Origin of the sequence: Klebsiella sp. KTE92, from assembly GCF_000398905.1 — a bacterium.
Classification (GTDB): domain Bacteria; phylum Pseudomonadota; class Gammaproteobacteria; order Enterobacterales; family Enterobacteriaceae; genus Klebsiella; species Klebsiella variicola.
On the sequence record NZ_KB976100.1, the window covers coordinates 4866325 to 4981227 of the forward strand.

At 58.5% G+C, this 114903-nt stretch carries 103 protein-coding genes and 1 pseudogene (2 of these 104 cut by a window edge); 38 read left to right on the top strand and 66 right to left on the bottom strand.

Features of this window, described 5'->3' with window-relative positions:
* A protein-coding gene (tsgA, locus tag A1WC_RS02675) for an MFS transporter TsgA (RefSeq protein ID WP_016161896.1) crosses the window boundary here: on the top strand, positions 1–253 show its 3' end. The gene continues 935 nt to the left of window position 1, outside the view; 253 of the gene's 1188 nt are visible here — the last part of the coding sequence; its start codon lies off the left edge, out of view; its stop codon occupies positions 251–253.
* On the opposite strand, the gene A1WC_RS02670 is transcribed toward tsgA, so the two are convergent.
* A complete protein-coding gene (locus tag A1WC_RS02670; RefSeq protein ID WP_012540421.1) occupies positions 250–1572 on the bottom strand; it encodes a cytosine deaminase in 1323 nt (440 codons plus the stop codon). The genes tsgA and A1WC_RS02670 overlap by 4 nt on opposite strands.
* A 238-nt stretch (positions 1573–1810) precedes the next feature.
* Here A1WC_RS02670 and nirB point away from each other — a divergent pair, with 238 nt between their 5' ends.
* The 3 genes from nirB (at position 1811) to cysG (ending at position 6203) form a co-directional block, all read left to right on the top strand.
* Positions 1811–4354: a nitrite reductase large subunit NirB gene (nirB, locus tag A1WC_RS02665; protein WP_008807025.1), complete on the top strand. Its 2544-nt coding sequence runs from the start codon at positions 1811–1813 to the stop codon at positions 4352–4354.
* Positions 4351–4677, top strand: a complete 327-nt coding sequence (nirD, locus tag A1WC_RS02660) for a nitrite reductase small subunit NirD (RefSeq protein ID WP_016161897.1) — start codon at positions 4351–4353, stop codon at positions 4675–4677. The genes nirB and nirD overlap by 4 nt, the downstream gene beginning before the upstream one ends.
* A gap of 152 nt (positions 4678–4829) precedes the next feature.
* On the top strand, positions 4830–6203 hold the full coding sequence (gene cysG / locus A1WC_RS02655) for a siroheme synthase CysG (protein WP_012967144.1): 1374 nt from the start codon (positions 4830–4832) through the stop codon (positions 6201–6203).
* Between the two features lie 75 nt (positions 6204–6278).
* On the opposite strand, the gene trpS is transcribed toward cysG, so the two are convergent.
* The 12 genes from trpS to A1WC_RS02595 form a co-directional block, all read right to left on the bottom strand.
* Positions 6279–7283, bottom strand: a complete 1005-nt coding sequence (gene trpS / locus A1WC_RS02650) for a tryptophan--tRNA ligase (RefSeq protein WP_008807022.1) — start codon at positions 7281–7283, stop codon at positions 6279–6281.
* Complete coding sequence (gph, locus tag A1WC_RS02645) at positions 7276–8037, bottom strand: phosphoglycolate phosphatase (RefSeq protein ID WP_008807021.1); 762 nt, start codon at positions 8035–8037, stop codon at positions 7276–7278. Before gph ends, trpS begins: the two co-directional genes overlap by 8 nt.
* On the bottom strand, positions 8030–8707 hold the full coding sequence (gene rpe, locus A1WC_RS02640) for a ribulose-phosphate 3-epimerase (RefSeq protein WP_004202179.1): 678 nt from the start codon (positions 8705–8707) through the stop codon (positions 8030–8032). Before rpe ends, gph begins: the two co-directional genes overlap by 8 nt.
* Positions 8708–8724: 17 nt before the next feature.
* Positions 8725–9552, bottom strand: coding sequence for an adenine-specific DNA-methyltransferase (gene dam / locus A1WC_RS02635; RefSeq protein WP_008807019.1), 828 nt, complete (start codon positions 9550–9552; stop codon positions 8725–8727).
* 78 nt (positions 9553–9630) lie between these two features.
* Positions 9631–10920: a cell division protein DamX gene (gene damX / locus A1WC_RS02630; protein WP_032691264.1), complete on the bottom strand. Its 1290-nt coding sequence runs from the start codon at positions 10918–10920 to the stop codon at positions 9631–9633.
* An 84-nt stretch (positions 10921–11004) separates the two neighbouring features.
* On the bottom strand, positions 11005–12099 hold the full coding sequence (aroB, locus tag A1WC_RS02625) for a 3-dehydroquinate synthase (protein ID WP_016161899.1): 1095 nt from the start codon (positions 12097–12099) through the stop codon (positions 11005–11007).
* 55 nt (positions 12100–12154) lie between these two features.
* Entirely contained in the window at positions 12155–12676 is a 522-nt protein-coding gene (gene aroK, locus A1WC_RS02620; RefSeq protein WP_002920267.1) for a shikimate kinase AroK, read from the bottom strand.
* 270 nt (positions 12677–12946) lie between these two features.
* The gene (hofQ, locus tag A1WC_RS02615; RefSeq protein WP_032691266.1) at positions 12947–14188 is read right to left on the bottom strand and encodes a DNA uptake porin HofQ; all 1242 of its coding nucleotides are present in this window, start codon (positions 14186–14188) and stop codon (positions 12947–12949) included.
* Entirely contained in the window at positions 14124–14504 is a 381-nt protein-coding gene (locus tag A1WC_RS02610; protein WP_016161900.1) for a HofP DNA utilization family protein, read from the bottom strand. Before A1WC_RS02610 ends, hofQ begins: the two co-directional genes overlap by 65 nt.
* Positions 14494–14922 (bottom strand): hypothetical protein, encoded by a 429-nt coding sequence (locus A1WC_RS02605; protein ID WP_016161901.1) that lies wholly within the window; start codon positions 14920–14922, stop codon positions 14494–14496. The genes A1WC_RS02610 and A1WC_RS02605 overlap by 11 nt, the downstream gene beginning before the upstream one ends.
* Positions 14912–15445, bottom strand: a complete 534-nt coding sequence (locus A1WC_RS02600) for a PilN domain-containing protein (RefSeq protein ID WP_012540413.1) — start codon at positions 15443–15445, stop codon at positions 14912–14914. Before A1WC_RS02600 ends, A1WC_RS02605 begins: the two co-directional genes overlap by 11 nt.
* On the bottom strand, positions 15429–16229 hold the full coding sequence (locus A1WC_RS02595) for a hypothetical protein (RefSeq protein ID WP_012967139.1): 801 nt from the start codon (positions 16227–16229) through the stop codon (positions 15429–15431). The genes A1WC_RS02600 and A1WC_RS02595 overlap by 17 nt, the downstream gene beginning before the upstream one ends.
* Positions 16230–16347: 118 nt before the next feature.
* Here A1WC_RS02595 and mrcA point away from each other — a divergent pair, with 118 nt between their 5' ends.
* Positions 16348–18906, top strand: coding sequence for a peptidoglycan glycosyltransferase/peptidoglycan DD-transpeptidase MrcA (mrcA, locus tag A1WC_RS02590; RefSeq protein ID WP_008807011.1), 2559 nt, complete (start codon positions 16348–16350; stop codon positions 18904–18906).
* 53 nt (positions 18907–18959) lie between these two features.
* On the opposite strand, the gene nudE is transcribed toward mrcA, so the two are convergent.
* Entirely contained in the window at positions 18960–19520 is a 561-nt protein-coding gene (gene nudE / locus A1WC_RS02585) for an ADP compounds hydrolase NudE (protein ID WP_012967138.1), read from the bottom strand.
* A 319-nt stretch (positions 19521–19839) separates the two neighbouring features.
* Between nudE and A1WC_RS02580 the strand changes: the two genes are divergently transcribed.
* The 5 genes from A1WC_RS02580 (at position 19840) to pckA (ending at position 25996) form a co-directional block, all read left to right on the top strand.
* Complete coding sequence (locus A1WC_RS02580) at positions 19840–21969, top strand: intracellular growth attenuator family protein (protein ID WP_016161902.1); 2130 nt, start codon at positions 19840–19842, stop codon at positions 21967–21969.
* 60 nt (positions 21970–22029) lie between these two features.
* Positions 22030–22713: a GMP/IMP nucleotidase gene (gene yrfG, locus A1WC_RS02575; protein ID WP_004181456.1), complete on the top strand. Its 684-nt coding sequence runs from the start codon at positions 22030–22032 to the stop codon at positions 22711–22713.
* On the top strand, positions 22710–23111 hold the full coding sequence (hslR, locus tag A1WC_RS02570) for a ribosome-associated heat shock protein Hsp15 (protein WP_008807008.1): 402 nt from the start codon (positions 22710–22712) through the stop codon (positions 23109–23111). The genes yrfG and hslR overlap by 4 nt, the downstream gene beginning before the upstream one ends.
* 18 nt (positions 23112–23129) lie before the next feature.
* Entirely contained in the window at positions 23130–24014 is an 885-nt protein-coding gene (hslO, locus tag A1WC_RS02565) for an Hsp33 family molecular chaperone HslO (RefSeq protein WP_008807007.1), read from the top strand.
* A gap of 359 nt (positions 24015–24373) precedes the next feature.
* Positions 24374–25996, top strand: coding sequence for a phosphoenolpyruvate carboxykinase (ATP) (pckA, locus tag A1WC_RS02560; RefSeq protein WP_016161903.1), 1623 nt, complete (start codon positions 24374–24376; stop codon positions 25994–25996).
* 77 nt (positions 25997–26073) lie between these two features.
* Here pckA and envZ read toward each other — a convergent pair whose 3' ends face one another.
* The gene (gene envZ, locus A1WC_RS02555) at positions 26074–27429 is read right to left on the bottom strand and encodes a two-component system sensor histidine kinase EnvZ (RefSeq protein WP_008807005.1); all 1356 of its coding nucleotides are present in this window, start codon (positions 27427–27429) and stop codon (positions 26074–26076) included.
* Positions 27426–28145, bottom strand: coding sequence for a two-component system response regulator OmpR (gene ompR / locus A1WC_RS02550; RefSeq protein WP_001157751.1), 720 nt, complete (start codon positions 28143–28145; stop codon positions 27426–27428). Before ompR ends, envZ begins: the two co-directional genes overlap by 4 nt.
* Before the next feature lie 227 nt (positions 28146–28372).
* Between ompR and greB the strand changes: the two genes are divergently transcribed.
* The 5 genes from greB (at position 28373) to feoC (ending at position 34521) form a co-directional block, all read left to right on the top strand.
* Entirely contained in the window at positions 28373–28846 is a 474-nt protein-coding gene (gene greB, locus A1WC_RS02545) for a transcription elongation factor GreB (RefSeq protein ID WP_008807004.1), read from the top strand.
* A gap of 100 nt (positions 28847–28946) precedes the next feature.
* Positions 28947–31277: a Tex family protein gene (locus A1WC_RS02540; protein ID WP_012967135.1), complete on the top strand. Its 2331-nt coding sequence runs from the start codon at positions 28947–28949 to the stop codon at positions 31275–31277.
* A 420-nt stretch (positions 31278–31697) separates the two neighbouring features.
* Positions 31698–31925, top strand: a complete 228-nt coding sequence (gene feoA / locus A1WC_RS26795; protein WP_016161904.1) for a ferrous iron transporter A — start codon at positions 31698–31700, stop codon at positions 31923–31925.
* Between the two features lie 28 nt (positions 31926–31953).
* Positions 31954–34272, top strand: a complete 2319-nt coding sequence (gene feoB / locus A1WC_RS02535) for a Fe(2+) transporter permease subunit FeoB (protein WP_008807002.1) — start codon at positions 31954–31956, stop codon at positions 34270–34272.
* A 9-nt stretch (positions 34273–34281) separates the two neighbouring features.
* Positions 34282–34521: a [Fe-S]-dependent transcriptional repressor FeoC gene (gene feoC / locus A1WC_RS02530; protein WP_004202151.1), complete on the top strand. Its 240-nt coding sequence runs from the start codon at positions 34282–34284 to the stop codon at positions 34519–34521.
* 86 nt (positions 34522–34607) lie between these two features.
* Here the strand turns inward: feoC and A1WC_RS02525 are convergent, their stop codons facing one another.
* Both A1WC_RS02525 and bioH read right to left on the bottom strand, forming a co-directional pair.
* Entirely contained in the window at positions 34608–34877 is a 270-nt protein-coding gene (locus A1WC_RS02525; RefSeq protein WP_002920510.1) for a YdgH/BhsA/McbA-like domain containing protein, read from the bottom strand.
* A gap of 120 nt (positions 34878–34997) precedes the next feature.
* On the bottom strand, positions 34998–35771 hold the full coding sequence (bioH, locus tag A1WC_RS02520; protein WP_016161905.1) for a pimeloyl-ACP methyl ester esterase BioH: 774 nt from the start codon (positions 35769–35771) through the stop codon (positions 34998–35000).
* Between the two features lie 39 nt (positions 35772–35810).
* Here bioH and gntX point away from each other — a divergent pair, with 39 nt between their 5' ends.
* From gntX to gntT, 3 genes are all read left to right on the top strand, one after another.
* Positions 35811–36485 (top strand): DNA utilization protein GntX, encoded by a 675-nt coding sequence (gene gntX, locus A1WC_RS02515; RefSeq protein WP_016161906.1) that lies wholly within the window; start codon positions 35811–35813, stop codon positions 36483–36485.
* 58 nt (positions 36486–36543) lie between these two features.
* Entirely contained in the window at positions 36544–37119 is a 576-nt protein-coding gene (nfuA, locus tag A1WC_RS02510; RefSeq protein WP_002920540.1) for a Fe-S biogenesis protein NfuA, read from the top strand.
* A gap of 336 nt (positions 37120–37455) precedes the next feature.
* Positions 37456–38772 (top strand): gluconate transporter, encoded by a 1317-nt coding sequence (gntT, locus tag A1WC_RS02505; protein WP_008806999.1) that lies wholly within the window; start codon positions 37456–37458, stop codon positions 38770–38772.
* A 98-nt stretch (positions 38773–38870) separates the two neighbouring features.
* On the opposite strand, the gene malQ is transcribed toward gntT, so the two are convergent.
* From malQ to A1WC_RS28110, 3 genes are all read right to left on the bottom strand, one after another.
* On the bottom strand, positions 38871–40967 hold the full coding sequence (gene malQ, locus A1WC_RS02500) for a 4-alpha-glucanotransferase (RefSeq protein WP_016161907.1): 2097 nt from the start codon (positions 40965–40967) through the stop codon (positions 38871–38873).
* A 10-nt stretch (positions 40968–40977) separates the two neighbouring features.
* Entirely contained in the window at positions 40978–43368 is a 2391-nt protein-coding gene (gene malP / locus A1WC_RS02495; protein WP_016161908.1) for a maltodextrin phosphorylase, read from the bottom strand.
* A gap of 343 nt (positions 43369–43711) precedes the next feature.
* Entirely contained in the window at positions 43712–43861 is a 150-nt protein-coding gene (locus A1WC_RS28110; RefSeq protein WP_012540400.1) for a hypothetical protein, read from the bottom strand.
* A gap of 131 nt (positions 43862–43992) precedes the next feature.
* Between A1WC_RS28110 and malT the strand changes: the two genes are divergently transcribed.
* Entirely contained in the window at positions 43993–46698 is a 2706-nt protein-coding gene (gene malT, locus A1WC_RS02490; RefSeq protein ID WP_008806996.1) for an HTH-type transcriptional regulator MalT, read from the top strand.
* 15 nt (positions 46699–46713) lie between these two features.
* On the opposite strand, the gene A1WC_RS02485 is transcribed toward malT, so the two are convergent.
* The 3 genes from A1WC_RS02485 to glpE are packed head-to-tail and all read right to left on the bottom strand — an operon-like array spanning position 46714 to position 48732.
* On the bottom strand, positions 46714–47472 hold the full coding sequence (locus A1WC_RS02485; protein ID WP_008806995.1) for a DeoR/GlpR family transcriptional regulator: 759 nt from the start codon (positions 47470–47472) through the stop codon (positions 46714–46716).
* 49 nt (positions 47473–47521) lie between these two features.
* The gene (glpG, locus tag A1WC_RS02480; protein WP_008806994.1) at positions 47522–48352 is read right to left on the bottom strand and encodes a rhomboid family intramembrane serine protease GlpG; all 831 of its coding nucleotides are present in this window, start codon (positions 48350–48352) and stop codon (positions 47522–47524) included.
* A gap of 50 nt (positions 48353–48402) precedes the next feature.
* Positions 48403–48732, bottom strand: a complete 330-nt coding sequence (gene glpE / locus A1WC_RS02475) for a thiosulfate sulfurtransferase GlpE (RefSeq protein WP_004202138.1) — start codon at positions 48730–48732, stop codon at positions 48403–48405.
* 204 nt (positions 48733–48936) lie between these two features.
* Here glpE and glpD point away from each other — a divergent pair, with 204 nt between their 5' ends.
* Complete coding sequence (gene glpD / locus A1WC_RS02470; protein WP_004202136.1) at positions 48937–50445, top strand: glycerol-3-phosphate dehydrogenase; 1509 nt, start codon at positions 48937–48939, stop codon at positions 50443–50445.
* A 62-nt stretch (positions 50446–50507) separates the two neighbouring features.
* Here the strand turns inward: glpD and A1WC_RS02465 are convergent, their stop codons facing one another.
* The 8 genes from A1WC_RS02465 to asd all read right to left on the bottom strand — a co-directional run bounded on the left by A1WC_RS02465 (position 50508) and on the right by asd (position 62147).
* On the bottom strand, positions 50508–50807 hold the full coding sequence (locus tag A1WC_RS02465; protein ID WP_008806992.1) for a helix-turn-helix domain-containing protein: 300 nt from the start codon (positions 50805–50807) through the stop codon (positions 50508–50510).
* Entirely contained in the window at positions 50807–51154 is a 348-nt protein-coding gene (locus A1WC_RS02460; RefSeq protein ID WP_016161909.1) for a type II toxin-antitoxin system RelE/ParE family toxin, read from the bottom strand. Before A1WC_RS02460 ends, A1WC_RS02465 begins: the two co-directional genes overlap by 1 nt.
* Positions 51155–51368: 214 nt before the next feature.
* A complete protein-coding gene (gene glgP / locus A1WC_RS02455; protein WP_008806990.1) occupies positions 51369–53816 on the bottom strand; it encodes a glycogen phosphorylase in 2448 nt (815 codons plus the stop codon).
* 17 nt (positions 53817–53833) lie between these two features.
* Positions 53834–55267 (bottom strand): glycogen synthase GlgA, encoded by a 1434-nt coding sequence (gene glgA / locus A1WC_RS02450; protein ID WP_004202133.1) that lies wholly within the window; start codon positions 55265–55267, stop codon positions 53834–53836.
* A complete protein-coding gene (glgC, locus tag A1WC_RS02445) occupies positions 55267–56562 on the bottom strand; it encodes a glucose-1-phosphate adenylyltransferase (RefSeq protein ID WP_008806989.1) in 1296 nt (431 codons plus the stop codon). Before glgC ends, glgA begins: the two co-directional genes overlap by 1 nt.
* An 80-nt stretch (positions 56563–56642) precedes the next feature.
* Entirely contained in the window at positions 56643–58619 is a 1977-nt protein-coding gene (gene glgX, locus A1WC_RS02440; RefSeq protein WP_016161910.1) for a glycogen debranching protein GlgX, read from the bottom strand.
* Positions 58616–60802: a 1,4-alpha-glucan branching enzyme gene (gene glgB / locus A1WC_RS02435; RefSeq protein ID WP_008806987.1), complete on the bottom strand. Its 2187-nt coding sequence runs from the start codon at positions 60800–60802 to the stop codon at positions 58616–58618. Before glgB ends, glgX begins: the two co-directional genes overlap by 4 nt.
* 238 nt (positions 60803–61040) lie before the next feature.
* A complete protein-coding gene (asd, locus tag A1WC_RS02430) occupies positions 61041–62147 on the bottom strand; it encodes an aspartate-semialdehyde dehydrogenase (RefSeq protein ID WP_012540397.1) in 1107 nt (368 codons plus the stop codon).
* 103 nt (positions 62148–62250) lie between these two features.
* On the opposite strand from asd, the pseudogene A1WC_RS28350 reads away from it, so the two are divergent.
* Positions 62251–62613: pseudogene (locus tag A1WC_RS28350) on the top strand (hypothetical protein).
* Here A1WC_RS28350 and gntU read toward each other — a convergent pair.
* From gntU to A1WC_RS02405, 5 genes are all read right to left on the bottom strand, one after another.
* Entirely contained in the window at positions 62610–63950 is a 1341-nt protein-coding gene (gene gntU / locus A1WC_RS02425; protein WP_008806984.1) for a gluconate transporter, read from the bottom strand. The pseudogene A1WC_RS28350 and the gene gntU sit on opposite strands and share 4 nt — an antisense overlap.
* Positions 63950–64480 carry a gluconokinase gene (gene gntK, locus A1WC_RS02420; protein ID WP_012540395.1) on the bottom strand — a complete coding sequence of 177 codons (531 nt, stop codon included), beginning with the start codon at positions 64478–64480 and terminating at the stop codon, positions 63950–63952. The genes gntU and gntK overlap by 1 nt, the downstream gene beginning before the upstream one ends.
* Before the next feature lie 180 nt (positions 64481–64660).
* Complete coding sequence (gene gntR, locus A1WC_RS02415; RefSeq protein WP_002920777.1) at positions 64661–65656, bottom strand: gluconate operon transcriptional repressor GntR; 996 nt, start codon at positions 65654–65656, stop codon at positions 64661–64663.
* Between the two features lie 114 nt (positions 65657–65770).
* On the bottom strand, positions 65771–66466 hold the full coding sequence (locus A1WC_RS02410) for a pirin family protein (RefSeq protein WP_002920779.1): 696 nt from the start codon (positions 66464–66466) through the stop codon (positions 65771–65773).
* A gap of 121 nt (positions 66467–66587) precedes the next feature.
* The gene (locus A1WC_RS02405) at positions 66588–67625 is read right to left on the bottom strand and encodes an oxidoreductase (RefSeq protein WP_012540394.1); all 1038 of its coding nucleotides are present in this window, start codon (positions 67623–67625) and stop codon (positions 66588–66590) included.
* A gap of 264 nt (positions 67626–67889) precedes the next feature.
* On the opposite strand from A1WC_RS02405, the gene A1WC_RS02400 reads away from it, so the two are divergent.
* Both A1WC_RS02400 and yhhY read left to right on the top strand, forming a co-directional pair.
* On the top strand, positions 67890–68543 hold the full coding sequence (locus A1WC_RS02400) for a bactofilin family protein (protein WP_008806981.1): 654 nt from the start codon (positions 67890–67892) through the stop codon (positions 68541–68543).
* A gap of 226 nt (positions 68544–68769) precedes the next feature.
* Positions 68770–69258 carry an N-acetyltransferase gene (gene yhhY, locus A1WC_RS02395; protein ID WP_004181470.1) on the top strand — a complete coding sequence of 163 codons (489 nt, stop codon included), beginning with the start codon at positions 68770–68772 and terminating at the stop codon, positions 69256–69258.
* 207 nt (positions 69259–69465) lie between these two features.
* Here yhhY and ggt read toward each other — a convergent pair whose 3' ends face one another.
* Positions 69466–71211, bottom strand: a complete 1746-nt coding sequence (ggt, locus tag A1WC_RS02390) for a gamma-glutamyltransferase (RefSeq protein ID WP_016161911.1) — start codon at positions 71209–71211, stop codon at positions 69466–69468.
* Between the two features lie 123 nt (positions 71212–71334).
* On the opposite strand from ggt, the gene A1WC_RS02385 reads away from it, so the two are divergent.
* Complete coding sequence (locus A1WC_RS02385) at positions 71335–71655, top strand: DUF2756 family protein (protein ID WP_008806979.1); 321 nt, start codon at positions 71335–71337, stop codon at positions 71653–71655.
* Between the two features lie 23 nt (positions 71656–71678).
* On the opposite strand, the gene ugpQ is transcribed toward A1WC_RS02385, so the two are convergent.
* The 10 genes from ugpQ to livK all read right to left on the bottom strand — a co-directional run bounded on the left by ugpQ (position 71679) and on the right by livK (position 81762).
* The gene (gene ugpQ / locus A1WC_RS02380; protein WP_016161912.1) at positions 71679–72419 is read right to left on the bottom strand and encodes a glycerophosphodiester phosphodiesterase; all 741 of its coding nucleotides are present in this window, start codon (positions 72417–72419) and stop codon (positions 71679–71681) included.
* Entirely contained in the window at positions 72416–73486 is a 1071-nt protein-coding gene (locus tag A1WC_RS02375; RefSeq protein ID WP_016161913.1) for a sn-glycerol-3-phosphate import ATP-binding protein UgpC, read from the bottom strand. Before A1WC_RS02375 ends, ugpQ begins: the two co-directional genes overlap by 4 nt.
* Before the next feature lies 1 nt (position 73487).
* Positions 73488–74333, bottom strand: coding sequence for a sn-glycerol-3-phosphate ABC transporter permease UgpE (gene ugpE, locus A1WC_RS02370; RefSeq protein ID WP_008806976.1), 846 nt, complete (start codon positions 74331–74333; stop codon positions 73488–73490).
* Positions 74330–75217 (bottom strand): sn-glycerol-3-phosphate ABC transporter permease UgpA, encoded by an 888-nt coding sequence (gene ugpA, locus A1WC_RS02365; RefSeq protein ID WP_012967120.1) that lies wholly within the window; start codon positions 75215–75217, stop codon positions 74330–74332. The genes ugpE and ugpA overlap by 4 nt, the downstream gene beginning before the upstream one ends.
* A gap of 106 nt (positions 75218–75323) precedes the next feature.
* On the bottom strand, positions 75324–76640 hold the full coding sequence (gene ugpB / locus A1WC_RS02360; RefSeq protein WP_008806974.1) for a sn-glycerol-3-phosphate ABC transporter substrate-binding protein UgpB: 1317 nt from the start codon (positions 76638–76640) through the stop codon (positions 75324–75326).
* Positions 76641–76911: 271 nt separating this feature from the next.
* Complete coding sequence (livF, locus tag A1WC_RS02355) at positions 76912–77625, bottom strand: high-affinity branched-chain amino acid ABC transporter ATP-binding protein LivF (RefSeq protein ID WP_004145133.1); 714 nt, start codon at positions 77623–77625, stop codon at positions 76912–76914.
* Position 77626: 1 nt separating this feature from the next.
* A complete protein-coding gene (gene livG, locus A1WC_RS02350; protein WP_008806972.1) occupies positions 77627–78394 on the bottom strand; it encodes a high-affinity branched-chain amino acid ABC transporter ATP-binding protein LivG in 768 nt (255 codons plus the stop codon).
* Positions 78391–79668: a branched chain amino acid ABC transporter permease LivM gene (gene livM / locus A1WC_RS02345; RefSeq protein ID WP_008806971.1), complete on the bottom strand. Its 1278-nt coding sequence runs from the start codon at positions 79666–79668 to the stop codon at positions 78391–78393. Before livM ends, livG begins: the two co-directional genes overlap by 4 nt.
* Positions 79665–80591: a high-affinity branched-chain amino acid ABC transporter permease LivH gene (gene livH, locus A1WC_RS02340; RefSeq protein WP_012540389.1), complete on the bottom strand. Its 927-nt coding sequence runs from the start codon at positions 80589–80591 to the stop codon at positions 79665–79667. The genes livM and livH overlap by 4 nt, the downstream gene beginning before the upstream one ends.
* Before the next feature lie 61 nt (positions 80592–80652).
* A complete protein-coding gene (gene livK, locus A1WC_RS02335; RefSeq protein WP_002920808.1) occupies positions 80653–81762 on the bottom strand; it encodes a high-affinity branched-chain amino acid ABC transporter substrate-binding protein LivK in 1110 nt (369 codons plus the stop codon).
* 423 nt (positions 81763–82185) lie between these two features.
* Between livK and panM the strand changes: the two genes are divergently transcribed.
* A complete protein-coding gene (gene panM, locus A1WC_RS02330; protein ID WP_016161914.1) occupies positions 82186–82569 on the top strand; it encodes an aspartate 1-decarboxylase autocleavage activator PanM in 384 nt (127 codons plus the stop codon).
* A 392-nt stretch (positions 82570–82961) separates the two neighbouring features.
* On the opposite strand, the gene livJ is transcribed toward panM, so the two are convergent.
* The 3 genes from livJ to A1WC_RS02315 form a co-directional block, all read right to left on the bottom strand.
* Positions 82962–84065, bottom strand: coding sequence for a branched chain amino acid ABC transporter substrate-binding protein LivJ (livJ, locus tag A1WC_RS02325; RefSeq protein ID WP_002920812.1), 1104 nt, complete (start codon positions 84063–84065; stop codon positions 82962–82964).
* A gap of 257 nt (positions 84066–84322) precedes the next feature.
* Positions 84323–85567: an aromatic amino acid transport family protein gene (locus A1WC_RS02320; RefSeq protein WP_008806968.1), complete on the bottom strand. Its 1245-nt coding sequence runs from the start codon at positions 85565–85567 to the stop codon at positions 84323–84325.
* 147 nt (positions 85568–85714) lie between these two features.
* A complete protein-coding gene (locus A1WC_RS02315; protein ID WP_016161915.1) occupies positions 85715–86980 on the bottom strand; it encodes a 4-aminobutyrate--2-oxoglutarate transaminase in 1266 nt (421 codons plus the stop codon).
* Positions 86981–87098: 118 nt separating this feature from the next.
* On the opposite strand from A1WC_RS02315, the gene A1WC_RS02310 reads away from it, so the two are divergent.
* Entirely contained in the window at positions 87099–88622 is a 1524-nt protein-coding gene (locus A1WC_RS02310; RefSeq protein ID WP_016161916.1) for a PLP-dependent aminotransferase family protein, read from the top strand.
* 52 nt (positions 88623–88674) lie between these two features.
* Here A1WC_RS02310 and rpoH read toward each other — a convergent pair whose 3' ends face one another.
* The 4 genes from rpoH to ftsY form a co-directional block, all read right to left on the bottom strand.
* Entirely contained in the window at positions 88675–89529 is an 855-nt protein-coding gene (gene rpoH / locus A1WC_RS02305; protein ID WP_002920815.1) for an RNA polymerase sigma factor RpoH, read from the bottom strand.
* A 269-nt stretch (positions 89530–89798) separates the two neighbouring features.
* Positions 89799–90854: a permease-like cell division protein FtsX gene (gene ftsX / locus A1WC_RS02300; protein WP_008806965.1), complete on the bottom strand. Its 1056-nt coding sequence runs from the start codon at positions 90852–90854 to the stop codon at positions 89799–89801.
* The gene (gene ftsE / locus A1WC_RS02295; protein ID WP_008806964.1) at positions 90847–91515 is read right to left on the bottom strand and encodes a cell division ATP-binding protein FtsE; all 669 of its coding nucleotides are present in this window, start codon (positions 91513–91515) and stop codon (positions 90847–90849) included. The genes ftsX and ftsE overlap by 8 nt, the downstream gene beginning before the upstream one ends.
* A 2-nt stretch (positions 91516–91517) precedes the next feature.
* Complete coding sequence (gene ftsY / locus A1WC_RS02290; protein ID WP_016161917.1) at positions 91518–93041, bottom strand: signal recognition particle-docking protein FtsY; 1524 nt, start codon at positions 93039–93041, stop codon at positions 91518–91520.
* Positions 93042–93224: 183 nt separating this feature from the next.
* On the opposite strand from ftsY, the gene rsmD reads away from it, so the two are divergent.
* Both rsmD and A1WC_RS02280 read left to right on the top strand, forming a co-directional pair.
* Positions 93225–93821 carry a 16S rRNA (guanine(966)-N(2))-methyltransferase gene (gene rsmD / locus A1WC_RS02285; RefSeq protein WP_002920820.1) on the top strand — a complete coding sequence of 199 codons (597 nt, stop codon included), beginning with the start codon at positions 93225–93227 and terminating at the stop codon, positions 93819–93821.
* Positions 93811–94086: a DUF1145 family protein gene (locus A1WC_RS02280; RefSeq protein ID WP_002920822.1), complete on the top strand. Its 276-nt coding sequence runs from the start codon at positions 93811–93813 to the stop codon at positions 94084–94086. Before rsmD ends, A1WC_RS02280 begins: the two co-directional genes overlap by 11 nt.
* Before the next feature lie 13 nt (positions 94087–94099).
* Here A1WC_RS02280 and A1WC_RS02275 read toward each other — a convergent pair whose 3' ends face one another.
* A complete protein-coding gene (locus A1WC_RS02275) occupies positions 94100–94450 on the bottom strand; it encodes a DUF2500 domain-containing protein (protein ID WP_004173989.1) in 351 nt (116 codons plus the stop codon).
* Between the two features lie 150 nt (positions 94451–94600).
* Here A1WC_RS02275 and A1WC_RS02270 point away from each other — a divergent pair, with 150 nt between their 5' ends.
* On the top strand, positions 94601–95227 hold the full coding sequence (locus tag A1WC_RS02270; protein ID WP_004173987.1) for a lysoplasmalogenase: 627 nt from the start codon (positions 94601–94603) through the stop codon (positions 95225–95227).
* Positions 95228–95305: 78 nt separating this feature from the next.
* The gene (gene zntA, locus A1WC_RS02265) at positions 95306–97522 is read left to right on the top strand and encodes a Zn(II)/Cd(II)/Pb(II) translocating P-type ATPase ZntA (protein WP_016161918.1); all 2217 of its coding nucleotides are present in this window, start codon (positions 95306–95308) and stop codon (positions 97520–97522) included.
* A gap of 103 nt (positions 97523–97625) precedes the next feature.
* Here the strand turns inward: zntA and tusA are convergent, their stop codons facing one another.
* Positions 97626–97871: a sulfurtransferase TusA gene (gene tusA / locus A1WC_RS02260; protein WP_002920858.1), complete on the bottom strand. Its 246-nt coding sequence runs from the start codon at positions 97869–97871 to the stop codon at positions 97626–97628.
* A 206-nt stretch (positions 97872–98077) separates the two neighbouring features.
* Here tusA and A1WC_RS02255 point away from each other — a divergent pair, with 206 nt between their 5' ends.
* Both A1WC_RS02255 and A1WC_RS02250 read left to right on the top strand, forming a co-directional pair.
* Positions 98078–98743: a 7-cyano-7-deazaguanine/7-aminomethyl-7-deazaguanine transporter gene (locus A1WC_RS02255; RefSeq protein WP_008806961.1), complete on the top strand. Its 666-nt coding sequence runs from the start codon at positions 98078–98080 to the stop codon at positions 98741–98743.
* A gap of 73 nt (positions 98744–98816) precedes the next feature.
* On the top strand, positions 98817–99374 hold the full coding sequence (locus A1WC_RS02250) for a DcrB family lipoprotein (RefSeq protein ID WP_012540380.1): 558 nt from the start codon (positions 98817–98819) through the stop codon (positions 99372–99374).
* On the opposite strand, the gene A1WC_RS02245 is transcribed toward A1WC_RS02250, so the two are convergent.
* The gene (locus A1WC_RS02245) at positions 99375–100595 is read right to left on the bottom strand and encodes an MFS transporter (protein WP_016161919.1); all 1221 of its coding nucleotides are present in this window, start codon (positions 100593–100595) and stop codon (positions 99375–99377) included.
* Between the two features lie 133 nt (positions 100596–100728).
* Here A1WC_RS02245 and A1WC_RS02240 point away from each other — a divergent pair, with 133 nt between their 5' ends.
* Entirely contained in the window at positions 100729–101778 is a 1050-nt protein-coding gene (locus tag A1WC_RS02240) for an AI-2E family transporter (protein WP_008806958.1), read from the top strand.
* Here the strand turns inward: A1WC_RS02240 and arnF are convergent.
* The 8 genes from arnF to A1WC_RS02200 form a co-directional block, all read right to left on the bottom strand.
* Positions 101775–102155 (bottom strand): 4-amino-4-deoxy-L-arabinose-phosphoundecaprenol flippase subunit ArnF, encoded by a 381-nt coding sequence (arnF, locus tag A1WC_RS02235; RefSeq protein WP_008806957.1) that lies wholly within the window; start codon positions 102153–102155, stop codon positions 101775–101777. The two genes, A1WC_RS02240 and arnF, sit on opposite strands and share 4 nt — an antisense overlap.
* Complete coding sequence (gene arnE, locus A1WC_RS02230; RefSeq protein ID WP_008806956.1) at positions 102155–102493, bottom strand: 4-amino-4-deoxy-L-arabinose-phosphoundecaprenol flippase subunit ArnE; 339 nt, start codon at positions 102491–102493, stop codon at positions 102155–102157. Before arnE ends, arnF begins: the two co-directional genes overlap by 1 nt.
* A complete protein-coding gene (gene arnT / locus A1WC_RS02225; RefSeq protein WP_016161920.1) occupies positions 102490–104145 on the bottom strand; it encodes a lipid IV(A) 4-amino-4-deoxy-L-arabinosyltransferase in 1656 nt (551 codons plus the stop codon). The genes arnE and arnT overlap by 4 nt, the downstream gene beginning before the upstream one ends.
* Positions 104145–105047 carry a 4-deoxy-4-formamido-L-arabinose-phosphoundecaprenol deformylase gene (gene arnD, locus A1WC_RS02220; RefSeq protein WP_008806954.1) on the bottom strand — a complete coding sequence of 301 codons (903 nt, stop codon included), beginning with the start codon at positions 105045–105047 and terminating at the stop codon, positions 104145–104147. Before arnD ends, arnT begins: the two co-directional genes overlap by 1 nt.
* Positions 105044–107029 (bottom strand): bifunctional UDP-4-amino-4-deoxy-L-arabinose formyltransferase/UDP-glucuronic acid oxidase ArnA, encoded by a 1986-nt coding sequence (gene arnA / locus A1WC_RS02215; RefSeq protein ID WP_008806953.1) that lies wholly within the window; start codon positions 107027–107029, stop codon positions 105044–105046. The genes arnD and arnA overlap by 4 nt, the downstream gene beginning before the upstream one ends.
* A complete protein-coding gene (arnC, locus tag A1WC_RS02210) occupies positions 107026–108009 on the bottom strand; it encodes an undecaprenyl-phosphate 4-deoxy-4-formamido-L-arabinose transferase (protein ID WP_008806952.1) in 984 nt (327 codons plus the stop codon). The genes arnA and arnC overlap by 4 nt, the downstream gene beginning before the upstream one ends.
* A gap of 1 nt (position 108010) precedes the next feature.
* Entirely contained in the window at positions 108011–109150 is a 1140-nt protein-coding gene (arnB, locus tag A1WC_RS02205; protein WP_016161921.1) for a UDP-4-amino-4-deoxy-L-arabinose aminotransferase, read from the bottom strand.
* Between the two features lie 396 nt (positions 109151–109546).
* Positions 109547–110053 (bottom strand): phenolic acid decarboxylase, encoded by a 507-nt coding sequence (locus A1WC_RS02200; protein ID WP_012540376.1) that lies wholly within the window; start codon positions 110051–110053, stop codon positions 109547–109549.
* A 97-nt stretch (positions 110054–110150) separates the two neighbouring features.
* On the opposite strand from A1WC_RS02200, the gene A1WC_RS02195 reads away from it, so the two are divergent.
* The 5 genes from A1WC_RS02195 to A1WC_RS02175 form a co-directional block, all read left to right on the top strand.
* Positions 110151–111011 (top strand): LysR family transcriptional regulator, encoded by an 861-nt coding sequence (locus A1WC_RS02195; protein WP_016161922.1) that lies wholly within the window; start codon positions 110151–110153, stop codon positions 111009–111011.
* Positions 111012–111150: 139 nt separating this feature from the next.
* The gene (nikA, locus tag A1WC_RS02190) at positions 111151–112719 is read left to right on the top strand and encodes a nickel ABC transporter substrate-binding protein (RefSeq protein WP_016161923.1); all 1569 of its coding nucleotides are present in this window, start codon (positions 111151–111153) and stop codon (positions 112717–112719) included.
* Complete coding sequence (nikB, locus tag A1WC_RS02185; protein WP_016161924.1) at positions 112719–113663, top strand: nickel ABC transporter permease subunit NikB; 945 nt, start codon at positions 112719–112721, stop codon at positions 113661–113663. The genes nikA and nikB overlap by 1 nt, the downstream gene beginning before the upstream one ends.
* Positions 113660–114493 carry a nickel ABC transporter permease subunit NikC gene (gene nikC / locus A1WC_RS02180; protein ID WP_016161925.1) on the top strand — a complete coding sequence of 278 codons (834 nt, stop codon included), beginning with the start codon at positions 113660–113662 and terminating at the stop codon, positions 114491–114493. Before nikB ends, nikC begins: the two co-directional genes overlap by 4 nt.
* Positions 114493–114903, top strand: partial view of a nickel import ATP-binding protein NikD gene (locus tag A1WC_RS02175; protein ID WP_008806946.1) — the 5' portion only. 354 nt of this gene lie beyond the right edge of the window; the window shows 411 of its 765 coding nt (coding positions 1–411); it begins with the start codon at positions 114493–114495; its stop codon lies off the right edge, out of view. The genes nikC and A1WC_RS02175 overlap by 1 nt, the downstream gene beginning before the upstream one ends.

Below are 114903 nucleotides of genomic sequence, written 5' to 3' on the forward strand. Positions count from 1 at the left end.
CACCTCGATCATTACGCTCGGCTCGCAGCAGACGCGGGTCGCTTCGCCGAAGCTGGTGAACTTTATCCTCACCTGCGGCACCATCGGCACCATGCTCACTTTCGTGGTCACCGGCCCGATTGTGGCTGCCAGCGGTCCACTGGCAGCGCTGCACACCGCTAACGGCCTCTATGCCGTGGTATTCGTGATGTGCTTTATCCTCGGCTTCGTCTCCCGTCACCGCCAGAACAACGCTCAGGCGGCGTCTCACTAAGCCTTCGGCCCCTTTGCGTCCGCAAGGGGGCTGTTCCTCATAAAAGAGAGCTCCTCGCCACCGCGGTCGGTCTGGATCCAGGTTTGCGCCAGCTGGGTGGTCGCGATCACCCTTCCCTGGCGAATTGACCAGCGCACAGGCACCTGGCAGCGGACGGCCTCAAAGCCATTCTCCGCCGGGAGAATGATCAGGTTAGCCGGGTTGCCGCTGACTATGCCGTAATCCTCCAGGCCAAACGTGCGGGCGCTGTTGGCGGTGATAAGCTTCAGACCGTCGTTGATCTGCTGGTAGCCCATCAGCTGGCAGACGTGCAGGCCCATATGCAGGACCTGCAGCATATTGCCGGTCCCCAGCGGGTACCACGGGTCAAAGACGTCATCATGACCAAAGCACACGTTGATCCCCGCCGCCATCAGCTCCTTCACCCGGGTAATCCCCCGTCGCTTAGGGTAGTCATCAAACCGGCCCTGCAGATGAATATTCACCAGCGGATTGGCGACAAAGTTGATACCGGAGAGCTTAAGCAGGCGGAACAGGCGCGAGGTATAAGCGCCATTATAGGAGTGCATGGCGGTGGTATGGCTGGCCGTCACCCGCGCCCCTATCCCCGCCTTTAACGCCAGCGCGGCAACGGTTTCAACAAAGCGCGACTGTTCATCGTCAATTTCATCGCAGTGAATATCCAGCGGGCGATCATATTTTTGCGCCAGCCGGAAGGCGATATGCAGCGACTCCACCCCATATTCACGGGTGAACTCAAAATGCGGGATGGCCCCAACAACATCCGCCCCCAGCTTGAGGGCCTCCTCCAGCAGCGCTTCGCCGTTGGGGTAAGAGAGGATCCCCTCCTGTGGAAAAGCAACTATCTGCAACTCGACCCATGGCGCGACCTCCCGTTTGACCTCCAGCATCGCCTTCAGCGCCGTTAATGTGGGATCGGAGACGTCGACATGAGTGCGGACAAACTGCACGCCATTGGCGATCTGCCACTTCAGGGTTTTCCACGCCCGGGCTTTGACGTCCTCATGGCTGAGCAGCGCTTTTCGCTCCGCCCAGCGCTCAATCCCCTCGAACAGGGTGCCGGACTGGTTCCAGTGCGGCTCGCCGGCCGTCTGGGTGGTATCCAGGTGGATATGCGGCTCAATAAAAGGCGGGATCGCCAGCCCGCCGCGAGCGTTCAACACCTCGTAGCTTTCGTCGCGCGCCTCGCCCATCGGCGTGATCTCGCCAAAGCGGCCCTTATCAATCGCTATTTGCCACAGGCCGTCGCGGTCTGCCAGGCGTACGTTCTGAATTAACCAAAGCGGCGCTGCTGTCATATCACCTTCTCCATTCAATATGGCTAGTTTTCTGCCCAACCCCAATCGCGGCCCATCCAATTCTTGTACACAAAATCAGCAAAAAGGAAAAGCCAGCGTTTTCCATAACTTAGAAAAATACAGACAAATCAATTATATACCCATTAAGTGGTAGGTGAAGTTGTCATTGATTTGCATCAATAAGCCTGATGGCTGAATCGTTAAGGTAGGCGGTAATAGAAAAGAAATCGAGGCAAAAATGAGCAAAGTCAGAATCGCTATCATCGGTAACGGCATGGTTGGCCATCGCTTTATCGAAGAGCTTCTCGATAAGGCGCCTGCCGGACAGTTCGACATTACCGTGTTCTGTGAAGAACCGCGTATCGCCTACGACCGTGTCCACCTGTCGTCTTATTTCTCCCACCATACCGCAGAAGAGCTGTCGCTGGTGCGCGAAGGTTTCTATGAGAAACACGGCGTCAAGGTGCTGGTCGGCGAACGGGCGATCACTATTAACCGCCAGGAGAAGGTGATCCACTCCAGCGCCGGGCGCACCGTGTTCTACGACAAGCTGATTATGGCGACCGGCTCATACCCCTGGATCCCGCCGATTAAAGGCGCGGAAACTCAGGATTGCTTCGTTTATCGCACCATTGAAGATCTTAACGCGATTGAATCCTGCGCCCGTCGCAGCAAACGCGGCGCGGTGGTCGGCGGCGGCCTCCTTGGCCTGGAAGCCGCAGGCGCCCTGAAAAACCTCGGCGTGGAAACCCACGTGATCGAGTTCGCGCCGATGCTGATGGCCGAGCAGCTCGACCAGATGGGCGGCGAGCAGCTGCGGCGCAAAATTGAAAGCATGGGCGTGAAAGTTCACACCAGTAAAAATACCAAAGAGATCGTCCAGCAGGGCACCGAGGCGCGTAAAACCATGCACTTCGCCGACGGTAGCGAGCTGCAGGTCGATTTCATCGTCTTCTCAACCGGGATCCGCCCGCGCGATAAGCTGGCCACCCAGTGCGGGCTGGCGGTCGCCCAGCGCGGCGGCATCATGGTCAACGATAGTTGCCAGACTTCCGACCCGGACATCTACGCGATCGGCGAATGCGCCAGCTGGAACAACCGCGTGTATGGCCTCGTCGCCCCGGGTTATAAAATGGCCCAGGTGGCCGTCGACCATCTCCTCGGCAGTGAAAACAGCTTCACCGGCGCCGACCTCAGCGCCAAGCTGAAGCTGCTGGGTGTGGACGTGGGCGGGATCGGCGATGCCCACGGCCGTACGCCGGGCGCCCGCAGCTACGTCTATCTCGACGAAAGCAAAGAAGTTTATAAGCGCCTGATCGTCAGCGCCGACAATAAAACGCTGCTCGGCGCGGTGCTGGTCGGCGACACCAGCGACTATGGCAATCTGCTGCAACTGGTGCTCAACGCTATCGAGCTGCCGGAAAATCCGGATTCGCTGATCCTTCCGGCCCACGCCGGCAGCGGCAAGCCGTCGATCGGCGTCGATAAACTGCCGGACAGCGCGCAGATCTGCTCCTGCTTTGACGTCAGTAAAGGCGACCTGATCGCCGCCATCAACAAAGGCTGCCACACCGTCGCGGCGCTGAAAGCGGAAACCAAAGCCGGAACCGGCTGCGGGGGTTGTATCCCTCTGGTGACGCAGGTGCTCAATGCCGAACTGGCGAAACAGGGCATCGAGGTCAACAACAACCTGTGCGAACACTTCGCTTACTCCCGCCAGGAGCTGTTCCACCTGATCCGCGTGGAAGGCATTAAAACCTTCGACGAACTGCTGGAAAAACACGGTCAGGGTTATGGCTGCGAGATCTGTAAGCCGACCGTCGGCTCTCTGCTGGCCTCCTGCTGGAATGAGTACATCCTCAAACCGCAGCACACGCCGCTGCAGGACACCAACGACAACTTCCTTGCCAACATTCAGAAAGATGGCACCTACTCGGTGATCCCGCGCTCCGCTGGCGGCGAAATCACGCCGGAAGGGCTGGTCGCCGTGGGCCGTATCGCGCGTGAATTCAATCTGTACACCAAAATCACCGGCTCCCAGCGCATCGGCCTGTTTGGCGCGCAGAAAGACGACCTGCCGGAGATCTGGCGTCAGCTGATTGAAGCGGGCTTCGAAACCGGCCACGCCTACGCCAAAGCGCTGCGGATGGCGAAAACCTGCGTCGGTAGCACCTGGTGCCGCTACGGGGTCGGCGACAGCGTCGGCTTCGGCGTGGAACTGGAAAACCGCTACAAAGGCATCCGCACCCCGCACAAAATGAAGTTCGGCGTCTCCGGCTGCACCCGCGAATGTGCGGAGGCCCAGGGCAAAGACGTGGGGATCATCGCCACCGAGAAAGGCTGGAACCTGTACGTGTGCGGTAATGGCGGGATGAAGCCGCGCCACGCCGATCTGCTGGCCGCGGACCTTGATCGCGAGACGCTGATTAAGTATCTCGACCGCTTTATGATGTTCTACATCCGCACCGCCGATAAGCTGACCCGCACCGCGCCGTGGCTGGACAACATGGAAGGCGGCATCGACTATCTGCGCAGCGTCATCATCGATGACAAGCTGGGCCTGAACGACCATCTGGAAGAGGAGCTGGCTCGCCTGCGCGCCGCCTTCGCCTGCGAGTGGACCGAAACCGTCAACAACCCGGCGGCGCAGACCCGCTTCAAACACTTTATCAACAGCGACCAGCGCGACCCGAACGTTCAGGTGGTGCCGGAACGTGACCAGCACCGCCCGGCCACGCCCTATGAGCGCATCCCGGTCACGCTGGTGGAGGAAAACGTATGAGCCAGTGGATAAACATCTGCAAAATTGACGACATCCTGCCGGCCACCGGCGTCTGCGCGCTGCTCGGCCAGCAGCAGGTGGCAGTCTTCCGTCCCTACCAGGACGACAGGGTATTCGCCATCAGCAACATTGACCCGTTCTTCAACGCCAGCGTGCTGTCTCGCGGGATTATCGCCGAACATGACGGCGCGCTATGGGTTGCCAGCCCGCTGAAAAAGCAGCGCTTCCGCCTGAGCGACGGCCTGTGCATGGAAGATGCCAGCCACTCCATCGCCCGCTTCGACGCCCGGGTGAAAGACGGCCAGGTGCAGCTTAAAGCGTAAGTCCTCTTCCTCCCCCCGGCTACGGGGGGAGACATAAGCAACACTTCTGACCGACAACGCATGAGTGCGGGATAAGTCGCATGTTTTGTATTACCTTTGCTGCTATTCTACGACCACGCATTTTCTACCCCTTATTTTCATGAGGTTATTCTGTGGATCACTTACCCATATTCTGCCAGTTGCGCCAGCGGGATTGTTTACTGGTTGGCGGCGGGGATGTCGCCGAACGCAAGGCCCGTCTGCTACTGGATGCTGGCGCAAACGTCACGGTCAATGCGCTCGACTTCACCCCGCAGTTTCAGGTGTGGGCCGATTCACAGATGCTAACCCTGGTGCAGGGGGAGTTTATCCCCTCGCTGCTGGACACCTGCTGGCTGGCCATTGCCGCTACCGATAATGAGACGGTGAACCAGCAGGTCAGCGATGCAGCCGAAGCGCGGCGTATCTTCTGTAACGTGGTGGATGCCCCGCGTCAGGCCAGCTTTATTATGCCATCCATCATCGACCGCTCGCCGCTGATGGTCGCCGTCTCTTCGGGCGGGACATCGCCGGTACTGGCGCGCCTGCTGCGCGAGAAGCTGGAGTCAGTCTTACCCCTGCATCTCGGCCAGCTGGCCCGCTATGCCGGCCATCTGCGCGCGCGCGTTAAGCAGCAGTTTGCCAGCGTGGGCGAACGCCGCCGCTTTTGGGAGAAGCTGTTTGTGAACGACCGGCTGGCGCAGTCGCTGGCCAATGACGATCGGCAGGCGGTGGCGGATACCACCGAGCAGCTGCTGACGGAGCCGTTGGAGCATCGCGGCGAGGTGGTGCTGGTTGGCGCCGGCCCCGGCGACGCCGGGCTGCTCACGCTCAAAGGCCTGCAGCAGATCCAGCAGGCCGACGTGGTGGTTTATGACCGGCTGGTTTCCGACGACATCATGAATCTGGTGCGTCGCGATGCCGACCGGGTGTTCGTCGGCAAACGTTCTGGCTACCACTGCGTCCCGCAGGAGGAGATCAACCAGATCCTGCTGCGTGAAGCGCAAAAAGGAAAACGCGTGGTCCGGCTGAAAGGCGGCGATCCCTTTATCTTTGGCCGCGGAGGGGAAGAGCTGGAAACCCTCTGTGAGGCGGGCATCCCCTTCTCCGTTGTTCCAGGCATCACCGCCGCCTCCGGCTGCTCCGCCTACTCGGGGATCCCGTTAACACACCGCGATTTCGCCCAGGGCGTCCGCCTGGTCACCGGCCATCTGAAAACCGGCGGCGAGCTGGACTGGGCAAACCTGGCAGTGGAGAAGCAAACCCTGGTGTTCTACATGGGCCTGAACCAGGCGCCGGCGATCCGCGAGAAGCTCATTGCTCACGGCATGGCGGAAGATATGCCCGCCGCCATCGTCGAGAACGGCACCGCCGTGTCGCAAAAAGTGGTCAGCGGCACCTTAGGGCAACTGGATATCCTGGCGCAGCAGATGGCTAGTCCGGCGCTGATCATCGTCGGCCGCGTGGTCGGCCTGCGGGATAAACTGAACTGGTTCTCGAACCACTAATCTTCGCCTCCCCCGCGTGGACGACAGACATAAAAAAGGCGGGATAATATCCCGCCTTTTTAGCTGTTGCGTCGCTTACGGCCTGGCGACAAAACCAATCGCTTCGTATACCGCTTTCAGGGTCTGAGAAGCGCGCGCGCTGGCTTTCTCTGCGCCGTCTTTCATTACCTGGTTGAGAAACGCTTCGTCGTTACGGAAACGGTGATAGCGCTCCTGCAGCTCAGTCAGCATGCCCGACACCGCTTCAGCGACTTCGCCTTTCAGGTGGCCATACATTTTGCCTTCAAAATGCTGCTCCAGCTCAGGAATGGTTTTCCCGGTGACCGCGGAGAGGATATCCAGCAGGTTGGAGACACCCGCTTTTTCTTTCAGGTCGTAGCGTACCACCGGCGGCTCGTCGGAGTCGGTCACCGCGCGTTTGATCTTCTTGACCACCGATTTCGGATCTTCCAGCAGGCCGATGACGTTGTTGCGGTTGTCGTCGGACTTGGACATCTTCCTGGTCGGCTCCAGCAGCGACATCACGCGTGCGCCGGACTTCGGAATAAACGGCTCAGGCACTTTAAAGACATCGCCATAGATGGCGTTAAAACGCTGGGCGATATCGCGGCTCAGTTCCAGGTGCTGTTTCTGATCTTCCCCTACCGGAACCTGGTTGGTCTGATACAGCAGAATGTCAGCGGCCATCAGTACCGGGTAATCAAACAGACCGGCGTTGATGTTTTCCGCGTAGCGTGCGGACTTGTCTTTAAACTGGGTCATGCGGCTCAGTTCGCCGAAATAGGTGTAGCAGTTCAGCGCCCAGCCTAACTGGGCGTGTTCCGGCACGTGCGACTGAACGAAGATGGTGCTTTTTTGCGGATCGATGCCGCAGGCCAGATACAGCGCCAGGGTATCCAGGGTCGCCTTGCGCAGCTGCTGCGGATCCTGGCGCACGGTAATGGCGTGTTGGTCCACGATGCAATAGATGCAGTGGTAATCGTCCTGCATGTTTACCCACTGACGCAGCGCACCCATGTAGTTGCCAATGGTCAGTTCACCTGAGGGCTGTGCGCCACTAAAAACGATGGGCTTAGTCATGTTTCAATTCCTGAGTTTCACTGTGCGGTAACCCGAGAGCGGGTAAGAGTTCATTAAACTGGTCGAAGAGATAGTCCGGCTCGCTCAGCGCAAGCGGTTCGCCATAGTTATAACCGTAGGTCAGGCCGACAGAGCAGCAGCCTGCCGCTTTGGCCGCCTGAATATCATTGCGCGAATCGCCGACGAACAGCAGCTCGGCAGGAGTCAGAGAGAGCTTTTCCGCCACCAGCAGCAGCGGTTCCGGATGCGGCTTTTTATTCTGCACGTCATCGCCGCCAATCACCACGGTAAAATATTTCGCGATATCGAGCGCGTCCAGCAGCGGGGCGACAAACGGCGTCGGCTTATTGGTGACCAGCGCCAGCGGCAGGCCTTTGGCATGCAGCGCGCCGAGCGTATCGGCCACCGCCGGGAACAGGAAGCTACCCTCTTCCGCCGTTTCGGCGTAATAGCGGTCAAACAGTTTACGCAAAATGCGCAGCTGTTCGTCTTGCGGAATATCATGATCGTCGACGGAAGGCTTACCCATCGCCGCCCGTAACGTCGCACGCTCCTGACGAGCCCAGGTCAGCGCCCGCTCCATCAGGACATCGGCGCCGTTGCCGATCCAGGTGACAACGCGTTCTTCTCCCGCCACCGGCAACTCCAGGGCGTAGAGGGCGTTATCAACCGCCGAGGTTAGACCCGGCGCACTGTCCACCAGCGTGCCGTCGAGATCAAACGCGATGCCGCGGATCGCCTGTAATTTATCCATGACTTACCTTCGCTAATTCACTACGCATTTGATCAATCACTTTCTTGTAGTCCGGCTGACCGAAGATCGCCGAACCGGCAACAAACATATCCGCACCCGCCGCGGCGATTTCGCCAATATTGCTGGCTTTCACGCCGCCATCCACTTCCAGGCGAATATCGTAGCCAGAAGCATCGATGCGCTGGCGTACTTCACGCAGTTTATCCAGCGTCTGGGGAATAAAGGACTGGCCGCCAAAGCCCGGGTTAACCGACATCAGCAGGATCACGTCCAGCTTATCCATCACGTAATCGAGGTAGCTCAGGGGCGTCGCCGGGTTAAACACCAGGCCCGCTTTACAGCCGTGCTCTTTAATCAGCTGCAGGCTGCGATCGACGTGTTCGGAGGCTTCAGGATGGAAGGTGATGATGCTGGCGCCGGCTTCGGCAAAATCAGGAATGATGCGGTCGACCGGCTTCACCATCAGGTGGACGTCGATTGGCGCGGTAATACCGTAATTGCGCAGCGACTTCAGCACCATCGGGCCAATCGTCAGATTCGGCACGTAGTGGTTGTCCATGACGTCGAAGTGCACGACATCCGCACCCGCCGCCAGCGCCTTCGCGGTATCCTCACCCAGACGGGCAAAATCAGCTGACAGAATCGAAGGGGCAATCAAATACTGCTTCATCCGCATCTCCTTGAAATTTATTTGGTCTTAGGCGGACGGTAGAGCGCTAACAGCTCATCCACCTTTTTACGCGTACCACCGTTGCTGCTGATGCTGCGCCGAACCTTCACAATATGTGTTTCTGCCGCGTTTTTATACCATTCCTGCGTCAACGGTGTGCGGTGGTTGGAAATCAGCACCGGGATCCGCTTTTTCATCAGCGATTCCGCCTTTTGCGCCAGCAGTACCTGTTGTTCCAGATTGAAGCTGTTGGTGTGGTAGGCGGTAAAGTTCGCCGTCGCCGTCAGCGGCGCATAGGGTGGATCGCAATATACCACCGCGCGGCTATCTGCACGTTGCATGCACTCTTCATACGATTCGCAGTAAAACTCGGCGTTTTGCGCTTTCTCGGCGAAATGATAGAGCTCTGCCTCGGGGAAATAGGGCTTTTTATAGCGGCCAAACGGCACATTAAACTCGCCGCGCAGATTGTAGCGACACAGGCCGTTGTAGCCGTGGCGATTCAGATACAGGAACAGCACCGCGCGACGCAGCGGATCCTGGCTTTGGTTGAATTCATCACGATACTGGTAGTAGCGCTCAGCGACGTTATTTTCCGGGACAAACATCTCACGCGCAGCGGCGACGTATTCGTCGGTACGCAATTTAACGATGTTGTACAGGCCAATTAAGTCACTGTTGATATCCGCGAGGATATAACGAGAAAAGTCGGTATTGAGAAATACCGACCCGGCGCCCACAAAGGGCTCGATTAAGCACTCGCCTTCCGGCAAATGCTTTTTAATATCGTCAAGCAGGGGGTACTTCCCCCCTGCCCACTTCAGAAAAGCGCGATTCTTTTTCATGCTGCCTAACTAATTACACGTTCTCCGGCTGTGGAGAAAGCTCCGACAGCATCCTGCGCTTAAGACTACCCCACGGCATTATTTCAGGTCAGCCTGTACCTGATGCAGTGGTTTTGCCCATGGATTTTTCGCCTGCACGTCCGCCGGCAGCGAGGTGACAGCGCGTTTCGCTTCTTCTTTCGAAGCATAGATACCGCTCACCAGCACGTACCACGGTTGGCCGTTACGCGACGTTTCATAGACAACATATCTATCCAGCTTCTCTTTCTTCGCCCAGTTGTTCAGGTTGTCGTAGTTAGAGGAGCTGCTGAGCTGCAGGGTATAGTTACCCGACGGCGCAGATTTCATTGAGCTCACGTCACCTGCCGTTTTACCGCTCTTCGCGGCTGGCGCTGCCGTTGCGGCTGGCGCGGCAGTGGTGGTGGACGCTGTTGCTACCGGTTTGCTCTGCGCTGTTGCCACCGGTTTGCTTTCGGTTACGGTGGTTTTCGCCGGGACGGTAGTCGCCGCGCTTTCAACATGCTTCGGCTGAACCGGCTTCGTTTCTACCGGCGCTTTTGCCACGGCCTGAGGCTTCGTCTGCGGCTTCGCTTCGATAACGGTGTGCTTACGCTCTGCCGGACGCGGCGTTGCAGCCGTCTGACGCTCGGTCGCCTGGCGCGGCGCCGCAGTGCTATTGGCGCCATTACGGATCGGCGCGACGGTTGCCGGTTCAGTTGGCAGCGTCGAGTTAGCCACGGCGCCGTCCAGCTGGCCCTGCTGCTGGGTCAGCGCATTGTTCAGATCGCCCTGAACTTCAATACGCTGCTGGCCCTGCGGCTCTGATACTGCCTGGCCCTGCGTCGGGTTCGCGGCAATAGGCGGAACCGTTACGTCCTGCTGTGGGGTGGTGTTGGCCGCAGCAGTCTGATCCTGACCGGCAGCAGGCGTGCTGGTGGACTGATCGTCAGACAAATTAATGCTCTTCTCGCCGGAAGCGGTCTGCTGGCTGGACGAGGATGGCGATTTCAGCGCAGAACCAATACCCACGATTAACAGCAGCAGCACCAGAATCCCCACGCCCATCATGATGTACTGACGGGAGGCAGGTTTGGCCGGCGCTTTTTTACGCTTGCGCGGACGACGCTCTACAGGCTGCTCTTCGAGCAGTTCCTCGTCTTCCGCATCCAGTTCTTCTTCGAGCTCTTCCTCTTCACGCTCGCGACGGGCCTTACCGGCGCGCGTCGGACGGCCTTCATCGGCATCAAGATCGACGTCGTCAAAATTGATCTGCGGATCGGCATCACGCTCGGAAGACTGACGGGAACGACCAGCACGACGATCGTTGCGATCGGCTTTCATATCGTCTTCTGGTTTGAAATCATCCATTTAACACCCCACTAAAAGGCTTATGCTCACGATTATTGCACATCACCCGAAATGATAACGCCGCGCGAACGCGGCCAGACCTTCTTATTGTTGCGCCTGCTGAGTATCAGCAATCGCGCCAAGAACCACATCATGCGGCACTCCGCCGCGCAGCTCGCTGCTTCCTATTGCGAGCGGGAGCACCAGCCGCATGTCGCCCGCCAGTACTTTTTTATCGCGCATCATATGGGGCAAATACGCCTGCGCACCCATCTCCTGCGGGCCGCGTACCGGTAAGCCTGCACGCTTGAGCAGATCGATAATGCGCTGTGTATCCTGCGCGCGGAACTGCCCCAGCCGTTCGGACGTATGCGCCGCCATCACCATACCTGCCGCCACCGCTTCGCCGTGCAGCCAGTTACCGTAGCCCATTTCCGCCTCGATAGCATGGCCGAAGGTATGTCCAAGATTGAGTAAAGCACGTAACCCGGTTTCACGCTCGTCAGCAGCCACAACTTCCGCTTTCAGCTCACAGCAACGGCGAATACAGTACGCCATCGCTTTTTCATCCAGCGCCAGCAGCGCATCAATGTTGTTTTCCAGCCAGCTGAAGAATTCGCCGTCGAGGATCACACCGTACTTGATGACCTCAGCCAGTCCGGAAGCGAGTTCACGCGCCGGGAGGGTCTTCAGACAGTTAAGATCAACCACCACCGAAACCGGCTGCCAGAAGGCGCCAATCATATTTTTGCCGAGAGGATGGTTCACTGCGGTTTTGCCGCCGACCGACGAATCGACCTGTGACAGCAGGGTGGTAGGGACCTGGATAAAACGCACCCCGCGCTGATAGCTTGCCGCGGCGAAACCGGTTAAATCACCGATTACGCCACCGCCAAGCGCCACCAGCGTGGTGTCGCGGCCATGCGGTTTTTGCAACAGCGCGGTAAAAACAGTATCCATCACCGCCAGGCTTTTATACTGCTCGCCATCGGGCAGGATCACGCTGTCAACGTTGACCCCTGCCTGCTCCAGCACAGAGCGGACGGTATCCAGATAAAGCGGCGCCAGCGTTTCGTTGGTGACCAGCATAGCCTGGTCGCCCGACTTGAGTGGCAGGAAGGAAGCTGGATCGTTAAACAAACCAGCCGCGATGGTAATCGGGTAACTACGTTCCCCGAGGGTAACAGTAAGCCTCTCCATAACGCGACGTCCACCTCAGTGACTTTTACTCTGACGCACTTTTATTAAGCCAGAATCAATTGCTTTCCAGCATATGAATAATCTGGTTCGCGACGACTTTCGCACTCTGATCGTCTGTGCGGATAGTCACATCGGCGATCTCTTCATACAGCGGGTTACGCTCGTCAGCCAGCGCTTCCAGCACTTCACGAGGCGGCGCATCGACTTGTAGCAAAGGACGCTTTTTATCGCGCTGCGTACGGGCCAACTGCTTCTCGATTGTCGTTTCCAGGTAGACCACCACGCCGCGGGCGGAGAGACGGTTACGCGTTTCACGGGATTTTACAGAGCCGCCGCCAGTCGCCAGCACAATCCCCTGTTTTTCCGTCAACTCATTGATAATTTTTTCTTCACGGTCGCGGAAGCCCTCTTCGCCTTCAACATCGAAGACCCAGCCCACATCAGCGCCAGTGCGTTTCTCAATTTCTTGATCGGAATCGTAAAATTCCATGTTGAGCTGTTGGGCTAACTGACGCCCAATAGTGCTTTTGCCGGCACCCATAGGCCCAACCAGAAAGATATTGCGTTTCTCTGCCATTTTTTCGGTACTACTAAGACTATTCGTTAATGATAAACCCGCTTCGCAGACACCCAGCGCCGCAGGGCATGAACTGAAACCTCATATGCAATAGAGCGAGAGTCAGACTAAAAATTATCTCAATACTCCGGCTGGTTTGGCAACTGAATAAAATCGCCGGACAATAAAGGGAGGATTGATGTCGTACCCGACTCTCAAATCGGTACCCCTTGTATGCTAAATCCGTCCTCACGTCAAACACCTGAAACGTGTTTAGCATGAAAAACCTGCTTAACGTACCGCCAGAATCCGTGGCGTAATAAAGACAACCAGTTCACGGCGTTCATTATCTTTCCCGTCGCGACGAAACAGACGCCCCAGCACCGGGATATCGCCAAGCAGCGGGACGCTGTCGCGGGCGGTTTTGTTTTTCTGCGAAAAGATGCCGCCCAACGCTAACGTCTCGCCGCTGCGAACTTCCACCAGGGTTTCTATCTCCTGTTTATCGATGGCCAGCGCCTCGCCATTATCCTGCTTCAGCACCTGACCCGGCGTATTTTCGCTGATCCTCAGCTTCAGCCGCACTCTTCCCTGCTGCAGCACCGTCGGCGTCACCTCCATGCCCAGCACGGCCTCTTTAAACTCCACCGACGTGGCGCCGCTTTCACCGCTGGAAACCTGATAGGGGATCTCGCTCCCCTGCTTGATGCTGGCGGGCTGCATATGCGAGGCCAGCAAACGAGGGCTGGCGATAATATCGACCTGCTGCTTGCGCTCCAGCGCGGAAAGTTCCAGTTCGAGTAAGCGACCGTTAATCTTGCCGATGTTAAACCCCGCACGGGTGCTGGCATCGTTCACCGACATATCGCTGCTCAGGGTGGTAATTTGTCCTGATCCCGGCGAGCCTCCGGCCTCCGCCAGCCGCCACTTCACCCCCAGCTCGCGAAGGCTGGTTTCGCTCATCGACACGATATGAGCGGCCAGCTCCACCTGTCCGACGGGCAAATCCATCTCCTGCGCCCAGGCTTTCAACGCCGGCAGATGCCGGGCATCATCGCGGATCAGCAGACGGTTGGTCCGTTTGTCCGCCATCAGGTGCCCCCTGGCGCTAAGCAACTTACCGCCCGTTTTAGCCAGCTCCTCGGCATCGGCATAGTGCAGGGTCACGTTCTCGGCCTGCAGGGGCAGGTTCTGCAGGCGTTTCTCCTGTTCCGCTTCACGCTGCGCCTGATTCGCCTTTTGCCAGGCCTGGGTATGCGCGTAGATGACCGTTCCCTGCTGTTGCAAAGAGAGGCCTGCGCTATCCGCCACCGCCCGCAACGCCTGGGTCCAGGGAACCGTTTGCAGATGCAGGGAGAGCGTACCGCTAACGTCCGGCGCCACAACAAGGTTCTTGTGGTTCATTTCGGCCAGCGCTTGCAGCACATGAGCCACCGGCGCGTCATCGACCACCAGCGAAATTGTCTTTTCATTTCGGGCGGCGCCCGCCGCCAGCGGCAGCAGCAGAAGCAGCAGGCTTATCCATCGCATCATATTGTTTCCCTTCACGTTGCCAGCGCCACGCTGGCGGTTCACACCCCGCAGGCGTGGCGATCTCCAGCTCACCGGCCGTCAGCCGGCTCACCCGCCAGCCCGTGGGCAATTGATCATCCATGCGCACCCGCCGCCATTTGCCGCTCCCGTCCTGCAGAAACCCCGTCCAGCCTGCGCCATCCCCGGCCGCGCCGCCATAGCGCCATTGTGATAGTTGCACCGTGCGGCAGGGATCCTCTACCGGCTGAAATGGATCGCGCTCGGCCGCCAGCAGCGACAGCGGCAGCCACAGTAAAGCCCAGCGTTTACGTCCCATCTTCCGCCTCCAGTTGCAAACGCAGGCGGAGCACCTGCGCCTCACGCTCCAGCGAGAACGATCGCGGGTTCATCCCGCAGCGCGCCAGCCAGGAAAAAAACGCGGGCAGCGTCTGCCAGGGCAGGGTCAGCTCCATCTCGCCCCCGCTACCCTGAGGTCGCCAGGCGATAAGCTTCACCCCGGCAAGCGGAATGGCTATCGGCGAAAACGGCTGCTTGTCGATGCCCTCCACTGGGATTTCACCGGCGGGTATGCGCAATGCCATCACCCGACGCCATTGCATCTGCAGGACGGGGGCGCGGGACACTGCCGCTAGCGGCGGCCCGTCAGCGCACCAGAGCGTAACGCCGAAGCCCAGCCCCCCCATCGCGAACAGGGTCAGCAGCACCGCCTGGCTGCGCCGGCTGCTAATCCACATCGGCACGCTCTTCTGCAAGGGTAAAACTGAACTGCCAGCGTCCCTCGGCGTCGCGCTGCGTTCCGCCCGCTTTTGCCGGCGCGAATCCCGCCACATTGGTCAGAATGCGCTCCAGTCCGGCCAGCGCCTGAAGGTTGAGGGCCAGGCCGTTCACGGTCAGAACCGCGCCCTGGTAATCCAGCCGCGTCAGCCACGCCTGCGCGGGCAGATCTGCCGCCAGCGCCAGCAGCCTGGGTTGCCAGGCGGCGATCGCCGCTCTACGCCGTTGCTGTTGACGATGACGCTGGTGCTGCTGCCACGCCTCGCGCATTGGAAGCTCGCGCTGTTTAAGCGAGGCGAGCAACTGCGCGTCGGCCGTCGCGTGGAGTGTCGCCAGGGCGAGATGCTGCAGACGGACCGTGCGACATACCTGCAGGATCATCAATCCCAGCAGCATAATGCCGGTAGCAATCAGCAGGATGAAGCGCAGGCGCTGGCGCCGCCGCAGGTCGCGCCAGGGGAGAAGATTAACGGCATGCGTCATGGTGTTCACTCCCCAGCGCCAGCCCAAGGGCGATAGCGTAGCGATCGCCATCGACCGGCAGAGGAGGCTGCCGGCGGTGAATGACCTGCCAGACATCTAAGTTGCTGGCCTCGTCGCCAGCGTCAGCGCACAGACGCAAAGGAACCTGAAGCTGCTCCGCCAGCTGGCTTAACGACTTCACCTCATCGCAGGTGACACAACCCCAGGCCTCCTGCGTCGCCCATAGCCAGTGATTTTCATCCCGCCACGCGAGGCCCTGCGACTGCGGGTTCAGCAAGGGGACAAACGCGCCGAGCGCGCTGGCATCCGGCACGATGGCCGCTACCCGCAGTCGTAGCCGTCCTGCCAGCGCCCGCAGGACATTGATGTCCAGCCGCTGCGCCGCCGTGACCTGCCAACCGTCATCCCGCGAGGTGGGAGCATAATCAATGCTTAAGGAGGCGGCGGGCATCGCCAGTTGCTGGGTCATCGCGCTGGCTATCCACGTCGCCTGTTCACGATCCCGCAGGGCGAACTGGGGATAAGGCAGGCGCTTTTGCAGCGTGCGAACGGCGGGGAAAGCGATACTGACCTGATGCTGCACCGGTAGCTCCCGCCGCCAGGCGCTAAGCTGTGCGCCAAGGGCGCTGACGTCCACCACCATCCCCTGCCGTACCAGGCCTGGCGGCAGCGGAATACGCCACCAGCGGCGCAGCGCCCAGTGTGAGCGTTCATGCAATAGCGCGACAATGGCGATGCTATCCTGCTGGATATGCATCCCGATCCGCCAGTTTCTGAAAGCCATGCTTACGATCTCCTTATCCGGCAAAACTGTCCGGCTATATCAATGCACCTGGCTTGCCTTTATACTACTGCGCGTTTGTTTATAAACTGCCCAAATAAAACTAAATGGGAAAACACCGGTGAAGTTCGTAAAGTATCTATTGATCCTTGCAGTCTGTTGCGTACTGCTGGGAGCAGGCTCGATTTTTGGCCTCTACAAATACATAGAGCCGCAACTCCCCGACGTCGCAACCCTGAAGGATGTGCGTTTGCAGATCCCGATGCAGGTCTATAGCGCCGACGGTGAGCTTATTGCGCAATATGGCGAAAAACGCCGTATCCCTGTGACGCTGCAGCAAATTCCCCCCGAGCTGGTGAAAGCGTTTATCGCCACTGAAGACAGCCGTTTCTATGAGCACCACGGCGTCGATCCGGTGGGTATTTTCCGCGCCGCCAGCGTGGCGATGTTTTCAGGCCACGCCTCCCAGGGCGCCAGCACCATCACCCAGCAGTTAGCACGTAACTTCTTCCTCAGCCCCGAGAAGACGTTGATGCGTAAGATTAAAGAGGCCTTTCTGGCTATCCGCATCGAGCAGTTGCTGAACAAAGATGAAATCCTTGAGCTGTATCTGAACAAGATCTACCTCGGCTACCGCGCCTATGGCGTCGGCGCCGCGGCGCAGGTCTATTTTGGCAAACCTATCGACCAGTTGACCCTGAGTGAGATGGCGGTGATTGCCGGTCTGCCGAAAGCGCCTTCTACCTTTAACCCACTCTATTCCATGGATCGCGCGACCGCCCGTCGCAACGTGGTGCTGTCGCGTATGTTGAGCGAGGGGTACATCACCCAGGCGCAATATGATGAGGCGCGCAGCGAAGCGATCGACGCCAGCTATCACGCGCCGAAAATCGCTTTCTCCGCCCCTTACCTGAGCGAAATGGTGCGCCAGGAGATGGTGAATCGCTACGGCGAGCAGGCCTATGAAGATGGCTACCGGGTTTACACCACCATTACTCGCAAGAATCAGCAGGCAGCCCAGCAGGCGGTACGCAATAACGTGCTGGATTACGATATGCGTCACGGCTACCGCGGCCCGGCCAGCGTGCTGTGGAAAGTCGGTGAAACGCCGTGGGAGACGAAGAAAATCATCGACTCGCTGAAGCGTCAGTCTGGCTACGGCCCGCTTTTCCCGGCGGTGGTCACTTCCGCGAATGCCCAGGAGGCCGTCGCGCTGTTGGCTAACGGCGACTCGGTTTCTCTGACGATGGACGGCGTGCGCTGGGCCCGGCGCTTTATCTCGGATACGCAGCAGGGGGCGACCCCGCGTAAAGTCAACGACGTCCTGCAGGCCGGGCAGCAGATCTGGGTTCGTAAAGTGGCTGACGGCTGGTGGCTGTCACAGGTCCCGGACGTCAACTCAGCGCTGGTCTCCATTAATCCGCAAAACGGCGCGATTATTGCTCTCGTCGGCGGGTTTGACTTTAACCAGAGCAAGTTCAACCGCGCCACTCAGGCGCTGCGTCAGGTCGGCTCCAACATTAAGCCGTTCCTCTATACCGCCGCGATGGATAAAGGCTTAACGCTGGCCAGTATGCTCAACGATGTGCCGATCTCGCGCTGGGACGCAGGCGCAGGATCCGACTGGCGGCCGAAGAACTCGCCGCCGCAGTATGCCGGTCCGATTCGTTTACGCCAGGGGCTTGGACAGTCGAAAAACGTGGTGATGGTGCGCGCTATGCGCGCCATGGGCGTTGACTATGCCGCCGAGTATCTGCAGCGCTTTGGCTTCCCGGCGCAAAACATTGTCCACACAGAATCGCTGGCCCTGGGCTCCGCCTCCTTTACGCCCCTGCAGGTTGCCCGCGGATATTCGGTGATGGCCAACGGCGGCTTCCTGGTCAACCCGTTCTTTATCAGTAAGATTGAGAATGATCAGGGCGGCGTTCTCTTCGAAGAACGTCCGAAAATCGCCTGCCCGCAGTGTGATTTACCGGTCATTTACGGTGATACGCCAAAATCCAACGTGCTGGAAAATAAAGATGTGGAAGATGTCGCCACCTCGACGGAACCGCAGAACGGCAACGTGCCGCCACAGCCGCAGCTGGAGCAGGCCAACCAGTCGCTGGTTGCACAGAGCGGCGCCCAGGAATACGCGCCGCATGTGATTAATACGCCCCTGTCGTTCCTGATAAAAAGCGCACTGAACAGCAACATCTTTGGCGAACCGGGCTGGATGGGAACCGGCTGGCGCGCCGGACGCGATCTGCAGCGGCATGACATCGGCGGGAAAACCGGGACCACCAACAGCTCGAAGGATGCCTGGTTCTCAGGCTACGGCCCAGGTGTAGTGACTTCGGTATGGATCGGCTTTGACGATCATCGTCGCGATCTTGGCCGCACCACCGCCTCCGGGGCGATTAAAGATCAGATCTCCGGTTATGAGGGGGGTGCTAAAAGTGCCCAGCCGGCCTGGGACAGCTTTATGAAGAGCGTGCTGGAAGGAGTGCCGGAAGAGCCGTTAACCCCGCCGCCGGGGATCGTCACGGTGAATATCGACCGCAGCACTGGTCAGCTGGCTAACGGGGGCAACAGCCGCGCGGAATACTTCATTGAAGGAACCCAGCCCACGCAGCAGGCGGTCCATGAGGTGGGCACCACCCTGACTGACGGCGGTGGTGAAACCCACGAACTGTTCTGACAAAAAAAGCGCCTGCGGGCGCTTTTTTATTGCTGCTAACGGCGCGCTTTCTCTCAGAGTCGGCCCTGAGCCAGCAGCCACTCGCGCACTAAAAACAGCGCGCTGACGTTACGGGCTTCGTTAAAATCTTCTTCATCCAGCAGCGACATCAGCTGCGCCAGCGGCCAGCGCACCTGCGGCAGCGGCTCAGGTTCATCGCCCGGCAGTGACTCAGGATAGAGGTCTTCCGCCACCAGGATATTCATTTTGCTGGAGAAGTAAGAGGGGGCCATACTGAGCTTCTTCAGAAACGTCAGCTTATTGGCGCCAAAGCCAACCTCTTCTTTCAGCTCGCGATTCGCTGCTTCATCCACGGTTTCACCCGGGTCAATCAGCCCTTTGGAGAAACCCAGTTCGTAGGATTCCGTGCCGACGGCATACTCGCGAATCAAAATAATGTGATCATCAACAATCGGCACAATCATCACCGCTTCACGGGTGGATGGCCGCATACGTTCATAAACGCGACGCACACCGTTGCTGAATTCCAGATCGACGCTTTCGACATTAAAGAGGCGCGAACGGGCGACAGTTTCAACATTGAGAATGGTGGGTTTTTGTAATGATTTGCTCATTGTCATCGGTCTATGCTGTGATTAAGCAGTCATTGTGCGATACGCAACACGCTTTCGGCAATCCAAATCGCTACTTATTTACAGAGTTGTAACCTTTTACCGGCAAAGGGGAAAGTAATAAAGATAAAAAAGTCAATAGCTTGAATTCTGTTTGAGAATTTACCGATTTCTGCGCATTAACGTTTTTGGTAAGCTTATACGTTGCTGCATGACATATTCACTACCCTGTAACCAGGTGCGCCACTAACACTGCAGCTTGACGTTAGTCTTCACGTTCACCGACGATATCGTAAGAAAAAATAACTATGATGGGATGGGCATGGGCACCTTTCTGATTTTCCTTACAGCTCTGCTAATCTGCGTATTGCTCATCGGATGGTGGTATCGCGCTCACGCCAGACGCCGACGCCTTCCTCTACTGCACGCCTTTAGCGACGCCACTACGCGGCCGCTTCCTGCCGATGAGCGTCAGGCTATCGAAAAGTATCTTGCGGAGCTCAGTCGCACCCTGCAGGTCCCGGCGTCCGGCGCAACGACCGCACCCGTCGCTTTGGCGCTGAATGAACAGAGTGATACGGTCTACGCGGTGACGCGAGCCATCACTCGCTACGGGATCACTACCGACGCGCCGAATAAATGGCGCTACTTTCTCGATTCGGTGGAAGTCCATCTGCCGCCGTTCTGGGAACAGCATATCAACGACGAAAACAGCGTTGAGCTGATCCCCACCGACAGCCTGCCGCTGGTTATCACCCTTAACGGACATAGCCTGAGCGACTATCGTCAGGAGGCGCAAAGCTACGCCCTGGAACGCGCATCGGCCACCCAGGCCTCCATTCGCGGCGAAGAGAGCGAACAGGTAGAGCTACGGCAGATCCGTCGGGAAAGTCGGGAAGAACACGCCCTCAACCGGCCGGATGGGCTGCGCGAAGCGATCCTGATCGTCGCCTCCTTTCTGTTCTTTTATTTCAGCCTGATTGGGCCAGCCGTTTTTACCCCCTGGCTGGTGGCCGCGGGGGTACTGCTTCTCGCCGCTGGCGTGGGGGGGATCTATGCCCCGCCGCGCCGCGCCGCGTTGCGCGAAATTCACTGCCTGCGGGGCGTTCCCAAACGCTGGGGTCTGTTTGGCGAAAACGATCAGGAACATATCAATAACATCTCGCTGGGTATTATCGATCTCATCTATCCGCGCCACTGGCAGCCATGGATCGCCCAGGACCTGGGACAGCAGACCGATATTGATATCTATCTCAACCGTCACGTGGCCCGCCAGGGACGCTACCTGTCGCTCCATGATGAAGTGAAAAACTTCCCGCTACAGTACTGGCTGCGCAGCGCGATTATCGCCGCCGGCGCGCTGGTAGTGGTGATCATGCTGTGGGTCAGCGTACCGCTAAATATGCCGTTTAAGTTCACCCTGTCGTGGTTGAAGGGCGCCCAGACGATTGAAGCGACTACCGTCGACCAGCTGGCAAAAGCCCATGTGCGCATTGGCGATACGCTGCGCCTGACAGGCACCGGGATGTGTAATATCCGTACGCCGGGTAGCTGGTCGGCCAAAGAGGATTCGCCGTTCCTGCCTTTCGATTGTTCACAGATTGTATGGAACGACGCCCCTCCTCTGCCGCTGCCGGAGTCTGATATTGTCAGCAAAGCGACCGCCCTGATGCAGTCCGTCCAGCGCCAGCTGCACCCGGAAACCGACGATGACTCCCGCGTCAGCCCGGCGCTGCGCTCCGCGATTCAGAAATCAGGCATGGTGCTGCTGGATGATTTCGGCGATATCGTCCTGAAAACCAACGATCTCTGCTCGGCAAAGGATGACTGCCTGCGCCTGAAAAACGCGCTGGTCAATCTCGGGAATACCCGTAACTGGGAGGCATTAACCAAGCGCGCCACCGCCGGAAAACTGGACGGCGTGAACGTGCTGCTGCGCCCGGTCAGCGCGGAGTCGCTGGAGAATCTGGTGACCACTTCCACCGCCCCCTTTGTAATGCGTGAAACTTCGCGAGCCGCGCAGGCGCTAAACAGCCCGGCGCCCGGCGGTTTCTTGATCGCCAGCGATGAAGGCAGCGTGCTGGTCAATCAGCCGTGGCCGGCGGTGAGCCTGTATGATTATCCGGCACATGAGCAGTGGAGCGAGCTGCGGCGACTGGCCGGTATGCTCATGCATACCCCTTTCCACGCCGAAGGGATCGTCACCAATCTGTTTACCGACGCCAACGGCACCCAGCATATCAATCTGCACCGCATCCCCGACCGCAGCGGACTGTGGCGCTATCTGGGCATTACGCTGCTGCTGTTGTCGATGCTGGGATGCATGGCTTACCACGGCGTACAGGCGCTGCGTCGTTATCAACGCCATCGCCAGCGTATGGAAGAGATTCAGAAATATTACGAAAGCTGCCTGAACCCGGTACTGCTCCCCGCGTCTGACCCGCAAGATTAATTTTCCCGGCGACAGGGTATGATACCCTGTCGCCCATTTTCTGCTCGCTGGAGAGTCATCATGCATTTTGATATCGCCTGGCAGGAGGTTGATACCGTTCTGCTGGATATGGACGGCACGCTCCTGGACCTCGCTTTTGACAACTATTTCTGGCAAACGCTGGTGCCTGAAACCTGGGGAGCCGCCCGCGGCCTCAATCTGCAGGAGGCGAAAGACGCCATGCGCCAGGAGTATCACGCCGTGCAGCATACGCTAAACTGGTACTGTCTGGATTACTGGAGCGAGCGCCTGGGTTTGGATATTTGTGCGATGACCAGCGAACAGGGTCCGCGCGCCACGCTGCGCGAGGATACGGTGCCGTTCCTTGATGCGCTCAAGGCCTGCGGTAAGCGACGCATTCTGTTGACCAATGCCCATCCCCACAATCTGGCGGTGAAGCTCAAACACACCGGCCTGGATGCGCACCTTGATTTATTACTTTCCACCCACACATTTGGTTATCCGAAAGAGGATCAGCGCCTGTGGCGCGCCGTGGCGGAGGAGACTGGCCTTGAGGCCCATAAAACGCTGTTTGTCGACGACAGCGAGGCGATTCTGGATGCCGCGAGGGAATTTGGCATTCGTTACTGCCTGGGCATTACCAATCCCGACTCCGGGCTGGCGGAAAAGCAGTATCTGCGCCACCCAGGGCTGAATGATTACCGGCGACTGATCCCTTCGCTTACCCCGAAGGAGAGGCGATGAAAGAGAAGCCCAGCGAAACCGTCAGACTAGACAAATGGCTTTGGGCCGCCCGCTTTTACAAGACCCGCGCGCTGGCGCGGGAGATGATTGAAGGCGGCAAGGTGCATTACAACGGACAACGCAGCAAACCCGGGAAAATTGTCGAGCTGGACGCCATGCTGACGCTGCGCCAGGGCAATGACGAGCGTACGGTACGGATCGTCGGTATTACCGAACAGCGCCGCCCGGCAAGTGAAGCCGTCGCCCTGTATGAAGAGACAGCGGAAAGTATCGAGAAGCGTGAAAAAGTGGCCCTGGCGCGCAAAATGAACGCCCTGACCATGCCGCACCCTGACAGACGTCCGGACAAGAAAGAGCGCCGCGACCTGATGAGATTTAAACACGGCGAGAGTGAGTAACTCGCGCCAGAAAGAGAGATGATTATGACTCAACACGATCAATTACATCGTTATCTGTTTGAAAACTATGCCGTACGCGGCGAGCTGGTGACGGTGTCGGAAACCCTGGAACAGATTCTGGCGAATCACACCTATCCACAGCCGGTGAAAACGGTGCTGGCGGAGCTGCTGGTCGCCACCAGCCTGCTGACCGCGACGCTGAAGTTTGCTGGTGATATTACCGTTCAGCTGCAGGGCGATGGCCCTTTACAGCTGGCGGTGATCAACGGCAATAACCAGCAGCAGTTGCGCGGCGTCGCGCGCGTGCAGGGCGATATTGCGGACGATGCGGATCTGAAAACGATGGTCGGCAACGGCTATCTGGTCATTACCATCTCCCCGAAAGAGGGTGAACGTTATCAGGGTGTGGTCGGTCTGGAAGGCGATACGCTGGCCGCCTGCCTGGAAGATTACTTCCAGCGTTCAGAGCAGCTGCCGACGCGCCTCATCATTCGCACCGGGGAACATGAAGGTCAGCCGATGGCCGGTGGGATGCTGCTGCAGGTGATGCCGGCGCAGGATACCCAGACGACCGACTTCGAGCACCTGGCGACGCTCACCGAGACCATCAAGGCGGAAGAGCTGTTCACCCTGCCGGCGAACGATGTGCTGTGGCGCCTGTACCATGAGGAAGAGGTCACGGTCTACGAGCCGCAGAGCGTCGAGTTCAAATGTACGTGTTCTCGTGAACGCTGCGCTGGCGCGCTGAAGACCCTGCCGGATGAAGAGATAGATAGCATCCTCGCCGATGAAGGCGAGATTGATATGCACTGCGACTACTGCGGTAACCACTATATCTTCAATGCCATGGATATTGCCGAGATCCGTAATAACGCCTCTCCGGCCGACCCACAGGTCCATTAATCCCCGCGTCTTCCACAGGTACAGGGTGGCGATGTTGTTCGTCGCCTTGTGCCTGACTTTTATTTATTCACGAGTTGAATCGATTTTCCCTGAAAGAGTTACGTAATTTTATTCCAGGAAAGCGATTACATTCACAATTCAGTAGTTTTTTTAATTACTTTTTAACCATTAATAAACATCTACCCCCAACATCCGTCCATTTCCTGAGATAATCCACTTCACTTCGTGACAGGAGTCACCGTTTTTTTCGTCATTCTGAGGAATGTCGAGATACGTAAATCTATGAGCCTGGTCGCGGTCAATACCCGGTAAGAAACCCTACAATTTACAGCAGTACATCTTGGCTAAGGAGCAGTGACATGCGCGTTAATCATGGTTTAACCCCGCAGGATCTCAAGGCTTATGGTATCAATGACGTTCAGGATATCGTCCACAACCCCAGCTACGATATGTTGTTTCAGGAAGAGCTCGACCCCAGCCTGGAAGGTTACGAACGTGGCGTATTAACCAGTCTGGGTGCTATCGCCGTCGACACGGGCATTTTTACCGGTCGTTCTCCGAAAGATAAGTATCTCGTTCGCGACGACACCACCCGCGATACCGTCTGGTGGTCCGATAAAGGCAAAGGTAAAAACGACAACAAGCCGCTTTCACAGGAAACCTGGCAGCATCTGAAAGGGCTGGTGACCCAGCAGTTGTCCGGTAAACGGCTGTTTATCGTCGACGCCTTCTGCGGCGCCAACGCCGATACCCGTCTCAGCGTGCGCTTTATTACCGAAGTGGCCTGGCAGGCGCACTTCGTTAAAAACATGTTCATCCGCCCGAGCGATGAAGAGCTGGCGGACTTCGAGCCCGACTTCATCGTGATGAACGGCGCGAAGTGCACCAATCCGCAGTGGAAAGAGCAAGGTCTGAACTCAGAAAACTTCATCGCCTTCAACCTCACCGAACGCATCCAGCTGATCGGCGGCACCTGGTATGGTGGCGAAATGAAGAAAGGGATGTTCTCGATCATGAACTACCTGCTGCCGCTGAAGGGCATCGCCTCCATGCACTGCTCAGCCAACGTCGGCGAAAAAGGCGATGTCGCTATTTTCTTCGGCCTCTCAGGCACCGGCAAAACCACCCTCTCCACCGATCCAAAACGCCGCCTGATTGGCGATGATGAACATGGCTGGGATGACGACGGCGTGTTTAACTTCGAAGGGGGCTGCTACGCCAAGACCATCAAGCTCTCTGAAGCGGCCGAGCCGGATATCTATCACGCCATTCGCCGCAATGCTCTGCTGGAAAACGTGGTGGTGCGCGCCGATGGCACGATCGATTTCGATGACGGTTCGAAGACTGAAAACACCCGCGTCTCCTACCCCATCGACCATATCGACAACATTGTTAAACCGGTTTCCAAAGCGGGTCACGCCACCAAAGTGATCTTCCTGACGGCCGATGCGTTCGGCGTCCTGCCGCCGGTCTCCCGCCTGACCGCCGATCAGACCCAGTACCATTTCCTGTCCGGGTTTACCGCCAAACTGGCCGGCACCGAACGCGGCGTGACCGAGCCCACGCCAACCTTCTCCGCCTGCTTTGGCGCCGCCTTCCTGTCGCTGCATCCGACACAGTACGCCGAAGTGCTGGTTAAACGTATGCAGGCGGCCGGCGCGCAGGCTTATCTGGTCAATACCGGCTGGAACGGCACCGGCAAGCGTATCTCGATTAAAGATACCCGCGCCATCATCGACGCCATCCTCAATGGCTCGCTGGACAACGCGGAGACCTTTACCCTGCCGATGTTTAACCTGCAGATCCCAACGGCGCTCCCGGGTGTGGATACCCAGATCCTCGATCCGCGCAGCACCTATGGTTCCCCGGAGCAGTGGCAGGAAAAAGCCGATCAGCTGGCGAAGCTGTTTATCGAGAACTTTGAGAAGTATACCGATACGCCAGCGGGCGCCGCGCTGGTGGCGGCAGGGCCGCAGCGCTAACGGGCGTAGAGGTGAAAAAGCCGGGCTTGCCCGGCTTTTTGTTGTGCAACGTCCTGATTAGCCAACCTCGGCCGCACTCAGCTCTCTTTGGTGGGTTTCATCGGCGCCAGCATCCGGTGCACCGGCAGCCAGGCGCGGATCAGTAATCCGCCGCGTTCGCTGGAGCCAATCTCCAGTCGGCCGTTGTGATTGTCGATAATACGCTGAACAATCGCCAGCCCCAGCCCGGTGCCGCTGGTACTGCGGGCGCTATCGCCGCGTACAAACGGCTGGAACAGATGTTCGCGCTGCTCAGGTTTGATCCCCGGCCCGTCATCTTCCACCTGGAACCAGGCCCGACTCGCTTCGCTGCCGCTGCTGACCTTGATCCAGCCATTGCCGTAGCGGGCCGCATTCACCACCATATTCGCCAGCGCACGCTTGATAGACAGGGGATGCATGCGTACCGGGATTTCACCGGCCTGCAGGGCAGTGGCGATCTCACGTTCATAGCCGCTCTCTGCGGCGATCACTTCCCCCAGCACCGCATTGAGGTCCGCCAGCTCCATCGGCATCTCCTGCCCGGTGCGCAGATAATCGATAAACTGCTCGATGATGGCGTTGCACTCTTCGATATCTTTGTTAATCGACTCCGCGAGATACCCGTCCTGCTCGCCCATCATCTCGGTGGCCAGACGAATGCGCGTCAGCGGAGTACGTAAATCGTGGCTGACCCCGGCCATCAGCAACGTACGGTCGTCAGCCAGCTGCTTCACGCCCGCGGCCATATGGTTAAAGGCGCGGGTCACCGAACGCACCTCAGAGGCGCCGTACTCTCGCAGCGGCGGCGGGATAATACCGCGCCCGACCTGCAGCGCCGCGTGTTCGAGATCTACCAGCGGACGGTTCTGAATACGGATAAACAGCCAGGCGCCGCCTATCGCCAACAGCATGATCGCCAGGGTATAGCGGAACAGCGGCGAGAAGTCGCCCTGATGGATCTCGGTCAGCGGTACCCGCACCCAGATATTGGGCGACAGCCAGGTCTTCAGCCACACCACGGGGGAGCTTTTATTGACCTCCACCCGCACCTCAGTGGGGCCGCCGAGCTGATGCGCCATCTGCTGGCTTAAGAATTCATAATGCTGCGCCCAGCGCAGCCCTGCGTCTTCCGCCGCTTCATTGGAATAGAGCGAAATCCCCAGCTCACGATAAATTTCACGACGAAACGCCGGGGGCACCACCAGCTGGGTGCCATCCTCCAGTTGCAGTTTGTCGGTCATCAGCATACGGACTTCGTAGGCCAATACTTTATTAAACTGCTGGAGACTCGGCAGGATCGCGAAATTCAGTACCACCAGATAGGTCGTCACCAGGCTGACGAACAGCAAGGTGACGATCAGGAGCAGCGTGCGAGCAAAGGAGCTGCGCGGCGAAAAGCGCACGCGTTTCATGCCTTAGAGCCGTCCGGGACGAAGACGTAGCCCAGACCCCAGACGGTCTGGATATAGCGCGGATGCGCCGGATCCTCTTCCACCATGCGGCGCAGGCGGGAGATCTGAACGTCGATGGAGCGCTCCATCGCAGAATATTCGCGCCCGCGGGCGAGGTTCATCAGCTTATCGCGCGACAGCGGTTCGCGAGGATGACTCACCAGCGCCTTCAGGACCGCAAATTCGCCGCTGGTCAACGGCATCGGCTCGTCTTCACGGAACATCTCGCGGGTGCCCAGGTTCAGTTTGAATTTACCAAAGGCGATAACCGCCTCTTCCTGCGATGGCGCGCCCGGCAGTTCATTCGCCTGACGACGCAGCACCGCCCGAATACGGGCCAGCAGTTCACGCGGGTTAAACGGCTTCGGAATGTAGTCGTCAGCCCCGATTTCCAGGCCAACGATCCGGTCAACCTCTTCACCTTTCGCCGTCACCATAATGATCGGCATCGGGTTGCTCTGACTGCGCAGACGACGGCAAATCGAGAGACCATCTTCCCCAGGCAGCATCAGATCCAGCACCATCAGGTGGAAGGATTCACGGGTTAACAGACGATCCATCTGTTCGGCGTTCGCCACGCTACGAACCTGGAAGCCCTGCTCGGTCAGATAACGTTCGAGCAGCGCACGCAGGCGCATGTCGTCATCCACAACCAGAATCTTATAATTCTCTTGCATTGTTTGTACTCCCAAAGGTTCACTGCAATAGTCAGTGCGTATTCTCAAAAAAGCCCGGCGCGCTCACCAGCTAAATCTGGTATATATTCCAGGCTAAATTGTTACAAAGCATATTTAACAGCAGGTTAAGTATACATTTAATCATAAGACACAGTATTTATCCTGTCGGTATTATTACGCGCTACAAATTGTGCGCAACGACAGACTGTCAGAAGGTTGAACTCACGATGAAAACGCCGCTGATCACCCGCGAGGGATATGAAAAACTGAAGCAGGAAATGGACTACCTGTGGCGCCAGGAGCGCCCGGAAGTGACCAAAAAGGTCACCTGGGCCGCCAGCCTTGGCGACCGCAGCGAGAACGCGGACTACCAGTACAACAAAAAGCGCCTGCGGGAGATCGATCGCCGGGTCCGCTATCTGACCAAATGTCTGGAACAGTTAAAGATCGTCGATTATTCCCCGCAGCAGGAAGGCAAAGTCTTCTTTGGCGCCTGGGTAGAGATCGAAAACGACGAGGGCGATACCAAACGCTTTCGCATCGTCGGCTACGATGAGATTTTTGGCCGCAAAGACTACATCTCCATCGACTCACCGATGGCGCGCGCCTTATTGAAAAAAGAGGTCGGCGATCTGGCTATCGTTAACACGCCGGCGGGCGAAGCCAGCTGGTATGTCAACGAGATCGAATACGTAAAATAGACAAGAACTTTCCGAGAGACACCGGGCGCGACTGGCATTTTCAGCCGTCAGTCCGTATAACTAGTCCCTGATTTTTGACCCTAAAGATGAATTAAAAGCCATGATGAATGATTCGCTCTGCCGCATTATTGCGGGTGAACTTCAGGCCAGAGCCGAACAGGTAGAAGCTGCCGTTCGCCTGCTTGATGAAGGGAACACCGTGCCGTTTATTGCACGTTATCGTAAAGAAGTCACCGGCGGTCTGGATGACACGCAGCTGCGTAATCTGGAAACCCGCCTTGGCTATCTGCGCGAACTGGAAGACCGTCGTCAGGCGATCCTCAAATCCATCGCTGAACAGGGCAAACTGACCGACGCGCTGGAAAAAGCCATCACCTCCACGCTGAGCAAAACCGAACTGGAAGACCTCTACCTGCCGTACAAGCCGAAGCGCCGTACCCGCGGGCAGATCGCCATCGAAGCCGGGCTGGAGCCGCTGGCTGACCTGCTGTGGAACGAACCGGCCCACGATCCGGAAGCGGAAGCCGCAAAATATATTAACGCTGACAACGGCATCGCCGACAGCAAAGCGGCCCTGGACGGCGCGCGCTATATTCTGATGGAGCGGTTTGCCGAAGACGCCGCGCTGCTGGCGAAGGTCCGCGACTATCTGTGGAAAAACGCCCACCTGGTCTCCACCGTCGTCAGCGGCAAAGAAGAGGAAGGCGCCAAATTCCGCGACTACTTCGATCACCATGAACCGATCGCCACCGTGCCGTCGCATCGCGCGCTGGCGATGTTCCGCGGTCGCAACGAAGGCGTGCTGCAGCTCTCTTTAAACGCCGATCCGCAGTTTGACGAGCCGCCGAAAGAGAGCCACGGCGAGCAAATTATTATCGACCACCTTGGCCTGCGCCTGAATAACGCCCCGGCGGACAGCTGGCGTAAAGGTGTCGTCAGCTGGACCTGGCGTATCAAAGTGCTGATGCACCTCGAAACCGAGCTGATGGGCACCGTGCGCGAGCGCGCGGAGGACGAAGCCATCAACGTCTTCGCCCGTAACCTGCACGACCTCCTGATGGCCGCGCCCGCCGGGTTGCGCGCCACCATGGGACTCGATCCGGGTCTGCGCACCGGGGTGAAAGTGGCCGTCGTCGACGCCACCGGTAAACTGGTCGCCACCGATACCATCTATCCCCATACCGGCCAGGCCGCCAAAGCGGCCGTCGTCGTCGCCGCGCTGTGTGAAAAGTACAATGTTGAGCTGGTGGCCATCGGCAATGGTACCGCCTCGCGTGAAACCGAGCGTTTCTTCCTCGACGTGCAGAAGCAGTTCCCGAAAGTCACCGCCCAGAAGGTGATCGTCAGCGAAGCCGGGGCTTCCGTTTACTCCGCCTCCGAGCTGGCGGCCCAGGAGTTCCCGGACCTCGACGTGTCGCTGCGCGGCGCGGTCTCCATCGCCCGCCGTCTGCAGGATCCCCTGGCCGAGCTGGTGAAAATCGACCCGAAATCGATTGGCGTCGGCCAGTATCAGCACGATGTCAGCCAGACCCAGCTGGCGCGTAAGCTGGACGCGGTGGTGGAAGACTGCGTGAACGCCGTCGGCGTTGACCTGAATACCGCCTCCGTTCCGCTGCTGACCCGCGTCGCCGGCCTGACCCGCATGATGGCGCAGAACATCGTTGCCTGGCGCGACGAGAACGGCCAGTTCCAGAATCGCCAGCAGTTGCTGAAGGTCAGCCGTCTGGGGCCGAAAGCCTTTGAACAGTGCGCCGGCTTCCTGCGTATCAACCACGGCGACAACCCGCTGGATGCCTCCACCGTGCACCCGGAAGCCTATCCGGTGGTCGAGCGCATTCTGGCCGCCACCCAACAGGCGCTGAAAGATCTGATGGGCAACAGCAGCGAACTGCGTCATCTGAAGGCCGTGGATTTCACCGATGAGAAGTTCGGCGTTCCGACCGTCACCGACATTATCAAAGAGCTGGAAAAACCGGGCCGCGATCCGCGTCCGGAGTTTAAGACGGCGAAGTTCGCCGACGGCGTAGAGACCATGAACGATCTGCTGCCGGGGATGATCCTGGAAGGCGCCGTCACCAACGTCACCAATTTCGGCGCGTTTGTCGATATCGGCGTCCATCAGGATGGACTGGTACACATTTCGTCGCTTTCTGACCGGTTTGTTGAAGATCCGCACACCGTGGTGAAAGCGGGCGACATCGTGAAGGTCAAAGTCATGGAAGTCGATCTGCCGCGTAAACGTATCGCCCTGACCATGCGTCTCGACGAGCAGCCAGGCGACAGCAACGCCCGCCGCGGCGGCGGTCAGGATCGCCCCCAGGGTAACCGCCCGGCCGCGAAGGCCGCCAAACCCCGCGGTCGCGAGGCACAGCCTGCCGGTAACAGCGCAATGATGGATGCCCTCGCTGCGGCGATGGGTAAAAAACGCTAATCTCTCCCTGCCCCTTTTCAGGGGCAGTTTTCATTTTTCATCCCCTGGCGATACGGCCGCCATTACGCGCAAAACGGGTTCAGTCATTTCTGATAACCTGCATTAATTCCGTTAAGGAAAGGTCGCGAAATTATTATTTTCATTTCGTTAACTTAAGAAACCTTAATTAAACATTAGATCGCCGAAATAATATTTTGCGCCTATTTGATCACCGACTGGATTTTGCGGCATATCAATAAAAAGGTGATTTTCGCTATAAAAATAGCGCGAAGCGCATCATATGTATTGATGATAAAAACCATTCTCATTATCATCACTTTCAGAACGTTTTTTCCTTTTTCGTTGGCTACGGTCCCCGGCGCAGCTGCCTCCAGGCGTCCGGAAAATTCTTCTTCGGTTAGCGATAGACAAGTAGGCCCTATGCAATTCACACCTGATAGTGCGTGGAAAATTACCGGATTCTCCCGCGATATTAGCCCAGCATACCGTCAGAAATTACTCTCCCTCGGCATGCTGCCCGGTTCCTCTTTTCATGTGGTTCGCGTAGCGCCGCTCGGCGATCCTGTTCATATTGAAACCCGACGCGTCAGTCTGGTATTACGCAAAATAGATCTCGCCTTAATCGAACTGGAAGCGGTTGCACAATAACGGCTGGCCCGGCACAAGAGTCTGAAATATGAAAAAATTAACCGTTGGTTTAATTGGTAATCCTAATTCTGGCAAGACCACCTTATTTAATCAGCTGACCGGCGCCCGCCAGCGCGTAGGCAACTGGGCCGGGGTCACCGTTGAGCGTAAAGAGGGCGTTTTCGCCACCACTGACCATCAGGTCACGCTGGTCGACCTGCCGGGGACCTACTCCCTGACCACCATCTCTTCGCAGACCTCGCTGGACGAGCAGATTGCCTGCCACTACATCCTGAGCGGCGATGCCGACATGCTGATTAACGTGGTTGATGCCTCCAACCTTGAGCGAAACCTCTATCTGACGCTGCAGCTGCTCGAGCTGGGGATCCCTTGCGTCGTCGCGCTGAACATGCTGGATATCGCCGAAAAGCAGCAGGTGCGTATCGATATCGACGCCCTCGCCGCCCGTCTCGGCTGCCCGGTCATTCCGCTGGTCTCGACCCGCGGACGCGGGATCGAAGCGCTGAAGATTGCCCTCGACCGTCATCAGGCGAACAGCGATATTGAGCTGGTCCACTATCCGCAGCCGCTGCTGCGCGAAGCTGACCTGCTGGCGCAGCAGATGTCAGCGCAGATCCCGACCCGGCAGCGGCGTTGGCTGGGTCTGCAGATGCTGGAGGGCGATATCTACAGCCGGGCCTATGCCGGCGACGCCGCCGATAAACTGGATATTGCTCTGGCGAATCTCAGCGACGAGATCGACGACCCGGCGCTGCATATCGCTGACGCGCGCTATCAGACCATCGCCGCCATTTGCGACGCCGTCAGCAATACCCTGACCGCCGAGCCGAGCCGCTTCACCGCGGCGATGGACAAAGTGATCCTGAACCGCTTCCTCGGGTTGCCGATTTTTCTCTTTGTCATGTACCTGATGTTCCTGCTGGCGATAAACATCGGCGGCGCGCTGCAGCCGATTTTTGATGCCGGCTCGGTCGCGGTCTTTATTCACGGTATTCAATGGCTGGGCTACACCCTGCACTTCCCGGACTGGCTGACCGTGTTCCTCGCCCAGGGGATCGGCGGCGGTATCAACACCGTGCTACCGCTGGTGCCGCAGATCGGCATGATGTATCTGTTCCTCTCCTTCCTCGAGGACTCCGGCTACATGGCGCGCGCCGCCTTTGTCATGGACCGCCTGATGCAAGCCCTCGGCCTGCCGGGGAAATCCTTTGTCCCGTTGATTGTCGGTTTCGGCTGCAACGTGCCGTCGGTGATGGGCGCCCGTACCCTTGACGCGCCGCGCGAGCGTCTGATGACCATTATGATGGCGCCGTTTATGTCCTGCGGCGCGCGGCTGGCGATCTTCGCCGTCTTCGCAGCCGCGTTCTTTGGTCAGAACGGTGCGCTGGCGGTCTTCTCGCTCTACGTGCTGGGCATTGTGATGGCCATTCTCACCGGCCTGATGCTGAAGCACACCATTATGCGTGGCGAAGCCTCGCCGTTCGTGATGGAGCTGCCGGTGTACCACGTCCCGCACATCAAGAGCCTGATTATCCAGACCTGGCAGCGCCTGAAAGGCTTTGTGCTGCGCGCCGGGAAGGTGATCGTCATTGTCAGCATCTTCCTCAGCGCGCTGAACAGCTTCTCGCTGAGCGGTAAGGTCGTCGACAACATCAACGACTCCGCGCTGGCCTCGGTGAGCCGGGTCATTACGCCGGTGTTTAAACCGATCGGCGTGCATGAAGATAACTGGCAGGCCACCGTCGGCCTGTTTACCGGCGCGATGGCGAAGGAGGTGGTGGTCGGTACGCTGAACACCCTCTATACCGCCGAAGATATCCAGAATGAGGAGTTCAATCCGCAGACCTTCAGCCTCGGCGAAGAACTGCTGGCCGCCGTCGACGAGACATGGCAGGGACTGAAAGACACCTTCAGCCTCAGCGTCCTGGCCAACCCCATCGAAGCCAGCAAAGGCGATGGCGAGATGGCCACCGGCGCCATGGGCGTGATGGGCAGTAAATTTGGCAGCGCGGCGGCGGCATACAGCTACCTGATCTTCGTTCTGCTCTATATCCCCTGCATCTCGGTGATGGGCGCCATCGCCCGCGAATCGAGCCGCGGCTGGATGACCTTCTCCATCCTGTGGGGGCTGAATATCGCCTATTCGCTCTCGACGCTTTATTACCAGACCGTCAGCTTTAGCGACCATCCGCGCTACAGCCTGGTGTGTATCCTGGCGGTGGTGTTGTTCAACGTGGTGCTCTTCGGCCTGCTGCGCCGGGCGCGCAGCCGGGTGGACGTCTCGCTGCTGGCCACCCGAAAAACGCCGGCCTCCTGCTGTTCCAGCCCGGCTGGCGATTGCCACTAAGGAGGGTCTGTGGCGTCGTTAATGGAAGTCCGCGATATGCTGGCCCTGCAGGGCCGTATGGAGGCGAAACAGCTCAGTGCCCGCCTGCGGACGCCTCAGCCGCTGATTGACGCGATGCTGGAACGGATGGAAGCCATGGGTAAGGTGGTACGGATCAGCGAAACGAGCGAGGGCTGTCTCTCAGGCAGCTGTAAAAGCTGTCCTGAAGGGAAAGCGGCGTGCCAGCAGGAGTGGTGGGCGCTGCGATGAAAGGAGTCAGGCCTGGTCGTGCAACGGGTAAAACGAGTAAGAAAGCAGTGAAAAACGGGCCAACAGGCCCGTTTTTTATGACTGGATTATTTATAAACGTCAGCGTTAGCGTGTACGGTTTTTTCGTTTTTCTGCCCGGCAATCACCACAAAGTATTTCCCACCCAGCTCATCGGCTTTTTTAGACAGATCGCGTCGGGCGTCCATCGGTGACGTCGTCCTGGAGGTCGTGATGCTGCCGACCTTGGTCAAATTCATCTTCGCCACGTCTTCTTTTTGGATCTCTTTCGCGGCAAATGCGCCAAAAGACAGGGTGCCAATCACCAGAGATGCAACCATTCCTGTAACAAGTTTCATAGCCTCTACTCTCCATAAGGTTGTTATTGTAGGTCACGGTGGCGGAATGAAATAATCAACCACCGTAACAACCTAAGTATTGCTAGGAATGGCCCATTTACCATGGCGCGGCAAAAAAAATTACCCCAGCCGCTTTTTCAACGCCAGCAGCGGCTCGCAGAAGGCCGCGGGATGGGAAACAAACGGCGCATGCGCCGCCTTATCGAAGAGGATTGACTCGCTTTCCGGCCACAGCTCATCCAGCAGCGGGACAATCTTGCGCGGCACCAGTCCGTCCAGCCGGCCATACAGCCGCAGAAACGGTATCGGCAACCCAACCAGCGCCTGGCGCAGATCGACGGTTCTGAGGATCTCCAGTCCGCCGTTCAGCGCCTCGGCAGAAGGCATCGGCAGCGAGAGCACCGCCTGCTTTAACGCCCGCGCATCCTGACGCGCGCTCTCTGTGCCCATGGTTTGCAGGGCGAGGAATCGCTCGACGGTGCGCTGGAAATCGTCGCTCAGCTGCTGCTGAAACCCGGCCAGCACCTCGGGCTTGATGCCGGGCCAGTCGTCACGGGCCGCGAAACAGGGGGAAGAGGCAACCGTCACCAGCGCCTGCACGCGTTCCGGGTGCATCATCGCCACCTGGCTTGCCACCAGCCCGCCCAGGCTCCAGCCCAGCCACACCGCCTGAGGAGGAGCCTGCTCCAGCACCCGCTGCGCCATCGCCTCGAGCGACATCGCCCCATACCCGCCGCTGCGGCCATAGCCAGGCAGATCCACCAGGTGCAGGGTAAAATGCGAAGCCAGCTGCGGCGTGATGCAATCCCATACCTGAGCGTTCAATCCCCAGCCGTGCAGCAGCACAAGATGACAATCCCCTTCGCCGATTGTTTGCCACCAGATGTCGTTCATCCGTTACCGTTCTCTTTTTTACTGGACAGAAGGCCAAATATGCTAACAGCACACAGCTTATGCTGGCTATGCCAAATGCCGCTGGCGCTCGCCCACTGGGGGTTCTGCTCTCGTTGCAGCCGCGCCCTGCTCGCCAGCCCCCCGCTCTGCCCACAGTGTGGCCTGCCGGCGGCGACATCCCATCACCCCTGCGGCCGCTGCCTGCAAAAGCCGCCTCCCTGGCATCGGCTGGTGGCGGTCAACGGCTATCGCCCGCCGCTGAGCGGTCTGGTCCAGCAGTTGAAGTTTCACCATCGTCCGGAGCTGGGGCCCGCCCTGGCGCGTCTGCTGCAGCTGCGCCTTAAGCAGCGGCACGATTTGCCGCCGGTGGACGGTATGGTCGGCGTACCGCTGTGGCGCCGTCGTCGCTGGCGCCGGGGTTATAATCAGTGTGACGAACTGTGCCGACCGTTAGCCCGCTGGCGAGGTTGCGTCTGGCATCGGGAAGGCCTGACGCGCCAGCGAGCCGGCGCCGTCCAACATTCGCTCAATGCCCGCCAGCGCAGGCAGAACCTGAAAAATGCCTTTCAGCTTGAATTTGCCGTGGAGGGACTCCATATCGCTATCGTGGATGATGTCGTCACGACCGGCAGCACCGTCGCCGAGATATCCCGCCTGCTTTTGCGAAACGGCGCCGCGACGGTTCAGGTATGGTGTTTGTGCCGTACCTTGTAGACCCCCGCTGATGGGCGTATTATAACCCAGTAAAATAGTCAACTATTAGGCCAACGCTATGATCCGTATTTCCGATGCTGCACAAGCGCACTTTGCCAAACTGCTGGCAAATCAGGAAGAAGGGACGCAAATTCGCGTATTTGTGATTAATCCCGGCACCCCAAACGCTGAGTGCGGCGTATCTTACTGCCCACCGGATGCGGTGGAAGACACCGACACGGCGCTGAAATTTGAACAGCTGACCGCCTATGTCGATGAGCTCAGCGCGCCCTATCTGGAAGACGCTGAAATTGATTTCGTCACCGACCAGCTTGGCTCGCAGCTGACGCTGAAAGCGCCGAACGCCAAGATGCGCAAAGTCTCTGACGATGCCCCGCTGATGGAGCGCGTCGAGTACCTGCTGCAGTCGCAGATTAACCCGCAGCTGGCGGGCCACGGCGGCCGCGTGTCGCTGATGGAGATCACCGACGACGGTCTGGCTATTCTGCAGTTCGGCGGCGGATGCAACGGCTGTTCGATGGTTGACGTGACCCTGAAAGAAGGCATTGAAAAGCAGCTGCTGAACGAGTTTCCGGAGCTGAAAGGGGTTCGCGATCTGACCGAGCATCAGCGCGGCGAGCACTCCTACTACTAAGCCCTTCCTCCGGCGGCACCCTGCCGCCGGTCCTCCCTGGCCCTTTCTGTGTTACCGCGCAACATCTCCCGCTAAATGACCGGCAAAAACCGGGGAAAGAGTATGACTTAAGTCTCATATTTAACATTTTCCCCCGTCAGGTGATTCTCAACCCTCACATGTTACCCGTATCATCCACTTCAGGCACCACCGGCAAAAAAATAGCCAGCTATCCTTTCTCTGGGTAAGGATAATGCAAGTATTTACGGTGCCAGACTATTTTGCTCCCACATGGGGCAGATGTCTTACAGGTTGAATCTTTGACGTTACCCATAACAAATTAAGGCCAGGTAAATCATGCCATTAATCATCGTTGCTATCGGGGTTGCCCTGTTATTGCTGTTAATGATCCGTTTCAAAATGAACGGCTTCATTGCGCTGGTTCTGGTGGCGCTCGCCGTCGGATTAATGCAGGGTATGCCGCTGGATAAAGTGATCGTCTCTATCAAGAACGGCGTTGGCGGCACCCTTGGCAGCCTCGCGCTGATCATGGGCTTCGGCGCTATGCTCGGTAAACTGCTGGCAGACTGCGGCGGCGCCCAGCGTATCGCCACTACCCTTATCAATAAGTTCGGTAAGAAGCATATTCAGTGGGCCGTGGTCCTGACCGGCTTCACCGTCGGCTTCGCGCTGTTCTATGAAGTAGGCTTCGTGCTGATGCTGCCGCTGGTATTTACCATCGCCGCCTCGGCCCGCATCCCGCTGCTGTACGTCGGTGTCCCGATGGCCGCCGCGCTCTCTGTCACCCACGGCTTCCTGCCGCCGCATCCGGGTCCGACCGCGATTGCCACCATCTTCCATGCCGATATGGGCAAAACGCTGCTCTACGGCACCATTCTGGCTATCCCGACGGTTATCCTGGCAGGGCCGGTGTTTGCGCGCTTCCTGAAAGGCATTGATAAGCCGATCCCGGAAGGCCTGCATAACCCGAAAGTATTCACTGAAGAAGAGATGCCTGGCTTTGGCGTCAGCGTCTGGACCTCGCTGGTACCGGTGATCCTGATGGCGATGCGCGCCGTGGCCGAGATGATCCTGCCGAAGGGCCACGCCTTCCTGCCGATTGCTGAGTTCTTCGGCGACCCGGTGATGGCCACCCTGATTGCGGTACTGATCGCCCTGTTCACCTTCGGTTTGAACCGCGGCCGCTCCATGGAGCAGATCAACGATACCCTGACTTCTTCTATTAAAATCATCGCCATGATGCTGTTGATCATCGGCGGTGGCGGCGCCTTCAAGCAGGTGCTGGTGGATAGCGGCATGGATAAATACATCGCCTCTATCATGCACGAATCGAACATGTCTCCGCTGTTTATGGCGTGGTCAATCGCCGCAGTGCTGCGTATCGCGCTGGGTTCGGCGACCGTTGCCGCCATCACCGCAGGCGGGATTGCCGCGCCGCTGATCGCCACCACCGGCGTCAGCCCGGAACTGATGGTTATCGCCGTTGGCTCCGGCAGCGTTATCTTCTCTCACGTCAACGATCCGGGTTTCTGGCTGTTCAAAGAGTACTTTAACCTGACCATCGGCGAGACCATCAGGTCCTGGTCGGTGCTGGAAACCATTATCTCAGTATGCGGTCTGGTAGGCTGTCTGCTGCTGGGGATGGTGGTGTAAGGAGACTCCCGCACAGAAAAAGGGCGGTCCGCATTATGCGGACCGCCCTTTTTTATCGGACATGCTCATCGCCGCGCAGCAAACGACGCGGCGGGAAGTCATCTGGCGGCGGCTTTCTTGCTCGCCGCCTTGCGCCGTTTATCCAGATCCTTAATCAGCTTATTGACCTGTTCATCGGCAAACATCTGCTCCAGGGTGACGGACAGCTTCCGGCGCCAGTTCGGGTACTCAGTGCTGGTGCCCGGAATGTTAACCGGCGACGCCATCTCCAGCCAGTCTTCCGGCTGCAGGCCCAGTAGCGCACTGTTACTGTCGGCAATGTAACGCTGCATCCCCCGGTTGAGGATCCCGGTCATGCTCATCAACGAGGCCTTATGCCCGGCACGTTTGGGCAGACAGCCGTACTTATGCAACGCATCCAGCAGCCCTTGCTTCGCCAGCTCGCGGTCCTGGTACAGTCCGCGCAGCACCACCTCGTCGGGATAGAGCCCCAGCGCTTTACCTAACGTCAGATCGCCGCTTTCCCAGTAGCCGCGGAGGGTGGGCAGGTCGTGCGTTGTCGCCACAGCCATTGATTGCTCCGGGTACAGCGCCGGCGCGCGGAACGTTTTCTCTGCATCACTCTCAAAATAGAGCACCTTATAAGAATAGACGCCGCTATTGCGTAACTTGCTGACAATCTCCACCGGTACCGTGCCCAGATCTTCACCGATCACCATGCAGCGATGACGCTGGCTTTCCAGGGCCAGGAGCGACAGCAGATCGTCGACGGGATACTGAACGTAAGCGCCATGGTCGGCGGTTTCACCATAGGGGATCCACCACAAACGCAGCACCGACATCACGTGATCGATGCGCAGCGCGCCGCAGTTCTGCATATTGGCGCGCAGCAGATCAATAAACGGCTCATAGGCGCGAGCGGCAATAATATGCGGATCCATCGGCGGCAGGCCCCAGTTCTGGCCCAGCGGGCCCAGAATATCCGGCGGCGCGCCCACGGACGCTTTCAGGCAGTACAGCTCACGGTCGCACCAGGTCTCCGACCCGCCTTCGGCGACGCCCACCGCCAGATCGCGGTAGAGGCCAATCGGCATCCCGTCGCGCTGGCTGGTTTCCCAGCAGGCGGCGAACTGGCTCCAGGCCAGCCACTGCAGCCAGAGATAGAAACTGACGTCGTCCTCATGCTCAATGCAGAAGGCTTTCACCTCCGGGCTGTCGATATCCTGAAAGGCCTTCGGCCAGGCCGGCCAGCCCCAGCGCAGCGGGTCCTGTTGTACCTGCCAGGCGTGAAGCGCATCGAAAGCGGCCTGCCAGTAGAGGCTTTCCCCTTCGCGCAGAACAAACTCGCGGAACGCTGTCATCTGCTCATCTTCACGACGAGAGAATCGTTTCCACGCCATACGCAGCGCGGTCATTTTCAGCGTGGTGACCGCGGTATAGTCGACATCATCCGTTTGCCGCGCCGCCTGCAAGGCCTGCTGGGTCGCTGCGGACTGCCACCACGCCTGCGCCTCTTCGCTACGCTGGAAATCTTCAACCGCATTAACGTCGATGTAGATGACGTTCAGCCAGCGACGTGAAGACGGGCTATACGGACTGGCGCTCTCCGGGTTCGCCGGATAGAGAGCATGTATCGGGTTAAGGCCAATAAACGACCCGCCGCGGCGGGCGATTTCCGGCAACATGGCCCGCAGATCGCCAAAATCGCCGATCCCCCAGTTTTTCTCCGAGCGCAGGGTATAAAGCTGCACGCAGGTGCCCCACAGCTTTTTCCCCTCTTTCAGCGGCTGCGGTTCGTAGCAGCGCGCCGGCGCGACAATGGTCCGGCAGTGCCAACGCTCTCCCTCCTGGATGAGCGTCAGGGAGTGGTACCCCTCCGGCAGTTTAGCCGGCAGCGGCAGCGTCTCGCCGCCGCGGGTTTTCCCTTGATACTGCTTACCGTCCTCAGTGGTCAGGATCCACTGATACTCACCGCGTCCTGCCACCGGCAGCGACATTTTTTTGCCGTGGGTGAAAATTTTCACGTTCGGCAGCGGGTTAACCGCCACTTTCGTGGCGGCGGTAGAGCGATGCATCGCATCCAGCAGGCGCTGTTTGGTGACAGCCGCGATAGACTGCGGCTTACCGTGCGCGTTGATATAGCTGGGGCTGATGCCCGCCGCCAGCGCGGCATTATCGAGGCGTTTACTCTCCATAGGCCTTCCTTTAGCGTTTCGCCTGCCAGATACGTTGCTGATAATCGCGGATCGAGCGGTCGGAGCTGAACATGCCGCAGCGCGCGGTGTTGAGGATAGCCGCGCGGGTCCAGGCCTCCTCGTCGCGATACAGCTCATCTACCCGTTTTTGCGCCGCTACGTAGGCTTCGAAATCGGCCAGCACCAGGTACGGATCGCCGCCCTGCAGCAGGCTGTGCAGCATCTGATCGAAGGCATGCTTGTCGCCGTTGCTGTAGGTGCCGTTCTCCAGCTCCTTAAGCACCGCATCGAGCAGCTTGTCTTTTTTACGCCATTTCAGCGGATCGTAGCCTTTCGCTTTCAGGGCTTTCACCTCTTCAACCGTGTGGCCGAAGATAAAGATGTTTTCCTCGCCCACCTGCTCAGCGATTTCCACGTTAGCGCCATCCAGCGTCCCGACGGTCAGCGCGCCGTTCAGCGCCAGCTTCATGTTGCCGGTGCCAGAGGCTTCTTTACCCGCGGTGGAGATCTGCTCGGAGATATCCGCCGCCGGGATCAGTTTTTCCGCTGCCGATACACAATAGTCCGGCAGGAAGACCACCTTCAGCTTATCGCCGACTTTCGGGTCATTGTTGATCGCTTCCGCTACCTTATTGATGGCAAAAATAATGTTTTTCGCCAGATAGTAGCCCGGCGCCGCTTTCGCGCCGAACAGGAAGACGCGCGGCACGCGGTCCGCCTGCGGGTTTTCGCGGATCTCTTTGTACAGCGCAAGAATATGCAGCAGGTTAAGGTGCTGACGCTTGTACTCGTGCAGGCGTTTGATCTGAATATCGAAAATCGCCTGCGGGTTGATCTCAATCCCGGTACGCTGCTTCACAAACTCGGCCAGATGAACTTTGTTGGCCTGCTTGATATCGCGATAGGTCTGACGGAATGCCGCATCGTCAGCGTATTTTTCCAGATTGATCAGCTGGTCGAGGTCATTGGCCCACTCTTTTTTCAGCGTCTCATCCAGCAGCGAGGCCAGCGCCGGGTTGCACTGCTTGATCCAGCGGCGCGGCGTGATGCCGTTGGTCACGTTATGGAATTTGTTCGGCCACAGCTGGTTATATTCCGGGAACAAATCTTTTACCACCAGGTCCGAGTGCAGCGCCGCCACGCCGTTGACAGCAAAGCCGCCCACCACGCACATGTTGGCCATCCGAACCTGCTTGTCATGCACCACCGCCAGCTTCGCCCAGACCTGCTTATCGCCCGGCCAGGTTTTGTCCACCAGCTGTTTAAAGCGGTCGTTGATTTCTTTAATGATCTGCATATGGCGCGGCAGCAGCGCTTTCACCAGCTTCTCATCCCAGCACTCCAGCGCTTCCGGCATCAGGGTGTGGTTGGTGTAAGCAAAGGTTTTACTGGTGATCGCCCAGGCGTCGTCCCAGCTCAGCTGGTGCTCGTCGATCAGCACGCGCAGCAGCTCCGGAATGGCGATGGTCGGGTGCGTATCGTTCAGCTGGATCACTTCGTAATCCGCCAGCTCGGCCAGCTTGCGGCCTGCCAGATGATGACGACGCAGGATATCGGCCACTGAGCAGGCGCACTGGAAGTACTGCTGCATCAGGCGCAGTTTTTTACCGGCCTGATGGTTGTCGTTCGGGTACAGCACCTTGGTCAGTTTTTCCGCGTCGATGCCCTGCTGCTCGGCGCGCAGGAAATCGCCATCGTTGAATTTGGTCAGGTTGAACGGATGAGCGTGTTTGGCCTGCCACAGACGCAGCGGCTGGGCGACGTTGTTGCGATAGCCAAGCACCGGCAGGTCCCAGGCTTCGCCGGTAATGACGAACGCCGGCTGCCATTCGCCGTTTTTGCTGACTTTCCCGCCGATGCCGACCTGGACATCCAGCGCCTCGTTATGGCGGAACCACGGGTAGCTGTTACGCCCCCAGTCGTCCGGGGCTTCCATCTGCTGGCCATCGTCAAAGGACTGGCGGAACAGACCATACTGATAGTTGAGGCCGTAACCGGTCGCCGACTGCCCCACCGTCGCCATGGAGTCGAGGAAGCAGGCTGCCAGACGTCCCAGGCCGCCGTTACCCAGCGCCGGGTCTGTCTCTTCTTCCAGCAGATCGGTGAGGTTGACGTCGTAGCCTTTCAGTGCGTCGCTGACGCCCTCGTACCAGCCCAGGTTGAGCAGGTTGTTGCCGGTCAGGCGACCAATCAGAAACTCCATCGAGATGTAGTTAACGTGACGCTGTCCTTGCGCCGGTTTCGCTACCGGCTGCGCCGCCAGAAGTTCCGCCAGCGCTCCGCTGACCGCGCGCCACCATTGACGCTGTGTCATCTCGGAAGCGGACTGTAAACCAAAATGCTGCCACTGACGCGTCAGTGCAGCCTGAAACTGAGCTTTGTTAAATGAAGTCTGTGACATAATGAGATCCGGGTCCTTTACTAAAACGATGGCGCTAGTGTGCCGACCTCCCGATTCATCGTCCTCATCCCGACGGGGATTAGACAGGGAGGAGTGGCGGGGATGAGCGAAAAGTGTGATCCTGGACACTATAGTGTGGGTGAGAAGGCAAAAATATGCTGTAAAAATCACCGCGATATGACAATCGAGAGGTTACGTCCGCAGGGAAAAAATTTGTTACAGGCCAATACGCGCTAAAAATCTTTCCGCCTCTCGCCAGGTTATTAAAAAAATAAATAGAGAGCTCTGGAGAAATAAGCACATTTCATCACATTGATCCGCAAAAAAGATTACTTCTAAGAAATCACTGACAATAATTTAATAAAAACAAACAACTACTCTTCACATAAAATAAATCTCTCCCCGCTCCGCCAGCCGCCGCCTGAAAACCGCTGGCGGCGAGTTCTGCCTGCGATTTTTCCCCATTCTCAACCAATGTCAAAATTTGTGACATAGAGCAAATTCAAGAGCATAAAGTTCGGACATAACTTGCAATAAATTTCATAATCACCGACCTTATTAGATATTAATTACGAAGCGCAAAAAAAATCGCAACCTCTCTCTTGCACAGCGAAATGTAGAACTATGTTGATTCCGTCCAAATTAAGTCGTCCGGTCCGCCTTGAACACACTGTGGTTCGTGAGCGTTTACTGGCGAAACTTTCCGGCGCGAACAATTATCGTCTCGTGCTGATCACCAGCCCTGCCGGGTACGGTAAAACAACGCTCATTTCTCAGTGGGCCGCGGGTAAAAACGATCTCGGGTGGTTTTCGCTGGACGAAGGCGACAATCAGCAGGAGCGTTTTGCCAGCTATCTGATCGCGGCGATCCAGCAGGCCACCGGCAACCACTGCGCGGCCAGTGAAGCGATGGTGCAAAAGCGCCAGTACGCCAGCCTCTCCTCTCTTTTTGCGCAGCTGTTTATTGAACTTGCCGACTGGCAGCGCCCGCTGTATCTCGTCATTGACGATTACCATCTGATCAATAATCCGGTGATCCATGACGCGATGCGCTTTTTCCTGCGCCATCAGCCGGAGAATATGACCCTGGTGGTGCTGTCGCGTAACCTGCCGCAGCTGGGCATTGCCAACCTGCGCGTCCGCGATCAGCTTCTGGAGATTGGCAGCCAGCAGCTGGCCTTTACCCACCAGGAAGCGAAACAATTTTTCGACTGCCGTCTGACGTCGCCAATCGAAGCCGACGACAGCAGCCGGCTGTGCGACGATGTCGCCGGGTGGGCCACCGCGCTGCAGCTTATCGCCCTCTCCGCCCGCCAGAATAACTCTTCCGCCCAACACTCCGCCCGCCGCCTCGCCGGGATTAACGCCAGCCATCTGTCGGATTATCTGGTGGATGAAGTACTGGATAACGTCGACGCCCGCACGCGTAACTTTTTGCTGAAGAGTTCTCTGCTGCGCTCGATGAACGACGCGTTAATCGTGCGCGTCACCGGCGAAGAGAATGGCCAGATGCAGCTGGAGGAGATCGAACGCCAGGGGCTATTCCTGCAGCGGATGGATGATTCCGGTGAATGGTTCCGCTATCACCCGCTGTTTGGCAGCTTCCTGCGCCAGCGTTGTCAGTGGGAGCTGGCGGTTGAACTGCCGGAGATCCACCGCGCTGCGGCGGAAAGCTGGATGGCGCAAGGGTTCCCCAGCGAGGCCATTCATCATGCGCTGGCCGCTGGCGATGCCAAAATGCTGCGCGATATCTTACTCAACCACGCCTGGGGCATGTTTAACCATAGCGAACTGGGGCTGCTGGAGCAGTCGCTGTCGGCGCTGCCCTGGTCAAATCTGCTGGAAAATCCGCGCCTGATCCTGCTGCAGGCCTGGCTGATGCAGAGCCAGCATCGTTACAGCGAAGTCAACACCCTGCTGGCGCGCGCCGAGCAGGAGATGAGTGTGGAAATGGACACCGCGATGCATGGCGATTTCAACGCGCTGCGCGCACAGGTAGCGATTAACGACGGCGACCAGGACGAAGCGGAACGTCTGTCGATGGTGGCCCTGGAAGAGCTGCCGCTGGCCAACTATTACAGCCGCATCGTCGCCACCTCGGTGCATGGCGAAGTCCTCCATTGCAAGGGGAAACTGACCAAATCCCTCGCCGTGATGCAGCAGACCGAACAGATGGCCCGCCGTCACGACGTGTGGCATTACGCGCTGTGGAGCATTATTCAGCAAAGTGAAATTCTCTTTGCCCAGGGCTTCCTGCAGGCTGCCTGGGAGAGCCAGGAGAAAGCCTTCCAGCTGGTGCGTGAACAGCACCTTGAGCAGTTGCCGATGCATGAGTTCCTGCTGCGCATCCGTTCTCAGCTGCTGTGGGCATGGGCGCGCCTCGACGAAGCTGAAGCCTGCGCCCGCCAGGGAATGGACGTTCTCTCAACTTATCAGCCGCAGCAGCAGCTGCAGTGTCTGGCGCTGATGGTCCAGTGCTCGCTGGCGCGCGGCGATCTCGATAATGCCCGTAGCCACCTGAACCGGCTGGAAAACCTGCTCGGTAACGGTCACTATCACAGCGACTGGGTCTCCAACGCCGATAAGGTGCGGGTGATCTACTGGCAGATGACCGGCGATAAAACCGCGGCGGCCAACTGGCTGCGCCAGACGCCGAAGCCGGAATTCGCCAACAACCACTTCCTGCAGAGCCAGTGGCGCAACATTGCCCGGGCGCAGATCCTGCTGGGCGATTTCGAACCGGCGGAAATGGTGCTGGAAGAGCTGAACGAAAATGCGCGTTCGCTGCGTTTGATGAGCGATCTCAACCGCAACCTGCTGCTGCTCAACCAACTGTACTGGCAGGCAGGACGCAAGAGCGAAGCGCAGAAAGCCTTGCTCGAAGCCCTGACGCTCGCCAACCGCACCGGCTTTATCAACCACTTTGTGATTGAAGGCGAGGCGATGGCTCAGCAGCTGCGCCAGCTGATCCAGCTAAACACTCTGCCGGAGCTGGAGCAACACCGTGCCCAGCGTATTCTGCGCGACATCAACCAGCATCATCGCCACAAATTCGCCCACTTTGACGAAGGGTTCGTCGAGCGGCTGCTGAATCACCCGGAGGTGCCGGAGCTTATCCGCACCAGCCCGCTGACCCAGCGCGAATGGCAGGTGCTTGGCTTAATCTATTCCGGTTACAGCAACGAGCAGATTGCCGGCGAGCTTGACGTGGCGGCCACCACCATCAAGACCCACATTCGCAACCTGTATCAGAAACTGGGCGTCGCCCACCGGCAGGACGCGGTGCAGCATGCTCAGCAGTTACTCAAAATGATGGGATACGGCGTCTGACGACGCCGTTGCCGTTTAGCACAGCTCCAGCTGGAGGTTGTTATCGGTGATGACCTTCAGCACGCCCGCCGGCGGCAGCACGTCGGTATAGACCGCATCAACCATACTGATACTACCCATATTGACCATCGCATTGCGGCCAAACTTGGTATGATCCACCACCAGCATCACGTGGCGTGAATTCTCAATGATCGCGCGCTTGGTGCGCACTTCATGATAATCAAACTCCAGCAGCGAGCCATCGCTGTCGACGCCGCTGATGCCAAGAATGCCGAAGTCGAGACGGAACTGCGAGATAAAATCCAGGGTCGCTTCCCCAATGATCCCGCCGTCGCGACTACGCAGTTCACCACCGGCGAGAATAATGCGGAAGTCCTCTTTAACCATCAGCGTGTTGGCCACGTTCAGGTTATTGGTGACAATGCGCAAATCGTGGTGATCGAGCAGGGCGTGCGCCACCGCTTCCGGCGTGGTGCCGATATCAATAAACAGCGTCGCCCCGTCGGGGATCTCGCTGGCTACCCGCCGGGCGATACGCTCTTTTTCCGCCGTCTGGGTCGCTTTGCGATCGTGCCAGGAGGTGTTCACCGAGCTGGAGGGCAGCGCCGCGCCGCCGTGATGGCGGAGGATCATTTTCTGTTCGGCTAAATCATTCAGGTCGCGGCGGATGGTCTGCGGGCTGACCGCGAACTGCTCAACCAGCTCTTCCGTGCTGACGTAACCCTGTTTTTTTACCAGCTCGATAATCGCGTCATGACGTTGTGTTTGTTTCATGAAATATCCCTGGAAAAATGTCGCCTACCCGACCCCTGTCGGTAAGTCTTTATGCGCGTTTTCGCCCATGTAAGGTATCAACAAACGCCATCGCCAGGCCGGTCGCCAGACCAGCCACATGCGCGCCGTTAGCGATCGCCATGCCGAAAACGTCAAACCAGCCAGCAATTAACCACACTAAAGAAAAGAGTATCAACCCGCGCTGCAGATAAATACCGCTCTGCGGATCGCGCTCGCCCCGCAGCCAGACGTAGCCCATCAGCGCATAGACCACGCCCGATAAGCCGCCAAACCACGGGCCGCTAAACTGATGCTGCACGAAGCCGCTCAACAGGGCGCTGATAACGGTGATCACCACCAGTTTGCCGCTGCCGATGCGTTTTTCCACCGCGCCGCCGAGATACCACCACCATAGCAGGTTGAAGAGAATATGCATCAGCGAGAAATGCATGAAAGCATGGCTGAAATAGCGCCAGGCTTCAAACTGCAGCGAAGGATCGTAGGGCCAGGCCAGCCAAATCATCACCGGCTGATCGCCCAGCAGATTTTGCAGGATAAACACCGCGATGCAGATGAGCAGAATCGCCCAGGTGAACGGGCCGGCGTTATGCCGCAGCGTGGCAAAGAAAGGAAAGCGCTGATAGCGCAACCCGCTATTGGTCTGTCCGGACTGCCAGCTCGCCGCCAGATAACGCGGATCCGCCGGGTTCTCAAGGAAGCGGGCCAGCTCAGCCCTGACACGCCCGGCCTGACTCTCATCAGCCAGCCAGACGTCGCTCTGGGCGTGCTGCTGAATGGTCAGGATAATCCCCTGCGTCGCCATATAATCGACAAACGCCTGGGCCACCCGTGGATTGGCAAAAGAGGTAATCATTAACATGCAGCGAATCGCTTATTCCACACAAAGGGGGATAGTATACCTGCCAGCCGTTAAAACGTCCCGTGCGCCACTTCCGCCGGGAAATGGCGATGCCAGGCGTCGAACCCGCCATCAACGCTGTAGACCTTATCAAACCCCTGCTGCAGCAGATACTGCGCGGCGCCCTTGCTGCTGTTGCCGTGATAGCACATCACCATCACCGCCGTGTCAAAGTCGTGGTCACGCATAAACGCGCCCAGCGTATCGTTGGTCAGATGAAACGCGCCCGGCGTATGGCCCATCGCATAGCTTTGCGGATCGCGGATATCCACCAGCACCGCCGTCTGCTGATGCAGCTTCTGGTGCGCTTCTTCAACGTTGATACATTCAAACTGTTCCATGGTTCTCTTCTCTTTCTCGTCATGACGGGCGATGGCCGGCCCAATTTTACCCTGTAGTGTACCGTCAGGCGGTAAAGAAACGCCAATATGTTACACCCATCACTCCAAAATGTTTTTTTGATGTTACCAAAAGCGCGTTTGTTTGCTATAGTGAGCGATATCGAGCATTTGTGAGCTTAAACGAAAGTGTGAGAGGGTAAGAACGTGGAAACCAAAGATCTGATTGTGATAGGCGGAGGCATCAACGGTGCCGGTATCGCGGCAGATGCCGCCGGGCGGGGTTTATCCGTACTGATGCTGGAAGCGCGCGATCTCGCCTGCGCTACCTCCAGCGCCAGTTCCAAACTTATCCACGGCGGGCTACGCTACCTCGAACACTATGAGTTCCGCCTGGTCAGCGAAGCGCTGGCCGAGCGTGAAGTGCTGTTAAAAATGGCTCCGCATATCGCCTTCCCGATGCGCTTTCGTCTCCCGCATCGTCCGCATCTGCGTCCGGCATGGATGATCCGTATCGGCTTGTTTATGTACGATCATCTGGGCAAACGCACCAGCCTGCCGGGCTCCACCGGCTTGCGTTTTGGCGCAGAATCGGTACTTAAGCCGGAAATTGTGCGCGGTTTCGAATATTCCGACTGCTGGGTCGACGATGCCCGCCTGGTGCTGGCCAACGCGCAGATGGTTGTCCGCAAAGGCGGCGAAGTGCGGACCCGCACTCGCGCCATCTCGGCAAAACGAGAGAATGGCCTGTGGGTGGTGGAAGCGGAAGATATCGATAGCGGCGAGAAGTTTACCTGGAAGGCGCGCGGTCTGGTCAATGCCACCGGTCCATGGGTCAAACAGTTCTTCGACGAAGGGATGCATCTGCGCTCGCCTTACGGTATCCGCCTGATCAAGGGCAGCCACATCGTGGTGCCGCGAGTGCATACTCAGAAGCAGGCCTATATTCTGCAAAACGAAGATAAACGTATTGTGTTTGTTATCCCGTGGATGGATGAGTTCTCCATCATCGGCACGACGGACGTCGAGTATAAGGGCGATCCGAAAGCGGTAGCCATTGATGATAAAGAGATTAATTACCTGCTGAACGTCTATAACGCGCACTTTAAAAAGACTCTCAGCCGGGACGATATCGTCTGGACCTACTCCGGCGTCCGTCCGCTGTGTGATGACGAGTCGGATTCGCCGCAGGCGATCACCCGCGACTACACGCTGGATATTCACGATGAGAACGGCCAGGCGCCGCTGCTCTCCGTCTTCGGCGGGAAGCTGACCACCTATCGCAAGCTGGCCGAGCATGCGCTGGAAAAACTGACTCCCTATTACAAAGGAATCGGCCCGGCATGGACCAAAACCGCGGTGCTCCCCGGCGGCGATATCGGCGGCGACCGCGACGACTATGCAGCAAAACTACGCCGTCGCTTCCCGTTCATCAGCGAATCACTGGCCCGCCATTATGCCCGCACCTACGGGAGCAATAGCGAGTGGATCCTGAAGGAAGCCAGCGCCCTGAGCGATCTGGGGGAAGATTTCGGCCATGAGTTTTATGAAGCCGAGCTGAAGTATCTGGTTGAGCACGAATGGGTGCGCAGCCTGGATGACGCCATCTGGCGTCGTACCAAACAGGGCATGTGGCTGAATGGCGAGCAGCAAGCGCGCATCAGCGAATGGCTGGCGCAGCATGCGGGAAAGTCTGAACTGTCGTTAGCGTCCTGACATCGCGTGGCGCCAGGAGAGAAATACCCGGGCTATGGCTTGCGCTTGGCCCGGATACCTGTTCACAAATTAAACGAGACTTTTTTTCCAGTCGGCAACGTGACATTTATACTGAGTTCTCCCCCCAATGCCGCAATGTAGCGTTTTAGGGTCGAAAGCCGCGGATCGTTATCAGCCTGTTCCATTTTAGCGATCGTTGGCTGCTTTACCCCCATAGCCGCAGCCATCTCTGTTTGCGACATTTGCAACTCTTCTCGAAGCAAGTTTAAAGCGACAGACTGGCGTATCTCTGCCGCTTTCGCTGCAATACGCTGCTGGCTTTCAGGACTCTGTTTCGCCATGAGTTCTTTTAGCGTGGCCATTATCGCTCCTTAGTCAGGTGTTGGCTGAATTCTCTGTCAGCCAGAGTAATCATCTCTTTGTAAAAACGTTTCTCATTCATGCCATCCTTATTGCTCGCACATAAAACGATAGCTTTCCGCAGAGGATCAAAAGCAAAAAAGGCGCGGATGGGGAGCCCATGATGCTGAACCCGGAGTTCTTTCATATTCTGAAACGTTGAATCTTTCACCGTATCAACATACGGGCGCCCAAGCTGCGGACCAAACTCAGACAAGATGAGCATCGTGGCCAACATATCCTCTTTTAAAGCTCTACTTTGTAATTCGAACCAGGCATCAAACGTATCCGTCGTTTCTACATCCCACATAGGCGATCCCTCATAGCCTAAAGGCTATCATCCATATTATAGCCATTAGGCTATGAACGTAAACTTATTGAGCATTTATCGTACTGCTGGCGAATTCACGTCAATAGTATATTCCCGCAATAGCCTGAATCCTCCCCGGCACTTTTCCGAATAAAACGTTCTCCGCACAGACAGAAACGGGGCCAAATGGCCCCGTTGAGTTGCATTGACTGGCTTACAGCCTTACCGGGTCGATATGCCAGATATATTTCGCGTACTCCTGGATCGTCCGGTCAGAGGAGAAGTAGCCCATGTTGGCAATATTCAGCATCGCCTTATAGGCCCACTCTTCCGGATGTTGATACAGCTCGTCGACGCGATCCTGACAGTCCACATAGCTGCGATAGTCCGCCAGCACCTGGTAGTGGTCGCCAAAGTTAATCAGCGAATCCAGCAGGTCGCGGTAGCGCCCCGGTTCCGCCGGGCTGAACACGCCGGTACCGATCTGCGTCAGCGCCTGGTGAAGCTCTTCATCCTGCTCGTAGTATTCGCGTGGTTTATAGCCGCTGCGACGTAGCTCCTCCACCTCTTCCGCGGTGTTGCCGAAGATAAAGATATTCTCTTCGCCCACGTGCTCCTGCATCTCCACGTTCGCCCCGTCGAGGGTGCCGATAGTCAGCGCTCCGTTAAGGGCAAACTTCATATTGCTGGTGCCGGAAGCTTCAGTGCCTGCGAGGGAGATCTGTTCCGACAGGTCTGCCGCCGGAATAATCAGCTGCGCCAGGCTGACGCTGTAGTTGGGGATAAAGACCACCTTCAGCTTGTCGCCAATCTGCGGATCGTTATTGATCACCGCGGCCACATCGTTGATCAGGTGAATAATATGCTTGGCCATGTAGTAAGCCGAGGCCGCCTTACCGGCGAAAATGTTCACTCGCGGCACCCACTCCGCCTGCGGATCGGCTTTGATCCGGTTATAGCGGGTAATGACGTGCAGCACATTCATCAGCTGGCGTTTGTACTCATGGATGCGTTTGATCTGCACATCAAACAACGCCTTCGGATTCACCACCACATTAAGCTGCTGCGCAATATAGCTGGCCAGCCGCTGTTTGTTTTCCAGTTTAGCCTGACGCACCGCCTGATTGACCGTCGGATAGTCGATATGCTGCTTCAGCTCGTCAAGCTGGCTCAGATCGGTCCGCCAGGTGCGGCCGATATGCTCATCCAACACTTTCGACAACGGCGGGTTGGCCAGCGCCAGCCAGCGGCGCGGCGTGACGCCGTTGGTGACGTTGGTAAAGCGCATCGGGAAGATTTTAGCGAATTCGGCAAACAGCGACTCCACCATCAGCCGCGAATGCAGCTCCGACACGCCGTTGACCTTGTGGCTGACCACCACCGCCAGCCAGGCCATCCGCACGCGACGGCCGTTGGACTCGTCGATAATCGAGGTTCGGCTGAGCAGCGCGGTATCATTGGGATACTGCTCCTGCAGGGTCTTGAGGAAGTAATCGTTAATCTCGAAGATAATCTGCAGATGGCGCGGCAGAATTTTGCCCAGCATATCCACCGGCCAGGTCTCAAGCGCCTCGCTCATCAGCGTATGGTTGGTATAGGAGAAGACCTGACAGGTCACCTCGAACGCCTCGTCCCAGCTGAATTTATGTTCGTCGATAAGCAGGCGCATCAGCTCCGGTATTGACAGCACCGGGTGGGTGTCATTGAGGTGAATGGCAATCTTGTCCGCCAGGTTGTCAAAGGTCTTATGCAACATGTAATGGCGGCTCAAAATATCCTGTACCGTCGCCGACACGAGGAAATACTCCTGGCGCAGACGCAGCTCGCGTCCGGAGTAGGTCGAGTCATCCGGATAGAGCACGCGGGAGACGTTTTCGGAGTGGTTTTTATCCTCTACCGCAGCGAAGTAGTCGCCCTGGTTGAATTTACCAAGGTTAATTTCGCTACTGGCCTGCGCGCTCCACAGACGCAGCGTGTTGGTGGCGTCGGTGTCAAAGCCGGGGATGATCTGGTCGTAGGCTTCCGCAATAATCTCTTCCGTCTCAATCCAGCGGGTTTTCTTTCCTTCCTGCTGAATGCGGCCGCCGAAACGCACTTTGTAGCGGGTGTTGTGGCGCTCAAACTCCCACGGGTTACCGTACTCCAGCCAGTAGTCAGGGGACTCTTTTTGTCGGCCATCGACGATATTCTGTTTAAACATCCCGTAGTCGTAGCGGATCCCGTAACCGCGTCCCGGCAGACCCAGCGCCGCCAGGGAATCCAGGAAGCAGGCCGCCAGACGGCCCAGACCGCCGTTGCCAAGACCGGGGTCATTCTCTTCATCGATCAGCTCTTCCAGATCGAGCCCCATCTCCGCCAGTGCGCTGCTCACATCGTCATAAATGCCCAGCGACAGCAGCGCGTTAGAGAGGGTACGGCCAATCAGGAACTCCATCGACAGATAGTATACCTGGCGCACTTCCTGCGAGAGCTGCGCGCGGTTGGAGCGCAGCCAGCGCTCCACCATGCGATCGCGGACGGCAAACAGCGTGGCGTTAAGCCATTCATGCTTGTTGGCGATGGCCGGATCTTTACCGATGATAAACATCAGCTTATAGGCAATAGAGTGCTTTAACGCCTCAACGCTCAGCGTCGGTGATGCATAGCTAAAGGGTACATTCATAACAATGACTCCAGTGGTTACATCAAGCGTTGATAAAGTTCGCGATAGGAGTTCGCGGCAACCTGCCAGCTAAAATCCATATTCATCGCCTGACGCTGCACATAGCGCCAGAGCGACGGGCGCGACCAGAGAACAAAGGCGCGACGGATAGCGCGCAGCAATGACAGCGCATTGCTGTCCTCAAAGACAAACCCTGTCGCCAGACCATCGGCAAGGTTCTCCAGCGAACTGTCAGAGACCGTGTCCGCCAGCCCCCCGGTGCGGCGCACCAGCGGCAGCGTGCCGTACTTCAGACCATACAGCTGAGTTAAGCCGCACGGTTCAAAGCGGCTCGGCACCAGAATGACGTCGGCGCCGCCCATAATGCGATGGGAGAAGGCCTCATGGTAGCCAATCTGCACCCCCACTTTGCCCGGATGTTCGGCGGCGGCGGCGAGGAAACCTTCCTGCAGCACCGGATCGCCGGCGCCCAGCAGCGCCAGCTGGCCGCCCTGCTCAAGCAGACCCGGCAGCGCTTCGAGCACCAGATCCAGCCCTTTCTGGCTGGTCAGGCGGCTGACCACGGCAAACAGCGGCGCTTTGTCATCGACCTTCAGGCCCATCGCAATCTGCAGCTGACGCTTGTTCTCCGCCTTCTCCTCCAGCGTGTCGCGATCGTAGCGCATCGGCAGCAGCAGATCGTTTTGCGGACTCCAGATACCGTCGTCAACGCCGTTGAGGATCCCCGACAGCCGTCCTTCATGATGGCGCTGGCGCAGCAGCCCTTCCATGCCGTAGGCGTATTGCGGTTCGGTGATCTCGCGCGCGTAGGTCGGGCTTACCGCCGTAATATGGTCGGCGTAGTAAAGACCGGCCTTCAGAAACGAGATCTGACCGTTAAACTCGAGGCCATGCATGTTGTAAAACGACCACGGCAGCTCGATATCATTCATATGCCAGGAGTAAAACATCCCCTGGTAGGCCAGGTTGTGCACGGTAAAGACCGATTTAGCCGGGCGTCCGCGCGCCGCCAGGTAGGCCGGCGTCAGGCCGGCGTGCCAGTCATGGGCATGCACCACATCCGGGCGCCAGAACGGATCCAGTCCGCTGGCCATTTCGCTTCCCACCCAGCCCAGCAGCGCAAAGCGCAGGACGTTGTCGGTATAAGCGTGCTGGTTGGTATCGTGGTATGGGCTCCCCGGCCGGTCATAGAGATGCGGGGCGTCTATCAGGTAGATCCCCACGCCGTTAAAGTGGCCGTACAGCAGCGTGATCCGCCCGGCGAAGGTATCGCGGCGGGTTACCACCTGGGCATCCACCACGCCGCGGCGGATATCGGGAAACGCCGGCAACAGCACGCGGGTGTCGATACCCTCCGCAATTTGCGCCGCCGGCAGTGCGCCGATGACGTCCGCCAGACCGCCCGTCTTTAACAGCGGGAACATCTCAGAACATACATGTAAGACCTGCATTAGCGCTCCTGTTTGTGCCCCAATTTCCGCAGCATGTCGCGGGTCACCAGCACGATACCTTCCTCTGAGCGATAGAAGCGGCGTGCATCCTCTTCCGCGTTCTCACCAATCACCATACCTTCCGGGATGACGCAGGCGCGGTCAATCACGCAGCGACGCAGGCGGCATGAGCGCCCCACCCAGACATCTGGCAACAAGACTGCCGAATCAATGTTACAGAATGAGTTCACCCGCACGCGCGGGAACAGCACCGACTGCACCACCACCGACCCGGAGATAATGCAGCCGCCGGAAACCAGCGAGTTCAGGGTCATGCCGTGGCTACCGGAGCGGTCCTGGACGAACTTCGCCGGCGGCAGCGATTCCATATGGGTGCGGATCGGCCAGTTCTGGTCGTACATATCCAGTTCCGGCGTGACTGACGCCAGATCGAGGTTGGCCTTCCAGTAGGCCTCCAGCGTTCCCACATCGCGCCAGTACGGCTCAGCGTTCGGGTCAGACTGCACGCAGGAGAGCGGGAAAGGATGTGCATAAGCCATGCCAGCTTCGGTGATCTTCGGAATGATATCTTTGCCGAAATCGTGGCTGGAGTTTTCGTTGCGATCGTCTTCTTCCAGCAGCTCATAAAGATAGGCGGCGTCAAAGATATAAATGCCCATACTGGCCAGTGATTTGGTCGGGTCGGTTGGCATCGCCGGCGGGTTAGCGGGTTTCTCGACGAATTCAATGATTTTTTCGTTTTCATCGACCGCCATGACGCCGAAGGCGGATGCCTCTTCAATGGGCACCGGCATGCAGGCCACGGTGCAACGCGCCCCTTTTTCGACATGGTCAATCAGCATGCGCGAGTAATCCTGCTTATAAATATGATCGCCCGCGAGGATCACCACGTACTCCGCTTTGTAGCGGCGGATGATGTCCAGGTTCTGCGTCACTGCGTCCGCCGTGCCGCGATACCAGTTTTCGCCGTGCACGCGCTGCTGGGCTGGCAGCAGATCGACAAACTCATTCATCTCTTCGCTGAAGAACGACCAGCCGCGCTGGATATGCTGCACCAGCGTGTGCGACTGATACTGGGTGATGACGCCGATACGGCGGATCCCTGAGTTAATGCAGTTAGATAATGCGAAATCGATAATACGGAACTTGCCGCCGAAGTGAACGGCAGGTTTCGCACGCTTAATGGTGAGATCCTTGAGCCGGGTGCCACGCCCGCCCGCGAGGATCAACGCCACGGATTTGATGGGTAATTGACGCGCCAGCATCAGCGGATCGTTTTTTTCAAGCCTAACCATGATTAACTCCTTTTTACACCCCAGCTTTCCTTCTCATCCCGCCGCGCCGCCGCCACGAGTTCAACCGGAAGCTTCAGGGATTACGACCTTTGAAATACGCACACTCCGTGCGCGGGCCCATGCCAGACAGCCATGATGACCGGATTATCCTCTCCGGCGAAGGGAGGAACGGCGCGCCATTCCCCCTCAGGTAAAACCATATCGACCACCTCTGAGGTGGCGTTCAGCGTGAGCAGCCAGCGATCAGACAACTGGATCTGCATACACGCTGCGCCCTGCTGCCACTCCCCGGCAGTCAGCGGCTGGGCGTTGCGATTAAGCCAGCGGACATTGCCATCGCCCTCCTGCCACCAGCGGTTGCGGGTGAGCGCTGGAATGCGACGGCGCAGGTGGATCAGCGCCGCGGTAAACGCGGTTAACCCCGGGTTCGCCTGACGCCAGTCCAGCCAGGTCAACGCGTTATCCTGGCAGTAGGCATTATTGTTGCCGTGCTGGCTGTGGCCCTGCTCATCGCCCGCCAGCAGCATTGGCGTCCCCTGAGCCAGCAGCAGCGTCGTCAATAGCGCATGCACGCTGGCGCGCCGCCGTTCAATCACCGCAAGATTGGCGTCTAATCCCTCTATACCATGATTGTTGCTGTAGTTATTGTTAGTCCCATCGCGATTCTCCTCCCCGTTTGCCTCATTGTGTTTCTGATTGAAACAGACGCAGTCGCGGAGCGTGAAGCCATCGTGGGCCGTCACCAGGTTCACCGTCGCCGATGGCCGTTTGCCATCGCGAGCAAAGAGATCGCTGGAGGCCGCGAAGCGTTGCGCAAAGTCACCGAGGGAGACGTTTTGCTGCAGCCAGAAACGACGGGAAATATCGCGAAAATGGTCATTCCATTCGGCGAACAGCGGTGGAAAATTAGCCACCTGATAGCCGCCCGGGCCGATATCCCAGGGTTCCGCAATCAGTTTCACCTGCGACAGCACGCTGTCGCGGCGGATAGCCTCGAACAGCGGCGCATCCTGGCGGAATTCCGGCGTCCGCCCCATCACTGAGGCGAGGTCGAAGCGAAAGCCGTCAACATGGCACTCATCCACCCAGAAGCGCAAACACTGGCGCGCCCATTCCACCACCCCGGGGTGGCTGAGATTGAGCGTATTACCGCAGCCGGTCCAGTTGTGATAATCGCCATCCTCCCTTACCCAATAATAGCTACGGTTGTCGATTCCGCGCAGGGAGACGGTGGGCCCTTCGAGATCAATTTCCGCGCTATGGTTGAGCACGATATCCAGAATCACCTCGATGCCGGCGGCATGAAGCGCCTTAACCGCATCACGAAACTCATTGAGGGCACGCGCGGGATCGCTGGCATAGCGCGGATCCAGCGCGAACCATGCCAGCGGGTTGTAGCCCCAGTAGTTGCTCAAGCCCATCCGCTGCAGTCGCGGCTCGCTGGCGAACTGCGCTACCGGCAACAGCTCGAGGGCGCTGATGCCCAGCGATTTGAAGTAAGCGATCATCACCGGGTGGCCCAGCGCCTTATAAGTTCCGCGAATGGCTTCCGGCAGCTGCGGGTGCAACAGGGTGAGCCCTTTCACGTGCGCTTCATAAATCACCGTTTCCCCCCACGGGGTACGCGGCGGCTTATCGCCCCGCCAGTCGTAATGCAGATCCACCACTTGCGATTTTGGCGCGATTGCGGCGCTGTCGCGATGATCCGGCTCCCACATTCCACCATGCAGGCGTTCGTCATCCGGCAGATCGCCCTCGACCCGATACGCGCAGGGATCGAGCAGCAGCTTCGCCGGGTTAAAGCGGTGCCCCTGCGCCGGGTCCCAGGGACCATGCACCCGATAGCCGTAGCGCAGGCCCGGCCCGGCAGCGTCCAGCCAGCCGTGCCAGATGTCGCCGCTGCGCGCCGGGAGATCGACGCGTTGCTCGTTGCCCTGCTCGTCGAATACGCACAGCTCCACCCGCTCCGCATGGGCGGAGAAGAGGGCGAAATTCACGCCCTTGCCGTCATAGCTGGCGCCCAACGGCGCAGGTTTGCCTGCCGCCAGTGAGGTCATTGCGCCTCCCGGACCAGCCAGATCGTCGCCAGCGGAGGCAGGGTCAACGATAGCGAGTGTTCGCGGCCATGGCTGGCGATCGCGTCGCTCTCCACCACACCGCCGTTACCCTGGTTGCTGCCGTGATAGTGCATGGAGTCGGTATTCAACGCCTCGCGCCAGCGTCCCGGCTGGTTAATGCCGAAGCGGTAGTCATGGCGAGGCACCGGCGTGAAGTTGCTGGCGACGATAATCTCATTCCCGGCCCGGTCGCGGCGCACAAAGACAAACACCGAACGCTCATGGTCGTCGACCACCAGCCATTCGAAACCGTAGGGGTCAAAATCCAGCTCGTGCAGCGCTTTATGGTGACGGTAGGTATGGTTCAGGTCACGCACCAGTCGCTGGACGCCATGGTGCCAGTTGTCGCCGCCCTCCAGCAGATGCCAGTCGAGGCTGCCGTCGTGGTTCCACTCGCGGCCTTGAGCGAACTCATTGCCCATAAACAGCAGTTTTTTACCCGGGAAGGCGAACAGCCAGCCGTAGTAGGCGCGCAGGTTGGCAAACTTCTGCCAGGCATCCCCCGGCATGCGGTCGAGAATCGATTTTTTGCCGTGCACCACTTCATCGTGGGAGAGCGGCAGCACAAAATTTTCGGTGTAGTTGTAGAGCATGCCGAAGGTCATTTTGTCATGATGGTAGCGGCGATGCACCGGATCGAGCTTCATGTAATCCAGGGTGTCGTGCATCCAGCCGAGGTTCCATTTGAACCAGAAACCGAGGCCGCCGCCGGCTGGCGGACGGGTCACCCCGGCAAAATCGGTGGACTCTTCCGCCATCGTCACCGCGCCCGGCGTCTGTTCGCCGAGGATGCGGTTGGTGCTGCGCAGAAACTCAATAGCTTCCAGATTTTCCCGGCCGCCGTATTCGTTGGGGATCCACTCACCTGCCTTGCGGCTGTAATCGCGATAGATCATTGAGGCCACCGCGTCGACCCGCAGGGCATCAATACCGAAGCGCTCGATCCAGTACAGCGCGTTACCGACGAGGAAGTTGCTGACTTCGCGGCGACCATAGTTGTAGATCAGGGTATTCCAGTCCTGGTGATACCCCTCGCGTGGATCGCTGTGCTCATACAGCGAAGTACCGTCAAACGAGGCAAGGGCAAAATCATCCGCCGGGAAGTGGCCGGGCACCCAGTCAAGAATGACGTTCAGCCCGGCGGCGTGCGCGGCGTTGATAAAGTAACGGAAATCGTCGCGGGTGCCGAAACGGCGGGTCGGCGCATAGAGCCCGGTGGGTTGATAGCCCCAGCTGCCGTCGAACGGGTGCTCGTTAACCGGCAGCAGTTCGAGATGGGTGAAGCCCATCCATTTCGCGTAGGGCACCAGCTGGTCGGCCAGCTCGCGGTAGCTCAGCCAGAAATTATTATCGGTATGACGGCGCCAGGAGCCGAGATGCACTTCATAGATAGAGATCGGGGCATCAAACTGGTTCGCCGCTTTGCGGTCCGCCGGCTGTTCCACTTTGGGCGGCAGGTCGCAGATAAGCGAGGCGCTTTCCGGACGCATTTGCGACTCAAAGGCGTAAGGGTCGGCTTTGACCCGCAGATGGCCGTGGGCGTCAATCAGTTCGAATTTATACAGCTGGCCATTATGCGCGCCGGGAACGAACAGCTCCCAGATCCCGGACTCTTTGCGGAATCGCATCGGGTGGCGTCTGCCATCCCAGTAGTTAAACTGCCCCACCACCGACACGCGGCGGGCATTCGGCGCCCACACCGAGAAACGGGTACCGGTGACGCCGTCCATGGTGGCAGCGTGCGCGCCCAGCGTTTCGTAAGGGCGCAGGTGGGTCCCTTCGGACAGCAGCCAGACGTCAAGATCCTGCAACAGCGGACCAAAGCGATAAGGGTCATCAATCAGATTCTGCTGCCCGTGCCAGGTGACGGCCAACTGATAGCGAAAGGCGTTTTTGCGACGTGGCAGGACGCCGCTGAAGAAACCACGCGAGTCGAGGCATTCGAGCTTGCCGACTTTGCGTCCGGTTTTCGGTTCAATAACCCACACGTCGGTGGCATCGGGTAATAATGCGCGTACTTCCAGCCCGGCGTCAGTACGGTGCATGCCGAGCACGGAAAAGGGATCCGCGAAATGACCGGCGATTAGCGCATTAATCACGTCTCTATCAATATGATTAGACATGCTTTCATCCTGTTGTAAGTGTCGCTCATTCCTGTAACTGGCGACTTTTTTTGACCTGAACGGCGCAGTGCTCTCAGCATCCTCCTGCTCCGTCCCACCTTCAGGTAAGGAATTCCTTACTTAAAGCATAGCCAAGGCTGAGTTACCTCCGTGGGGAAAAATCTAACATCCGCGTTTACTCCTTGTATTACGCAAAAAAAAAGGGGGCTTGAAGACCCCCTTTATGTTCATCCTGCGCTTACGCCAGCTGGCGAAGCATCCGGCGCAGCGGCTCCGCAGCGCCCCACAACAGCTGGTCGCCAACGGTAAAGGCCGACAGATACTCCGGCCCCATATTCAGTTTACGCAGGCGCCCTACCGGGGTGGTCAGGGTGCCCGTCACCGCGGCTGGGGTCAGCTCGCGCATGGTAATCTCACGATCGTTCGGTACCACTTTGGCCCACGGGTTGTGCGCGGCCAGCAGCTCCTCAACGGTCGGGATAGACACATCTTTCTTCAGCTTGATGGTGAACGCCTGGCTGTGGCAGCGCAGCGCGCCAACGCGGACGCACAGGCCGTCTACCGGGATAACGGACGAGGTGGCGAGGATCTTGTTGGTCTCCGCCTGGCCTTTCCACTCTTCGCGGCTCTGGCCGTTATCCAGCTGTTTGTCGATCCACGGGATCAGGCTGCCCGCCAGCGGTACGCCGAAGTTATCCACCGGCAGCTCGCCGCTGCGGGTCAGCGACGTCACTTTGCGCTCGATATCCAGAATGGCGGAAGCCGGATTCGCCAGCTCTGCCGCAACATGGTTGTGCAGCTGACCCATCTGGCTCAGCAGCTCGCGCATATGACGCGCGCCGCCGCCGGAAGCCGCCTGGTACGTTGCCACGCTGACCCACTCCACCAGATCCTGGGCAAACAGGCCGCCGAGGGACATCAGCATCAGGCTAACGGTACAGTTGCCGCCGACAAAGGTTTTGACGCCATTATTCAGGCCGGCGGTGATCACGTCCTGGTTAACCGGGTCGAGGATAATGATCGCATCGTCCTTCATGCGCAGCGAAGAGGCGGCGTCAATCCAGTAACCCTGCCAGCCGCTTTCGCGCAGCTTCGGGTAAATCTCGTTGGTGTAATCGCCGCCCTGGCACGTGACAATAATGTCCAGTGCCTTCAGCGCGTCCAGATCGAACGCATCCTGAAGCGTGCCACCGGTGCTACCGCCGAATGACGGCGCTGGCTGTCCCAGCTGGGAGGTAGAGAAGAACACCGGGCGAATGGCGTCGAAATCGCGCTCTTCAACCATGCGTTGCATGAGAACAGAGCCGACCATTCCGCGCCAGCCGATAAAACCAACATTTTTCATAACGTATTCCTGCGAGGTGTGTGCTGTTTGTGCCTGGCCAGTTTCCAACTGGATTATCCCTCACCTTACAAAATGCAGCTAAAGTCGCAAGTGAAATTAATCAATGATTGCTGAACAATCAGAAAAGCAACTTATCCTGCACATTGTCCACCGTCGCTGGTCGTCGTCAAAAACGCAACGATTATCGGGGAAATCCCCTGCGCAATGGAATATTTTCCGTCGCTATTTTATTGATCCTGATTATGGATTGAGCGCGAAATCAGGTGATTTACCGCTTGCCAAATAAACGCATCAAACCCAGGCACAGCAAGGGCTGACGAGGGATACGAGTATCGTCGTAGCGCTAATAAGGGCGAATAGCAGGCAAGGAAAAGGGGGAAAAAGGGCGGCTTATTACAAAGAAGCCAGGGTAAGCAGCGTTACCCTGGCTTTTTATACCCCGCGAGCGGGAGGTGAGCGGGCTTAGCTCAGCAGCTGGAAAGCGATCATACCGACAATCGCCCCGGTGGTACCCAGGATGGTTTCCATCATGGTCCAGGTTTTCAGCGTCTGGGCTTCCGTCGCACCAGTAAATTTACCGAACAGCCAGAAGCCGGCATCGTTCACGTGGCTTACCACAATCGAGCCGCCGGCGATACAGATAGACAACGCTGCCATCTGCGCGCCGCTATAGTTCAGCTGCTCAATCACCGGCATCACCAGGCCGACCGCCGTCAGACAAGCAACGGTCGCGGACCCCTGAATGATACGGACGGCAGCCGCCAACACGAAACAGGTAATCGCAATCGGCAGACCCAGGCCTGTCAGCGCTTCGCCGAGCGCCGGGCCGACGCCGGAGTCAACCAGCACCTGCTTGAAGACGCCGCCGGCGCCGATCACCAGCAGGATAATCCCCGCCGGCTGCAGCGCGTGGCCACAGATCTCCATCACGCGGTCTTTCGCCATCCCCTGGCGCATCGCCAGGCCGTAGATCGCGACCAGGCAGGCAACCAGGATCGCGGTGAACGGATGGCCGATAAACTCGAACCATTCGTAGGCAGTGGAACCCACCGGCACAAAGCGCGCGGCGATGGTTTTCAGACCCACCAGCACCAGCGGCAGCAGGATCAGCGACAGGCTAAAGCCGAAGGAGGGCATTTTGCCTTCGCCGAGATGCGGTTCGCTGATATCGTCAGGAATATGCAGCTCAACGTAGCGGCTAATGAAGTTACCCCACAACGGACCGGCGATAATCATCCCCGGGATCGCGGCGCACAGGCCAATCAGGATCATCCAGCCAAAGTCGGCGTGCATTTGCGACGCCAGCAGCATCGGCGCCGGCCCGGGAAGCAGGAACGCGGCGGCGGCGGCCACCCCGGCAAACAGCGGGATCACCAGCTTCACGAGGTTAGTGCCGGTATGGCGCGCCATCGAGAAAGCGACGCTGATCAGCAGGACAATGGCCACTTCGAAGAACAGCGGCAGCGCGCAGATAAGACCGGCAAGACCAATCGCATAGTGCGCGCGGTTGTGGCCGAAGGATTTGAGCATCTTGACGGCAATCTGATCGACCGCCCCCGTTTCATGCAGGATCTTACCGAACATCGCGCCGAGCGCGACGACGATCGCCAGGAAGCCCAGCGTACCGCCCATCCCTTTCTCCATCGTCGCCGCGATTTTATCCAGCGGCATGCCGGAGAAAAGACCTGCACCAATAGAAACCACCATCAAAGCCACGAAGGCGTGCATCCGCGCTTTCATGACTAAAAACAGCAGCAGCAATACCGAGCCGACTGCTGTTAAAACAAGCGTTAAAGTACTCACTAGTGACTGCCTTTGTTGATCACCTCGATGGTGCTGGCCACCACGCCTTCCAGCGGCTGGTCGATATCGACGATAAGCACATCGCTCTCGTCGGCGCCTGGTTCCTGCAGCGTTTCAAACTGCGTCACCAACATTTGGGTTTTGAAGAAGTGTCCTTTGCGTGCCTTCAGACGGTTTTCGATCACGTCGAAATCGCCTTTCAGATAGATGAAGGAGAGGTTCGGGTTGCCCTTACGCAGAATGTCGCGGTAGCTCTTCTTCAGCGCCGAGCAGACGATCAGCGACACCTTGTTGGTACGCTGCATAGCAAACGCGGCGTCATTCAGCGCCTGCAGCCACGGCGTGCGGTCATCATCGTTCAGCGGCTCACCGGAGGCCATCTTGGTGATGTTGCTGCGCGGATGCAGAAAGTCGCCGTCGAGAAACGCGGCATGCAGTTGATGCGCCACTTCGCTGGCGACAGCGGATTTCCCGCTGCCGGAAACGCCCATCAGAACATAGACGTGGTGATCATGATTAGTCGTGCTCAAAGCATCCTCCCACCGGACAGGTACGCCGCGCCATGGCTGACTCATCCAGCGCGAAGGCGGCGTATCGGTTAATTGTTACGGGTAACTGTTATCGGTAACATTGTCATGCCGGACCTGTGGAGAAGCAATATCCATTCGTGCCAGATGTGAATATGTGTGATCTACTTCAAACTTGTCAGTTTAAATTGATCCGCCCGGTGACAATGTGAAACCTAAATCTAACATCTTAGGGGTAATCGCTTCACCACGAATGCGCGCCAGCAGCCGTTCGGCGCCGATGCGTCCCATCCGCTCGCGCGGGGTCAGGACGCTGGCGAGACGCGGCTCCATCACCTGGCCGATATCATGGCCGTGGAACCCGGCGATCGCCATATCATCGGGGATCTTCAGCCCCAGACGCTGGCATTCAAACGCCGCGCCGACCGCAAGGTCATCGTTGGTACAGAAGATACCGTCAAGCTGCGGATATTCGCGGCGCGCCTGACGCATCAGCTCAATACCCGACGAGTAGGACGAAGACTGCTCCACCATCACGCTATAGGGCGTCATCCCGGCGTCGAGCATCGCCTGCTCGTACCCCTTCTGTTTGATGATAGTTCGTTCATCGAGACGCGCCCCCAGATAGGCGACGTGGCGGTGGCCGCGGGCGATAATCGCTGCGGTCATCTGCCGGGCGGCTTCAAAGTTATCAAACCCGACGGCGATATCGAGGCACGGCGACCGGCTGTCCATCAGCTCCACCACCGGAATGCCGGCGACTTCAATCATCTTCAGGGTGCGAGGCGTATGAGTGCGTTCGGTGAGGATCAGGCCGTCAATGTTCCAGGAGAGCATCGATTCGAGGCGTTTCTCTTCCATTTCCGGCTTATAGCCGTAGTGCGCCAGCATGGTTTGATAGCCGAAGGCGTCGGTGACGCTTTCGATACCGCGCAGCACTTCCGAGAAGACCTGGTTAGTTAACGACGGCAGCAGCACGCCGATGGCGCGGCTGGTCGCGTTGGAGAGAATGTCAGGGGCGCGATTGGGAATATAACCCAGTTCATCGAGGGCAACGGCAATCTTGCCACGCAGCGCTTCGGAGACCTGCTCCGGGTTGCGTAAATAGCGACTGACCGTCATTTTGGTCACGCCGACAAGATCGGCTACATCCTGAAGTACGGGTCTTTTCTTTTTCATCGTCCTGACTGTGATCAACGGGGAAACATTTTCTCAGTTTATCACGGACAAAGCGCAACCTTCGCCGATGTTGGAGAAGGTTGCGCAATTTATTTAACCTGGCTCAGATAACTATCAAACCGGCGGCAGATCGAACAGCAGGATCTCGCTATCGCTGTCGGCATGAACCGAAATCGCCTGCTCGTCCCAGATGGCCAAACCGTCGCTGGTGGTGGCTTTGGTACCGTTGATGGTCACTTCGCCTTTGACCACCTGGATCCACACGCGGCGTTCCGCGGCAATCTGGTGAACCGACTGCTCATCTTTCAGCAGCGCCCAGCGATAGAGTTCCATATCCTGGTACACCTTCAGCGAGCCATCTCGCGCATCTGGCGACAACACCAGCTGTTTGCCCTGGGCGGCGTCGAAGCGGCGCTGCTCGTAGCGCGGGGTAATGCCGGTTTCTTCCGGAATAATCCAGATCTGATACAGACGCAGACGATCGGTTTTGCTCGGGTTGTACTCAGAGTGGCGTACCCCGGTACCCGCACTCATGATCTGGAACTCGCCTGCCGGCACCTGCTCTTTGTTGCCCATGCTGTCCTGGTGCTCCACCGCCCCTTCCAGCACATAAGTCAGGATTTCCATGTCTTTGTGTGGATGGGTACCGAAGCCCTGACCGGCGTCGATGACGTCGTCGTTAATCACCCGCAGGGCAGAGAAGCCCATAAAATTCGGGTCATAATAGTTGGCGAAAGAGAAAGTATGCCAGGAATCCAGCCAACCATGGTTAGCGTGGCCACGTTCGTTCGCTTTGCGTAAGTAGATCATGTTGCACCCCCGTATGTTTTCGATGGAGTCAGTGTGGACCCATTTCGCCGTCGATCATAGAGGGTGAAAATTGACTCCTCTGTTCAAAAAATATGAACAAGCGTCGAGGAGCCCGTTTTGCTTATTTTGCCAGGGTGATGGTGGCCGGAGAAGGCTGTTCAAAGCCGCGCTCCAGGATCTCCATATTGGTGAGAACGTCAGATTCCTTGACGTAATTCGGCTGGCCGTTGACGAGAGTTTCATACAGCGCGTCGTACACCCGACCGTAGTCGCCGGTCTCCAGCGGCACCGCTTCACGCACCGTCTCCCCCGCCTCGTTGACGTACACCAGCTCGCCGACGCTGTCGTCCGCGCCAAAACCCGGCTCGCCCGGCATGATATTGGCCTTCAGGCTGGTCTCCTGCTGGTCAATGCCGTATTTCACAAACGAACCTTTATGGCCGTGAACGATGAATTTCGGGTAGTCGATCTGCACCAGGTGGCTGGTTTTGACGATGGCCTTCAGATCGCCGTAGAACAGTTGGGCCTCAAAGGTGTCATCCGGGTTGGCTTTATTGCGCAGCGAGCGCAGATCGTAAGAGACATGGTCCGGACGGCCGAACAGCGAAATGATCTGATCCAGGGTATGTACGCCAAGGCCATAGAACTCGCCGTTTTGCGGGCCGCCGGGGTTGGTCTCCGCCACCGGGCGGTAGTTATCAAAATGACTTTCGATCTCCACCAGTTCGCCGAGTTTCCCGCTCTCAATCACCTTTTTGGTGGTCAGGAAACAGGAGTCGAAACGGCGATTCTGGTAGGGCGTCACCGTGAGACCTTTGCTGTTTGCCAGGGAAAACAGGGTTGTGGCCTCCTCAAGCGTCGGGGTGAACGGCTTTTCCACCAGCACGTTTTTCCCCGCCTCCAGCGCCTTTTTCGCATATTCGAAATGACTGTCGGCGTGGGTGCAGACCACCACCAGATTGACCTGTGGGTCGTTTAACACGTCATCAAGATCGCTGGTGAAATGGATATGGGAATACTGCGGCGCCTGCTCCTCGGGCTTCGCCCGGCGGCGGTAGATATGCGCCACATGCCAACGGTCTTTGCGGTGCAAAACGTAAGGAAGATGGTAGCGGGTGGTACTTTTGCCGAAGCCAATAAATGCGCAGTGCAGAGTCATAACGCTGTCCTTAGTTGATGAGCTACCTTCAACCATAGCGCAAGCCGGGCCATCACTTCATCCTCTCTGTCCGCTTTCCTGGAAGATTCGCCAGCAAAATAGTTCAAGCATCACTTATACGAAAATATTAATAACCAATTGATTAACCAGGAATTAATTCGCCATTTTCCAGCTAAAAAACTTGATCCTAACGGCGAAACTACGGATAAGTGGAGGGCAAACCAGGACGTTGCTGATGACTAACGGAGTAGCCAGCCGCTGCTAATGGACAAACAGTATTTCGCCATAAACGGCACCCTTTTTTTCTGGCTTCTTGGACTGATCGCCTGGTCTGTCGATGCCATCGCGCTGGCGCGCCTGGCGGCCGCCTGCGCGCTTGTCGCTTTCCTCCTCCATAGCCAACGGAACAAGATTAACGCGATGTTTATTAAGAAAAATAAAACGGAACCTCAAGCGTCAGAAGCAGCCACACTTCCGGCAATAAACCCAGAACCCGAAGCGGTCGCCAGCAAAAAACACGAGACCACGATCATCGCCAGCGGGGTACATTTCGTCGGCAATATCGTCGCCAGCGGCCATGTCTATATTCACGGCCAGTTGACCGGCAACATTGAGGCCAAAGAGCATCTGATTAAGGTAATGCGTGAAGGCCAGGTGGAGGGCAACATCAGCTGCCGGGAGCTGATTATTGACGGCAAGGTGCAGGGCCAGTGTCATGGCGATAGCATCACCATCGAGGAGCACGGCCATCTGGATGGTACCCTCGCCTATCGCGCGCTGGCGATCAAGAAAGGCGGGGTTTTTAGCGGTCGCGCTGAAATGCTGGCCGCAGCGGAGAACAAAAGTCATATTCTCGGTCTGGTAGCAGACACGCCATCTAAAGCCGACGCGGAGCCCGCCAGGCCGCAGAGCGCCTGAAATAGCGGCAAAAAAAAGCCAGCACCCGGCTGGCTAAAGTAATACTGGAAGCAATGTGAGCAATGTCGTGCTTTCAGGCTTTCCGCAAGGGTCTCCCTGAATGCAGGACAATAATAATCATTCTCATTCGCACTTGTCTACTTTTTTTTGCAAATAATGCGTGTTGACTCGAACGCCGTAGTCAGTGATGTTTAAAGGGACTTTTCACCTGAATGAGGAACAAGGAATGAGTGACATCGTGATACGCCATGCTGAACCGAAAGATATTGACGCGATTCGTCAAATTCACGCCCAGCCGGAGGTGTATCACAACACGCTACAGGTCCCTCATCCATCCGAACATATGTGGCGGGAGCGGCTAACCGATACGCCCGGCGTGAAGCAGCTGGTGGCCTGTATCGATGAGCAAGTCGTCGGCCATTTAAGCATTGCCGTCGTCCAACGTCCCCGCCGTAGCCACGTCGCCGATTTTGGTGTCAGCGTGGATTCGCGCTGGCACAACCGCGGCGTCGCCAGCGCGCTGATGCGTACCATGATTGATATGTGCGACAACTGGCTGCGGGTTGAACGTATTGAGCTGACGGTGTTCGCCGATAATGCCCCGGCGATTGCGGTGTATAAGAAGTACGGCTTTGAGATCGAAGGCACCGGCAGGCGTTACGCGCTGCGCAACGGTGAGTATGTGGATGCGTATTATATGGCGAGAATGAAGTAGCGTGTTGCCGGGTGGCGGCGACTGGCCGCCCTCTGTGCGCTCCCTGCGCCATGAGAGTCATAACGCAGAAGAAATATCGGGAGCGCAATGTGCTCTGAATTAACACAAAGCACATATTTTTCCCGGACCAAAAAGTTGAAAACCGATAACAGTATCTACGTTCGCACAGTTGTAGGCCCGGTAAGCGCAGCGCCACCGGGCAACACATCAATACCCCGCCGTTAAATCATCCGGCGAACGCGGATCGGAGGCGCCATACAGCATACCATCCGGTCCCACCATAATGCTCTGGGTACTGCCCATCGCCTCTTTCAGCGCCACTTTCTGCCCCTTCGCCTCGAGTAGCTTCAGGGTATCCGGGCTAAAGCCTTTCTCCACCCGCAGCTCATCCGGCAGCCATTGATGGTGGAAGCGCGGCGCGTTGGTGGCTTCCGCGACGTTCATCCCGAAATCGATGGTATTGACCACCATCTGCAGCACGGTGGTGATGATCCGGCTGCCGCCCGGGCTGCCGGTCACCAGCCAGGTTTTGCCGTCTTTCACCACAATGGTCGGCGACATCGACGACAGCGGGCGTTTTTTCGGCTCCACCGCATTGGCGTCGCCGCCCACCAGACCATAAACGTTAGGCACGCCGGGCTTCGCCGAGAAGTCATCCATCTGGTTATTCAGCAGAATGCCGGAGTCCCCCGCCACAATGCCGGTACCGAAGGTGGTATTCAGCGTATAGGTCACCGCCACCGCATTACCCTCTTTATCGACCACCGAGAAGTGGGTGGTCTGGTTACTTTCATACGGCGCCAGCTTGCCCGGGCGGATCTGACTGGAAGGTTTGGCCTTGTTGACATCAATCTCGGCGGCAATTGCTTTGGCGTAAGCTTTGCTGGTCAGCGCCTGCCACGGCACTTTGACGAAGTCAGGGTCGCCGAGATATTCAGAACGGTCGGCATAGGCGTGTTTCTCCGCCTCCGCCATCACCTGCATAGCATCGGCACTGCCAAAGCCATATTTCTGCATATCGAAGTTTTCGAGGATATTGAGGATCTGCACGATGTGGATCCCGCCGGAAGACGGCGGCGGCATGGAATAAACCTCATACCCGCGATATTCGCCGCTAACCGGCGTACGCTCCACGGCCTTATAGCTGGCAAGATCGGCTTTGGTGATTAGCCCGCCGTGCTTTTTCATCTCGTCAGCGATCTGGTCGGCGATGGCCCCTTTATAGAAGGCCTCCGGGCCGTGCTCGGCAATCAGCTCCAGGCTCTTACCGAGATTCTTTTGCACCAGCCGGTCGCCCTTTTTCAGCGGCTCGCCGTTCTTCCAGAAGATCGCTTTACTGTTTTCATGCTGCGGGATCACTTCGCTGCCATAGGTCTTCAGATCGTCCGCCAGCGCATCGTTAACGATAAAGCCCTCTTCTGCCAGCTTAATCGCCGGGCGGATCACTTTGTTCAGCGGCATGGTGCCGTATTTTTCCAGGGCGAGAGAGAAACCGGCGACGCTGCCTGGCGTGCCGGAGGCCAGATGCGAAGTCAGTGATTTTTTACTGTCCGGGTTGCCCTGGTCGTCAAGGAACATGTCGCGGGTGGCCTGTTCCGGCGCCATTTCGCGGAAATCGATCGCCGTGGTCTTGCCGTCTTTAGTCCGCAGCAGCATAAAACCGCCGCCGCCGATATTCCCGGCCTGCGGATGCGTGACCGCCAGCGCGTAGCCAACCGCCACCGCCGCATCGACAGCGTTGCCGCCCTGGCGCAGAATATCCACGCCGACGCGGGTCGCCAGCGCGTCCACCGACGCCACCATCCCCTGCCGGGCGCGTACCGGGTGGAACACATCTTCCTCTACGCCATAAGAGACCGGCGGCGGCGGTGGCGGATTGGCGGCGACGGTGAAACTACCGCCCGCCAGCAACGCAGCGATGACCACCTGGCGCCATATTGTTGTTTTTATCATTGTCTTACTCCTGAAAGGTAGGTTTCATTCCCCGCTTAAGCCTGGTTGATAACTCCTAAAAAATCATTGTTATGGCGCATTCGAGGTACACTTAAGTGATCCCACGCACGGGAGGAGAAAACCATGAAAGCGATTCTGTTTCTGGCGGCGCTGATGCCGCTTGGCGTATTAGCCCAGCCGATCAATATTAATAACAACCCTAACCAGCCGGGTTACGTGGTGCCCAGCCAGCAGCGCATGCAAAATGAGATGAAGGTGCAGCAACAGCAGCAGCAGAGCATGCTGAAGCAGGATCTGAACAATCAGACCCGCTCGCAGCAGCAGCATTTGCAAAACCAGTTGCAGACGAATCAGCAGCGCGCGGCCCAGGGCGGTAATCTCAATCCGCCGCAGCAGGTGCTACCGAACAACAACGGTGGAATGCTGCGGCAGACCAACCCGTAAAGGTCAGCCGCCGCAAATCCGTCTTAAGGGTGGAAATTCGGCCCGATGACGTCAATGGCATCGGTGCAGATGCAATCTACACCCCAGCGCAGCAGCTCGGCGGCGCGCTGGGGTTTATTGACCGTGTACACCAGAATATGCAGGCCGGCCTGTTTCAGGCTCGCCACCCGCGCCGCATCCAACAGCTTGTGATTGAGGTGAATCGACACGCAGCCCAGCCGGGTGGTCAATTCGCGCCAGTCATCGCGCCACTCATCCAGCAGCAGCCCGCGCGGCAGCTCGGGCGCGGCTTCCTGCGCCGCCTCCAGAGCATCGATTTCAAAAGAGGAGAGCAGCGGCGCGGCCATGCCTTGCCACAGATCGCGCGCAGCCAGGGCCACCACGTTGCCGGTCTGCGGCCCCAGCCCGGTGGTCGGCTTAATTTCGATATTCGCCATCATACCGTGACGGCGGCAGCGCTCCGCCACCTGAGAGAGCAACGGCAGCGGCTCGCCCTTAAATTCACGGCTGAACCAGCTGCCGGCATCGACCTTCAGCAGATCGTCCCACGCCAGCTCGCCCGCCACGCCCCAGCCGTTGCTGGTGCGTTCGAGATTATCGTCATGCAGCAGAAAGATCTGCCCGTCCTTCGACAGCTTGGCGTCAAATTCAATCATCGTGTGCCCGTAGCGGGCGCCGACGTCGATAGCCGCCAGGGTGTTCTCCGGCGCCAGTTTACCGCCGCCGCGATGGGCGACGATGTGGGGATAAGGCCAGTTACTCATGCGCGTTGTCCTGTTTCACCATTAAAGAGGTGCAGATGTTCCAAAGGCAGATGCAGCCATAGCGTGCTGCCGCCCGCCGGGCGCTGCTGATGCGGCAGTCTGACCACCAGCTTCTGCTCGCCCCAGCGCCCGTGGGCGAGGTTATCGGCACCTAAAATTTCCAGGGTATCCATCAGCAGCGGAATGCCGCCTTGCGCCTGCGAGCTTAAAATAAAGTGCTCCGGGCGGATACCGAGCGTCATTTTACGCCCGGCGTAGCGCCGATGCTCGTGATTCATCGGCAACGCCATGCCACCGGCCAGCTCGAAGCGACCGCCGTCATCGCTGATGCGCCCTTCCAGCAGGTTCATGGCCGGGCTGCCGATAAAGCTTGCCACAAAGCGGCTGGCGGGCTTCTCATACACTTCCACCGGGGTGCCGATCTGCTCGGCAACGCCTTTATTCATCACCATCACCCGCTGGGCCAGGGTCATCGCTTCGACCTGATCGTGGGTGACGTACAGCGAAGTCGTTTTCAGGCGGCGATGCAGCTGCTGCAGTTCCAGACGCATCTGCACGCGCAGCTTGGCGTCGAGATTTGACAACGGTTCGTCGAACAGGAATACCGCCGGGTCACGCACGATAGCGCGGCCCATCGCCACGCGCTGGCGCTGACCGCCGGAGAGCTCCCGCGGGCGACGCTTGAGCAGACCATCCAGCTCCAGAATACGCGCCGCCTCCTGCACCCGCTCGGCAATCAATCCCTTACCCATGCCGCGGATCTTCAGCCCCCACGCCATGTTCTCTTCCACGCTCATATGCGGATAAAGCGCATAGTTCTGGAACACCATCGCGATGCCGCGATCTTTCGGTTCCATCTCAGTCACCCGTTTGCGATCGATCCAGATATCGCCGCTGGTCACCCGCTCCAGTCCGGCAACCATCCGTAGCAGCGTTGATTTCCCGCAGCCCGACGGGCCGACCATGACGATAAATTCCCCGTCCGCCACGTCCAGCGTCAGCGGTTGAATCACCTGGGTTTTGCCATCCCAGCTTTTGCTTACTGCCTGTAGTTTTAAACCAGCCATTTTATTTCTCACTATCGACCAGGCCACGCACAAAGGCGCGCTGCATGGCTAAAACGATGACGACCGGCGGGATCAGGGTCAGCAGCATCGCCGCCATCACCTGATTCCACTGGGTAGTACCTTCGCCGGTGGCGATCATGCCTTTAATACCGGCGACGGCGGTGCCAAGATTCACATCCTGAATAATCAGCAGCGGCCACAGATATTGGTTCCAGCCGTAGATAAAGGTGATGACGAACAGCGCCGCGAGATTGGTTTTCGACAGCGGCAGCACGATGTCGCGAAAGAAGCGCATCGGCGAAGCGCCATCGATACGCGCCGCTTCAATCAGCTCGTCCGGCAGGGTCATAAAGAACTGGCGGAACAGGAAGGTGGCGGTGGCCGAAGCCATCAACGGCAGCGTTAACCCGGCGTAGCTGTCGAGCATGTTGAGGTTAGCGATGACCTCCACCGTCGGGAAAATCCGCACCTCAACGGGCAGCATCAGGGTGATAAAGATCATCCAGAAGAACAGGTTACGCAGCGGAAAGCGGAACCAGACGATGGCGAACGCCGAAAGCATCGACACCACGATTTTGCCGACCGTAATGGCGAACGCCATGATGAAACTGTTGAGCATCATCAGCCAGAACGGCGCGCTGTTGACGCCGACGCCGTTCACCCAGATGGTCTTCATGTTCTCCAGCAGATGGCCGCCGGGGATCAGGGTCATCGGCGTTTCAAACACCGATTGGTTATCCAGCGTCGCCGCCACGAAGGCGACGTACAGCGGGAATAAAATGACGGCAATACCCAGAATGAGCATGGTGTGGCTGAAAATCGTCAGCCCGCGACGGTTCTCAATCATTGGTAACGCACCTTACTTTCAACGTAACGGAACTGCACCACCGTCAGGATAATAACGAGGAACATCAGCACCACCGACTGCGCGGCGGAAGCGGAAAGATCGAGTCCGGCAAAACCTTCGCGATATATTTTGTAGATTAGGGTGGTGGTGGCCTGCACCGGGCCGCCGGCGGTGGCGGCATCGATCACCGGGAAGGTGTCGAAGAAGGCGTAAACCAGGTTGACCACCAGCAGGAAGAAGCTCACCGGCGCAATCAATGGCAGCGCCAGCTTAAAGAAGCGACGAATGGGCCCGGCGCCGTCAATGGCGGCGGCCTCAACCAGCGAACGCGGGATCGACTGCAGCGCGGCGAAGAAGAACAGGAAGTTGTAGCTTATCTGCTTCCATACCGAGGCGAAGACCACCAGGAACATCGCCTGGCCGCTGTTTTGCGCGTGGTTCCAGTCGTAGCCCAGCTCGCCGAGGAAATGGGTGATCAGCCCGCGCCCGGGGTTAAAAAGGAAGATCCACAGCACCGCCGCGACGGCGGGAGCCACGGCGTACGGCAGCAGCATCAGCGTTTGATAAAAGCGGCTGCCGCGCACCACATAGTCGACCAGCGCGGCAAAAAACAGCGAAACGAGCAGGCCGCTAACAGTCACCAGGGTGCTGAATTTTATAGTGGTCCAGAACGAGTCCAGATAGTACGGGTCGTGGAACAGCGCAACGAAGTTATCCAGGCCGACAAACTGGCTGGAGAGACCAAACGGATCGACGCTCTGCAGCGAGTACCACAGCGCTTCGCCCGCGGGCCAGATAAAGAAAATCAGCGTGATAATCAGCTGCGGCGCGACCAGCACATAGGGCAGCCAGCGTGAGCGGAATACCGGACGGGATGATGACATTGAGATTGGGTTCCTGAACAATGCCGGGAGGCGGCTACGCCTTACCCGGCCTACATAGGGCACATCGTAGGCCCGGTAAGCGCAGCGCCACCGGGCAAGTTACAGATTACGATTTGGTCGCTTGCTCGAAGCGACGCAGCAACTGATTCCCACGCTGAACAGCGGAATCCAGCGCCTGTTGCGGGGTTTTCTTGCCGGTCCACACGCTCTCCAGCTCTTCATCGACGATGGTGCGGATTTGCGGCATGTTGCCCAGACGCAGGCCTTTGGTGAACGGCAACGGCGGCTTGTTCAGCATCTGGCGGGTGGCGATATCGGCGCCCGGGTTCTTATCATAGAAGCCCTGCTGGCGCGTCAGATCGTAGGCCGCAGTGGTGATCGGCAGATAGCCGGTTTTCTGGTGCCATTCGGCGGCGATTTCCGGTTTGGTCAGGAAGTCGAGGAACTTCGCCACGCCGGTGTAAGTCTCTTTGTCTTTACCCTGCATCACCCACAGGCTGGCCCCGCCGATGATGGCGTTCTGCGGCGCGCCTTTCACGTCGGCATCGTATGGCATCATGCCGACGCCGTAGTTGAATTTGGCATACTGACGAATATCGGCCAGCGAGCCGGATGACGCGGTAGTGATCGCGCAGTCGCCGTTATAGAACTTCTCGGTGGACTCGTCTTTACGCCCGAAGTAGCTGAAATCGCCCTTCTTGTTCATCTCTTCGAGCAGGGCGATATGCTTCACCTGCTCCGGCTTATTGAACTCCAGTACCGCATCGGTACCGTCGAAGCCGTTATTTTTCGTGGCCACCGGCAGACCATGCCAGGCGCTGAAGTTTTCAATCTGGATCCAGCCCTGCCAGCCGCTGGCGTACCCGCACTTCATCCCGGCGGCTTTCAGCTTCGCGGTATAGGCCGCCAGATCCTGCCAGGTCTTCGGCGGCTGCTCCGGATCTAAGCCGGCTTTTTTGAAGGCGTCTTTGTTGTAGTACAGCACCGGCGTAGAGCTGTTAAATGGCTGGGAGAGCAGATGGCCGGTTTTCGAATCGGTGTAATACCCGGATACCGTCGGCACGAACTGCGATTCATCAAACTTGATGCCCGCCTCGCTAAACACCTGGTACACCGGCTTAATGGCTTTTGACGCCATCATGGTGGCGGTGCCGACTTCATACACCTGCAGGATCGCCGGGGCGTTGCCGGTACGGAAAGCGGCGATACCAGCACTCAGGCTCTGTTCATAGTTGCCTTTGTATACCGGAACGATTTTGTAATCAGGATTGGCCGCGTTAAAGCGTTGCGCCAGAGAATCCACTTCTTTACCCAGCTCGCCTTCCATTGAGTGCCAGAATGGGATGGTGGTAACCGCCAGGGCCTGACCGGCAAAAGCCAGGCTCAGCGCCAGTCCTAAAGCTGTATGTCGTAACGATATCATCGGTTATCTCTCTTGTTGTGCCGGATGCGCGATTTCACGCGTTTTATGCTCGCGGGGTAACATGACATGTTCGAATTACAGAAAAATAACTTTTTTATTACAAAAAAAAGATAGTAACGGGTCAGAGAGATGACAAGCCGATGAAAGGACGGGGGAAGTAAAGTGGGAGCTGAGACACGGATAATAGTTGCGCGATCGGCTCCCGGGGTCGGCGCAAGCGCCTCGCCCGGGCTACAAACCGGCGAAATGAATGACGCCGGGTTACGATGTATTAACCGCCGAGATAGGCGCTGCGCACCGCCTCGTTGGCCAACAGCGCGTCGCCGGTATCCTCCAGCACCACGTGACCGTTTTCCAGTACGTAGCCGCGATCGGCCAGCTTGAGCGCCTGGTTGGCGTTCTGCTCGACGAGGAAGATAGTCATCCCCTGCTCGCGCAGCTGCTCGATGGTGTCGAAAATCTGCTGAATGATAATCGGCGCCAGCCCCAGCGACGGTTCATCCAGCAGCAGCAGGCGCGGTTGGCTCATCAGGGCGCGACCGATCGCCAGCATCTGCTGCTCGCCGCCGGACATGGTGCCGGCGCGCTGAATACGGCGTTCATGCAGACGCGGGAACAGCTCATACACCCATTTGATGCGGGTCTGGAACTGATCGCGGTCGGCAAAAAAACCGCCCATCGCCAGGTTCTCTTCCACCGTCATACGCGAAAAGACGCGCCGCCCTTCCGGAACGATCGCCACCGCCTCGCGCATGATCTTCGCGGTTTGCCAGTCGGTAATATCCTTACCGTCAAAGACAATGCGCCCGCTGGAGGCGCGCGGGTCGCCGCACAGCGTGCCGAGCAGGGTGGTTTTCCCCGCGCCGTTGGCGCCGATAAGCGTGACGATCTCGCCCTGTTTGATATGCAGGCTGACGTTGTGCAGCGCCTGAATCTTGCCGTAGTGGGCGCTGACGTTGTCAAAAGTTAACATCGCGTTTTCCATCTTATGCCTCACCAAGGTATGCGCGGATCACGTCCGGGTTATTACGAATCTCTTCCGGCGTCCCGTTGGCCAGCGGCGTCCCCTGGTTTACGACGTAGATACGATCGGAAATGCCCATCACCAGCTTCATATCGTGTTCGATAAGCAGGATGGTGGTGTTGTGATGGTTACGCAGCTCGGCGATAAGCTCGTCCAGCTCTTTGGTCTCTTTCGGGTTCAGCCCCGCCGCCGGTTCATCGAGCATAAGAATTTCCGGCTGGGTCACCATGCAGCGGGCAATCTCCAGCCGGCGTTGGTCGCCGTAAGCCAGGTTGCTGGCCTGACGGTTGGCGTGCTCCAGCAAGCCGATACGCTCCAGCCAGGTGGCGGCCCGGTCCAGCGCTTCGCTCTGCGCCCGACGGAAGGCCGGCGTTTTCAGCAGGCCGGAGAAGAGCCCGGTTTTCAGCTGCTGATGTTGCGCCACCAGCAGGTTTTCAATCACCGTCATTTCGCGGAACAGGCGCACGTGCTGGAAGGTCCGCACCACGCCCATCCGCGCAATCTGCTGGCCCGGCAGCCCTTCCAGGTGCTGGTCGCGCAGCATAATGGTGCCGCCAGTGGGCTTGTAGAAACCGGTCAGGCAGTTAAAGACGGTAGTCTTCCCGGCGCCGTTAGGGCCGATCAGCGAGACAATCTCGCGCTCTCTGAGCTCCAGCGACACATTGTTGACGGCCAGCAGGCCGCCGAAACGCATCATCAGGCCGCTGACGGATAATAATGGCTGACTCATGCCTGCTCTCCTTTCGCCTGACCGTTTTTCAGCTTCAACTGCACGCGCGTCATTGGCAGAAGCCCCTGCGGACGCCAGATCATCATCAGCACCATCAGGCCGCCGAGCATTAACATGCTGTATTCGTTGAAGTCACGCATCAGCTCGCGCGAGACCACCAGCAGAATAGCCGCGAGGATCACCGCGAACTGCGAGCCCATCCCGCCCAGCACCACGATCGCCAGTACGAAGGCCGACTCAGCGAAGGTGAAGGACTCCGGGCTGACAAAGCCCTGGCGCGCAGCGAACAGCGTCCCGGCGAAGCCAGCAAACGCGGCGCTGATGGTAAAGGCGGTCAGCTTGATGCGCGTCGGGCTCAGGCCCAGCGAACGACAGGCGATCTCATCTTCACGCAGCGCTTCCCACGCCCGCCCCAGCGGCATTCGCAGCAGGCGGTTGATGACGAACAGGCTGAGCACGACCAGCAGCAGCGCCACCAGGTAGAGGAAAATCACCCGATCGGAGGGATCGTATTTGACGCCGAAGAAATTGCTGAAGGTATCCCAGCCGCCTTCGCGGGCGGTACGGCTAAATTCAAGGCCGAAGAAAGTCGGTTTCGGGATCTGGCTGATGCCGTTCGGCCCGCCGGTGATCTCGGTATTGTTGAGCAGCAGAATACGCACAATTTCACCGAAGCCTAAGGTCACAATCGCCAGATAGTCGCCGCGCAGACGCAGCACCGGGAAGCCCAGCAGGAAGCCGGCCGCCGCGGAGACCAGGCCAGCCAGCGGCAGACAGGTCCAGAAGCCGAGACCGTAATAGTGGTTCAGCAGCGCGAAGGTATACGCGCCGATGGCGTAGAACCCGCCGTAGCCCAGCACCAGCAGGCCGGAAAGGCCGACCACCACGTTCAGCCCGAGGCCGAGGATGATATAGATCATCGTCAGGGTGGCGATATCCACCGTGCCGCGCGACACCATAAACGGCCAGGCCACGGCGATCACCAGCAGGGCTATCAGGAACAGCTTCTGCTTCACCGTTGAGCCGTCAATCGCCGGCATAATAAACTTCGGCCCGGAGACGTTCTTAACCGCTTTCTGGAACAGCGGCCGCAGCAGCTGGAAGAAAAAGACCACCGCGGTGCCGATAAAGATCCACTGCCAGCGAATATCGGCGGCGGTATCGACTACCAGCTTGGTGCCGTCCAGCTCCAGCTGCACGCCCATAAAGACGCCCGCCAGAATGAAGAACATCACGGCAGACAGCAGCGCCATTGCAATTTGCATCGGTTTCATACTTTTTCCACCTCCGGGCGGCCCAGAATGCCGGTCGGCATCACTAACAGCACCAGAATCAGCAGCGCGAAGGAAACGACGTCCTTATATTCGGTGCTGAGATAGGCAGAAGAGAGCGCCTCGGCAATACCCAGGATCAGGCCGCCGATCATTGCGCCAGGAATACTGCCGATACCGCCGAGCACGGCGGCGGTGAAGGCCTTCATCCCGGCCATAAAGCCGATGTAGGGGTTAATCACGCCGTAGAACTGACCGAGCAGCACGCCCGCCACCGCCGCCATCGCTGCGCCGATGACAAAAGTCAGGGCGATGACGCGGTCGGTGTTAATCCCGAGCAGGCTCGCCATTTTCAGGTCTTCGGCACAGGCGCGGCAGGCGCGGCCCATCCGCGAGTAGCGAATAAACAGCGTCAGGGCCAGCATGGCGATAAAGGTCACCACCCAGATCACCAGTTGCATGGTGGTGATCGTCGCGGAGAAGCTGTCGCTGTGGCCGACGATCCACTGGCCGTTAAACAGGCTTGGCAGCGCCACGTCGCGCGACCCCTGAGTCAGGCTGACGTAGTTCTGCAGGAAGATAGACATCCCGATAGCGGAGATCAGCGCAATCAGGCGCTTGGAGTTACGCACCGGCCGATAGGCAACGCGCTCGATACTCCAGCCGTAGGCGCTGGCAATCACAATGGCGCCCACGAATCCGGCGGCGACCAGCAGCCAGCTGGTGTCGATGCCCATCATCATCAGCGCGGCGATGATCATGAAGGAGACATAGCTACCAATCATGTAGACCTCGCCGTGGGCGAAGTTGATCATGCCGATAATGCCATACACCATCGTGTAGCCGATGGCGATCAGCGCGTAGGTACTGCCCAGCGTGACGCCGTTAAACATCTGCTGCAGAAAATAGAGAAACTGCTCGGACATAAGGTAACCTTTTTCAAACCGCCCGCGGTTCGCGGGCGGAGGGATAACTCGTCTTCAGCGCTTATTTCGCCGCGCTCGAAGAGCCGTCGGCGTGCCACTGGAAGACACCAAACTCAAATCCCTTCAGATCGCCTTTTTCATCCCAGGTCAGCGGCCCAATCACGGTTTTCGCCCCGTGCGCTTTCAAATCTTTGATTAAATCCAGCGGCTGCTGGCTGCCGGTTCTGTCCATCGCCTGCGCCAGCGACTGAACGGCGGCATAGGTGATCCAGACGTACGGCCCGCTCGGATCTTTCTTCTCCGCTTTCAGCGCGTTGACGATGGCGCTGTTGGCAGGGTCCTGATCGTAGCGTTTTGGCATCGTCACCAGCATGCCTTCCGCCGCGGCGCCCGCAATATTGGACAGCGAAGCGTTACCGACCCCTTCCGGCCCCATAAACACGGTTTTCAACCCGACGGAGCGCGCCTGGCGCAGCATCTGGCCCATTTCCGGGTAGTAGCCACCGTAGTAGACGAAGTCGATGTTCTCTTTCTTCAGGCGCGCCAGCAGGGCGGAGAAATCTTTTTCCCCCGCGGTGATGCCGTCGAAGAAGACGATATTGGCCCCGGCTTTCTTCAGGTTGTCCTGCACCGAACGCGCCAGCCCTTCGCCGTACTGCTGCTTGTCATGAATGATGGCGATACGCTGCGGTTTCACTTTCTCGACGATATATTTCGCCGCGGTCGGCCCCTGCGAGGAGTCGAGGCCGGCGGTACGCATGATGTACTGGTAGCCGCGCTGGGTCAGCTCCGGATTGGTCGCCCCGGGGGAAATCATCAGGATGCCTTCATCCTCATAGATGTCGGAAGCCGGCTGGGTGGAAGAGGAGCAGAGGTGGCCGATAACGTACTGAATGCCGTCGTTGACGATTTTGTTGGCCACCGCGACCGCTTGCTTCGGATCGCAGGCGTCGTCATATTCGACGGCCACCAGCTTGTCACCCTTAATACCGCCGCTGGCGTTGATGTCTTTAATCGCCTGACGCGCGCCATTGAACTCCATGTCGCCCCACTGGGCCACCGGACCCGACATCGCGCCGACCACGGCGACCTTAATATCCTTGGCCATCGCCGCGTGCGACATCGCTAATGCGACAATGCCCGCGACGATGGTTTTCGCGTTCCTTTTCATGCTGCAGAACCCCGTTCGTGATGTGGTGTAAATGTTTTGTATTTTTATGGTTAAAAAGCATTCTGTGCTTTTATTAAACAACGCCATTTTTACCATTGAGTTTAATGGTTTAGCGCAGCTTTTCACTAAAAAACAGATTAAAATCTCTATTTTTCAGTCGATTAAGCAAAGATAATATTCTGTATTTTGGTGAAGATAAACAAAAAAAAGTCCATCCTGCAGCATAAAATAACGATACATAAGGCGGAATAAAACGCTGCACATTAGGTTAAAATTCTGCTTATTTTTCGATCCATGACGGATTACGCTACCCTGACTACATCCGGAAAACGAATCCCCTGATGTATGCGCAAAAAACAGCGCTCCGCCAGACAGCAATTTTGGGTACACTGGCGCCTCTGTTTTGCACTGGATTTGCCGCCCATGAAACTGACCATTATCCGTTTACAGCACTTCAGCGATCAGGATCGCATCGACCTGGGGAAAATCTGGCCGTCGCAGGATCTGTCGACCCTAACCCTGGACGAGAATCATCGTCTCTACGCCGCCCGCTTTAACGAACGCCTGCTGGGCGCCGTGCGCGTCACCCTGCGCGGCGTCGAAGCCGAGCTCAGCGATCTGTGCGTGCGTGAAGTGACCCGCCGCCGCGGCGTCGGGCAATACTTAGTGGAAGAGACGTTGCGTGATAACCCGGCCATCAATAGCTGGCGCGTCGCCGACCAAGGGGTGGGGGACCGCGGCGTGATGGCCGCATTTATGCAGGCGCTCGGCTTTAGCGCCCAGCAGACCGGTTGGGAAAAGCATTAAGCCATAGCCCCAATATGCGGAGCATGACCAAGGAAGAACCCGGCGGCGCTTCGCTTAGCCGGGCTACCTGGAAATTGTAGCCCCGGTAAGCGCAGCACGACCGGGGTCTGACAACACATCTGTGGCGTGAAAGGCCCCACTCATTTAACCCAGCATTTCGCGTTGCAAAAAGGCGTCAAGACCCGAAATCCCCGGGAGCTTACTCAGTCAGTGACCGGGGTTGAAGGCCGCAGACAACGCATTTGCAGCGTGAAAGGCGCCCCCCATTTAACCCAGCATTTCGCGTTGCAAAAAGGCGTCAAGACCCGAAATCCCCGGGAGCTTACATCAGTAAGTGACCGTGGTTGAGGGCCGCAGACAACGCATTTGCAGCGTGAAAGGCGCCGGTTAAATTATTTGGCGTCGGTCGCCGTACCGTTAGCATGCCAGGTAAAGACCCCGAACTCGAACCCTTTCAGGTCGCCTTTCTGATCCCACGACAGCGGGCCCATCACGGTGTCTACCGTCGCGCCTTTCAGGTATTTAGCGATTTCCGCCGGATCGTCAGACTGATTCAGGCCCGCCTGCAGCGACTGCAGCGCCGCGTAGGTGGTCCACACGAAGGCGCCGCTCGGATCCTGTTTCTTCGCCTTGATCGCATCCACGATCGGTTTGTTCGCCGGCACCTGGTCGTAGTTCTTCGGCTTGGTCACCAGCAGGCCTTCCGCCGACTCGCCGGCGATGTTAGACAGGGAGACGTTCGCTACGCCTTCCGGGCCCATAAACTGGGTTTTCAGACCGGCAGCACGGGCCTGACGCAGGATCTGGCCCATTTCCGGGTGGTAGCCACCGTAGTAAACGAAATCGATATTCTCTTTCTTCAGGCGCGCCACCAGGGTGGAGAAATCTTTCTCACCGGCGGTGATGCCGTCGAAGAAGACCACGTTCGCCCCGCCTTTTTTCAGGCCATCCTGCACCGCACGGGCCAAACCTTCACCGTACTGCTGTTTATCATGTACCACAGCGATACGCTGCGGCTTCACTTTGTCGAGAATGTATTTCGCTGCGGTGGGTCCCTGATCGGAGTCCAGGCCGGTGGTGCGCAGGATCAGCTTATAGCCGCGCGCGGTCAGCTCCGGGGCAGTCGCTGCCGGCGTGATCATCAGAATGCCTTCGTCTTCATAGATGTCAGACGCCGGCTGAGTGGAAGAGGAGCACAGATGGCCAATAACGTACTTGATGCCGTCGTTGACCACTTTGTTGGCGACCGCTACCGCCTGTTTCGGGTCGCAAGCGTCATCATATTTGACGATCTGCAGCTTATTGCCCTTGATGCCGCCCTTAGCGTTGATATCCGCTACCGCCTGCTCGGCACCGGTAAACTCCTGGTCGCCGTACTGAGCCACCGGGCCGGACATCGCCCCGACGACCGCGATTTTGATGTCTTCCGCCAGCGCCGCGCTGCTCATAACTAAGGCAATACATCCTGCCAGTAACGCTTTACCCTTCATATTCATCCTGAGGTTCCCCATTATTATGGTTTTTGCATTTGTTGTGATGTTGTTTGTTAGCGCATTATTTTGTTTATATCGATAGGAAAAGCATATGATAGCTAATCCACCGGGGGCTGCTCGCGCTTTTGCAGCACACTATGCTAAACATACCGTCATTCTGAGGAATTTGAAACGACTAAATTGCGGGCTATGTAACAGATAAGTGACAAATAAAAAAACCGCGCCAGCATGAACCGGACGCGGTGCAAAACAGGCCCTGATTACCAGCCAGCGGGCAGGTAGCCTACCGCGGACGCTATCGCGTAGACGGCGCTGCAAAGATACAACAACACAATGAAGCATTGGATAAGCGGATGGGTCATCCAGGCCGGACAGGTCCAGCCTGGGGTCAGGTCGCCACGCTGGCGGGCGCCCTTCAGCATCAGGATCGGCATAATCGATAAAATGACGCCGCTGAACACTCCGGCAAAATAGAGCGCGTTGACGAAAGAAACCATGCCGCTATAGGCCAGCACGAACGGCGGGATCGCCACCACCAACAGCACCATCAGGCGCCGGGCGGGCTGTTCGTCATTCCCCAGGCGGAACTGATCGAAGATATTGGTCAGAAAGCTGCCGCCCAGCCCCCAGTAAGAGGTCAGCATGGCGCACAGCGCAAACAGGTTGGCCGAGAAGAACGCCCATTCGCCAAGCGCCCGGCCCCAGGAGATGGTGGCCACATCCGAGATATTGTCCAGGCCATTAAGCGAGATAACCGATAGCGGCACCAGCGCCAGCAGGGCAAAGGTCAAAGCCATACCGACCATAATGGCCCTGGGCAATTTTTCCGGTTTGTCGGCGAAGCCCCGCGCCATCTCCGGCACGATATACTGTGCCGAGAAGCAGAATGCCACGACATTGAAGACCGGAACCATATACAGCCAGTTGCCGTCGAGCAGATAGCCCACGCGGGTGGTCTCTTTCAACAGCGTGGCAATCACCAGCACCGAGATCATCACCACCATACCGATGCTGATAAATTTCTCGCCGCGGCCAATCGCCTTCAGGCCCAGGTAGAGCACCCCTGCCGCCGGGACGAAAAACAGCACGCTGCCCAGCGCCGGCGAGATGCCAAACAACGAGTGCAACAGCTTGCCGCTGCCGGTCATATACGCCGTCAATGCGCCGACGCTGTTAACGCAAACGGAGAGGAACATCATCAGCGCGCCAAAGCCGCCGACGTAGCGCTTCGATAAACCACTGAGCTGCAGATGTTTACGGGTGCGGAGCGTGGATTCCGCGACATAGAGCATAGTCACCGTCGTCAGGCTGCCCACCAGCACCAGCCAGAACAGCAGCGGTAAGAAGCCCGCTTTGCTCGACGCATAGGCGATAGAGAGGACACCCGCACCGATATTGGTACCGACAATCATCGATACCCCTTCGATGAAGCTCAGAGATTTTGTAGGGACAGCCGTACGTTCCCGGCCGGTGAGGACGGGAGAAAAGGTGGAGTTTTCAGACATAATACTTTCCGTTTTACTCCGGCGGTTTTTACCGCCGGAAAAAAGGTGATATCAGGGTGATAAACCACTCACGCTGAGCATGAACAGCTGGCTGCGGCGTCCTGTTTCTGTTCGGCTTCCCTGCCGCCGCAGCCCGCCGGGGAGACGTTAGCTCTTCAGGATGCGCGCCAGAATATCCAGCGCTTTCGAGAACTGGGCGTCGGGGATAGTCAACGGATACAGGAAGCGGATCACGTTGCCGTAGACGCCACAGCTCAGCAGCAGCAGGCCGTTTTCCTGCGCTTTCTGTTGCACAAGGCGGGTGAACTCCGGCGACGGCTCGCCAGTTTGCGGATCGTTAAACTCCACCGCCACCATCGACCCCCGGCCACGGACATCCACGATCGCCGGGCAGGTAGCGCGCGCCTGGTTGAGCACTTCCTGCAGATGGCTACCCAACTGCTCAGCGCGCTGGCACAGCTGTTCTTCGGCAATGACATCCAGCACCGCGTGCGCCGCGGCCACCGCCAGCGGGTTACCGGCATAGGTTCCGCCCAGCCCGCCTGGGGCTGGCGCATCCATCACCTCGGCGCGACCGACAACGCCCGACAGCGGGAAACCGCCGGCGAGGCTTTTCGCCATCGTCATCAGATCCGGTTTCACCTGATAGTGCTGCATAGCGAACAGCTTGCCGGTGCGGGCGAAACCGGTCTGCACTTCATCAGCGATCAGCAGAATACCGTGGGTATCGCACAGATCGCGCAGCGCCTGCATAAAATCGGCCGGCGCGACGTTAAAGCCGCCTTCCCCCTGGATCGGCTCGAGGATGATGGCCGCTACCTGGTCCGGCGCAATATCCGCTTTGAAAATGCGCTCCAGGCTTTTCAGCGCATCCGCGGTGGTCACGCCGTGCGCCTCATTGGGATAAACGCCGTGATAGACCGATCCCGGGAACGGCCCGAAGCCGATTTTGTAAGGAGCAACCTTACCGGTGAGGGCCATGGTCATAAAGGTACGGCCGTGGAAGCCGCCGCCGAAAGTAATCAGTCCAGGGCGGCCGGTGTAAGCGCGGGCAATTTTCACTGCGTTCTCAACCGCTTCCGCGCCGGTGGTGAAGAAAGCCGTTTTTGCCGGCCCGTCAATTGGCGCCAGATCGTTGATACGCTCCGCCAGCGAAACATAGCTTTCGTACGGCACAATCTGATAGGCGGTGTGGGTGAACGCCTGCAGCTGATCGGCGACCGCGGCGACCACTTTCGGATGACGGTGACCGGTATTTAACACGGCGATCCCGGCGGCGAAATCGATCACCTCATTGCCTTCGATATCCCACAGCGTGGCGTTTTCCGCCTTCTCGACAAAGTAGTTACACATTACGCCTACGCCGCGCGGCGTCGCCTGCTGGCGACGTTGATTCAGTTCTGAGCTTTTCACCTGCGAATCTCCTGTCGTGTATGTCACGTTATCGCAACAAATTAGAAACGATGTCGTTTATTTACACAGGAGTTGGCCCTATAATCGAGTACCAATTTAGAATATCTGAGGGATCCAATTGCGTTCGCTGGTGGGTGACCTGGTGCTGGTCCGTCTGCAGGAAGAGCGGGATCCTCTTCTGCACAAACGCTTATATAACGCGCTGCGCCGCGCGATCCTCGATGGTTCGCTGGCGCCGCAAAGCCGCCTGCCGCCGTCGCGCGATCTGGCGGGTGAACTCGGCGTATCAAGAAACACCATATTAACAACTTATGAACAATTACTGGCGGAAGGATATGTGGTTTCCCGCCGGGGAAGTGGAACATTCGTTGCCCAAACCGCCCCTGAGAGCTCATTGACGGCTAAAGGTCAGCAAGAAAACAGCAGTATCGCGGCACCGACGGCGCATCTTTCACGCCGAGGCCAACATCTGCTCGGCCAGGTCAGCGCCAGCCCGCGCCAGTGGGGGGCGTTTATACCCGGCGTGCCGGACGTTAACGCCTTTCCCCACCCGCTGTTCAGTAAGATCCAGGCCCGTATCAGCCGTCGGCCCAAGCCGGAGCGGCTCAGCTATAGCTGCAACGGTGGCACCCCGGAACTGCAGCAGGCGCTGGTGGATTATCTGCGCGTGTCGCGCGGCGTCCACTGTCAGGCAGATCAAATTCTTATCACCGAGGGGATCCACCAGGCGATCGATCTGGTCACCCGCATGCTGTGTGATAACGGCGATCTGGCGTGGGTGGAGGAGCCTTCCTATTGGGGGATCCGCCACGTGCTGGCGATGAACGACGTTCGGGTGGAACCCCTGACCGTCGATGCCAACGGCCTGTGCCCGCCGGAAACGGTTGACGACGCGCCGAGGCTCATCTTCGTTACGCCTTCCCACCAGTACCCGCTGGGCGCGGTGATGAGCCTTGAGCGCCGCCAGCGACTGCTGGCGCTCGCCCGTCAGCAGGGGAGCTGGATCGTCGAAGATGATTATGACAGTGAGTTTCGCTTTTCCGGCCAGCCGATCCCCGCCCTGCAGGGTCTGGTCCCCGATGCCCCGGTGGTCTATATCGGCACCTTCAGCAAAACGCTCTATCCCGGCCTGCGCCTGGGCTACGTGGTGATCCCTCGTCCGCTGGTCAGCGATCTGAAGCACGCCCATGCCGAGCTTTACCGCGGCGGCCATTCGCTGATCCAGATGGCGCTGGCGGAGTTTATTACCGCCGGCCACTATTCGGCCCATATCCGCCGTATGCGGTTGCTCTACAGCCGTCGCCGCGCCTTTTTAACTGAGCTTATCCAGCGGCACTGTATGCCGTACGCCCTGTCTGACTTCAGCGATAATGCCGGGCTGCATTTGATCCTCAATTTGCCCGCAGAGGCTGACGATGTGGCGATTGCCAAAGAGGCTAATGCGCGCCACATTCTGGTGCGGCCGCTGTCGCGCTACTACCTGACGGCGGCGCGGAAGAAAGGATTACTGATGGGATTCGCCAGCCAGCCCGAAGAGCAGATGGCGCCGGCGTTCAGCGTCTTACTCGGCTGCCTGCAGACGCACTGCCCGCAGATGCTCCTGCCCCGGGAGGACGCAGAAAAACAAAACGCCCCAACCTGAGGCGGGGCGTTATCGGGGAGCCTGATATCAGGTATCAGGCAGGCGTGGCGTATCAGGCTTCGATAGCGGCACGCAGTTTTTTCATGGCGTTCTTTTCCAGCTGACGCACACGCTCTGCGGAGACGCCGTAGCGGTCGGCCAGTTCCTGCAGCGTGGACTTGTTGTCTTCGTCCAGCCAGCGGGCGCGGATGATGTCCTGGCTACGCTCGTCCAGGCCCTGCATCGCGTCAGTCAGCTTATTCGCCGCCTGCTCTTCCCAGTTGTCGTCTTCGATGCCGTCGGCAAAGTTAGACGTTTTGTCCTGCAGATAAAGGACCGGCGCCATCGGCTGGCTGTCGGACTCATCGTCGGAAGACATGTCGAAGGTCATGTCCTGGGCCGCCATGCGGGATTCCATCTCGCGGACGTCTTTGCTCGACACGCCCAGCTCACGGGCCACCATTTCCACTTCATCCTGGTTGAACCAACCCAGACGCTGTTTGGTTTTACGCAGGTTAAAGAACAGCTTACGCTGTGCTTTGGTGGTAGCGACCTTCACAATACGCCAGTTACGCAGCACGTATTCGTGAATTTCAGCTTTAATCCAGTGCACGGCGAAGGAGACCAGGCGCACACCCACTTCCGGGTTGAAGCGACGCACGGCTTTCATCAGGCCGATATTGCCTTCCTGGATCAGATCCGCCTGCGGCAGGCCATAGCCCGAGTAGTTACGAGCAATGTGAACAACAAAGCGCAGGTGAGACAGAATCAGCTTTTTCGCTGCTTCCAGATCGCCCTGGTAATGCAGCTTTTCAGCAAGCTCCCGCTCTTCATCAGCCGACAGCATCGGCCAAGTGTTAGCGGCCCGGATGTACGATTCCAGGTTACCAACGGGGGCTAAAGCTAAAGTTTGCATTTCTTTGGTCATTCAAATCCTCTCAATTGATATCTTCTGACGCGTTCTTGTCCCCATCAGGCAACAAGCATGCCAGCATTCATGAGCAACGAGAATATCACTCACATTAGTATCAGACAGTGATTTTATCCACAAGTTCCATGCAACGGTGTGAATAAATTACGCACAAAATGTGACACCACGATGAACAAGTGAGGGCAGGAAAAGGAGAACAAGCTTGCGGTATCTTTCCCTGCGAACAGGAACTCATTGCAGCAGGGAAAGATTATATCACGCTTTTTTTAATCGGGAGTAAAGTGACGTAAATGTTGCACTGTCGCCAGCCAGGCGGCGACCCACCCGATCATCGAGCAGACAATCAGCATCAACAGGCACTCGTCGAAGCCCAGGCCGCTCAGCTCAAACTGGGTGCCGAACACTTTCGCCACTTCGGTCACTGCCGACGAGAGGCGCATCACCAGAATCTCCGACAGGATCAGCGATAAAAACGCGCCGGAGAAGCCCAGCATCGCCCCGCCGTAGAGGAACGGACGCAGGATAAAGCCGTCGGTGGCGCCGATCAGCTTCTGCACGTTAATGGTATCGCGGCGGGCAAAGATGCTCAGGCGCACGCTGTTGCCGATCACCAGGAACACCGCCGCCACCATCAGCACGCCGATCATCGCCGACACGCGGCCTACCAGCCCGGTAAGCGAGGAGAGACGGGCAAACCAGCTGTCGTCCATCCGCACCTCATCCACCCCCTGGATCCGCGATACCCGCTCGCGCAGGGTATTGAGCGCTTCCGTGCTCTGGAAATCCAGCTTCGGCACCACGATGGCGACCGCCGGTAGCGGGTTCTCTTCCAGCATATCCAGTGCGCCGCCAAAGCCTGACCAGTTACGGAATTCACCCAGCGCCTCGTCACGGGACAAATAGTTTACCTTGTCGACGCCCTGCTCCGCCTGCAGCTGGCCCACCACCCGCGCCGCGGCGTCGTCATCCAGCGTTTTTTCCAGATAAACGGTGATCTGCGGCGATGGATAATACTGTGACGCCGCGCTGCTGACGTTTTTGTAGACCATGTAGCAGACGCTTGGCAGGGTCAACGAAATGGCGATGACCATCACCGTCAGGAAGGTCGCCAGCGGCGTGCTTTTGAGATCCTGCAACGCGCCGTGCCAGGCATAGCGCACCTGTTCGTTGAACACGTTACTCTTACGCGAGGCCGGGTTAGGCGCCGCTTTCGGCCGTTTTGGCGCATTGCGCCCGCCGCCGCTGCCGCCCGCCGCGTTGCGCAGGCGATCGAACTTACTGCCGAACTGGCGAATCTGGTTCATTGCGTCGCGCTTATTCACCCCGAATGCCTCCATGCAGATGGCCGTCGCTGAGCGACAGCACGCGGTACGGACGACTGGAGATAAGCCCCAGATCGTGCGTCGCCATCAGTACCGTCACCCCAACGCGGTTAAACTCTTCAAACAGACGTAAAATCCCCTCCGAGAGCGCCTCGTCGAGGTTACCGGTCGGTTCATCCGCCAGCAGCACCGCCGGCTTGTTGACCACCGCGCGGGCTATACCGACGCGCTGCTGCTCACCGCCGGAGAGCTGAATCGGAAAGTTCTTCGCTTTGTCCAGCAGGCCGACCTTGTCCAGCGCCGCCGAGACGCGGCGACGAATGTCATCGCCGCTGGCGCCGGCGATAATCAGCGGGATCGCCACGTTGTCATACACGGTACGATCCATCAGCAAATGGTGATCCTGGAAAATCATGCCGATCTGGCGGCGCAGGAATGGCACCTCACGGCTCTTCAGGCGGCTGATTTCATGACCGCTGAAGAAAATTTTCCCGGCGCTGGGCCGTTCGATACCACAGATAAGCTTCAGCAGGGTACTCTTCCCTGCGCCGGAATGGCCGGTCAGAAACGCCATCTCGCCCGGCTGCAGGTGGAAGGTCACCCCCTGCAGCGCTTGTCTCCCACCGAGATAGGCTTTGCTGACTTGTTCAAAGCGAATCATTCTTAATCCTCTCGGGCAAAAAGTGCCTCAATAAAGTCGCCCGCATTAAACGGACGCAGATCCTCAATACGCTCGCCGACGCCAATATAGCGAATCGGAATGCCGAACTGATCGGCCACCGAGAAGATCACGCCGCCTTTGGCGGTGCCGTCCAGCTTGGTCAGGGTGATCCCGGTCAATCCTACCGCCTCATGGAACAGTTTGGCCTGGCTAATGGCATTCTGCCCGGTGCTGGCGTCAATAGTTAACATCACCTCATGCGGCGCGTCGACGTCCAGTTTTTTCATCACCCGGACAATCTTCTTCAGCTCTTCCATCAGGTGCGATTTATTCTGCAGACGCCCGGCGGTGTCGGCAATCAGTACGTCAACATGGCGCGCCTTCGCCGCCTGAATGGCGTCGAAAATCACCGAGGCGGAGTCCGCGCCAGTATGCTGGGCGATCACCGGGATATTGTTACGCTGACCCCAGACCTGCAGCTGTTCCACCGCCGCCGCGCGGAAGGTATCCCCCGCCGCCAGCATCACCGATTTACCCTGCTGCTCAAACTGACGCGCCAGCTTGCCGATGGTGGTGGTTTTCCCCACCCCGTTTACGCCGACCATCAAAATAACAAATGGCGTTTTGCCTTCAACGTTCAGCGGCTCATCCACTTTGGCGAGAATCTCGCCCATCTCTTCTTTCAGCAGGCCGTACAGCGCTTCCGCATCGCGCAGTTGCTTACGGCTGGCGCCTTCCGTCAGGTTGGTAATGATCTTGCGAGTGGTTTCCACCCCGACGTCGGCGATCAGCAGTTGCTCTTCCAGCTCTTCAAACAGATCATCGTCGATCTTCTTGCCGCGGAACAGGCTGATAAATCCGGAACCGAGATTTTCTTTTGTTTTCAGCAGGCTACGCTTGAGGCGGGCGAAAAAGCCTTCTTTCGTCGGTTTTTCCTGCTCCTGGGCCAGCGCTTCCACCGGCGCCTCGTCCTCGGGCTCCGGCACCACGACCGCCGCCTCTTCTGCCGCCTCGGCCGCCAGCGCCAGTGCTTCCAGCTCTTCATCGCTTAACGGGGCGTCCTCTTCAGGGACCTCCGTCTCCTGCGGCTCGGCGATAACGTCTGCCACAGGCTGCTCTGCTACGGCTTCCGCCACCACCGGTTCGGCGATCACCTCTTCCGCCAGCGGCTCAACCACCGCAGGCTGTTCAGACGGTTCGCTGACCGCGGGCTCCGGTTCAACAACAGGCGCTTCATCGGTCAGAGCAGGCGTTTCCACCCACTCTTTTTCCTGCACGCTGGCAGGCTCCGCGAGGTGCGCTTTTTCGCTTTCGACCACCGTCTCGGTCACTTCGACGACATCTTCGGCAAACGCCTCCGGGTCTGCTTTCGGCGCGCTCGGCTCAGCAGGGGTTTCCGCTACCGGCGTCTCATCGGCAACTGCTTGTTGTTCTTCTACTTTTTGTTCAGTCTCGGTTTCCTGTGCCTGTTCTTTCTGTCCAAAGCCCAGCCAGGAAAAGAAGCCACGTTTTTTCTCTTTTGCCATTTGCGACCACACTCCTCGCTGTTTTATTCATGGCGCAGCTTCATCAGAAGCTGAAAAAATGATGAAATTAGTCGGATAGTCTATCACTTAACTTAACTCGCAGCACCGCCCCCGGATTAAGGTTTCGTCAACCGCCGTCGATCGCTAGAATAGCAGGCCGGAAGTTGAGACTTGAGCAGAGAGATGAAAAAACCAAACCACGCGGGCAGCGGCCAGATCCGCATTATCGGTGGGCAATGGCGCGGCCGTAAATTACCGGTGCCGGAGAGCCCGGGCCTGCGGCCGACCACCGACCGGGTTCGCGAAACCCTTTTTAACTGGCTGGCGCCGTCCATCGTTGACGCGCACTGCCTCGACTGCTTTGCCGGCAGCGGCGCGCTGGGGCTGGAGGCGCTGTCCCGCTATGCGGCCAGCACCACGCTACTGGAGATGGAGCGCGGCGTAGCCCAGCAGTTGCAAAAAAATCTCGCCACCCTGAAAGCGGATCGCGGCAAGGTGATCACCACCAACACCCTCAGCTTCCTGAGCCAGCCGGGGACACCGCACCAGATCGTGTTCGTCGACCCGCCGTTCCGTCAGGGGCTGCTGGAGGAGACGCTACGTCTGCTGGAGACACAAGGCTGGCTGGCCGATGAGGCCCTGGTGTATGTCGAAAGCGAAGTCGAAAACGGTTTACCGCCGGTGCCAGCTAACTGGCAGCTGTATCGTGAAAAAGTGGCCGGACAGGTCGCCTACCGTCTTTACCAACGTGAGGCCCAAGGAGAGCACCATGCTGATTAATTTAGGCCGCCTGCTGATGCTGTGCGTCTGGGCCTTTCTGTTATTGAACCTGTTTCAGCCCTTCCCGAAGCCGCTGAATATCTTCGTCAACGTCGCGCTGATTTTCATGATCCTGATGCACGGGCTGCAGTTGACGCTGCTCAAGGCGACGCAGCCGAAAGAGGCGCCGCCGCTGAGCCGCTTTGAGCAAATCCGTATTTTTATCTTCGGCGTGTTTGAGCTCGTCGCCTGGCAGAAAAAACTGAAGGCGACGCTGAAAAAGTAGTCCTGAAAAGGGCTCAGGGGTCGGGCGTAAACGCCACGAACGCTGTGCCCTTATAACTCAACATCCCGCGATCGCCCACGCTCAGCGCATGATATTGCGGCGCGTCGAGGCGAAACACCACCTCCAGCCCACCGTTTTCGGGGCGAAAGCTCGCTTCATAGCGCATCTCACTGCCTGCGGGCGTCACCGTCTGCTGCCGCGAGCGCCGATCGTTAATCACTTTTTCCCGTTTATTGCTGACGATAACCCGCTTTTGTAGCAACGGCGCGGCGTCATTCGCCTGTTTCTCACGGCGCTGCTGGACATAGCGAAACGAAGCCGCCACCACAATCACCGCGACGACCAGAACAAAAAAGAGGGGCATTTTACTCATCAAGGTTACCCATAAAAAATATCAGGAATCAGCATACTGCGTCGGGAATAACATTGTCATCTGCTACGCCAAACCACTACACTGAGTTGTAGCATCACGCATCCGTAACTTTCTTTATGATAACAGATACAGGGACTTACTATGCTTTGGTCATTTATTGCTGTCTGTTTTTCCGCATGGCTTTATGTCGATGCATCCTATCGTGGGCCGGCCTGGCGACGTTGGGTATTTAAACCTGTCACCCTGATTCTGTTGCTGTTACTGGCCTGGCAGGCGCCGATGTTCAATGCCATCAGCTATCTGGTGCTGGCCGGCCTGTGCGCCTCGCTGCTCGGCGACGCCCTGACCCTGCTGCCGCGCCAGCGGGTGATGTACGCGGTGGGCGCTTTCTTCCTGTCACATCTGCTGTATACCATCTGGTTCGCCAGCCAGCTGACGCTGTCGTTCTTCTGGCCGCTGCCGCTGGTGCTGCTGGTATTCGGCGCCCTGCTGATGGCGGTGATCTGGAGTCGGCTGGAAGAGATGAAAATGCCGGTGCTGACCTTTATTGGAATGACGCTGGTGATGGTCTGGCTGGCCGGTGAGCTGTGGTTTGCCCGCCCCACCAACACCGCGCTGTCCGGTTTCGCCGGCGCGGCCTTGCTGCTGCTGAGTAATGCCGTGTGGCTGGTGAGCCACTATCGTCGCCGCTTCCGCGCCGATAACGCCATTGCCGCCGCGTTCTACTTTGCCGGCCACTTCCTGATCGTGCGCGCGCTATACCTGTAATTTAGTCCTTGACTCTGGAGTCGACTCCAGAGTGTATCCTACGGCTAATGAGAAAATTATCATTTCCCGGAGGGTGCCATGTCGACTCCAGACGCGCAGGATAAAAAAGTCCCACAATTCTCGTCATTCACCATGCGGCCAGCGACCGCGCCGGCGGAGAGCTGCTGTACAGATCACGCCTGCGCCACAGAATCCGCCCCTGCCGCCGAAGCGCTCAGCGACGCCCGCTATAGCTGGCAGGTTGATGGCATGGACTGCGCCGCCTGCGCCCGCAAGGTGGAAACCGCGGTTCGCCAGGTACCCGGCGTCAGTCAGGTCCAGGTGCTGTTCGCCACAGAAAAGCTGCTGGTTAACGCCGAGGGCGATATCCGCGCTCAGGTTGAGAACGCGGTCCGCCAGGCGGGCTATACGCTGCGCGATGCCGATGCCGATGCTCCCGCAGCAGAGAAAACCCGAGGGTCGCTGCTGCGCGACAATCTGCCGTTACTGACGCTGGTTATCATGATGGCCCTGAGCTGGGGGCTGGAGCAGGCCAACCACCCTGCCGGTCAGTTGGCCTTTATTGCCACCACCCTGGTTGGCCTGTGGCCGGTTGCTCGCCAGGCGCTGCGCCTGATCAAGAGCGGGAGCTGGTTTGCCATTGAAACGCTGATGAGCGTCGCCGCCATCGGGGCGCTGTTTATCGGCGCCACTGCGGAAGCGGCGATGGTCCTGCTGCTGTTCCTGATCGGCGAGCGTCTCGAAGGCTGGGCTGCCAGCCGCGCACGGCAGGGGGTGAGCGCGCTGATGGCGCTGAAGCCCGACACCGCCATCCGTCTGCGCAACGGTGTGCGGGAAACCGTCGCCCAGCGCGACCTGCGTCCCGGAGATGTGATTGAAGTGGCCGCCGGCGGGCGTCTGCCGGCGGATGGCCAGCTGCTGTCGCCGTTTGCCAGCTTTGATGAAAGCGCCCTGACCGGCGAGTCGGTGCCGGTGGAGCGTCAGGCCGGGGAACGAGTCGCGGCGGGCGCCACCAGCGTCGATCGCCTGGTGCAGCTTACCGTGATATCCGAACCGGGCGACAGCGCCATCGACCGCATCCTGAAGCTGATTGAAGAGGCAGAGGAACGTCGGGCGCCAATCGAGCGTTTTATCGATCGCTTCAGTCGGATCTACACCCCGGCCATTATGGTCGTAGCTTTGTTGGTCGCCATTGTCCCACCGCTGTTCTTCGCCAGTGCCTGGCTGCCGTGGATTTATAAAGGGCTGACGCTGCTGCTGATCGGCTGTCCGTGCGCGCTGGTCATCTCCACGCCGGCGGCCATCACCTCCGGCCTGGCGGTCGCCGCCCGCCGCGGGGCGCTAATCAAAGGCGGCGCGGCGCTGGAACAGCTGGGCCAGGTGCGGCAGGTGGCGTTCGATAAAACCGGCACTCTGACCGTCGGCCAGCCGCAGGTGACTTCGGTGATCGCCACGGCTGAGGTTGACGACAACGCGCTGCTGGCGCTGGCGGCGGCAGTGGAGCAAGGCTCCAGCCACCCGCTGGCGCAGGCCATCGTCCGTGAAGCACAGCGGCGTCAGCTGAGTATTCCGCTTGCCAGCGGCCAGCGGGCGCTGGCGGGCTCTGGTATCGAAGCCGAGGTGAACGGCAGCCGCATCTTGATCTGCGCCGCCAGCAAAGCCGCCCCGGCAGAGCATGAGGCGCAGATCCAGCAGCTGGAAAGCGCCGGGCAAACGGTAGTGCTGGTGATGCGCGGCGAGACGCTGCTCGGTATTCTGGCGCTGCGCGACACCCTGCGCGACGACGCGCGTCAGGCGGTGGATGCTCTGCATCAGTTGGGGGTTCAGGGGGTGATCCTTACCGGGGATAACCCGCGCGCCGCGGCAGCCATCGCCAGCGAACTGGGGCTGGAATTCCGCGCCGGTCTGCTGCCGGCGGACAAAGTGAAAGCCGTCATGGCGCTGAATGCCGATGCGCCGCTGGCGATGGTCGGGGACGGAATCAACGACGCCCCGGCGATGAAAGCGGCCACCATCGGCATCGCCATGGGCAGCGGCACCGATGTGGCGCTGGAGACGGCCGACGCCGCGCTGACCCATAACCGTCTGACCGGCCTGGCGCAGATAATTTCCCTGGCGCGCGCCACCCATGCCAATATTCGCCAGAACATCGCGATTGCCTTAGGGCTGAAGGGGATTTTCCTCGTCACCACCCTGCTTGGCCTGACCGGGTTGTGGCTGGCGGTGCTGGCGGATACCGGCGCCACCGTGCTGGTAACGGCTAACGCGCTGCGGTTATTGCGTAAGAAGTTGTAGCATAGATACCGGCTTCCCTGCTCGCGCTGCGCTTAGCAGGGCTACGGTTCCAGACCGTCGGGTAGCCCGGATAAGGCGCTACGCGCCGCCATCCGGGAAAAGCTCAGTGGCTTTTGCGGATCAGATAGCGGTACGGCAGGGCTTCGGTTTCCTGGGCCACCAGCTCATGCTCCATAAAGCGGCAGAATCCCGGGATATCGCGGGTGGTGGCCGGATCGTCAGCAATAATCAGCAGCGTCTCGCCGACCGGCATCGTCCGCACGGTTTTACGCACCATCATGACCGGCTCCGGGCAGCGGAGCCCCAGGGCATCCAGGGTATGGTCAGGAGTGGAGAAAAGTTCGCTCATTTTAGTCTCACGTTAACAAAACGGCCCTAGTTTACCCCCAGTTCGCCAGTACGCAAGCCAGGTTAACGTTTGCGCGAAAAACAACCATTGCATTACGCCGACAACGCAGTATCATGCAGCCGTTTTTTATTGGGTTCCCTCACCCCAACGTTCCGCTGCCGATTGCTCCTTAACCTGAAGCATGACGGGCATAAAAAGGTCACAATATGAATCCGTTTACTACCGTACAGCGCAAAAAAGCGCTCGTCTGGCTTTCGCTATTTCATCTGCTGGTCATCACCTCCAGCAACTATCTGGTTCAGCTGCCGATCTCCATTTTTGGTTTCCATACCACCTGGGGCGCGTTTAGTTTTCCGTTTATCTTTCTCGCCACCGATCTGACGGTACGCATTTTTGGCGCACCGCTGGCGCGACGCATCATTTTCGCGGTGATGGTCCCGGCGCTGGTTATCTCTTACGGCATCTCTGCGCTGTTCTACATGGGCGAGTGGCAGGGCTTTGCCGCGCTGGGCACCTTTAATCTCTTCGTCGCGCGCATCGCCATCGCCAGCTTTATGGCCTATGCGCTGGGGCAGATCCTCGACGTCCACGTCTTCAACCGCCTGCGGCAGAGTCGCCACTGGTGGCTGGCCCCCACCGCCTCGACGCTGTTCGGCAACATCAGCGATACCGTCGCGTTCTTCTTTATCGCTTTCTGGCGCAGCCCGGACCCGTTTATGGCCGCCCACTGGGGGGAAATCGCCCTCGTCGACTACAGCTTTAAAGTGCTTATCAGCATTATTTTCTTCCTGCCGATGTACGGCGTGCTGTTAAATATGCTGTTGAAAAGACTGGCGGATAAATCTGATTTGTCGGCATTACAGCCGAGTTAAAGGTACTCGCGGGCCGATGTGTTAAGATAGCCGGATGAGCCATTAGTGGCCGTTTATCGAAAGGAAGATGTCAATGCGCAATTTGGTTAAATATGTCGGTATTGGCCTGCTGGTAATGGGGCTTGCCGCCTGCGATAACAGCGATTCAAAAGCGCCAACCGTTGGCGCAGCAGCGGAGAGCAATGCCAGCGGCCAGGCAATCAGCCTGCTGGATGGCAAACTGAGCTTCACCCTGCCTGCGGGCATGGCCGACCAGAGCGGCAAACTGGGTACCCAGGCGAACAACATGCACGTCTACTCTGACGCTACCGGCCAGAAAGCGGTCATCGTCATCGTCGGCGACAGCACCAATGAAGATCTGGCGGTACTGGCGAAACGACTGGAAGATCAGCAGCGTAGCCGCGACCCGCAGTTGCAGGTGGTGAGCAATAAATCGCTGGAGATGAAAGGCCATACCCTGCAGCAGCTGGACAGCATCATCTCTGCCAAGGGGCAGACCGCCTGGTCTTCCGTGATCCTCGGCAAAGTGGATGACAAACTGCTGACCCTGCAGGTGACCCTGCCGGCGGACAACCAGCAGCAGGCGCAGACCGAAGCAGAAAGCATCATCAACACCCTCACCATCCAGTAATTACTGGCCTGGTGCGATGGCCTCCGGTTCGCTAACCGGGGGCCGTTTTTTTAGCCGCCAGCCCAACAGCAGCGCCGCCATCACCAGCCCAGCCGCGGCGAGATAAATCATCGAGATCCCGGTCCACGCCATCAGCAATCCGGCCAGCGGCCCGGTGACCCCCAACGACAAATCCATAAACACGGTATAGGTCGCCAGCGCCGACCCCTGATTGTGCTGCGGCACCGCTTTGACCGCCACCACCCCCAGCGCCGGGAAGACCAGCGAGAACCCCGCCCCGGTAAGGAAGGTACCGATTTTCGCCAGCAACGGCGTATCGGCAAAGCCGACCAGCAGTAGTCCGATAATCTCCACGCTAAAGCAGAGCATCGCCACGTTCAGTCCACCGAGGCGATTAATGCCGTTAGGAAATAGCAGCCGCGTGCCAACGAACGCGCAACTAAATAACGTCAGAGCGAAAGCCGCGCCGTCCCAGCCTTTGGCGTCATAAAACAGCGTGATAAAGGTGGCGATCACCCCGAAGCCGGCGGAGGCCAGCGCCAGCGCCATACCGTAGGGCCAGACCCGGCCAAGCACCGCGCGAAACGACATCGCTTTACCTTTGGTAGCCTTCACCGCCGCGCGGGGCAGCGCACAGAGGATCGCCACCAGCGCCACCGTCATAATGACTACCGCCAGGCCGCAGAGGCCAATGTGTGAATAGCACAGCACGCCGAGCGGCGCGCCCATCGCCATCGCCCCGTAGGTCACAATCCCGTTCCACGAGATCACCCGCCCGATATGCAGCGAACCGACCACGCCGACGCCCCACAGCGTCGAGCCGGTGCCGGCGAAGCTCTGGCCGATACCAAGGATCACCCGTCCAAGGCATAACAGCAGCAGGCTAACCAGAGGCCAGCCGCTGCTCCAGGCCGCCAACAGATAGCTCAAACCGCTCAAAAAACAGCCGCAGAGACCGAAGACGACAATCTTTTTAGGCCCCAGCAGGTCGGCATAGCGCCCGGCATGCGGGCGGCTGAGCAGCGTGGCGAAATATTGCAGACTAATCACCAGCCCGGCCCAGAAAGCGCTAAAGCCCATGACATCATGCACATAGCCGGGCAGCACCGCCAGCGGCAGGCCGATGGTGAGATAGCTGGCAAAGTTAAAGATAACGACAGAGACAATCCGCAGATTGAGGCGCAGTCCATTGAGCGCCGGCTCGGCGACGGGTTCGGGCATCAGGTTCCACCAGATTTCGACAATCAGCTTTCACTATTACCACGCTGTCGGCGGAAAAGCAGCCCTCCTTTCAGAATATTGGCAGTCGGCGAACCGCTACACTTATCTGGCGCGACTCATAAAAGGAATCCCTATGTCCTCTCCGCAGGCTGATAAAGCCGGGCTCCATATTTTACTTAAGCTGGCAGCGTTAGTGATTATCCTCGCCGGGATCCACGCCGCCGCCGATATTCTGGTGCAGCTGCTGCTGGCGCTGTTTTTCGCTATTGTTCTCAACCCGCTGGTCACCTGGTTCATTCGCCGCGGGGTGCGGCGTCCGTTCGCCATTACCCTGGTGGTGACGGCGATGTTGGTGATGCTCACCGCGCTGCTTGGCGTACTGGCGGCGTCGCTCAATGACTTTGTCGCCATGCTCCCCGATTTCAACCGCGCCCTGACGCGCAAGATCCTCCAGCTCCAGGAGTATCTCCCCTTCCTTAATCTGCATATCAATCCGGAGCGCATGCTGCGGCGCATGGATTCAGAACGGCTGATGACCTGGGCCACGACGCTAATGACCCAGCTTTCCGGGGCGATGGCCAGCATCGTGCTGCTGGTGATGACGGTGATCTTTATGCTGTTTGAGGTTCGCCACCTGCCCTACAAACTGCGTTTTGCCCTCAATAACCCGCGCCTGCATATCGCCGGATTGCACCGGGCGCTGAAAGGCGTCACCCATTATCTGGCGCTGAAGACGCTGATTAGCCTGTGGACCGGGCTGATTGTCTGGCTGGGGCTGCTGGCGATGGGGGTACAGTTCGCCCTGATGTGGGGAGTGCTGGCGTTTCTGCTGAACTATGTGCCGAACATTGGCTCCGCTATCTCCGCTATCCCCCCGATGCTGCAGGCGCTGCTGTTTAGCGGCATTTATGAGTGCCTGTTGGTCGGGGCGCTGTTTCTGGTGGTGCATATGGTGCTGGGCAACATGGTGGAGCCGCGCATGATGGGCCATCGGCTGGGAATGTCGACCCTGGTGGTGTTCCTGTCGTTGCTGGTCTGGGGCTGGCTGCTGGGGCCGGTGGGGATGCTGCTCTCGGTACCGTTAACCAGCGTCTGTAAAATCTGGATGGAGACCACCGTCGGAGGCAGCAAGCTGGCGATCCTGCTCGGCCCGGGCCGTCCCAAAAGCCGGCTCCCCGGCTAGCGGCGTTTGACCGGCCAGAAGATGGTCAACACGCCGGCGACAATGATCGTCACGCCCAGCAGCGATTGCCAGTAGAACGGCTCATGCCAGCCGGGCAGCCAGATGGCGGCAGCCCACACGAGGATATAGCTCAGGCTCAGCAGGGCATACGCTTTCGACAGCGGCAGGCGATGCAGGGCAAAGTACCAGCAGACCATCGACAGCAGGTAGCCCAGCAGGCCGAAAAACAGGCCGAAGGTCCCGGGCTGGAAATGCAGCAGATGCTGGAGAAATGCCACAATATCGGTCAGCGGCGGCAAGGCCACCATGGCGCTGCGCAGCAGCAACTGCGCGGCGCTGACGAGGCCGACGCTGAATAATGCCCAGAGAAAGCCCATCAGACGCTGGTCCCCAGAATGACAATGCCCACGACGATCAACCCGACGCCAAGCCAGTGACGGCGAGCGACCGGCTCATGCCAGATGCCCCAGCCCGCGAGGGTAACCCAGACGAAATTCAGGCTCAGCATCGGATAGGCGATGCTGACCGGAATAGACTGCAGCACGCTCAGCCACAGCAGCATGCCGCAGCCCAGGCATAACAGCGCCATCCCCAGCCAGAAGAGTATATGGCGACTCCGCCGTCCGCGACGGGACGGGCGGGTCGCCTGTTTCTGGCAGAGTTGCCCGGCGCAGCTCAGCAGGCTGGCGAACACCAGACAGATCCAGACGCTCATTGCGGCAGATACTGAAGGAAGACCACCCGACCCAGCTCGTAGGCGTTATCTGGCTTCGGTAACGGTAAGTCAACCATACTCTCTCCTTTATCCATCAACAGCACCAGCGAGACCGGCCCCTGCTGACGGTGCGTGGCCAGCCAGTCGGCAAAACCGGCCTGGCTGACAAAGCTTCCCTGAGCATCCGGCCAGTCGAGACCGTACTTCAGCTCACCCTGTTTGTCGAACATAATAATATCGCTGCGCTTCAGCTCCCAGGCCAGGCCGCCGGCGATCCCAACGTTGTTGGTCAGGACGTAACGGCTGGGCTGCAGGGATTCACTGACGATATCCACGAGGAACTGCGGCTGTTTGCTGTCGATAACCCGGTCCGGGATGGCGAAGCCCACCAGCAGCGCCAGGCCGAGCGGACAGAGCGCGGCGAGGCTCCAGCGGCGGCACGGGTTTTTCATCGCCAGCCAGCCCATCAGCGCCCAGACGGCGAAGGCGATCGCCGCCAGCAGACATTTATACAGCTCAATCTTGGTCCACACCGGCTTGTGCATCACGCCCCAGGGTGAGACCACCAGCACGGCGATCAGCCCCAGCAGGCCAACGCCCAGGTTGATCATCCCGTTGATGCGCAGCGCTTTTGCGCCGGTCTTTGCGGCCTCCAGCGCGTAGCGGGCCATCAGAATCGACAGCGGCGCAAAGCACGGCAGGATATAGGTCGGCAGTTTGCCTTTGGCGATACTGAAGAACAGGAACGGCATCGCCACCCAACCCAGCAGATACAGCGCGCCGCGAGCCTCATCGCGCTCAAGCCAGCCGCGCTTCAGCGCCCCCGGCAGCAGAGCCAGCCACGGCAGGCTGCCGGCGATCAGGAACGGAATGTAGTACCAGAACGGCGCTTTGTGCTGGGCATCTTTTTCGGCAAAACGCTGAATATGCTCGACCCAGAAGAAGTAGCGCCAGAAGTCCGGCTCGCGCTGGGCGATAGCCAGCCCCCAGGGCAGCACCACCAGCGTACAGACGATCACCGCCAGCCAGCCGTAGGTCAGCACTTCACGCCAGCGTTTACGGGCGATCACCCACGGCAGCACGCCCACCACCGGCACCGCCAGCGCCAGGAAGCCCTTGGTCATCACCCCCATACCGCAAGCGACGCCCAGCAGCGCGTAGCCCAGTATTTTGCCGCTGCGGCTCTGCGCCTGCGCCGCGCCCCAGAAGCTGCACATCGCCAGTGCCAGCCACAGGGTGATCATCGGGTCCAGCACCGCATAGGTGCCAATCGCATACACCAGCATCGCGGTAAGGAAAATCACCGGCGACAGGACAGCCACCTTTTTGTCGCGAAAGACGCGCCACGCCAGCCAGGCCACCAGCAGGGCAGTCATGGTGATAGCGAAGACCGACCCAAAGCGTACGCCGAAGTTATTATGGCCAAACAGCCACTGACCGATACTGTTGATCCAGTAACCGGCAATCGGCTTTTCGAAGTAGCGCAATCCGAGAAAATGCGGCACCACCCAGTCACCGGTGGCCAGCATTTCACGGCTGATCTCCGCATAGCGGGTTTCATCGGGTTGCCAGAGCAAACGAAAATTAAGCGGCAGCAGGTAATACAGCGCAAACAGCGCAATCAGAGAGACGCCATAGCGAATGCTTTTCATCAAACACCCGAAGTCAGTAATTGTTCACGTCCGAGCCAGCCTTCCCGGCCAGCCAGTTCACCCCGAACCACTTTGCCAGACGGCAGCTCGCTAAAGTCAGCGGGCAGCAGCTGGCTCAGTGGGCAAAACTGAATTTCCTCTTCCGCCGCCATGGTCAGCAGTTCATTGAACTGATCGGCGTAAGCAATACCTTCCACTTCGGCGTGAATGGTATAGACCGGCACGCCCGGGTCGCGATGGATGCAGTCGAGCAGGTAGCGGTTAAAGCCGGCGATATCGACCGCCGTGCCCACCGCCTCATCCCAGGTCGGCAGCGTGACCGGGATCTGCACCGTACCAAACGTGCCGCTACCGAGCTGGGGCAGGAACGGCCGCGTGCCGCGACAGTCGCTGTTGTAGAGAAAATCGAAGGATTCTTTGGCTTTGACCACCCGCTGATCGGCGCGCCAGCCGGCGACAGCCGAACAGGTGACCGGCCGGCCGATGATGCGTTCCAGTTCGAGCAGGCCGCGCTCAACCTCCAGCGCCAGCCGTTCCTGCGGCCAGACGCCGCTCCACGCCTGCCAGCTGTAGTGATCCCAGGCGTGCAGCCCGACTTCATGAGACTCGGCGGCCGCGCGGATCACCGCTTCGTTCCCCGCGCCGATGCGGCGTCCCGGCCACGCGGTGCCAGCCAGCAGAATATCCCAGCCGTACAGCGAAGCCGCTCTGGAACGCAGCATCTTCCACAGAAACTTCGGTTTTACCAGGCGCCACAGATGGCGCCCCATATTGTCCGGCCCGACGCTGAAGAAGAAGCTTGCCTGGATCCCGTGCTGGCCCAGCAGGTCCAGCAGCCGCGGAACGCCGTCCCGCGTTCCGCGAAAGGTATCGACATCTATGCGTAAGCCGACCTGTTTCATGGATTTTTATCGTCCACCAGTTCAACTGTACGCAGGAAGAAGTCCAGCGTGTGTTCGACCGTTTCTTCCATCTCCACCTTCGGTTCCCAGTTCAGGCAGCGTTTGGCGTTGCGAATGCTCGGCTTACGATGCTCAACGTCCTGGTAGCCCTTCCCGTAGTAATCGCTGCTTTCCACTTCACGGAAGCCGGCAAACGGCGGGAAGCGATCGCGCAGCGGATGGCGTTCGAAGCAGGCGAGCAGCATTTCGGCCAGCTCTTTGATGCTCGCTTCGTTTTCCGGGTTGCCGATGTTGATGATCTGCCCGTCGCAGCGGCCGTCTTTGTTCTCGATGATGCGGAACAGCGCTTCGATACCGTCGCTGATATCGGTGAAGCAGCGCTTCTGCTTGCCGCCCTCGATGAGCTTGATCGGCGACCCTTCCACCAGGTTGAGGATCAGCTGGGTGATGGCGCGGGAACTACCGATACGCGCGGCGTTGAGGTTATCCAGGCGCGGTCCCATCCAGTTGAACGGACGGAACAGGGTGAACTTAAGATCGTACTTATCGCCGTAGGCCCAAATCACGCGGTCCAGCAGCTGTTTAGAAACCGAGTAGATCCAACGCTGTTTGTTGATCGGCCCGACCACCAGATTGGAGGTATCTTCGTCGAAGTTTTTGTCGGTGCACATGCCGTACACTTCAGAGGTCGACGGGAAGATGATGCGCTTATTGTATTTCACGCAATCGCGGATGATCTTCAGGTTCTCTTCGAAATCCAGCTCGAACACGCGCAGCGGGTTGCGGGTGTATTCGATAGGGGTGGCGATGGCCACCAGCGGCAACACCACGTCGCATTTCTTAATGTGATACTCGATCCACTCGGAGTGAATGCTGATATCGCCTTCCACGAAGTGGAAACGCGGGCTCTCAAGGAAACGGCTGATGGCGTCGGAGCCGATATCCAGGCCGTAAATTTCATAGTTGTCGTCCTGCAGCAGGCGCTCGGTCAAATGGTTACCGATAAAGCCATTGACGCCAAGGATCAGCACGCGGGTGCGACGCTTAATCGCCACCACCGGTTTGCTGCTGATCACCGCCCCGGACACCAGGCCCAGCGCCTGCGCCAGCTGAGCGCCCTGCATGTACACACCGCGTTCGGTCTGGCCGGTGACAATTTCCAGCGCCCCGTCCTGGCACGCCACGATCAGCGGCGCAACGGAGATAACGGTACCCGGTTTGGCTGCCGGCAGATCGTGGCGGACGCGGGATTTCCAGACGATAAACTTGTTCGCGCCAGCGTAGCCGAAGGCGCCCGGCCACGGATCCGAGACGGCACGCACCAGATTGTGCAGGGTCTGCGCCGGCTGCTCCCAGTCGAGGCGGCCATCCTCCGGGGTACGACGCCCCACGTAGGTCGCCTGGCTGTGATCCTGCGGGCGCTCTGCGGTTTTTCCTTCAAGGATCGCCGGCAACGCCTGGCCCAGCAGCTCAGTGGCGGCGGCGCACAGCTTACGATGCAGCGTCAGGGCCGCGTCATCCGGGCCAATCGCCACGGTTTGCTGGGCGACGATATCGCCGGCATCCGCGCGGTTCACCATGCGGTGCAGGGTGACGCCGGTTTCGCTTTCGCCATTGACCAGCACCCAGTTCAGCGGCGCACGGCCACGATATTTCGGCAGCAGCGAACCGTGCAGGTTGAACGCCCCTTTCGGCGCCAGATTGAGGATCTCATCGCCCAGCAGGTTGCGGTAGTAGAAGGAGAACAGCACGTCCGGCTTCATCTCGCGGATACGCTCAATCCACAGCGGATGGTTCACGTCTTCCGGCGCCCACACTGGAATGCCCTGCTCGGCGGCAAGGCGCGCCACGGAGCCAAAGAAATGGTTTTCGCCAGGGTTATCCGGGTGGGTGAAAATAGCAGCGATATCATACCCGGCGTCCAGCAGGGACTGGATACCGGTGCAGCCCATATCGTGATAAGCGAAGACTACGGCTTTCATGAACGATCTTCCTCTTTAGATGCCGTTTCCGGCTGGCGAACAACACGTTGAATAAAGTAGCGGGGACGAGCGCGAACGTCGTTATAGATGCGTCCGATATACTCGCCGAGCAGGCCCATACCGATAAACTGGGCGCCGATGAACATAAACAGCACGGCGAAGAGCATGAACACCCCTTCCGCCGCCCACTGCGGGCCAAAGGCCAGGCGCAGCACCACCAGCAGCAGGCCGAAGGCGAAGCCCAGCAGGGCAATCACGCTGCCGAAAATGCTGAGCAGACGCAGCGGCGTGGTGGTCAGACAGGTCACCAGGTCGTACATCAGGTTGATCAGGCGCATGAAGCTGTATTTGGAGTCGCCGAATTCGCGCTCGGCATGCATCACCGGGATCTCGACCGCGCGACGGGCGAAGGTATTCGCCAGGATCGGGATAAAGGTGCTGCGCTCGTGGCAGTTGAGCATCGCGTCGATAATATGGCGGCGGTAAGCGCGCAGCATGCAGCCGTAGTCGCCCATCGCTTTGCCGGTGGTGCGCTGGATCAGGCGGTTGATCATCTTCGAGGCGCTTTTGCGGAAGATGCTGTCCTGACGGTTCTGGCGGACGGTGCCCACCACGTCGTAGCCTTCATCAGCCTTCTCTACTAACCGCGGAATTTCCTCCGGTGGGTTTTGCAGATCGGCATCAAGGGTAATAATCAGATCGCCCGTCACATGGCTAAAGCCGGCCATGATCGCCGAGTGCTGGCCGTAGTTACGGTTTAACAGCACGGCGACGACGTGACTGCCTTCCGCCTCGGCGGCTTCGGTCAGCATGCGCGCGGAATCGTCGCTGCTGCCATCGTCGATCAGCAGAATTTCATATTGCCGCCCCAGCGTGGCGCAGGCGGTATCCGTACGACGAAGCAGTTCCGGCAGACTATCCTGTTCGTTATAAACCGGGATAACCACCGAGACCTTCTTCACGGGAGGGTAAGTAAGCATATCAACGTCCTGACAGCTGGCGCAGTGCGGAAATGACGCGAGTGACATCGTCATCGGTCATGTCCGGGAACAACGGGAGAGAACAGATGCGGGCGCTGTTCCATTCGGTATTTGGCAGGGAAACCTCAGGGAAGCGCTCGCGGTAATATTTTTGCGTATGAGCCGCACGGAAATGCAGACCCGTGCCGATACCCATCGCCTTCAGCTTTTCCATCAGCGCGTCGCGGCTGATGCCGCATGCGGCCTCATCGACGCGGATGATAAACAAGTGCCAGGCGTGCTGGTGATCCCATGCCGGGACGGTCAGCGGTTTAAACGACGTGTCCGCCAGCTCGCGCAGGTAGCGCTGGGCAATCTCGGTCCGGCGCTGATTGGCGTGGCTCAGTTTTTCCAGTTGGACCAGCGCCAGAGCGGCGTTGATATCGGCAAGGTTGTACTTGAAGCCCGGGGTGATCACCTCCGCCTGCGGCGCGCGGCCGTGGGTCTGACGATCATAGGCGTCCACGCCCAGACCATGGAATTTCAGACTGCGGATACGGGAGGCCAGCTCGTCGTCGTCGGTGACAATCAGCCCGCCTTCGGCGCAGGTCATGTTCTTGATCGCGTGGAACGAGAAAATGGCGGTCCCCTGCCAGCCAATGTGGCGGCCTTTATAATGGGTACCCGCCGCATGGGCGGCATCTTCAATCACCGGAATGCCGTGGCGCTCGCCCACCGCGCGAATGGCGTCGATGTCGGCTGGCGCGCCCGCGTAGTGCACGGGAATTATCGCTTTGGTACGCGAAGTGATCGCCGCTTCCACCGCGTAAGGGGTAATCATCAGATTGTCGTTATCGACATCGATCATCACCGGCGTAGCGCCCAGCAGGCAGATCATATTGAGAGTGGAGACCCAGGTCTGGGAAGGCGTAATGACTTCATCGCCGGGGCCAATACCCAGCGCCATCAGGGTCACATGCATCCCGCCGGTCGCTGAACTGACGGCAATCGCGTGGCGGTTGCCGGTCAGCTGGCAGAATGCCGCTTCGAGTGCCTGATTCTTCGGTCCGGTGGTGATCCAGCCCGACGCTAAAACTTCACGCAGCGCAGCCAGCTCTGCGTCGCCCATCGACGGGCGCGAAAACGGCAAAAAATCGCTCATCATCATCCTGTTCTGTAGTTGACCCACGCACAAATCAGGGTCGTTAGAATAAAATATCCTGCGCCTGCGGACTTAAACGAAATTAAAATGAAGTGAGTTCAGCGCGGCATTCCATTTCAGGGTATTTCGACCACTATTAATGTAGTCGACCTTGCTTAGGATAATATTAAGAAATTAATATTTTCTCAGAATAAGTAATAACTCATTACTAAACAGTATGATAGGAATTTTTTATGGCAGGGGTATGACAGGAAAGCGTTCCTGTTAAGCGGCAAGAAACAGGAACGCAATAGCAAAAAGTAAACGGGAATTAAACCAATACACAATACTTTAATTAGCGATCGTCACGCTTAATGACAAAATGTTAGCGCAGATCACAAAGTTATTTCTGCTGAATTACAAGTTTGCAGGAAAATCCGCAGGTAATTCGCTCGCCGGGCAATTAATGACCTCGTCATTATCGGCGCCACAGTCGCGAATGAAGGTGATAGTGGCGAACTCGTCAATCACTTCCGTTGGATAGGCCGGGCCGGCATCACGGTACGAATTCATCAGCGGAATATGGTCGTTCTGGAAGCAGACGGTTTTTTCCGGGTTATTCATGATCCAGCGCGGGAAGAAAATGGTGCCGTGGAACAGTTTGTCGCCCAGGTTGACGATCAGGCTGACGTCGGTGCCGGTCGGTTCGGTCCAGGAGATTTTGTAGATACTTTCCCCCACCCGCACGATGTACGCTTCCTGATCTTTCACCCAGCGATTGCCGACGATGCCGCTGTGAATACGGTAGTCGAGGGTGTGGCCATTTTTGACGTAAATCTCGTAGTTCCAGCCGTTGTCGTAGGTATAGACCAGATGTTTACCGATAAAGCCGCTGAGGTCATGTTTGTCGAAAGTGCTCATCATTTATTCTCCTCTGTTTTGTTGAGGACAGCATACGTCTTTAAAAAATGAATGAATAACGCTATGTTTGGATTAAATACATCCAAATTTTAGATTGATTATGCACAAGACAACCCTGGAGCAGTGGGCGTTACTCGAAAAGGTAGTGGAATTGGGGAGCTTTGCCAGAGCGGCGGAGGAGACCAACCGCAGTCAGTCTTCGGTGAGCTATAACCTCGCGCTGCTGCAGGAGCGCTTAGGCGTGGCGCTGCTGGCGCCGTCCGGCCGGCGGGCGGTGCTGACCCCGGCCGGCGAACTGCTGCTGAATCAGGTCAAACCGCTGCTGCAGGCCTTCGCCTACGTCGAGACCCACGCCGCCACCTTACGCAACGGGGCGCGCACCCGCCTGGATCTGGTGGTCGACAGCATTTTCCCGCGCCAGCGGCTGTTCGCGATTTTACGCCAGTTCCAGCAGCGCTATCCGCAGACCCAGGTCAGACTCACCGAAGTGCTGGAAAACGTTGATGACGAGAGCGCGGCGCGGACGGAAGCTGATGTGATGGTGCTGACCCGCCGCCAGGATATTACCGGCCGTGGAGAGTGGCTGATGAATATTGATTTTATCGCCGTCGCCCACCGCGACCACCCTCTCGCCACGCTCGACGGGCCGCTGGAGGACAGCACGCTGGCGCCGTGGTCGCTGGTGCGCATTGCCGATCAGACCGGCGATGGTCAGGCGACGCGTGACGCCTGGACCTTCTCCACCATTGACGCCGCCATTGATGCGGTGATGTATCAGGTCGGGTTCGGCTGGCTGCCGGAAGAGCGCATTCGTTCCCATCTCGACCAGGGCGTGCTGAAGCGGCTGCCCCTCAGCCACGGCGCGCGCCGCGCGACGCCGCTGCACCTGATCGTTAAGCGGGACCTGGCGCCGATCGACGAGCAGGTAGCCACGCTGCTGGGCTTATTCCGGGCGCCCTGAGAAGCGCAGGCGGTGTTTACCGCCCGCGTGTAATGATACGATTTTCTTATACTTTCCGGCGCAATATTGATCCAGGTTACTCCCAAAGTATGATGAATCACTAAAATCGTCATACTTTCCTGTCGCTGAGATCACCGTCTTGTCTACTATCCGCCTCACCCTGCTGGCGCTGGTTGCCTGCGTCCCTTTACTGGCTCAGGCCGCGCCGCACCAGCTCACCACCGCCTGGCCGGTTAACGTCGGCCCGCTGAATCCCCATCTCTATACACCCAACCAGATGTTTGCCCAAAGCATGGTCTATGAACCGCTGGTGAAGTATCAGGCTGACGGCAGCGTACAGCCCTGGCTGGCGACCCGCTGGCGTCACGCCGCCGATGGTAAAACCTGGTGGTTCACCCTGCGCGACGATGTGACCTTCTCCAATGGCGAACCGTTTAACGCCCAGGCCGCGGCGGCCAATTTCCAGGCGGTGCTGGCCAACCGCCAACGCCATGCCTGGCTTGAGCTCGCCAACCAGATCACCGACGTGCGGGCGCTCAGCGCCACTGAGTTGCAGATCACTCTGAAAAGCGCCTACGCGCCCTTACTCCAAGAGCTGGCCCTGCCCCGCCCGTTCCGCTTCATCGCGCCCTCGCAGTTTATCGATGGCGGCACCGCCAGGGGCATTAAAGCCCCGATCGGCACCGGTCCGTGGCGACTGGCGAGCTCGCAGCTCAATCAGCGCGATGTGCTGGTACGCAATGAGCGCTACTGGGGTCGTAAACCGGCACTGCAGCAAATCACCATCAAGGTGATCCCCGACGCCACCAGCCGGGCGGTGGCGTTCGAAACCGGGGAAATCGATATGCTCTACGGTGACGAAGGGCTGCTGCCGCTGGACACCTTCGAACGTTTTCGCCATCACCCCGGCTACGTGGCGCGCCTGTCCGCCCCGGTGGAAACGGTGATGCTGGCGCTGAACGCCAGCCAGGGCCCGACCCGCGAGCAGGCGGTTCGTGAGGCGCTCAACTACGCCGTCGATAAACAGACCCTTGTCGATAGCGTGTTGTATGGCACCCAGCAGGTTGCCGACACCCTGTTTGCCCCCTCGGTCCCCTACGCGCCGCAGGATCTGACGCCGCGCCGTTACGACCCGGCAAAAGCCCGCGCCCTGCTGGAGCAGGCTGGCTGGCAGCAGCCGGATGGCCAGCCCTGGCGACAAAAAGCCGGGCAACCGCTGGCGATTGAGCTGGCGTTTATCGGCACCGACGCGCTGGCTAAATCAATGGCCGAAATTATTCAGGCCAATCTGCGGCAGGTCGGCGTCCAGGTCACCCTGGTGGGTGAGGAGGAGAGCAGCATTTACGCCCGCCAGCGCGAAGGCCGCTTCGGTATGATCTTCAATCGCACCTGGGGCGCGCCCTACGATCCGCATGCCTTTTTAAGCTCGATGCGCGTCCCGTCGCATGCGGATTACCAGGCCCAGCGAGGCCTGCCGGACAAGGCGCTGATTGATAAAGAGATTAGCGAAGTACTGACCACGGGGGACGAGGCGCTGCGGAGAAAACTGTACCACGATGTGCTGACCCGCCTGCATCAGGACGCGGTGTATCTGCCCATCAGCTATGTCTCGCTGATGTCGGTTGCGCACCAGGAGGTCGGGGAGATCCCGTTCGCCCCGGTGACCACCGAGATCCCTTTCGATCAGATTAACCCGGTAACGCCATAATGCTACGCTATATTTTACGCCGCCTGCTGCTGCTGATCCCGCTGCTGCTCGCCGCCTCCGCCATCATCTTTCTGCTGCTGCGGCTCGGCACCGGTGACCCGGCGCTGGATTATTTACGCCTGTCGAACCTGCCGCCCACTGAAGAGATGGTTGCCTCGACCCGCGAGCTGCTGGGGCTCAACCAGCCGCTGGCGATGCAGTATCTGCACTGGCTGTGGCGGGCGCTGCACCTGGATTTCGGTCTCTCCTATGCCACCCAGCGCCCGGTGCTGGATGACCTGCTGCACTTCCTGCCAGCCACCCTGCTGCTCACCGGCGCGGCGCTGGCGCTGATCCTCGTCACCTCCCTGCCGCTGGGCATCTGGGCGGCGCGCCATCGCGATCGCCTGCCGGACTATGTGGTACGGCTGATTGCCTTTCTTGGCGTCTCAATGCCGAACTTCTGGCTGGCCTTTCTGCTGGTGATGCTCTTTTCCGTGCATCTGCAGTGGCTCCCGGCGATGGGGTATGGCGACTGGCAGCACCTGATTTTGCCCGCCGTCTCCATCGCCTTTATGTCGCTGGCGATCAACGCCCGCCTGCTGCGCGCCAGCATGCTGGACGCCGCCAGCCAGCGTCACGTGATATGGGCGCGGCTACGCGGATTGAGCGCGCGCCAGGTGGAGCGCCGACATATCCTGCGCAATGCCACCCTGCCGGTGGTGACCGCCATGGGCATGCACATTGGCGAGCTGATCGGCGGCACCATGATTATCGAAAATATCTTTGCCTGGCCCGGGGTCGGCCGCTACGCGGTTTCCGCCATTTTCAATCGCGATTACCCGGTGATCCAGTGCTTTACCCTGATGATGGTGACGGTGTTCGTGCTGGCTAATCTGGCGGTGGATGTGCTTAACGCGGCGCTCGACCCGCGCCTGCGCCGCCACGAGGAGGTGAGCGCATGAGATGGCTACAAAGCTTTCGCTGGCCGGTAAAACTGGCCATGCTGGTTATCGCGCTGTTGGCAGTCATCGCCATCGGCAGCGGCTGTTGGCTGCCCTGGGATCCAGCGGCGATTGACCTTCAGCAGCGGCTGCTACCGCCGGGCGCAGCACACTGGCTCGGCACCGATCATCTCGGCCGGGATATTTTCTCACGCCTGCTGGCCGCCACCCGCGTTTCGCTGGGGGCGGTGATGGCTTGTCTGCTGCTGGTGCTGCTGATCGGTCTGGCGGTCGGCGGCAGCGCCGGGCTGCTGGGCGGCCGCGCCGACCGCGGCCTGATGCGCCTCGCCGAACTGTTTATGACCTTTCCGACCTCGATCCTGTCTTTTTTTATGGTGGGGGTGCTGGGTACCGGGTTGACCAACGTGATCCTCGCCATTGCGCTGTCGCACTGGGCCTGGTATGCCAGAATGGTGCGTAACCTGGTGGTTTCCCTGCGCCAGCGCGAATTTATCCTCGCCGCCCGACTGAGCGGCGCCAGCCAGTGGCGGCTGTTCAGCGACCATCTGGCCGGGGCGGTGATCCCCTCGCTGCTGGTGCTCGCCTCGCTGGATATCGGCCATATGATGCTTCACGTGGCCGGCATGTCGTTCCTCGGTCTCGGCGTCAGCGCGCCGACGGCGGAATGGGGGGTAATGATCAACGACGCCCGACAGTATATCTGGACCCAGCCGCTGCAAATGGTCTGGCCGGGGCTGGCGCTGTTCATCAGCGTGATGGCTTTTAACCTGCTGGGCGACGCGCTGCGCGATCGTCTCGATCCCCACCTGATCGCGGAGCATAGCCACTGATGCCGCAGAAGATCCAACTGGAACAGATCTCGCTTGCCGCTGACCGACCGCTGGTCAGCGACGTTTCCTTCACCCTGCGCCGCGGGCAGGTGCTGGCGCTGCTCGGCAGCAGTGGCTGCGGAAAATCGCTGACCTGCGCCGCCGCACTGGGCATGTTGCCGCCTGGCGTCAGGCAAACCGCCGGCCGGGTGCTGCTCGACGGCATTCCGGTGCACGGCGAACAACTGCGCGGCACGACTATTGCCACCATCATGCAAAACCCACGCAGCGCCTTTAATCCACTGCAGACCATGGCCGCGCACGCCCGGGAAACCTGCCGGGCAGCGGGTCGTGAAACAAATGACGCCGTGCTGCTGGCAGCGATGGAGGAAGTGGGTCTGGACAATCCGCGGGCGCTGCTGAAGCGCTAC

Excerpts from the sequence above, each read along its gene's own strand:
- damX (WP_032691264.1), bottom strand. The coding sequence starts at position 10,920 with ATGGATGATTTCAAACCAGAAGACGATATGAAAGCCGATCGCAACGAT.
- ftsE (WP_008806964.1), bottom strand. The coding sequence starts at position 91,515 with ATGATTCGCTTTGAACAAGTCAGCAAAGCCTATCTCGGTGGGAGACAA.
- A1WC_RS02240 (WP_008806958.1), top strand. The coding sequence starts at position 100,729 with ATGTCCTCTCCGCAGGCTGATAAAGCCGGGCTCCATATTTTACTTAAG.
- A1WC_RS02670 (WP_012540421.1), bottom strand. The coding sequence starts at position 1,572 with ATGACAGCAGCGCCGCTTTGGTTAATTCAGAACGTACGCCTGGCAGAC.
- glgC (WP_008806989.1), bottom strand. The coding sequence starts at position 56,562 with ATGGTTAGGCTTGAAAAAAACGATCCGCTGATGCTGGCGCGTCAATTA.
- A1WC_RS02465 (WP_008806992.1), bottom strand. The coding sequence starts at position 50,807 with ATGGCCACGCTAAAAGAACTCATGGCGAAACAGAGTCCTGAAAGCCAG.
- arnT (WP_016161920.1), bottom strand. The coding sequence starts at position 104,145 with ATGAAAAGCATTCGCTATGGCGTCTCTCTGATTGCGCTGTTTGCGCTG.
- glgX (WP_016161910.1), bottom strand. The coding sequence starts at position 58,619 with ATGACCTCACTGGCGGCAGGCAAACCTGCGCCGTTGGGCGCCAGCTAT.
- A1WC_RS02255 (WP_008806961.1), top strand. The coding sequence starts at position 98,078 with ATGAATCCGTTTACTACCGTACAGCGCAAAAAAGCGCTCGTCTGGCTT.
- livH (WP_012540389.1), bottom strand. The coding sequence starts at position 80,591 with ATGTCCGAGCAGTTTCTCTATTTTCTGCAGCAGATGTTTAACGGCGTC.
- ugpB (WP_008806974.1), bottom strand. The coding sequence starts at position 76,640 with ATGATATCGTTACGACATACAGCTTTAGGACTGGCGCTGAGCCTGGCT.
- tusA (WP_002920858.1), bottom strand. The coding sequence starts at position 97,871 with ATGAGCGAACTTTTCTCCACTCCTGACCATACCCTGGATGCCCTGGGG.
- A1WC_RS02460 (WP_016161909.1), bottom strand. The coding sequence starts at position 51,154 with ATGTGGGATGTAGAAACGACGGATACGTTTGATGCCTGGTTCGAATTA.
- gph (WP_008807021.1), bottom strand. The coding sequence starts at position 8,037 with ATGGATAAATTACAGGCGATCCGCGGCATCGCGTTTGATCTCGACGGC.
- dam (WP_008807019.1), bottom strand. The coding sequence starts at position 9,552 with ATGAAAAAGAATCGCGCTTTTCTGAAGTGGGCAGGGGGGAAGTACCCC.
- malQ (WP_016161907.1), bottom strand. The coding sequence starts at position 40,967 with ATGGAGAGTAAACGCCTCGATAATGCCGCGCTGGCGGCGGGCATCAGC.
- glpE (WP_004202138.1), bottom strand. The coding sequence starts at position 48,732 with ATGGAACAGTTTGAATGTATCAACGTTGAAGAAGCGCACCAGAAGCTG.
- A1WC_RS02385 (WP_008806979.1), top strand. The coding sequence starts at position 71,335 with ATGAAAGCGATTCTGTTTCTGGCGGCGCTGATGCCGCTTGGCGTATTA.
- nikB (WP_016161924.1), top strand. The coding sequence starts at position 112,719 with ATGCTACGCTATATTTTACGCCGCCTGCTGCTGCTGATCCCGCTGCTG.
- nirB (WP_008807025.1), top strand. The coding sequence starts at position 1,811 with ATGAGCAAAGTCAGAATCGCTATCATCGGTAACGGCATGGTTGGCCAT.
- feoA (WP_016161904.1), top strand. The coding sequence starts at position 31,698 with ATGCAATTCACACCTGATAGTGCGTGGAAAATTACCGGATTCTCCCGC.
- envZ (WP_008807005.1), bottom strand. The coding sequence starts at position 27,429 with ATGAAACGCGTGCGCTTTTCGCCGCGCAGCTCCTTTGCTCGCACGCTG.
- nfuA (WP_002920540.1), top strand. The coding sequence starts at position 36,544 with ATGATCCGTATTTCCGATGCTGCACAAGCGCACTTTGCCAAACTGCTG.
- A1WC_RS28110 (WP_012540400.1), bottom strand. The coding sequence starts at position 43,861 with ATGTCACAAATTTTGACATTGGTTGAGAATGGGGAAAAATCGCAGGCA.
- nirD (WP_016161897.1), top strand. The coding sequence starts at position 4,351 with ATGAGCCAGTGGATAAACATCTGCAAAATTGACGACATCCTGCCGGCC.
- rsmD (WP_002920820.1), top strand. The coding sequence starts at position 93,225 with ATGAAAAAACCAAACCACGCGGGCAGCGGCCAGATCCGCATTATCGGT.
- A1WC_RS02280 (WP_002920822.1), top strand. The coding sequence starts at position 93,811 with ATGCTGATTAATTTAGGCCGCCTGCTGATGCTGTGCGTCTGGGCCTTT.
- ompR (WP_001157751.1), bottom strand. The coding sequence starts at position 28,145 with ATGCAAGAGAATTATAAGATTCTGGTTGTGGATGACGACATGCGCCTG.
- hofQ (WP_032691266.1), bottom strand. The coding sequence starts at position 14,188 with ATGATGCGATGGATAAGCCTGCTGCTTCTGCTGCTGCCGCTGGCGGCG.
- ftsY (WP_016161917.1), bottom strand. The coding sequence starts at position 93,041 with ATGGCAAAAGAGAAAAAACGTGGCTTCTTTTCCTGGCTGGGCTTTGGA.
- glgP (WP_008806990.1), bottom strand. The coding sequence starts at position 53,816 with ATGAATGTACCCTTTAGCTATGCATCACCGACGCTGAGCGTTGAGGCG.
- ugpQ (WP_016161912.1), bottom strand. The coding sequence starts at position 72,419 with ATGAGTAACTGGCCTTATCCCCACATCGTCGCCCATCGCGGCGGCGGT.
- gntX (WP_016161906.1), top strand. The coding sequence starts at position 35,811 with ATGCTAACAGCACACAGCTTATGCTGGCTATGCCAAATGCCGCTGGCG.
- nikC (WP_016161925.1), top strand. The coding sequence starts at position 113,660 with ATGAGATGGCTACAAAGCTTTCGCTGGCCGGTAAAACTGGCCATGCTG.
- ggt (WP_016161911.1), bottom strand. The coding sequence starts at position 71,211 with ATGATAAAAACAACAATATGGCGCCAGGTGGTCATCGCTGCGTTGCTG.
- nudE (WP_012967138.1), bottom strand. The coding sequence starts at position 19,520 with ATGAGCAAATCATTACAAAAACCCACCATTCTCAATGTTGAAACTGTC.
- rpoH (WP_002920815.1), bottom strand. The coding sequence starts at position 89,529 with ATGACCAAAGAAATGCAAACTTTAGCTTTAGCCCCCGTTGGTAACCTG.
- A1WC_RS02405 (WP_012540394.1), bottom strand. The coding sequence starts at position 67,625 with ATGACTCTGCACTGCGCATTTATTGGCTTCGGCAAAAGTACCACCCGC.
- feoB (WP_008807002.1), top strand. The coding sequence starts at position 31,954 with ATGAAAAAATTAACCGTTGGTTTAATTGGTAATCCTAATTCTGGCAAG.
- ugpE (WP_008806976.1), bottom strand. The coding sequence starts at position 74,333 with ATGATTGAGAACCGTCGCGGGCTGACGATTTTCAGCCACACCATGCTC.
- A1WC_RS02195 (WP_016161922.1), top strand. The coding sequence starts at position 110,151 with ATGCACAAGACAACCCTGGAGCAGTGGGCGTTACTCGAAAAGGTAGTG.
- asd (WP_012540397.1), bottom strand. The coding sequence starts at position 62,147 with ATGAAAAATGTTGGTTTTATCGGCTGGCGCGGAATGGTCGGCTCTGTT.
- aroB (WP_016161899.1), bottom strand. The coding sequence starts at position 12,099 with ATGGAGAGGCTTACTGTTACCCTCGGGGAACGTAGTTACCCGATTACC.
- A1WC_RS02275 (WP_004173989.1), bottom strand. The coding sequence starts at position 94,450 with ATGCCCCTCTTTTTTGTTCTGGTCGTCGCGGTGATTGTGGTGGCGGCT.
- yrfG (WP_004181456.1), top strand. The coding sequence starts at position 22,030 with ATGCATTTTGATATCGCCTGGCAGGAGGTTGATACCGTTCTGCTGGAT.
- livG (WP_008806972.1), bottom strand. The coding sequence starts at position 78,394 with ATGAGTCAGCCATTATTATCCGTCAGCGGCCTGATGATGCGTTTCGGC.
- arnC (WP_008806952.1), bottom strand. The coding sequence starts at position 108,009 with ATGCTTACTTACCCTCCCGTGAAGAAGGTCTCGGTGGTTATCCCGGTT.
- glgA (WP_004202133.1), bottom strand. The coding sequence starts at position 55,267 with ATGCAGGTCTTACATGTATGTTCTGAGATGTTCCCGCTGTTAAAGACG.
- livK (WP_002920808.1), bottom strand. The coding sequence starts at position 81,762 with ATGAAAAGGAACGCGAAAACCATCGTCGCGGGCATTGTCGCATTAGCG.
- bioH (WP_016161905.1), bottom strand. The coding sequence starts at position 35,771 with ATGAACGACATCTGGTGGCAAACAATCGGCGAAGGGGATTGTCATCTT.
- livF (WP_004145133.1), bottom strand. The coding sequence starts at position 77,625 with ATGGAAAACGCGATGTTAACTTTTGACAACGTCAGCGCCCACTACGGC.
- arnE (WP_008806956.1), bottom strand. The coding sequence starts at position 102,493 with ATGAGCGTCTGGATCTGTCTGGTGTTCGCCAGCCTGCTGAGCTGCGCC.
- trpS (WP_008807022.1), bottom strand. The coding sequence starts at position 7,283 with ATGACTAAGCCCATCGTTTTTAGTGGCGCACAGCCCTCAGGTGAACTG.
- malT (WP_008806996.1), top strand. The coding sequence starts at position 43,993 with ATGTTGATTCCGTCCAAATTAAGTCGTCCGGTCCGCCTTGAACACACT.
- yhhY (WP_004181470.1), top strand. The coding sequence starts at position 68,770 with ATGAGTGACATCGTGATACGCCATGCTGAACCGAAAGATATTGACGCG.
- arnB (WP_016161921.1), bottom strand. The coding sequence starts at position 109,150 with ATGAGCGATTTTTTGCCGTTTTCGCGCCCGTCGATGGGCGACGCAGAG.
- A1WC_RS02485 (WP_008806995.1), bottom strand. The coding sequence starts at position 47,472 with ATGAAACAAACACAACGTCATGACGCGATTATCGAGCTGGTAAAAAAA.
- A1WC_RS02250 (WP_012540380.1), top strand. The coding sequence starts at position 98,817 with ATGCGCAATTTGGTTAAATATGTCGGTATTGGCCTGCTGGTAATGGGG.
- rpe (WP_004202179.1), bottom strand. The coding sequence starts at position 8,707 with ATGAAGCAGTATTTGATTGCCCCTTCGATTCTGTCAGCTGATTTTGCC.
- arnF (WP_008806957.1), bottom strand. The coding sequence starts at position 102,155 with ATGGGCTTTCTCTGGGCATTATTCAGCGTCGGCCTCGTCAGCGCCGCG.
- greB (WP_008807004.1), top strand. The coding sequence starts at position 28,373 with ATGAAAACGCCGCTGATCACCCGCGAGGGATATGAAAAACTGAAGCAG.
- hslO (WP_008807007.1), top strand. The coding sequence starts at position 23,130 with ATGATTATGACTCAACACGATCAATTACATCGTTATCTGTTTGAAAAC.
- panM (WP_016161914.1), top strand. The coding sequence starts at position 82,186 with ATGAAACTGACCATTATCCGTTTACAGCACTTCAGCGATCAGGATCGC.
- hslR (WP_008807008.1), top strand. The coding sequence starts at position 22,710 with ATGAAAGAGAAGCCCAGCGAAACCGTCAGACTAGACAAATGGCTTTGG.
- A1WC_RS02410 (WP_002920779.1), bottom strand. The coding sequence starts at position 66,466 with ATGATCTACTTACGCAAAGCGAACGAACGTGGCCACGCTAACCATGGT.
- pckA (WP_016161903.1), top strand. The coding sequence starts at position 24,374 with ATGCGCGTTAATCATGGTTTAACCCCGCAGGATCTCAAGGCTTATGGT.
- livJ (WP_002920812.1), bottom strand. The coding sequence starts at position 84,065 with ATGAATATGAAGGGTAAAGCGTTACTGGCAGGATGTATTGCCTTAGTT.
- A1WC_RS02595 (WP_012967139.1), bottom strand. The coding sequence starts at position 16,229 with ATGGCTTTCAGAAACTGGCGGATCGGGATGCATATCCAGCAGGATAGC.
- aroK (WP_002920267.1), bottom strand. The coding sequence starts at position 12,676 with ATGGCAGAGAAACGCAATATCTTTCTGGTTGGGCCTATGGGTGCCGGC.
- glgB (WP_008806987.1), bottom strand. The coding sequence starts at position 60,802 with ATGTCTAATCATATTGATAGAGACGTGATTAATGCGCTAATCGCCGGT.
- A1WC_RS02600 (WP_012540413.1), bottom strand. The coding sequence starts at position 15,445 with ATGACGCATGCCGTTAATCTTCTCCCCTGGCGCGACCTGCGGCGGCGC.
- A1WC_RS02320 (WP_008806968.1), bottom strand. The coding sequence starts at position 85,567 with ATGTCTGAAAACTCCACCTTTTCTCCCGTCCTCACCGGCCGGGAACGT.
- A1WC_RS02375 (WP_016161913.1), bottom strand. The coding sequence starts at position 73,486 with ATGGCTGGTTTAAAACTACAGGCAGTAAGCAAAAGCTGGGATGGCAAA.
- A1WC_RS02605 (WP_016161901.1), bottom strand. The coding sequence starts at position 14,922 with ATGTGGATTAGCAGCCGGCGCAGCCAGGCGGTGCTGCTGACCCTGTTC.
- A1WC_RS02525 (WP_002920510.1), bottom strand. The coding sequence starts at position 34,877 with ATGAAACTTGTTACAGGAATGGTTGCATCTCTGGTGATTGGCACCCTG.
- A1WC_RS02580 (WP_016161902.1), top strand. The coding sequence starts at position 19,840 with ATGGGCACCTTTCTGATTTTCCTTACAGCTCTGCTAATCTGCGTATTG.
- A1WC_RS02270 (WP_004173987.1), top strand. The coding sequence starts at position 94,601 with ATGCTTTGGTCATTTATTGCTGTCTGTTTTTCCGCATGGCTTTATGTC.
- A1WC_RS02200 (WP_012540376.1), bottom strand. The coding sequence starts at position 110,053 with ATGATGAGCACTTTCGACAAACATGACCTCAGCGGCTTTATCGGTAAA.
- arnD (WP_008806954.1), bottom strand. The coding sequence starts at position 105,047 with ATGAAACAGGTCGGCTTACGCATAGATGTCGATACCTTTCGCGGAACG.
- gntT (WP_008806999.1), top strand. The coding sequence starts at position 37,456 with ATGCCATTAATCATCGTTGCTATCGGGGTTGCCCTGTTATTGCTGTTA.
- glpG (WP_008806994.1), bottom strand. The coding sequence starts at position 48,352 with ATGTTAATGATTACCTCTTTTGCCAATCCACGGGTGGCCCAGGCGTTT.
- A1WC_RS02400 (WP_008806981.1), top strand. The coding sequence starts at position 67,890 with ATGGACAAACAGTATTTCGCCATAAACGGCACCCTTTTTTTCTGGCTT.
- arnA (WP_008806953.1), bottom strand. The coding sequence starts at position 107,029 with ATGAAAGCCGTAGTCTTCGCTTATCACGATATGGGCTGCACCGGTATC.
- ugpA (WP_012967120.1), bottom strand. The coding sequence starts at position 75,217 with ATGTCATCATCCCGTCCGGTATTCCGCTCACGCTGGCTGCCCTATGTG.
- zntA (WP_016161918.1), top strand. The coding sequence starts at position 95,306 with ATGTCGACTCCAGACGCGCAGGATAAAAAAGTCCCACAATTCTCGTCA.
- A1WC_RS02610 (WP_016161900.1), bottom strand. The coding sequence starts at position 14,504 with ATGGGACGTAAACGCTGGGCTTTACTGTGGCTGCCGCTGTCGCTGCTG.
- livM (WP_008806971.1), bottom strand. The coding sequence starts at position 79,668 with ATGAAACCGATGCAAATTGCAATGGCGCTGCTGTCTGCCGTGATGTTC.
- gntR (WP_002920777.1), bottom strand. The coding sequence starts at position 65,656 with ATGAAAAAGAAAAGACCCGTACTTCAGGATGTAGCCGATCTTGTCGGC.
- A1WC_RS02540 (WP_012967135.1), top strand. The coding sequence starts at position 28,947 with ATGATGAATGATTCGCTCTGCCGCATTATTGCGGGTGAACTTCAGGCC.
- malP (WP_016161908.1), bottom strand. The coding sequence starts at position 43,368 with ATGTCACAGACTTCATTTAACAAAGCTCAGTTTCAGGCTGCACTGACG.
- A1WC_RS02245 (WP_016161919.1), bottom strand. The coding sequence starts at position 100,595 with ATGCCCGAACCCGTCGCCGAGCCGGCGCTCAATGGACTGCGCCTCAAT.